85 protein-coding genes and 6 pseudogenes (1 of these 91 running past the window's edge) are annotated in these 115,343 nt (G+C 70.1%); 41 read left to right on the top strand and 50 right to left on the bottom strand.

Features of this window, described 5'->3' with window-relative positions; translation table 11 throughout:
- From OG568_RS04935 to OG568_RS04995, 13 genes are all read right to left on the bottom strand, one after another.
- Positions 1-2,443, bottom strand: partial view of a WXG100-like domain-containing protein gene (locus OG568_RS04935; RefSeq protein WP_329530454.1) — the beginning only. 3,272 nt of this gene lie to the left of the window's left edge; 2,443 of the gene's 5,715 nt are visible here — the first part of the coding sequence; the start codon lies at positions 2,441-2,443; its stop codon lies off the left edge, out of view.
- Positions 2,444-2,467: 24 nt separating this feature from the next.
- Complete coding sequence (locus OG568_RS04940) at positions 2,468-3,487, bottom strand: hypothetical protein (protein WP_329530455.1); 1,020 nt, start codon at positions 3,485-3,487, stop codon at positions 2,468-2,470.
- Between the two features lie 106 nt (positions 3,488-3,593).
- Positions 3,594-4,016, bottom strand: coding sequence for a YbaB/EbfC family nucleoid-associated protein (locus OG568_RS04945; RefSeq protein WP_329530456.1), 423 nt, complete (start codon positions 4,014-4,016; stop codon positions 3,594-3,596).
- A gap of 261 nt (positions 4,017-4,277) precedes the next feature.
- Complete coding sequence (locus tag OG568_RS04950; protein WP_329530457.1) at positions 4,278-7,349, bottom strand: hypothetical protein; 3,072 nt, start codon at positions 7,347-7,349, stop codon at positions 4,278-4,280.
- 169 nt (positions 7,350-7,518) lie between these two features.
- Positions 7,519-8,205 carry a hypothetical protein gene (locus tag OG568_RS04955; protein WP_329530458.1) on the bottom strand — a complete coding sequence of 229 codons (687 nt, stop codon included), beginning with the start codon at positions 8,203-8,205 and terminating at the stop codon, positions 7,519-7,521.
- 3 nt (positions 8,206-8,208) lie between these two features.
- The gene (locus OG568_RS04960; protein ID WP_329530459.1) at positions 8,209-8,499 is read right to left on the bottom strand and encodes a WXG100 family type VII secretion target; all 291 of its coding nucleotides are present in this window, start codon (positions 8,497-8,499) and stop codon (positions 8,209-8,211) included.
- Positions 8,500-8,552: 53 nt separating this feature from the next.
- The gene (locus tag OG568_RS04965) at positions 8,553-8,885 is read right to left on the bottom strand and encodes a WXG100 family type VII secretion target (RefSeq protein WP_329530460.1); all 333 of its coding nucleotides are present in this window, start codon (positions 8,883-8,885) and stop codon (positions 8,553-8,555) included.
- Between the two features lie 312 nt (positions 8,886-9,197).
- Positions 9,198-12,557 (bottom strand): right-handed parallel beta-helix repeat-containing protein, encoded by a 3,360-nt coding sequence (locus tag OG568_RS04970; protein ID WP_329530461.1) that lies wholly within the window; start codon positions 12,555-12,557, stop codon positions 9,198-9,200.
- A 2-nt stretch (positions 12,558-12,559) separates the two neighbouring features.
- Positions 12,560-15,526: a hypothetical protein gene (locus tag OG568_RS04975; protein WP_329530462.1), complete on the bottom strand. Its 2,967-nt coding sequence runs from the start codon at positions 15,524-15,526 to the stop codon at positions 12,560-12,562.
- 7 nt (positions 15,527-15,533) lie between these two features.
- A complete protein-coding gene (eccB, locus tag OG568_RS04980; RefSeq protein ID WP_329530463.1) occupies positions 15,534-16,874 on the bottom strand; it encodes a type VII secretion protein EccB in 1,341 nt (446 codons plus the stop codon).
- Between the two features lie 11 nt (positions 16,875-16,885).
- Entirely contained in the window at positions 16,886-18,292 is a 1,407-nt protein-coding gene (gene eccD, locus OG568_RS04985; protein ID WP_329530464.1) for a type VII secretion integral membrane protein EccD, read from the bottom strand.
- A gap of 67 nt (positions 18,293-18,359) precedes the next feature.
- Positions 18,360-22,355, bottom strand: coding sequence for a type VII secretion protein EccCa (gene eccCa, locus OG568_RS04990; protein WP_329530465.1), 3,996 nt, complete (start codon positions 22,353-22,355; stop codon positions 18,360-18,362).
- Between the two features lie 156 nt (positions 22,356-22,511).
- Positions 22,512-25,391 (bottom strand): helix-turn-helix transcriptional regulator, encoded by a 2,880-nt coding sequence (locus OG568_RS04995; RefSeq protein WP_329530466.1) that lies wholly within the window; start codon positions 25,389-25,391, stop codon positions 22,512-22,514.
- 204 nt (positions 25,392-25,595) lie between these two features.
- Here OG568_RS04995 and OG568_RS05000 point away from each other — a divergent pair, with 204 nt between their 5' ends.
- Positions 25,596-28,553 carry an AAA family ATPase gene (locus OG568_RS05000; RefSeq protein WP_329530467.1) on the top strand — a complete coding sequence of 986 codons (2,958 nt, stop codon included), beginning with the start codon at positions 25,596-25,598 and terminating at the stop codon, positions 28,551-28,553.
- A gap of 40 nt (positions 28,554-28,593) precedes the next feature.
- On the opposite strand, the gene OG568_RS05005 is transcribed toward OG568_RS05000, so the two are convergent.
- Entirely contained in the window at positions 28,594-29,220 is a 627-nt protein-coding gene (locus tag OG568_RS05005; RefSeq protein WP_329530468.1) for a helix-turn-helix transcriptional regulator, read from the bottom strand.
- Between the two features lie 753 nt (positions 29,221-29,973).
- The gene (locus tag OG568_RS05010; RefSeq protein WP_329530469.1) at positions 29,974-30,405 is read right to left on the bottom strand and encodes a carboxymuconolactone decarboxylase family protein; all 432 of its coding nucleotides are present in this window, start codon (positions 30,403-30,405) and stop codon (positions 29,974-29,976) included.
- Positions 30,406-30,772: 367 nt separating this feature from the next.
- On the opposite strand from OG568_RS05010, the gene OG568_RS05015 reads away from it, so the two are divergent.
- From OG568_RS05015 to OG568_RS05020, 3 genes and pseudogenes are all read left to right on the top strand, one after another.
- Positions 30,773-31,003 carry a hypothetical protein gene (locus OG568_RS05015; RefSeq protein WP_329530470.1) on the top strand — a complete coding sequence of 77 codons (231 nt, stop codon included), beginning with the start codon at positions 30,773-30,775 and terminating at the stop codon, positions 31,001-31,003.
- A pseudogene (locus tag OG568_RS61260) lies at positions 31,000-31,401 on the top strand (zinc-binding dehydrogenase); the annotation flags it as partial. The gene OG568_RS05015 and the pseudogene OG568_RS61260, both read left to right, overlap by 4 nt.
- 61 nt (positions 31,402-31,462) lie before the next feature.
- Positions 31,463-31,621: a hypothetical protein gene (locus OG568_RS05020; protein ID WP_329530471.1), complete on the top strand. Its 159-nt coding sequence runs from the start codon at positions 31,463-31,465 to the stop codon at positions 31,619-31,621.
- Between the two features lie 486 nt (positions 31,622-32,107).
- Here the strand turns inward: OG568_RS05020 and OG568_RS05025 are convergent, their stop codons facing one another.
- Positions 32,108-33,007: a helix-turn-helix transcriptional regulator gene (locus tag OG568_RS05025; RefSeq protein ID WP_329530472.1), complete on the bottom strand. Its 900-nt coding sequence runs from the start codon at positions 33,005-33,007 to the stop codon at positions 32,108-32,110.
- A gap of 88 nt (positions 33,008-33,095) precedes the next feature.
- On the opposite strand from OG568_RS05025, the gene OG568_RS05030 reads away from it, so the two are divergent.
- Genes OG568_RS05030 through OG568_RS05040 form a run of 3 tightly spaced genes read left to right on the top strand, consistent with a single transcriptional unit; the run spans position 33,096 to position 35,377 of the window.
- A complete protein-coding gene (locus OG568_RS05030; RefSeq protein ID WP_329530473.1) occupies positions 33,096-33,692 on the top strand; it encodes a non-oxidative hydroxyarylic acid decarboxylases subunit B in 597 nt (198 codons plus the stop codon).
- A 13-nt stretch (positions 33,693-33,705) separates the two neighbouring features.
- Positions 33,706-35,130, top strand: a complete 1,425-nt coding sequence (locus OG568_RS05035; RefSeq protein WP_329530474.1) for a non-oxidative hydroxyarylic acid decarboxylases subunit C — start codon at positions 33,706-33,708, stop codon at positions 35,128-35,130.
- A gap of 19 nt (positions 35,131-35,149) precedes the next feature.
- A complete protein-coding gene (locus OG568_RS05040) occupies positions 35,150-35,377 on the top strand; it encodes a non-oxidative hydroxyarylic acid decarboxylases subunit D (RefSeq protein WP_329530475.1) in 228 nt (75 codons plus the stop codon).
- A 119-nt stretch (positions 35,378-35,496) separates the two neighbouring features.
- Here OG568_RS05040 and OG568_RS05045 read toward each other — a convergent pair.
- Together OG568_RS05045 and OG568_RS05050 are read right to left on the bottom strand one after the other, a co-directional pair.
- Positions 35,497-35,657 (bottom strand): annotated as a pseudogene (locus OG568_RS05045) (carbohydrate ABC transporter permease); the annotation flags it as partial.
- Between the two features lie 19 nt (positions 35,658-35,676).
- A complete protein-coding gene (locus OG568_RS05050) occupies positions 35,677-36,426 on the bottom strand; it encodes an SDR family oxidoreductase (RefSeq protein WP_329530476.1) in 750 nt (249 codons plus the stop codon).
- Between the two features lie 332 nt (positions 36,427-36,758).
- Between OG568_RS05050 and OG568_RS05055 the strand changes: the two genes are divergently transcribed.
- Positions 36,759-37,409, top strand: a complete 651-nt coding sequence (locus tag OG568_RS05055) for a hypothetical protein (protein WP_329530477.1) — start codon at positions 36,759-36,761, stop codon at positions 37,407-37,409.
- Positions 37,410-37,597: 188 nt separating this feature from the next.
- Entirely contained in the window at positions 37,598-41,350 is a 3,753-nt protein-coding gene (locus tag OG568_RS05060) for a S8 family serine peptidase (protein WP_329530478.1), read from the top strand.
- A 299-nt stretch (positions 41,351-41,649) separates the two neighbouring features.
- On the opposite strand, the gene OG568_RS05065 is transcribed toward OG568_RS05060, so the two are convergent.
- The 6 genes from OG568_RS05065 to OG568_RS05090 all read right to left on the bottom strand — a co-directional run bounded on the left by OG568_RS05065 (position 41,650) and on the right by OG568_RS05090 (position 46,237).
- The gene (locus OG568_RS05065; RefSeq protein WP_329530479.1) at positions 41,650-42,396 is read right to left on the bottom strand and encodes a hypothetical protein; all 747 of its coding nucleotides are present in this window, start codon (positions 42,394-42,396) and stop codon (positions 41,650-41,652) included.
- A 9-nt stretch (positions 42,397-42,405) separates the two neighbouring features.
- The gene (locus tag OG568_RS05070) at positions 42,406-42,630 is read right to left on the bottom strand and encodes a transposase (RefSeq protein WP_329530480.1); all 225 of its coding nucleotides are present in this window, start codon (positions 42,628-42,630) and stop codon (positions 42,406-42,408) included.
- Positions 42,631-42,652: 22 nt separating this feature from the next.
- Complete coding sequence (locus OG568_RS05075; RefSeq protein ID WP_329530481.1) at positions 42,653-43,660, bottom strand: IS3 family transposase; 1,008 nt, start codon at positions 43,658-43,660, stop codon at positions 42,653-42,655.
- 136 nt (positions 43,661-43,796) lie between these two features.
- Positions 43,797-45,047, bottom strand: a complete 1,251-nt coding sequence (locus OG568_RS05080; protein WP_329530482.1) for an IS110 family transposase — start codon at positions 45,045-45,047, stop codon at positions 43,797-43,799.
- A gap of 267 nt (positions 45,048-45,314) precedes the next feature.
- The gene (locus OG568_RS05085; protein ID WP_329530483.1) at positions 45,315-45,698 is read right to left on the bottom strand and encodes a hypothetical protein; all 384 of its coding nucleotides are present in this window, start codon (positions 45,696-45,698) and stop codon (positions 45,315-45,317) included.
- A gap of 56 nt (positions 45,699-45,754) precedes the next feature.
- Positions 45,755-46,237 carry an IS701 family transposase gene (locus OG568_RS05090; RefSeq protein ID WP_329530484.1) on the bottom strand — a complete coding sequence of 161 codons (483 nt, stop codon included), beginning with the start codon at positions 46,235-46,237 and terminating at the stop codon, positions 45,755-45,757.
- Positions 46,238-46,825: 588 nt separating this feature from the next.
- Between OG568_RS05090 and OG568_RS61265 the strand changes: the two genes are divergently transcribed.
- Positions 46,826-47,017, top strand: coding sequence for a hypothetical protein (locus OG568_RS61265; RefSeq protein WP_443077548.1), 192 nt, complete (start codon positions 46,826-46,828; stop codon positions 47,015-47,017).
- Positions 47,018-47,070: 53 nt separating this feature from the next.
- Here the strand turns inward: OG568_RS61265 and OG568_RS05100 are convergent, their stop codons facing one another.
- A complete protein-coding gene (locus OG568_RS05100) occupies positions 47,071-47,682 on the bottom strand; it encodes a DivIVA domain-containing protein (RefSeq protein WP_329530485.1) in 612 nt (203 codons plus the stop codon).
- Between the two features lie 10 nt (positions 47,683-47,692).
- Positions 47,693-48,997: a globin domain-containing protein gene (locus OG568_RS05105; RefSeq protein ID WP_329530486.1), complete on the bottom strand. Its 1,305-nt coding sequence runs from the start codon at positions 48,995-48,997 to the stop codon at positions 47,693-47,695.
- 63 nt (positions 48,998-49,060) lie between these two features.
- Here OG568_RS05105 and OG568_RS05110 point away from each other — a divergent pair, with 63 nt between their 5' ends.
- Together OG568_RS05110 and OG568_RS05115 are read left to right on the top strand one after the other, a co-directional pair.
- Positions 49,061-49,951, top strand: coding sequence for an IS3 family transposase (locus OG568_RS05110; protein ID WP_329530487.1), 891 nt, complete (start codon positions 49,061-49,063; stop codon positions 49,949-49,951).
- A gap of 220 nt (positions 49,952-50,171) precedes the next feature.
- Positions 50,172-51,201 (top strand): annotated as a pseudogene (locus OG568_RS05115) (IS110 family transposase).
- Positions 51,202-51,367: 166 nt separating this feature from the next.
- Here OG568_RS05115 and OG568_RS05120 read toward each other — a convergent pair.
- The 3 genes from OG568_RS05120 to OG568_RS61270 all read right to left on the bottom strand — a co-directional run bounded on the left by OG568_RS05120 (position 51,368) and on the right by OG568_RS61270 (position 52,608).
- Positions 51,368-51,766, bottom strand: coding sequence for a DDE-type integrase/transposase/recombinase (locus OG568_RS05120; protein ID WP_329530489.1), 399 nt, complete (start codon positions 51,764-51,766; stop codon positions 51,368-51,370).
- A gap of 3 nt (positions 51,767-51,769) precedes the next feature.
- Complete coding sequence (locus tag OG568_RS05125) at positions 51,770-52,264, bottom strand: IS3 family transposase (RefSeq protein WP_329530490.1); 495 nt, start codon at positions 52,262-52,264, stop codon at positions 51,770-51,772.
- Between the two features lie 110 nt (positions 52,265-52,374).
- Complete coding sequence (locus OG568_RS61270) at positions 52,375-52,608, bottom strand: transposase (RefSeq protein ID WP_443077549.1); 234 nt, start codon at positions 52,606-52,608, stop codon at positions 52,375-52,377.
- Between the two features lie 149 nt (positions 52,609-52,757).
- Between OG568_RS61270 and OG568_RS05130 the strand changes: the two genes are divergently transcribed.
- The 6 genes from OG568_RS05130 (at position 52,758) to OG568_RS05155 (ending at position 58,072) form a co-directional block, all read left to right on the top strand.
- The gene (locus OG568_RS05130) at positions 52,758-53,627 is read left to right on the top strand and encodes an alpha/beta fold hydrolase (protein ID WP_329530491.1); all 870 of its coding nucleotides are present in this window, start codon (positions 52,758-52,760) and stop codon (positions 53,625-53,627) included.
- A gap of 102 nt (positions 53,628-53,729) precedes the next feature.
- A complete protein-coding gene (locus tag OG568_RS05135) occupies positions 53,730-54,761 on the top strand; it encodes an alpha/beta fold hydrolase (RefSeq protein ID WP_329530492.1) in 1,032 nt (343 codons plus the stop codon).
- The gene (locus tag OG568_RS05140; protein ID WP_329530493.1) at positions 54,758-55,009 is read left to right on the top strand and encodes a hexameric tyrosine-coordinated heme protein; all 252 of its coding nucleotides are present in this window, start codon (positions 54,758-54,760) and stop codon (positions 55,007-55,009) included. Before OG568_RS05135 ends, OG568_RS05140 begins: the two co-directional genes overlap by 4 nt.
- Before the next feature lie 142 nt (positions 55,010-55,151).
- Positions 55,152-55,508, top strand: a complete 357-nt coding sequence (locus tag OG568_RS05145) for a WhiB family transcriptional regulator (RefSeq protein WP_329530494.1) — start codon at positions 55,152-55,154, stop codon at positions 55,506-55,508.
- A 176-nt stretch (positions 55,509-55,684) separates the two neighbouring features.
- Positions 55,685-56,485: an alpha/beta hydrolase gene (locus tag OG568_RS05150; RefSeq protein ID WP_329530495.1), complete on the top strand. Its 801-nt coding sequence runs from the start codon at positions 55,685-55,687 to the stop codon at positions 56,483-56,485.
- A 120-nt stretch (positions 56,486-56,605) separates the two neighbouring features.
- The gene (locus OG568_RS05155) at positions 56,606-58,072 is read left to right on the top strand and encodes an aldehyde dehydrogenase family protein (RefSeq protein WP_329530496.1); all 1,467 of its coding nucleotides are present in this window, start codon (positions 56,606-56,608) and stop codon (positions 58,070-58,072) included.
- A 94-nt stretch (positions 58,073-58,166) separates the two neighbouring features.
- On the opposite strand, the gene OG568_RS05160 is transcribed toward OG568_RS05155, so the two are convergent.
- Positions 58,167-58,460 carry a WhiB family transcriptional regulator gene (locus OG568_RS05160; protein WP_329530497.1) on the bottom strand — a complete coding sequence of 98 codons (294 nt, stop codon included), beginning with the start codon at positions 58,458-58,460 and terminating at the stop codon, positions 58,167-58,169.
- Between the two features lie 663 nt (positions 58,461-59,123).
- Between OG568_RS05160 and OG568_RS05165 the strand changes: the two genes are divergently transcribed.
- Entirely contained in the window at positions 59,124-61,913 is a 2,790-nt protein-coding gene (locus OG568_RS05165) for a helix-turn-helix transcriptional regulator (RefSeq protein WP_329530498.1), read from the top strand.
- Between the two features lie 96 nt (positions 61,914-62,009).
- Here the strand turns inward: OG568_RS05165 and OG568_RS05170 are convergent, their stop codons facing one another.
- Positions 62,010-64,994: a LuxR family transcriptional regulator gene (locus tag OG568_RS05170; protein WP_329530499.1), complete on the bottom strand. Its 2,985-nt coding sequence runs from the start codon at positions 64,992-64,994 to the stop codon at positions 62,010-62,012.
- 29 nt (positions 64,995-65,023) lie between these two features.
- On the opposite strand from OG568_RS05170, the gene OG568_RS05175 reads away from it, so the two are divergent.
- Positions 65,024-67,336 (top strand): ATP-binding protein, encoded by a 2,313-nt coding sequence (locus OG568_RS05175; RefSeq protein WP_329530500.1) that lies wholly within the window; start codon positions 65,024-65,026, stop codon positions 67,334-67,336.
- Between the two features lie 76 nt (positions 67,337-67,412).
- Positions 67,413-68,981 carry a helix-turn-helix transcriptional regulator gene (locus OG568_RS05180; protein ID WP_329530501.1) on the top strand — a complete coding sequence of 523 codons (1,569 nt, stop codon included), beginning with the start codon at positions 67,413-67,415 and terminating at the stop codon, positions 68,979-68,981.
- Here OG568_RS05180 and OG568_RS05185 read toward each other — a convergent pair.
- Positions 68,972-71,782 carry a LuxR family transcriptional regulator gene (locus tag OG568_RS05185; protein WP_329530502.1) on the bottom strand — a complete coding sequence of 937 codons (2,811 nt, stop codon included), beginning with the start codon at positions 71,780-71,782 and terminating at the stop codon, positions 68,972-68,974. The genes OG568_RS05180 and OG568_RS05185 overlap by 10 nt on opposite strands.
- A gap of 220 nt (positions 71,783-72,002) precedes the next feature.
- Between OG568_RS05185 and OG568_RS05190 the strand changes: the two genes are divergently transcribed.
- On the top strand, positions 72,003-72,284 hold the full coding sequence (locus OG568_RS05190) for a nuclear transport factor 2 family protein (protein WP_329536258.1): 282 nt from the start codon (positions 72,003-72,005) through the stop codon (positions 72,282-72,284).
- A 169-nt stretch (positions 72,285-72,453) separates the two neighbouring features.
- Here the strand turns inward: OG568_RS05190 and OG568_RS05195 are convergent, their stop codons facing one another.
- From OG568_RS05195 to OG568_RS05220, 6 genes and pseudogenes are all read right to left on the bottom strand, one after another.
- Entirely contained in the window at positions 72,454-73,761 is a 1,308-nt protein-coding gene (locus tag OG568_RS05195) for an aldehyde dehydrogenase family protein (protein ID WP_329530503.1), read from the bottom strand.
- A 179-nt stretch (positions 73,762-73,940) separates the two neighbouring features.
- Entirely contained in the window at positions 73,941-75,305 is a 1,365-nt protein-coding gene (locus OG568_RS05200) for an NAD(P)/FAD-dependent oxidoreductase (RefSeq protein WP_329530504.1), read from the bottom strand.
- Between the two features lie 107 nt (positions 75,306-75,412).
- Entirely contained in the window at positions 75,413-76,282 is an 870-nt protein-coding gene (locus tag OG568_RS05205; protein WP_329530505.1) for an alpha/beta fold hydrolase, read from the bottom strand.
- Complete coding sequence (locus OG568_RS05210; protein WP_329536259.1) at positions 76,279-77,367, bottom strand: MBL fold metallo-hydrolase; 1,089 nt, start codon at positions 77,365-77,367, stop codon at positions 76,279-76,281. The genes OG568_RS05205 and OG568_RS05210 overlap by 4 nt, the downstream gene beginning before the upstream one ends.
- Positions 77,364-78,224, bottom strand: coding sequence for a YoaK family protein (locus OG568_RS05215; RefSeq protein WP_329536260.1), 861 nt, complete (start codon positions 78,222-78,224; stop codon positions 77,364-77,366). The genes OG568_RS05210 and OG568_RS05215 overlap by 4 nt, the downstream gene beginning before the upstream one ends.
- A gap of 646 nt (positions 78,225-78,870) precedes the next feature.
- A pseudogene (locus OG568_RS05220) lies at positions 78,871-79,893 on the bottom strand (amidohydrolase family protein); the annotation flags it as partial.
- Positions 79,894-80,255: 362 nt separating this feature from the next.
- Between OG568_RS05220 and OG568_RS05225 the strand changes: the two are divergent.
- Positions 80,256-80,651 (top strand): nitroreductase/quinone reductase family protein, encoded by a 396-nt coding sequence (locus tag OG568_RS05225; RefSeq protein WP_329530506.1) that lies wholly within the window; start codon positions 80,256-80,258, stop codon positions 80,649-80,651.
- A gap of 145 nt (positions 80,652-80,796) precedes the next feature.
- Here the strand turns inward: OG568_RS05225 and OG568_RS05230 are convergent.
- Positions 80,797-81,498, bottom strand: a pseudogene (locus tag OG568_RS05230) (PP2C family protein-serine/threonine phosphatase); the annotation flags it as partial.
- On the opposite strand from OG568_RS05230, the gene OG568_RS05235 reads away from it, so the two are divergent.
- From OG568_RS05235 to OG568_RS05255, 5 genes are all read left to right on the top strand, one after another.
- Positions 81,434-81,856, top strand: coding sequence for a hypothetical protein (locus tag OG568_RS05235; RefSeq protein WP_329530507.1), 423 nt, complete (start codon positions 81,434-81,436; stop codon positions 81,854-81,856). The pseudogene OG568_RS05230 and the gene OG568_RS05235 sit on opposite strands and share 65 nt — an antisense overlap.
- 9 nt (positions 81,857-81,865) lie before the next feature.
- Positions 81,866-82,252 carry a transposase gene (locus OG568_RS05240; RefSeq protein ID WP_329536261.1) on the top strand — a complete coding sequence of 129 codons (387 nt, stop codon included), beginning with the start codon at positions 81,866-81,868 and terminating at the stop codon, positions 82,250-82,252.
- A 57-nt stretch (positions 82,253-82,309) separates the two neighbouring features.
- Positions 82,310-84,004, top strand: coding sequence for an ISAzo13 family transposase (locus OG568_RS05245; protein WP_329530508.1), 1,695 nt, complete (start codon positions 82,310-82,312; stop codon positions 84,002-84,004).
- A gap of 120 nt (positions 84,005-84,124) precedes the next feature.
- A complete protein-coding gene (locus OG568_RS05250) occupies positions 84,125-85,387 on the top strand; it encodes an IS4 family transposase (protein ID WP_443077551.1) in 1,263 nt (420 codons plus the stop codon).
- Positions 85,388-85,447: 60 nt separating this feature from the next.
- Positions 85,448-87,085 (top strand): transposase domain-containing protein, encoded by a 1,638-nt coding sequence (locus OG568_RS05255; protein ID WP_329529911.1) that lies wholly within the window; start codon positions 85,448-85,450, stop codon positions 87,083-87,085.
- Between the two features lie 66 nt (positions 87,086-87,151).
- Here OG568_RS05255 and OG568_RS05260 read toward each other — a convergent pair whose 3' ends face one another.
- Entirely contained in the window at positions 87,152-87,901 is a 750-nt protein-coding gene (locus OG568_RS05260; protein WP_329530509.1) for an IS3 family transposase, read from the bottom strand.
- Between OG568_RS05260 and OG568_RS05265 the strand changes: the two are divergent.
- The 3 genes and pseudogenes from OG568_RS05265 to OG568_RS05275 all read left to right on the top strand — a co-directional run.
- A pseudogene (locus OG568_RS05265) lies at positions 87,900-88,187 on the top strand (transposase); the annotation flags it as partial. The gene OG568_RS05260 and the pseudogene OG568_RS05265 overlap by 2 nt on opposite strands.
- Positions 88,188-88,836: 649 nt before the next feature.
- Positions 88,837-90,273, top strand: coding sequence for a group II intron reverse transcriptase/maturase (gene ltrA, locus OG568_RS05270; RefSeq protein WP_329530510.1), 1,437 nt, complete (start codon positions 88,837-88,839; stop codon positions 90,271-90,273).
- A 30-nt stretch (positions 90,274-90,303) separates the two neighbouring features.
- On the top strand, positions 90,304-91,359 hold the full coding sequence (locus OG568_RS05275; protein ID WP_329530511.1) for an IS3 family transposase: 1,056 nt from the start codon (positions 90,304-90,306) through the stop codon (positions 91,357-91,359).
- 24 nt (positions 91,360-91,383) lie between these two features.
- On the opposite strand, the gene OG568_RS05280 is transcribed toward OG568_RS05275, so the two are convergent.
- On the bottom strand, positions 91,384-93,684 hold the full coding sequence (locus OG568_RS05280; protein WP_329530512.1) for a hypothetical protein: 2,301 nt from the start codon (positions 93,682-93,684) through the stop codon (positions 91,384-91,386).
- A 174-nt stretch (positions 93,685-93,858) separates the two neighbouring features.
- Between OG568_RS05280 and OG568_RS05285 the strand changes: the two genes are divergently transcribed.
- Together OG568_RS05285 and OG568_RS05290 are read left to right on the top strand one after the other, a co-directional pair.
- Positions 93,859-95,217, top strand: coding sequence for a hypothetical protein (locus tag OG568_RS05285; RefSeq protein ID WP_329530513.1), 1,359 nt, complete (start codon positions 93,859-93,861; stop codon positions 95,215-95,217).
- A gap of 1,496 nt (positions 95,218-96,713) precedes the next feature.
- The gene (locus OG568_RS05290; protein WP_443077552.1) at positions 96,714-97,919 is read left to right on the top strand and encodes a glycoside hydrolase family 64 protein; all 1,206 of its coding nucleotides are present in this window, start codon (positions 96,714-96,716) and stop codon (positions 97,917-97,919) included.
- On the opposite strand, the gene OG568_RS05295 is transcribed toward OG568_RS05290, so the two are convergent.
- Entirely contained in the window at positions 97,912-98,595 is a 684-nt protein-coding gene (locus tag OG568_RS05295) for a TetR/AcrR family transcriptional regulator (protein ID WP_266589273.1), read from the bottom strand. The two genes, OG568_RS05290 and OG568_RS05295, sit on opposite strands and share 8 nt — an antisense overlap.
- 128 nt (positions 98,596-98,723) lie before the next feature.
- On the opposite strand from OG568_RS05295, the gene OG568_RS05300 reads away from it, so the two are divergent.
- Complete coding sequence (locus OG568_RS05300) at positions 98,724-99,287, top strand: NAD(P)H-dependent oxidoreductase (RefSeq protein WP_266589271.1); 564 nt, start codon at positions 98,724-98,726, stop codon at positions 99,285-99,287.
- A 134-nt stretch (positions 99,288-99,421) separates the two neighbouring features.
- Positions 99,422-100,099, top strand: a complete 678-nt coding sequence (locus tag OG568_RS05305; protein WP_266425022.1) for an AIM24 family protein — start codon at positions 99,422-99,424, stop codon at positions 100,097-100,099.
- Between the two features lie 201 nt (positions 100,100-100,300).
- On the opposite strand, the gene OG568_RS05310 is transcribed toward OG568_RS05305, so the two are convergent.
- The 3 genes from OG568_RS05310 to OG568_RS05320 all read right to left on the bottom strand — a co-directional run bounded on the left by OG568_RS05310 (position 100,301) and on the right by OG568_RS05320 (position 104,389).
- Positions 100,301-102,076, bottom strand: coding sequence for a M4 family metallopeptidase (locus tag OG568_RS05310; protein ID WP_329530514.1), 1,776 nt, complete (start codon positions 102,074-102,076; stop codon positions 100,301-100,303).
- A gap of 202 nt (positions 102,077-102,278) precedes the next feature.
- Positions 102,279-103,334 carry a polyprenyl synthetase family protein gene (locus OG568_RS05315; RefSeq protein ID WP_329530515.1) on the bottom strand — a complete coding sequence of 352 codons (1,056 nt, stop codon included), beginning with the start codon at positions 103,332-103,334 and terminating at the stop codon, positions 102,279-102,281.
- Positions 103,331-104,389 carry a tetratricopeptide repeat protein gene (locus tag OG568_RS05320; protein ID WP_329530516.1) on the bottom strand — a complete coding sequence of 353 codons (1,059 nt, stop codon included), beginning with the start codon at positions 104,387-104,389 and terminating at the stop codon, positions 103,331-103,333. Before OG568_RS05320 ends, OG568_RS05315 begins: the two co-directional genes overlap by 4 nt.
- Positions 104,390-104,680: 291 nt before the next feature.
- Here OG568_RS05320 and OG568_RS05325 point away from each other — a divergent pair, with 291 nt between their 5' ends.
- Both OG568_RS05325 and OG568_RS05330 read left to right on the top strand, forming a co-directional pair.
- On the top strand, positions 104,681-105,574 hold the full coding sequence (locus OG568_RS05325) for an aminoglycoside phosphotransferase family protein (RefSeq protein ID WP_329530517.1): 894 nt from the start codon (positions 104,681-104,683) through the stop codon (positions 105,572-105,574).
- Positions 105,575-105,618: 44 nt separating this feature from the next.
- Positions 105,619-106,245 (top strand): alpha-ketoglutarate-dependent dioxygenase AlkB, encoded by a 627-nt coding sequence (locus OG568_RS05330; protein ID WP_329530518.1) that lies wholly within the window; start codon positions 105,619-105,621, stop codon positions 106,243-106,245.
- Positions 106,246-106,299: 54 nt separating this feature from the next.
- Here the strand turns inward: OG568_RS05330 and OG568_RS05335 are convergent, their stop codons facing one another.
- Both OG568_RS05335 and OG568_RS05340 read right to left on the bottom strand, forming a co-directional pair.
- Positions 106,300-106,899, bottom strand: coding sequence for a TetR/AcrR family transcriptional regulator (locus tag OG568_RS05335; RefSeq protein WP_329536263.1), 600 nt, complete (start codon positions 106,897-106,899; stop codon positions 106,300-106,302).
- Positions 106,896-108,341: an MFS transporter gene (locus OG568_RS05340; protein ID WP_329530519.1), complete on the bottom strand. Its 1,446-nt coding sequence runs from the start codon at positions 108,339-108,341 to the stop codon at positions 106,896-106,898. The genes OG568_RS05335 and OG568_RS05340 overlap by 4 nt, the downstream gene beginning before the upstream one ends.
- Before the next feature lie 448 nt (positions 108,342-108,789).
- Here OG568_RS05340 and melC1 point away from each other — a divergent pair, with 448 nt between their 5' ends.
- Positions 108,790-109,167, top strand: a complete 378-nt coding sequence (gene melC1 / locus OG568_RS05345; protein WP_329530520.1) for an apotyrosinase chaperone MelC1 — start codon at positions 108,790-108,792, stop codon at positions 109,165-109,167.
- A gap of 34 nt (positions 109,168-109,201) precedes the next feature.
- Entirely contained in the window at positions 109,202-110,026 is an 825-nt protein-coding gene (gene melC2 / locus OG568_RS05350; RefSeq protein WP_329530521.1) for a tyrosinase MelC2, read from the top strand.
- 60 nt (positions 110,027-110,086) lie between these two features.
- Here melC2 and OG568_RS05355 read toward each other — a convergent pair whose 3' ends face one another.
- The 3 genes from OG568_RS05355 to OG568_RS05365 form a co-directional block, all read right to left on the bottom strand.
- Positions 110,087-110,806, bottom strand: coding sequence for a ribonuclease H family protein (locus OG568_RS05355; RefSeq protein WP_329530522.1), 720 nt, complete (start codon positions 110,804-110,806; stop codon positions 110,087-110,089).
- Positions 110,787-111,842, bottom strand: a complete 1,056-nt coding sequence (locus tag OG568_RS05360) for an ArsR/SmtB family transcription factor (RefSeq protein ID WP_329530523.1) — start codon at positions 111,840-111,842, stop codon at positions 110,787-110,789. The genes OG568_RS05355 and OG568_RS05360 overlap by 20 nt, the downstream gene beginning before the upstream one ends.
- 159 nt (positions 111,843-112,001) lie before the next feature.
- A complete protein-coding gene (locus tag OG568_RS05365; RefSeq protein WP_329536264.1) occupies positions 112,002-112,799 on the bottom strand; it encodes a VOC family protein in 798 nt (265 codons plus the stop codon).
- A gap of 150 nt (positions 112,800-112,949) precedes the next feature.
- Here OG568_RS05365 and OG568_RS05370 point away from each other — a divergent pair, with 150 nt between their 5' ends.
- Both OG568_RS05370 and OG568_RS05375 read left to right on the top strand, forming a co-directional pair.
- Positions 112,950-113,966: a zinc-binding alcohol dehydrogenase family protein gene (locus OG568_RS05370; RefSeq protein WP_329536265.1), complete on the top strand. Its 1,017-nt coding sequence runs from the start codon at positions 112,950-112,952 to the stop codon at positions 113,964-113,966.
- A gap of 65 nt (positions 113,967-114,031) precedes the next feature.
- Positions 114,032-115,282, top strand: coding sequence for a PP2C family protein-serine/threonine phosphatase (locus OG568_RS05375; RefSeq protein ID WP_329530524.1), 1,251 nt, complete (start codon positions 114,032-114,034; stop codon positions 115,280-115,282).
- The last annotated feature ends 61 nt before the right edge of the window (positions 115,283-115,343 follow it).

Raw genomic sequence — 115,343 nt, forward strand, 5'->3', positions numbered from 1 at the left:
TCCGCGCGGGCGTATCGGCCCGCACCGGCACTCCGGTGGCGGCATCGGCAGGGGGGCCGAAGCGCTTGGCGGATCCTGGAGCCGCCGAAGTCGGCCAAGCCGGTTCCGCCCTGGTCGAGTCCCTGGGCCAGGTGAACGGGGTGGACGTACTGGCCGAAGTGGTGGTTTGCGCCCGCCGGTCGCCCTCGGTACGGGCTCTGGGCGAGGGCGACCCCGACGCCGTATGGGACCGCTCGGCATCTCGGTCCGAAGCGCTGCCCCGCCCTGTTCGATCCCCTGACCCACGGGCATCCTGACCGGCCCGGGCGGAGTCTGGCGCACCCGTGGTAGTGGTGCTCCGGCCATCGGGGCGGGGCGCTTTGGTGGCCGACGGCTCTTCCCGCGGCGCGGCCGGCCGGCCTGCGTCGGGTGCCGCGGCCGGACGGTCCTGCGCCGGCCGGGCAGTGCCGTCGGCGACCGGGGAGGTCCGAGTGACGGTGCCCGGAGTGGACCCGGGGGAGGCCGCGCCGCGCGGCGCGGCCGACGAGGTCGCCGTCGTCGAGGACGGCTGGGGCTCCGCCGCGGTACGCGGAGTCGACGTCGCGGAGTTCTCCGAGCGACCGCCCGTCGTAGCGGCGGCGCCCGACGTCGTACCGACGGTCTCGGGCGACGGCCGGGTGCTCGCCGGGGACACGGTCCCGGTGGCGGTCTCGGCGGCGCGGGTCGGCCCGGTCGCGGTGGAGGCGGCGGCGGACGAACCGGCCGTGCCGCGCGCCGGGTCACCTGCGGCGGACGAGCCGGTTCCGCGCGCCGGGTCACCCGATGCGGCACTCGTCCCGGACACGGACTGCCGGGTGGCGGCGTTGGCCGCATTGGACGCGGCGTTCCCGTTCGCCGACGACGCGCTGGAGGCCCCGTCGGAGTGCGACGCCTGCGCGGCGTGCGGCTGCCCCTGTGCCGAGGGACCGGTCGCCCTGGTCTCGAAGCCCGGCAGCACGGTCGCCCGGGGCGAGGTCGCCGTGGTGGTCGCGGCGTGCGTGGCGGAGGTGGCGTTCGGGCCCACCCGGGTGCCTGCCGACGAGCCCGTTCCCCCGGCGACCGTGGTGGTGCCCGGGTGAGCGCCCGAGTCCTGCGCCTTCACCGTGCTCCCACCGGATCCGGAGGACGACTGCGCACCCGTGCCTGCCCGCGTGGCGGCTCCCGTGCCGTTGGCGGAGGCCGACGACGACGCGCCGGAGCCCGTCGCGGCGCCGGTGGCCGTGTTTCCGCCGGTTGCCGCTCCGCCCGTGGCATGGTCGGCGGCGGTGTCATGGGCGGCGCCGGTCGATGTCGCCAGGCCCAGCCCGGCCGAGCCGTTCTGTCCGGCGCCCGAGCCGTGCGGCGCGGTGTCGGCGGTGGTCGCGGTCGTGTCCGGCTCAAAGGTCCCGGCGCCGCCGGCGCCCGTCTGGCCGGTGCCTGTTCCGGTCCGGACGGTCGCGCCGTCGGCCGAGCCCGTCACGGAGCCCCCGGTGGCACCCGCACCGCCCTGGCCCACCACATCAGGGGCCTTGATCTCCGTCGGCACGACCACGGGGCCCTCGCCGCCGACGCCCTGGAGCGCCCCCTCCTTGCCGATGTCCGGGAGCCCGCCGGTCGGCACCTTGATGTCGATGGGGCCGACCGACGGTCCGCCCTTGCCGCCACCGATCCGGGACTTGCCCCCGCCGCCCAGCGCACCGAGCAGGCCCGAGGAGATGGCGAGGCCACCCTCGCCGATGTCGCCGGTCACGACGGTCGTGGTCAGACCGGTGCCCGCTCCGAGGGCCGCCTTGCCGACCAGGGATCCGGCGAACTTCGGCGCGATCACCCCACCGACGCCGAAGAAGACACCGCCGATGGCGCCTCCGATGGCTCCGGACTTCGCAGCCTCCTTCGTGAGGTCGACGTCCCAGTGGTCGCGGTCGCCCTTGAGTATCTGGATTCCCTGCACCAGGGAGCTCATGCCGACGTTCATGACGACGCCGGCGGCCACCGACACGAGCAACCGGCGCAGAATGAGCTGGACGGCGAGGCGGGCCGAGGCGATGAAGGCGGGAACCACCTCCGGCGCGTAGAAGATCCACTGGGCGATCTGCACCGCGAGCCACACCAGTTGCAGCAGGATCATGTACTTGGCGTACTCGATCTGCACGGCCGTGTTCTTGCCCATGGCCGCGTACTGGCCGGCACCCTCGGCGATACCGGGCACGGCCTGGTGCAGTTGGTTGACGAACCCGTTGAAGTCGTCCGCGACCGAGCCACCGACATGTTCCAGGACCCCGCCGGCGGCCGGACCGAGCTCCTGATGGATCGCGACGATCCGGCTGGCGGCGGACTCCCATGCCTGCCCCAGGGCCTTGAGTCGGTCCTCGTCTCCCTTGGGCCATTGCTGGCCCACCGCGAGGTTGGAGACCCAGGTGAGTTCGGTGGGCAGGTTGATGCTCATGCTGAGGCTTTTCCAGTCCGCTGCTTACGATTGTGGAGAAGAACCGGGAGTACGCGACGACTTGTGACCGTGCTCGGTCGGCAGCATTTCGGGGGCGTACGGCGCACCACCGGCCGGAGCGGACGGGCCACCGGGCACCAGGGGATCGTGGGTGACCGGCTGCTGCGGTTGCGGCGACGTACCGGCACCACCACCGACATCGACCGGCACATCGGGCACCCGCGACGGCACATGCGTCACCCGCCCCGCCTCACCCACCGAACCACCGGACCCGTGCCCACCATGCCCACCACCCGAGCCACCCGAGCCACCCGAGCCACCCGGATCATCAGGCACCCGAGGATCGTGCGTAGCCCGCGTGTGCGGCTCCGACGACGTGCCGTGCCCAGAACTCCCGCCCCCCGGCCCGGACGAAGCCCCGCCGTGCGTACCGCCCTGTGCCGGCTCCGACACAACCCGCCCCTGCGCACCGCCGTCGACCTGGGGTTCCGCCACGGCGGACGATCCCCCACCATGCGTACCGCCCTGCGCCGGCTCCGACGCGACCCGTCCTTCCCTGCGGCCGTGCACCTGCGGCTGCATCTCCGCCGTCGGCTCCTGCTTCAACTGCGAGCCAGGCACGGAGTGCGAGGAACCGCCCCCCGTCGACGAGCCTCCGCCTGAGGAGGAGCCCCCGCCCGAGGAGATGTTCGATTGCCCGTGGCCCGAGCCGGAGCCGTTGCCCTTGGACCTCAGGACATGCGCCGCCTCCTGGGCGTTGTCCTCCGTCCTGGTGTAGCCCTTGGCCATCGTCTGGATACCCGTAGCCGTGCTCGTCAGCACGTCCGCGGTGTCCCGCAACGCCTGGAAAAGTATGGGCTTTTGCTGATACCCATCAAGGAACGTCTTCCCCGTGGGGTCGCCGCCCCAGGGTTCGCCCAGGGAGCTGAGGGTCGCGTCCAGATCCTTGGCCAGCGCTTTCATACGGTCGGCCAGATCGTGGACGACCGGTGTGGTGCGCCCCAGGCCGCTGGTGTCCACCCAGAAACGAGAAGAGTCGGGCATCAAAACCTCCTTCGTGGCTGCTACCGCATCACCTGCCGGCCGGCCCTCGCGTGGCACCCCGTGGTTCCGGGGCCGGACACCGCGGCAGGACGACGGGTCCCTCGCGTCAGACGCCGCTGTGTCCGTGGTCGATGTACTCGCGGACGGAGGCGGGCATGGCGGGTTCCTCGGTCAGCACAGCGGCCGGTTGGACCCTGCCCTGTAGCAGATCGGACATGGTCACACCCTCCGGCAACTCCGTGGAGACCACCTCACCGACCTGTTCCAGAGCCTTCGCCCGGGCCTCCTGGATCGTGGTGATCAGCAGGTCGGCGAGCTCCTTGGGCGCCATACGCCGGTACGCCCCGGTGGGGAACTCGATCGCGCTGATCTGGCCCTGCGCGCCGACGGTCACCTTGACGGCCTGTCTGGGCGCGGTCACCGTCGCCGAGACCTCGTTGATCCGGCGACGGGTCTCGGCGGATTCGTCCCGCTGTTCGCGGTACTGCGCGAGCAGCTCTTCGATCTTCTGATCGTATGGCGTGGACACAAGACCCTCCAGGCTGACCGGCGCTTCCTCACCGACAGTCGGTCGTCGGCAGAGGACAGCCCCGTACGAAAACCGTCCGGACTCAGGTCCGTTGCAGCGGCACCCGTGCGGACTGTTGATCGGCTCGATTGAACCCTCGGCCGTGGAGGGGCACTCGGGAATCGCGGCAGGAATGACCGCAGGTACACGAATGTCTGCCCGAAGAACTCCCGACCGACCGGGGCGCCCCCGGTCGGTCGGGAGGGAGGCGCCCCGGCGCGGTCAGCCAGGCAGTCCCGGGTCCTTGGGCCAGGCGCCCCAGGCACTCTCGTCCTGGACCAGAAGGTCGGCCACACCTCGGGACTCGGTCGTCTCCTCTGCCTCCGCCTGTTCCTCCGCGGACGCGTCCTGGTCCACCTCATCGGGATCGAACTCGGCGTCACCGCACTTCAGCGACAGGCCGTCGGTGCCGGTGCCGATGCCGGTGCCCGACGGGGCCGCCGGGGAGCGGTCGGGCCGCCAGGTCGCCAGACCGGAGTCGGCCTCCGCCAAGTCGTCCGCCTCGGCTCGACGCGGGGCCGCGGCAGAGGCCGCGTCGCTCCAGGTGCCCTCTTCCGCCATCGTGTAACCGGGGGTCTCGACGGTGGACCGTGCCTCCCGGTCTCCGCCGCCGACCGGCCACAGGAGGGTGACGAAGGCACTGCCATCGGCGTCCCACTCCGCCGCGTCCTGCGCGGTGGCCGGCACGTCCTGGAGCACGGCGACTTGATTGGCCGGCAGTTCCGGTCCGGACGGCTGCCGGTGGCCGATGACGCTTCCCGGAGCGGGCGCGGCCTCGGTGGTCGGCGCCGGGCGGCCGGTGTCGTAATGCACGGCCTGCGACGGCACACCGGTGACACCCCCGGCGGCCGGTACCGGCTGCCGGACGACCGCCGATCCGCTCTGGTGCCCGCCCGGCACGGGATACGCGGCAGCCGCCGCTCGGCCGGGCTGCCCGGGGGCGCCAGCCCCCGCGGGGACCGGACCGCCGCCGGCCGGGCCGCCCGCAGCCGCGGTGACCCCGACCGCCGCGTGGGCCACGCCGGTCACGGGGTTGCCATGGGCATCCACCATGACGCCGTGGCTCGCCGGGGCGGTGAGCCCGCTCGCCGTAGTCACGACGGAGGCGCTCACCGGATCCGCGCTGGACGCGACCCTGGCGGTCCCGACCGTCGAAGCCGTGGCGACGGTGGCGGCTGTGGCAGCCGTGGAGGCCATGGGGGCCACGGGGGCCGTCGTTCCCTGGACGGCACCGGCCACCAGGACACCGGCTGAGGCCGCGGCCGCAGCCACCGGGACCATCTCGGTGGGTAGGTCGAGCACCGCGCCGCCGGCTGCCGTGCCCTGCGCGGAACCTGCCTCGTCCGCCTCCGCGCTGCCGAATTTCTCCTCCCAGGGTTCCGCCTCCTGGCCGAGCAGTCCCGAGGCGTCCGACCGCTCGCCGCTCCCGGCAGCGCCGGCACCGGGCATGCCGCCCATACCGGGGATCATCGGCATACCGCCGAAGCCCGCACCCGCAGCACCGGCCGCACCCGCGATGGCCGCCTCCTCGGCAACCCCTGCGATCTCGCCAGGGGATACCGTCGGCTGTTCGGCCGAGGCAACACTCGACTTCGGCGTGCCGAGATCGAGCGCCGCGCCGCCGGCCGCCGTCCCCGCCGGGGAACCGGCCTCCCCCTCGCCCAGTCGGGTGTCTTCCTCCCAGGGTTTGACGTCATTGCCGAGCAGACCGGAGGCGTCCGACCGCTCGCCGCTCCCGGCAGCACCGGCACCGGACATGCCACCCATGCCGGGCATCATCGGCATACCACCGAAACCCGCACCCGCGGCACCGGACAGTGCCGTGGCATTGTTCCCGCCGGTGCCGGAAGACTCCAGAGCCGGAGGTACAAAGCTCTCGCCGTCGGCCGCGCCGCCCAACGACGGGCCGGATTCGGTGGAGGTGCTCCCAGGAAAGCCGGCCACATTGCCCTTGAGCCCACCGGTGCCGCCGATACCGCCGGTGCCGCCGACGTCCTTAAGACCTTGAAATGCGTTGCCTTTGGTGTTTCCCCAGATGGACGGGTCGGCAGAGCCAAGGTTCAGACCACTGGAAAGCTGACCGCTACCGCCGGCCCCGCCAGTGCCACTGCCACTGCCGAAGGAGAAGGGGGCACCGGCACCCAGGCCGCCCAGCCCTCCGCTGCCGCTGCCGGCTCCGCCGTCCAGGCCGGTGTTGGTGGTACCCGGGAAGGCCGTGGGGTTGCCGGTGCCGGTACCCGTGCCATTGGGGTTGAGCGCGTTGTCCAGGGCCGCGGGATCGATACCACTGCCGATGCCCGTGTTGCTCCCTCCCCCCGTGGAGAGGTTGCCGTTGAACGGGCTGACCGACCCGCTACCACCGGCGCCACCGCCCAGCCCGGCGCCACCGCCCAGCCCGGCGCCACCGCCCGTACCCCCACCGAGGTTCCCTGTCCCACCAGTGGACAGGTTGCCCGTGTAGGGGGATCCGCCCCCGCCACCCGCTCCCGAACCGGTGCCGGGCTGCTTGCCGGCGCCACCGCCGCCTCCCCCCGCACCGCCGGTGTTCGGTCCGCTGCCGATGTTCGGCTGGTTACCGCCACCACCACCGCTACCGCCACCGCCACCGCCGCCCACCGGGGAGTTGGTACCCGGGGGAGAGTGGACGGCGTCGATGGTGACCTGGTACTCACCAGCCAGGCTCTTGAGCACCTGGCGCATGTCATTGGTCATCATGTCGACCAACTCGGGCTTCTTGCTGATCGGTATCAGCCCGTTGGCCATCGGCTGGAGGCCGAGCGCGATGGCCTGGTTGGCGTACCACACGTCGATCTGCTGGATCAGAGTCTGCGCATTGCTCAGGTTGACCGAGTTGTCCGCCAGTTGCTGAGGTACCGAGTGCGACCCGGTCGATCCGCCCGACAACACCTCGGCGTTGGCATCCACCTGCTTGGAGAAGGTGCTCATCATGTCAAGGAAGGCGTCCGCTCCCACTCCCTTCCATGGACCGTCGTCACCGGCCAGTGCCTTCGCCTGCTCGCTGAGGCTCTTGGCGACGGCCGACAGCAGCATCTGGACGTTGAGGAAGGTGTTGGCGGCGGTCTGGAGCGTGGCCGGGTCGGCAACCGAGCGTGCGTGCGCCTGGTTCGAGCCGTTTTCCACATAGGCGGAGCCGCCGTTGATGGCGGCCATGATCTGCTTCCAGTCCCAGTTGTCGTAGTCGGACACGGAACCACCGCCGGCGCCTGGATCGCCGAAGACCCCGCCGCCGTCTCCCTCGTGGAAACCGCCCGAGTTGTAGTCCTTGGTCCCCATCCGCCTGCGCTCCCGTCCGTACCGCGGTTCCTCACCGCGCCAGGGCCTGCTCCGGACGCTCCGCGCCCGGACACGTACGTTGGCCGGGCCCACCTGTGTCGTCGGCCGCCACCTCACCGGGCGGCGGCCGACGACAACCCTCCAAGCGGGCTCACCCGATGTACTGCTGTCAGGATCCGCTTCCGTTGCCGGACCCGTTGTTACCACCGGACCCACTGCCGGATCCGCTGCCGGTGCCGGTGCCTGTGCCTGTGCCTGTGCCTGTGCCTGTGCCTGTGCCGGCACCGCTGCCGCCGTTGTCCGTCATCAAGGTGTTGAAGTCGGCCTGCGCCTTGTTCATGGCGTCCTGGACGGCCTTGGCGGACATTCGGCCGGCGTCTTCGGCGGACTTGTACTTCTTGCTCAATTCCCTCATGCCGTTGCGGATGTCCGTCAGTCCCGTGGCCAGGTCGTCAAGAACCTTGGTGTAGGCAGCCTTCAGACCGGCGTCGTTGTTCGCCCCTGAGACCTTCGTCCGCATCTGGTTGGCGTGGTAGAAGGCTCCTGGAGCCACCGCCACCTGGGCGAGCAGTTTGGCCGCGGCCTGCACCGGCTGGATGAGGACGTCGATGTTGTTGGCGAACAACTCCATGGACGGGGTGTGCACTGACTGCTTGTTCCCCGAGCCGCCCGAGCCCTTGGGTACCACGGGCGGGGTGAGGGGATTGGGATCGGTGGCGGTGCCATGCCCGTTGGGAATGTTGGAACCGCCACCCCAGGCATGGGAACCCGAACCGGAACCACTCCCGCTGGAACCGCCGCCGGAACCGGAACCATTCGAACTGCCGTTCGAGCCCGCGGATTGGCCGTCCGTCATCGGTCAGCCTCCCCAGTAGCCGCCGGCCTGCCTGTTGGCTGATGAGTACTGCGTATGAATGTCGTTGAGGTGTTGGGCGGCGTTCGCCGCCTGGGTGACCATGTCATTGACCGCCTGATCCCAGGACGTCTTGACGCCGTCGTAGGCGGTACGCGCGTCGGTTTCCCACTCGTTCAGCGCGTAGACGGAGTTGGTGGTCAGGTCATCGTGGATGCTCTTGATGTTCTGGGCGATGCCCTGCATCTCCTCAACGACCGTCGAGAGCGAAACATCGGCGTAGGAGTACGTCGCCATGTAGATCTCCTTCGATGAAGCAAGGGGGGAGGTGAGTCACGGCCTCGCGGCCGTCAGAATCCCGGCAGAGAGGCGCCGGTTATGCCCGACTTCGCCAGATGGGCCGCATCCACGGTGCCGGCGTGCGTTTTGCTGTAGATGTTGGTGTTGGCCTCAAGCGCCGTCAGGATCTGCTGCAGGTACGACTGCACATTCGCGAAGTCTTCGAGCCACTGCTGCACTGCGGCCTGGAAGGTCTGGGACGCTTCTCCGGTCCAGCTCTGCTGCAGGGTCGCCACCTGACTCTGCATGTCGGTGAGCTGCCGGTTGCCATTCGTGACAGCCGTCTGATAGGCGCCTTGGGCCTTCTGCATGCCTTCCAGGCCTACGGAATTGACTTGCGCCACAGCGATCCTTTCACAGGGCCGGGCGACCGCCCGGCATCTTCGGGGGGAGTAGTTAGACCACGATGCGCGATCTGATGGAGCGCCGGAAACCAGCGGTGCGACACCCTGCCCGGTAGGCCCGCGACATCTGCCCTTCGTTCCCCGACCGCACGGAAGGACGAGGAGGGAGGCGACGCGATGGGGGTTCCCCGCTCGATCGAAGCCGAGAGCGGGGAGTCGTTGACCGACGACAACGCCGCAGATGCGCGCCCACCGCGGACCAGCTGATGCCACCGCCACCCCACGTCTCCGCCGTGATCGGCCGGACAAGCGCTAAGCCAGAGAGCCGCTCTTGTCCGGGGCCAAGGGCCGGAGCAGGTTCGCGAGCGGGTCGGCGGTGTCGTCCGTCGGCGACATCAGGTCCTCGTCGTCCGCGCTGTCGTCGAGCTCGGGAAGGTGCGCGGCGGTGATGACGCCGGAGTCGGCCTGACGGACGATCCACTCCGCGAACCGGTGCGCGCCGTGCGCCCCGTCCGGCATCGGCACGTCGGCGAGCAGCGCGTCGAAGACGCGGCGTGCGCCCTCGTCCAGCTCGCAGTCGTACCACACCAGGTGACGCTGTGTCAGCTCGATCAGCTCGTCGCGCGTGTAGTCGGGGAACCGCAGGTACTCGGCGAAAACCTCGGCCAGCTCGGCGCTTGCGCGCAGCAGGTCGACCAGCGGAGTGTCCTCGCCGCACAGCACCAGGACGACGTCCGGGGCCTGCCGGACCGAGGCCACCACGGCGTCGACCACCGACGCGCGTTCCTCCCGTGTCCGTTCCTCGAACTCCCGGTCCGCGTCCAGTACCAGCAGTCCGCCCGCGGCCTCCGCGAAGGCTGCGGCCACCCTGGCCTCGACCTGCCGCGGCCACCGCACGGGAACGTCGCCCAGGGACAGGCGGTGCTGCGCTCCGGTCACCAGGAAACCGAGTTCGGCCAGGCAGTGACCGTACAGGCGCGCCACCGCGCGGCGTCCGCTTCCCTCCGGGCCGTCGAACACCACGTTCGCCAGCCCCGTCAGCGGTTGGCCCGCCTGTCGCAGGTGCGTCAGCCCGTCGAGCCGCGAACGCAGGGCGTCACGGACGGGATCCAGCCCCACCAGCCCCATCAGCCGCCGCAGCGCGACGCCGTCGGCCGGCGGACCGGAGCCGCCGGCAGGTGCGACCGCGGCGCCGGCCGCTGGTGATGTGCCCGGCTCCTGCAGGGCGAGCGCCAGCTCCAGCAGGGGTTCGATGTCCTCGTCGGTGAGCCTGCTCAGCTCCGAGTCGTCGGTCGGCGGACGGGTGGCCAGCCGGGACGCCTGGTTGTTGATCATCGACTCGAAGATCTGACGGGCGACGCGCCCGTTACCGAAGGTGGGGCCCTTCGGAACCTCCTCGAAGTAGCGGTTGAGGGCGTCCAAGGCGTCCTCGGTGAGCTGGTAGTAGTGCTTGTCGCACAGGTTCCGCACGATGGTGACCAGCTCGGACGGCTTGTAGTTGGGGAACTCGACGGTACGGGAGAAACGCGACGCCATGCCGGGGTTGGACGCGAGGAACTGGTCCATGTGCTCGGAGTAGCCCGCGACGATCACCACGATCTCGTCCCGGTGGTCCTCCATGAGCTTCATCAGCGTCTCGACGGCCTCCTGTCCGAAGTCCGGGCCGGTGCCCTTGGACTGGTTGGTCAGGGTGTACGCCTCGTCGATGAACAGCACGCCGCCCAGCGCCCGGTTGAACACCTCGGAGGTCTTGATGGCGGTACCGCCGATGATCTGCGCCACCAGGTCGGCCCGGGACACCTCGACGATGTGCCCCTGGCTCAGGATGCCGAGTTCGGCCAGGACGGCGCCGTAGAGCCGGGCCACCGTGGTCTTGCCGGTCCCGGGAGGGCCGGCGAAGACCAGATGGCGGCTCATCGGAGGCATGGGCAGGCCCATCTCCTCGCGACGCCGGGACATCCTGTTGAGATTGATGAGGCCGGTGACTTCCTTCTTCACGCTGTCCAGGCCGACCAGCGCGTCGAGTTCGGCCAGCGGACCGGTGCCGGTGTGCCGCGCCTGCTGCTCCCCCGGCGCCTGCACGGCGAAGCCCTGGTCCGCCGCGGCCGTACGTTCCTCGCCGACATCCAGCCGTTCAGCCGAGAACTGGCCGCTGGACCGGAGCTGGTGCACCGCCTTGCCGCCGTTGTCCCGTACCTCGCTGTCCTCGACCCGTACGGGCTCCTCGGTGTTGCACCGGATGCCGTCACCGGCGTTATCGAAGACCCCGCAGTGGGTGAGGTCGGCGCGCCCGGACATCTGGACGTTCAGGCCGTGGCCGCGGGCGCCGGTGATCCGGCAGGCCACCGCGGTGACCGATCCCCCGCCGGTGACCCGGATACCGTCGCCGTCGGATCCGGCGAACTCGGTGTCCCGGGCGTGCAGTTCGCTGTCCGCGCCGACGATCGCCCCACAGTCACGCAGCGCCGAGGAGAGCAGCTCCGCCTGCGCGCCCCCGCCCAGCGTCATCCCCGCCCCGCCGGTCGCCCGCACGGTGAGCCCGGTGAACCGGCCGGTGCTCTTCTCGTCCAACTCCACGCCGTTGCCCCGGCCCACGATGATGTCGCCTTCGCGTATGACGACGGTGGCATCCGTCGCGCGGACGCCGCCGGACTCACCGGTCACGGTCAGCCGCTCGCACTCGACGGTGGCGCCGCCGCCGACCACGACGGCGGTACCGCTCGCCGCCTGCACCGTCACCCCGGTCAGCACCGCCGTGCTCTCGCCTTCCACCATGACGCCGGCCGGTGTCCCGGCGATGCGGCAGTCCTCCACACGGGGCCGGGACCGCTCGGCGATGTGCACGGCGGTGCCCGCCACCGTGGAGATGGCGCAGCCGCGCAGCAGGGGCGCGGCTTCCCCGCCGATGTGCACCGACTGGCCGCGGGACCCCGAGAACGCGCAGTCGACGAGCGTGGTCTCGCCACGGCTGACCAGGTAGGCGTCCAGGGCGGCGCTGCCTCTCACCGTCACCTTGCGCAGATGGGCCCGGCCGTCCTGCTCCACCGCGACGGCTGGTTTGCCGCTGTCGGTGATCCTGGTGTCCTCCACCGTGGCGACGCCCTGGCCGTTGACACACACACCGTTGCCGCGCGCCCGGTCCAGGCCGCATTCCCGTACGGAGAGTTGTCCCCGCTCGGCGACCACGACGGCCGACGAACCGACATCGGTGATCTCGGACCGCTCCAGTATGTTGGCGCCCACGGAGGTGACTACGACACCCGCGCCGTTGGGGTTGGTCACCTGGCAGCCACGCACCGCCAGGGTGCCCTCGTGCCAGGCCAGTACCGCGGTCCATGCCTCACCGGCTATCCGACAGCCGTCGAGCGCCGCCTGCCCGCGGCGTACGTCGATCACCGGAGCCTCCCGGTCCGCCGCCGACAGCGTCAGTCCGGACAGCTGCACCGCCTCCGCGTCCACGACGACGGTGCTGCCCGATGCGGCGTGGATCCGCACACTGCCCGCGCCGCTCTCCGCGGCCAGGCTCACCGCATGGGTGATGTCGAGGTTCTCCTCGTACCGGCCCGCAGCCACGGTGATGAGCGTTCCGTCGCGGGCGTCGGCCAGCGCGGCGGTGATGGACCGGTAGGCGCCCGGGCGATCCGGGGAAACCAACAGGACATGCCGGTTCACGGCTACGCCCCCTCTCTCGGCGTGGCGGCACCGGCGGTGTAGCGCGGTGCGGGGCCACCGTCGGTGGTGATCAGGCCGGGTGGACTGGCGAGCTCCGCGGCGTAGGCCGGCACGACCGGCGGGCCGTCGCCGGCCAGGCTGTCCCATCTGCCGCGGATCTGCTCCAGGCCGGTCAGAGCGATCTCGTCGAGCGGCACCCGCTGGTCGTCCACCATGCCGTCCTCCCCGATCTCCGAGGGCGACAGTTCGCGCAGCAGCACCGTGTGCCGGGAACCGGGATGAACCCGGAGCACCTTGAAGCTGGTACCGGGCAGGAAGAGCACTCGGTCGGGTACCGACGGGTCGACCAGATGGGTGCGGCGCGCCGTCATGGACCAGAGCAGGAACCGGGTGTCACCCGGTGTGTCGGGGTACGCGGTGGTCAGGGCCCGGCAGAAGGCCCATTCGGTGACCACCTTGTCCTCCTCGTACCAGTCGCGCTCGGCCGCGTTCAGCGCCGCGTGCAGTACGGCGGTGCCGCGGTAGGAAGGCAGTCGGGCGAGGCCCGAGGCGACACACCGGGCGACCGGAACGTGGGCGCCCACTTCCGCCTTGCGCACCGCCCGGTCCAGCCGGCGGCTCTCCCCGGACAGGTAGAGGTGCAAGGCGACCAGGTCGGTGAGGGTGTCCGCGGTGGCCTCGCGGGATGCGCCGCGCAGGCCGGGAGCCTCGGAGATCACCCGCGACACGGTGCCGGCGATGGCGTTGTACTGCTCGTTGAGATTGCGGCGCACCCAGTCCCGTTCCTGCGAGATGCCCTGTTGGGGTGGGACGACGCAGGCCGCGGGCCGGGGCACCGGCTGGACCCGCGGCTGGGCTGCGGCGACGGCGTGCGGGGGCACTGCCGCGGCCTCCTCCGCGGCGGCCGGCTCAGCCGGACCGGGGACCGGGCCAGGGTCGGCGGCCGGCGGCAGGTCCGTGTCGGCGTCCGGCGTCGACGGAGGGTCGGGCTGGGGTGCGGCAGGTCCGGGGACCGGGCCGGACTCGAGTCGGACCCGCGGTGCGGGGGCCCGGGGCAGACGCTGCGCGGTCTGCTCGCCCACGGCGCCGGGCCCGGCTGCCAGGGGTTCCGGGTCCCCGGTGCGCCGAACGGCCGCACCGGGCCCGGAGGCGCCGGCGGCCGGGCCCGCCGACGGCGCCTCCGGGGCGTCGACGACGGGTACCGGGACGACGGGTACCGGATCGAGGGTCCGAGGCCCGCCGACGGGCGCAGGCCCGTTGGCAGACGCAGGCACCTCGACGGGCACAGGCACCTCGACGGGCGGAACGAGAGCGGGTGCCGGGATCGAGGGCGTCTGCGAGCCACTCCCGGCCAGCTCGGCGGCGGTCCGCACGGCGCCGTCCGATCCGGCGGCGTCGGTCGCGGCCGGCGCCGCCGGGGGGCCGCCCACGGTCGCGGTCGGCACGGCGGACGGGGACGCCGCCGTCCAGGGGACGGCAGCGGGCGTCGCCCGTGTGGCCGACTGGATCGCCAGGTCGGCGGGCGGTGCGGATTCAGTGGCCGAGGGCGGCGGGAGAACCAGCGTCGGGGAGCCGGCCCGCGCCTCGCCCCCCGCCACGGAGCCCCCTGCCACAGGGCCGGCCCCCTCGTACGTCTCCAGCCATCCCGTCCAGGCGGTCCCGGCCGCCTCCGTCTTGGCGGAGGCGGCCGACGCCCGTCGGCCGCTGATCGCCACGGTGGCCTCGGGCTCGTCGGCGGGGGCCAGCCGGAACCACACCCGGGTGGCCGGGTCGAGCCGCCCCAGGACCTCCTCAGCCAGCAGTCGCATCCGCTCGGCGGTCTCCGGCGAACTGCGGTCGAAGAGGATCGCGGCCCGGCCCGAACTCGCGGCGGTAGCTCGGACCTCGTCCCCGTTCGGCGGCTCGGTCTGCGGGCGCATCCACAGCCCACTCTGCACCACCTCCAGCACGGCGTCGTAGGCGTACTCGTAGACGCCGGCGGAGATCTCCGGCATTCCGTCCATGGGTCTGCGCAACCCGTACAGCGTGGGGGGAAGCGGTTTTCCGCCGTCTCCGGGGAAGTAGACCAGCTCGCTGGCGAACGGACGCCACCCCGGTGTCCCGTCCTCACGCAGCGCGACGACCTCGGGCGCGTCCGAGCCGACGCGCACCGTCAACGGCATCCCGGCGTACAGGGCCACCTGTTGGTTCAGCGCGTTGGCCAGCCCTTGCCCCAGTGCCGTCCCGTTCGGTACGGTCACCGGCCCGAACGGGATGAACCGGACCAGCGGACGCGCGCTGGGAAGCACCGTTTCCCACCAGCGGGCGACATCGGTGAGCGCCAGTGGCGGGTCCGCCGGGCTGCCGAGCACCACCGACAGGACGTTGGGGTCGCTGGGCAACGCGGCCAACTGCCGGCGGACATGTGCCGCGTTCTCCGCGCCGACTCCGATGCTGTGCACCCACAACCCGCCGGGCAGCGGCTCGACCACACCGACCGGGCTGGTCGCCCAGGAGCGGTCCTGGGTGGAGAACTCCCACATCGGCTTGGGGAAGCGACGCGAGTCGAGCTGGGGTGGCCGGCCGGGCCGGTAGTACAGCCAGCCCGCACCGTGGTCGTCGGGGATGAACAGCGCACCGCCCGCCCCCTGTACCGGCTCCCCGTCCGGTACCACCACGGTGCATCCGAGCCGGTACGCGAACCACTGGCCGGCGGCATGGATCTCCTCGCGGGTGCCGCGCGCGAAGACCAGCCGGAAACTGGCGCCGAGCCCCTCCAGCACCCCGGCCACCAGCTCCCAGCCCTCGTGGCCGAAGCCCCGGGGCAGGTCGACGACGACCAGGACGTGCTGGGTGTCCCTGGCCAGCCCACCTGCCAACAGCAGGCTCTGCCGGTCCGGCTCCCCCTTGGGATGGACCAGCAGAGCGTGGCCGACCACCCCGCAGTCCAGCGACAGACCGGCGGCACGCCGCGATCTCAGTGGGCGCATCACCTCATCACTCCCCGGGCATCGGCGTCGTGGCGATGGCCCTGGACAGCCGGGGCCCCGTCCGCACCAGGTCGAGCACCTGCTGCGGCAGCGTCAGCCGCTTGGCCGAGCCGTACCCGAGTGCGGACGCCGTGGCGTCGTCGGCGAGCGGATACTTGATGCCGCGATCGGTGATCAGGTACGCACGCGGTGTGGCAACGCGCGACGCCAGGTCCTCCCGGGTGACGGCCAGCACGCCGCGGCCGGCGGGCACCAGCACGCTGCCGCCGTCCGCCGCGGCGGGGCCGGATTCGACGGCCACCCGGCTGGTCGTCGAGGTGCCCGCGGAGCGCTGTTCGAGGCAGACGGCGACCCGGCCGAGGGGGAAGGGAGGCGCGCCCAGCACGTCGGGGATGCGGTGGAGCAGCGAGCGGTTGGACGAGGCGGGTGCCGCGGCGATGTCGCTCTGACTCACCTGCCGCGGCCTGGCCCCGCCCCGGTCGGCGGAGAGCAGGGCCGACTCGGTGGCGCTGATCGGCGCGAGGCCGTCGGACAGCAGGATGTAGTGATGGTCCCGGCCGCCCACGGCGCTCTTGAAGAGAGCCCCGATCCTGGCCGGGCGGCCCGCGACCCGTGCGCCGGGGCTGCCCGCGGAGGGAATCCGGGCGGGGGCGAGTCTGGTTCCGCTGGGCACGTTGGCCAGCCAGTCCGCCGGCACCGTCACCGACTGCTGGGTGTCCAGGCCGAGCGCCACCTGTCCGGACTTCCCGGCCACCGGGTACTTGGTTCCGTTCCACAGGACGTACTCGCCGCCCGAGGGCCGCACGAGCAGGACCCACTGCCCGGACGTCACCGGGGCGACCCGCGTGGTCGGGTCGAAGTCCACGGTCTCGCGACCGGTGCCGCCGGGCCGCACACAGCGGGTCCACGCCCCGGACAGCAGCTGGTCCGTCGCGGGTACGGAGTCCGGCGCGCCGGGGATGCCGACAGGGGCGCCGTGCCGCACGCCGGCCAGAGCGTCGCGGGACACCGTGCGGACCGTGGCCCGATCGCCCTCGGCCAGCAGGGCCGACGCATAGTTGGCCACCGGGTGCAACTGCCCGCCGAAGAAGAGGTAGCGGTTGCCGCTCTCCTTCTCCACCACGATCGAGCCCGGCTGCCGCCAGGTCGTCTTGGTTGTCGGGGACAGCAGACCGAAGACCCCGAAGCCGGCGGCCAGCAGGACTGCGCTGATCGCGCCGAACGTGGTTCCCAGCGAAGACCGCCGCAGCGGGTGTTCCCCTCTGCCGGGGTCGCCGCTGACCAGCGCGGAGGCCAGCCGACCGGTGGCGAACCGGTACGCGTGAAGGTGGTCACGTCGACTCTGCACCACACACTCCCTCAGCCGGCCAGAGACCGCATGTAGCCGTACACGTGCAGCACTTGGAGCAGCAGCGGCAGCAGTGCCACCGCGACGGCCATCTGCGTGAGGTCGCCGACGTGGCCCCATATGGGCAGCAGCCGGCCGTTGGGCAGCCGCTGGGCACCGACCAGCAGCCCGGCCACGACCACCGCGAACACCGCCAGGGCCGACCACCGGTCGGTCGGCGTGGCCGATGCGGTGCGCAGCGCCAGCAGAACCACCGGCCCCAGCGTGCCGACGACCGCGGTCGGGACACGCTGCCACGCCGCGGAGAGGTCCCGGGCGCGCAGCAGGACGGCCGCGCTGAACACCAGGTTCAGTACCCAGCCGATCCACTCCGGGTCGCGGGCCAGTAGCCACAGCGCCGCCGCATAGGTCAGCGCGGACGAGACGGCGAGGGCGGTCAGGCAGGCGTTGGCGAGGGTGACCCGGCGGGTGACCGCTTCCTCCGGCTCGGGGTCGATGCCGTGCTGAAGCTCTCCGGCGTTGCGCGGGAGCACAGGGACCCGCAGTCGCGCCACGCGCAGCGCCAGATGCGGCCCGAAGTGGCCGAGCACGTACATCGCGACGGCCGTCGTGGTCGCGCACTCCACAGCGTTCCAGTGGAGGGACAGCGTCAGAACCGCTTCCAGGGCGGCTATGACGCCGACGGCCAGCATGGTGCCCGGCACCGCCACCGGCATCCGCCCGAAGACCAGCAGCAGTACGGCCACCAGCCCCGCGCAGGTACCGCCGAGTTCGAGTGCGTGAACGCCGAGAAGACCGTGGCCGCAGGCGATCTGCCCGGCCGTCAGCCCGGCGAGGCCGGCGAAGGCGTAGGCGCCCAGCCCGGCCATGAGAGCGCTGCCGGCCGCCGTGGTCCTCTGGTAGGCCAGGATGCAGCCGGTGAGCAGCAGGACTGCGATCACCCCGCTGCTGACCGGCACCGCCGCGCTGCGGTGCCAGGCCAGCAGGTCGGCCGCGGTCACCGCCATCACCAGTGCGGACAGGGCGAGCGTCAGCCACCGGGTCAGCTCCGGCCGCCAGCGGTCGCCGCGTGCGCCGATCGCGTGCGCCACCCCGTCGGAGATGTCGTCGAAGTGCAGGCTCGGCAGCGGGTCGTCGGCCCTGGACAGGTACAGCACGTCTCCGTGCATGAGGCCGGCGCTCAGCGGGGTGGCGTCGAGGTCCAGCGGCTCCTCGCCCAGCTTCTGGAGCAGCCACGGCACCCCCCGCTCCTCGGGATCGTCGGTGACGTGCCGCAGCAGCACCGGCATCAGGACGCTGAGCGGCGTCGACGCCGGGACGGCCAGGTCGGCACGGCCGATGGGCCCTTGGATGGTGATCCGGCAGACCTCGGTACCGCCGTCATGGGGGACGGAGACCGCGGAAGCGGCGGTCGTCATGGGGCTCCTACGGTTCGCGGGCGGGGAGTGGAGGGCGCCCGAGGCGGGCGGGCGGGGGCTGCGGAGGTCAGGGGGTCACCAGACCGGTCTGGACCAGCCCGACGCTGCGCCGGGTGACCAACTGGGCGCGGCCGACGGGCAGGGTGCGTGCCCTGGCCTCGCCGATGAACTTGCCCTCTTCCCTGGGGTAGGAGAAGAGCAGCGCGGGATTGCCCAGTTCCCACATCCGCCGCAGCAGCGGATCCATCATGGCGCGCATGGCGCCCGAGGTGCTGCGTGCCACCACCAGGTGCATCCCGATGTAGGCGCCCTGGGCCAGCAGTTCGACCAGTGGCGCCATCGGGGAGCCCATCCCGGGGCCGCCGCCGAACAGGTCGTAGTCGTCGATGACGATGAACAGTCGGGGCCCCTGCCACCAGTCCCGACTGGCCAGCCGCTCGGGGTCGATGTCCGGACCCGGAAGCCGCTTGGCGACCGACGCCGCCGCGCTCTGGGCGAGCTGGGTGAGCACGTCGGTGTCGACGGCGTAGCCGACCCGGTACTCGTCCGGGACGGCCTTGAGCAGCGCTCGGCTCGGGTCGGCCAGCACGATGCGGGCCTCTTCCGGCTGGAAGCGCGTGGTGATGGCCCGGATGGCCATGCGCAGCGCGTTGGTCTTGCCGGTCTCGGCGTCGCCGAAGACCATCAGGTTCGGTGTGGCGGCGAAGTCGTGCCATACCGGGGCCAGGCGCTGTTCGTCCCAGCCCAGACAGAACGCCATGTCACCGGTGGGCGGCGGAAGCTGGTCGACCGGCAGTCTGGTCGGCAGCAGGCGCACGCCGGGTGCCGAGCGGCCGGTCCAGAAGGTGTCGATCTCGGAGACGGCCGCCTTGGTGGCCTCGGTCAGGTCGGTGGTGCCGGAGAAGCTGTCCAGGCGTGGCAGGGCGGCCAGGAAGTGGTGCCCGGCGTTGGTGAGGCCGCGGCCGGGCTGGTGCGGCACCCCGGCCGCGGCTCGGGCACCCACCTCGGACTCCATGGAGTCGCCCAGGCGCAGCTCCAGCTTGGTGCCCAGCAGGTCCCGCAGCCGGGGCCGGAATTCCGACCAGCGCACCGCGGAGCCCACCACGTGCAGGCCGAAGGAGAGTCCTCGGGAGGCCAACTCGATGATCCGCGGCTCAAGGTCCTCGAAGTCCTGACGCAGCGTGAACCAGCCGTCCACCACGAGGAAGACATCGCCGTACGGGTCGTCGATCTCGCCGGCGGCCCGCAACGTCCGGTAGGCCGCCATGGATTCCAGACCTCTTGAGGTGAACAGCTGCTCGCGCCGTTCGAGAAGTTGGGAGAGCTCCTCCACCGTGCGCAGCACCCGGTCGCGGTCCAGGCGGGTGGCGACCGACCCGACGTGCGGAAGTCCGCTGGTGGAGACGAGACCGCCGCCGAAGTCCAGGCAGTAGAACTGGATCTCCTCGGGGGTGTGGGTCAGCGCCAGCGACAGCATCAGGGTGCGCAGCAGGGCCGACTTGCCCGTCTGGGGTGCGCCGACCACACCGACGTGACCGTCCGCCTTGGACAGGTCGACCACGAGCAGTTCCCGGAGCTGTTCGAACGGACGGTCCACGATGCCCAAGGGGACGCGCAGCGAGCCCATCCCCGAGTCGTGGGCCGCACTCATGCCGCGCGCCGGATCCGGCACGATTCCGGGCAGCAGCTGGTCCAGGCTCGGGGAGGAGTCCAGCGGCGACAGCCAGACCTGCCGGGCCGGCGGCCCGCTGTTCTCCAGCTGTCCGATCAGTACGTCGAGCAGGCTCTCCTCGCTCTCCCGGGGCTGCTCGGGGCTCTGCTCGGGGTCGGCGGAGCCTGCCGGGCCGAGGGTGCGCTCGGACAGCGGTGCCAGGGAGACCTCTGTGTCCCCGGCGGGGGGCTGGGGCACCTGGCTGTCCAGCCCGAAGGCCACCACCTCGCGGACCGCCTTGGCCTCCTGTGTCGACACCTCCGTCGGGCCCATCGACACCGGGGCGGGGCCGGAGACATAGGCGGCCTTGAAGCGCACCAGGTTGGTGGTGTCGATCTTCAGGTAGCCGTTGCCTGGTACTGAGGGCAGTTCGTAGGCGCTGGTGACACCGATGACGCTGCGCGACTCCATGGAGGAGAAGGTGCGCAGGGCCATCCGGTACGAGAGGTGTCCTTCGACCTTGTGGATGCGGGACTCGTCCAGCCGCTGGGAGGCGAGCAGGAGGTGGACACCGAGGCTGCGCCCGAGTCGGCCGATGGTGACGAACAGCTCGACGAACTCCGGCTTGCTGGCCAGCAGTTCGGAGAACTCGTCCACCACGATGAGCAGCGACGGCAGCGGGGTGAGCTTGACTCCGGCGGCCCGGGCCTTCTCGTACTCGAACAGCGAGGCATAACCGCTCTCCCGCAACAGCTCCTGGCGGCGGATCATCTCGCCGTTGAGCGAGTCCTGCATCCGGTCCACCAGATGCAGTTCGTCGGCCAGGTTCGTGATGACCGCCGAGGTGTGCGGGAGACGGTCCATGTTGAGGAAGGTGGCACCGCCCTTGAAGTCCACGAGGACCATGTTGAGGACTTCGGAGGAATGGGTGGCGGCCAGGCCGATGACCAGGGTGCGTACCAGCTCGCTCTTGCCCGACCCCGTCGCGCCGATCAGCAGGCCGTGCGGACCCATACCGCCCTGCGCGGACTCCTTGAGGTCGAGTTCGACGACCTCGCCCTCCTCTGTGACCCCCATGGGCACCCGCAGCCGCGCGTGTTGCGCGGCTCTGGGGCGCCACTTGGCCGCCACGTCGAAGGTGCGCGGATCGCGGATGCCCAGCAGTGCGGTCAGGTCGAAGTCGGACTCCAGCGGCCGGTCCACCAGGTCGAGGCTGCCGCTGGTGCGCATCGGGGCGAGGACGCGGGCCAGGGTCTCGGCGCGGGAGACGCTAAGTGTGTCCGCCTCGGCGGTCAGCGTGCCGTCACCCGCCGGGTACTGCACCCGACCGTCCCGGGCGGTCAGTCGCAGCACCCTGGGGCCGCCGGGCATGGCGCCGGTGGCGTCCAGTAGTACCAGGCCGCGGATGCCGACGCCGAGCAGGCGGGAGCTCTCCGGGATCCGCACGCCCTGTGCGATGACCACCACGAACGGCTCGGCCACGCTGGGCGAGGAGTCGAGGTCGTGGTCGGGCCGGTCACGGATGTCCGGTCCCAGCAGCTCCATCAGCGTCTCGTGGTCACCCGCGGCCAGCCGGAGCGGGCCGGCGGAGTCCTGCTCGTGCGGATGTCCGTTGTGAGGCAGCCACTTGACCCAGTCCCATTCCGTGCGCGCGGCGTCGTCGACGAGCAGTGCGATCCGCAGCTCGTCGGGCGAGTGCAGTGCGGCCAGCTGACCGGCCATCGCCCGCATCAACCCCCGCACGGACTCCGCCTGTCCGGCGAACTCCACGCTGGTGAACCGCTGCAGAGCCACCGGAATGGGCAGCCGGGGAACGCTCTGGTGCGCTTTGGTGAAGCGGCGCAGCGAGATCGCGGTGAGCGGCTCCAGGTCCTCGACCGGCTTGGTGTGCGGGGGAAGGAACTCGAAGGCGGCACGCCGTGTCCCCAGACCGATCCGGACACTGGCGAAGTCCTCGTGACCGGGGCGGCGTTCCCACACCCGCGGGCCGAGCGCCAGGTTCAGCAGGTCCCCCGGGTCGGGGTCCTTCCACAGGGCGGCGGCCCGCTGTTCCTGCGCGGCCTGGCGTGCCAGGCGGCGTTGCTGCGCCAGGTATCGCAGATAGTCGCGGCGTTCGGCGCGCATCCGCCGTCGGCGCTCACCCGCGGAGCGGCCGATCTGGCTCACGCTCATGCCGACCATCGCCATGCCCATCATTCCGGACATCATGTAGGTCGACGGATTGCTGTTGCCTATCGAGAACATCAGCACCATGGCAGCGGTGCCGAGCCCCATGGGCAGGTACGTCAGCGCGGATCCGAAGTCGGCCGTGGCCGGTTCACCAAGGACGGGCGGCTCCGCGAGTTCGACCTGCCCCTCCGGCAGCCGAGGACCCTCACGGCGCGGCGAGCGTTTGACCACCACTGTGCTCACTCGGGCTTGTGTCCTTCCTGCAGAGGAGCCGGTCCGGTGATCGTAGAAACGCCACCGGGCGGCGAACCCTCCGGACTGCGGGTGGTGCCTGGAAGGACAGCGATGTCTGCCCGGGGATGTCGGGGCGGACGACATCCCCGCGGGGGCACGAGGGGGTTACTGCACGGGATCCGACGCGGAGCGAGGCGCGAATCGGGACAGACTGCCATCCAGCCAGGCCGCTGCCAGTTCTACCCGGGAGCGGCGGCCGGTGAGTTCGAAGATCCGCCGCAGATGGGTCTCGACGGTCTTCTCGCTGAGGGCGAGCCTGGATGCGATCTGCCGGTTGGTGGCGCCGCTGACGACCATGTCGATCACGGCGAGTTCCGGCCGGGTCAGCGCCGGCCGAGCCGCGCGCCGCCGCGGCAGGGGCAATCCGAGATCCTGGGCCGTCTCGGCCGCCAGCTGGCGAATCCGGCGCGCGGAGAGCCGATTGGCGATGTCGACCGTCTCCGCCAGCCACGGCTCGTCGGCGGACATCCCGGCGAGCGTCAGGCTGGCGTGCAACTGGATGAACTGGTCGCCGCGGTGGCGCAGCAGTCGCAGACCCCTGGTCACGCTGCTCTCGTCCTGACGGTAGGCGCCGCGCGCCAGCAGCAGGGCTTCGCGGGACGCCCTGGAGCCTGTCTCCTGGTACAGCTGCTCGATCGCCTCCAGGACCCGGGCCCGGTAGGCGTCGCTTCCGCCCTGTTGTGCCGCGACCCACTGCAGACGCAGCAGTAGTCGTTCCAGCCCCGCGTAGCGGCCCTGTCGCCACAGCGTCCGGTAGTCCTGCCAGCCCTGCTCCAACGCCTGGTCGCTCTGGCCCGTCCAGTACCGCACGCCGCACCGGACCCAGCGCACCAGCGCCGGAGTCCCGTCGGTCTGCGCGACGCCGTCGAGCCAGGCAATGGCCCGCGCCGGCTCGTTGCGCCAGCAGCAGATGTCCGCCGCCAGGGCGCGGGCGAGATCGCGTACGCGGTGTCCCCGCCCGGGCCACGACTCGATCTGCCGGGCCAGCGACAGGGCGGTGTCCCAGGAGCCGGTGAGGTACTCACGCACCAGCGCCTGGTAGAGCCCGGCCGTGGCGGCTCCCGGGCCGCCGTAGCGTTCACCGAGCAGTACCTCGAACGCGGTCGGACAGTCCCCGAGCCCGGCTGCCTCCCGGATGCGTTCCGGCTCGGTCACGGGGTGCAGGCCCCCTGCCGCCCGTCTGGCCTGCACCGCGTGGAGGGCCGCCTCGAACGTCGCCCGTGGCCCCGCGGCGGCGGTCAGGAGCCGGATTTCGGCCGGATCGGGCAGTGGCCCGCCGGGCGGCACCGCCGTCGGCGGATCGCTGTCCGCCACCGGTTCACCACCGTCGTCCCGCGCGTCCCGCGGAGCGTGCGGGACGGGTGGGTCGCCCTGCCACCTTGCGATCGAGAGTAGCTGGGCCGCCCAGGGCACCGCCGTCACGGCGGCCGGCCAAGGGTCGTCCGGGTCGCCCGCCGGCCGTTCCTCGTGCACCGCGGCGAACGCCGAGGCCGGAGCCAGCAGCCCGGTCCACAGGGCCGTCGTCTCCGCCGGGGCCGGGCCGGTGACCGGGAGCCCCCTGGGGCGGGCGAAGGACACCAGCAGATCGTCGAGCTCCAGCAGTCCGGTGTGGTCGCCGTGCCGCAGCATCGTGTCGATCGTCTCACGGACCACTCCGGTGAACCGTTCGTCCCGCGGTGACATCAGGCGCAGCGCGGCCCGCCGGGAGGACACGGAGTGCCCTCTACGCGGGCAGGGATCGCTGCGGGCGGCGGCCAGCAGCAGTCCCACCGACGACGCCGTGTCGAGGAGCAGCCCGCCGGCGGCCCTGACATGGTCGGCGAGTCGAGGCTCCAGCGTTCCGGCCGCTTCGGCCCCGACCCGGTCCACGGCGGACCGCACGATCTCCGCGTGCGAGGGTGCGGGGTCGCACTCCAGGTCCATGTCGCGCAGGGTGGCGGCGAACGCGGGGACGCTGAACCTCAGTCGGTGCTCCTCGCCGACCTCCACCACGCGCTCCTCGACCAGTCGGTCGAGGAGCCGGCCGACGTCGGCGGTGGACTGGCCCAACGCCTCCGCCAGACGGGGGACGTCGTCCAGCATCACCTGGCCTGCGCCGTCCAGCCGGGCGAGCATGGCCGCCGCCTTGAGCAAGGTGTCCCCCTGGAAGGGCGGGACCGGGCCCAGACCCGTCACCCTGGCCAGCTCGCCGCAGTCCTGCGGCAGCCGCACCTCGCTCTCCGGCACGCCCAGGCAGACATGGCCGTCCACCACGGGCAGCCCTCCCCGGTCCCGGAGCGCGTCGACCAGTTCCAGCACGGCACGCGGGTTGCCCGCCAGCGACCCCAGCGACCGGTGCAGCGCGGCGAGCAGGGCCGGCTCGACGGGCTTGCCCAGGTGCCGGTGGATCAGGGACTCGACGTGTTCACGCGGGAGCGGACCCAGTTCGATGACGCGGTCCGCCGCCCCGGTCAGCGGGCAGGATTCCGTCCCGTGGAGGTACGGGCTCCTGACGGCCATCACCACCGACACCATGTCCGGGCGGAGCGCGCGCAGCAGTTGTCCCAGCACCACGCCGGTCTCGACGGGCACCGCGTCCATGTGGTCCAGCAGCAGGGCCAGCGGTCTGATCCGCGTCGCCGCCCGCAGCGCGTCGCGCAGATCGAGGAGCAAGCGGTGTTGGTGCCGCGGGTCGCGCAGCGCCCGCGCCTGTGACCGTCTGACCGCACCGATCCGCTGTGCGCCGGCCTCGCCCAGCAGCCGCGACACCAGCTCCGAGACCGCCTGGGTGACCGCCTCGAAACCCGGCGGGCAGCCGTCCGCCGTCAGGTCGAGGCGCGCGACCTTCGTGGTGGCGCCCGCGACGGCTGACCGCGCCGCCTCCAGCACCGCGGTCTTGCCGGTCCCGGCCGGGCCCCTGACGACCACCACCTCACCCTTTGTACCGGCGCCCTCCAGGGCCGCCCGGACCTCCCGCACCTCGGCATCGCGTCCGAGAAGTGCCATGCGCGGTTGCGACGCCACCTCGTTCTGTCCTCCGGTCGAGCCCGTACGTTCCTGCCCGCCGCGGCTGCCCCACGCACGGTGTCGCTAAAATAATGGTCGTCGCGGTCGCGTCCGACAGGTGCTCCGCTCAAGGGACCGTAGACCGCGGTCGATGGTCCAGTGACGGGTGCGCCGGCCGCACGCGTCCCAGAAAGTGGTGGTTACGTGGCAGTGCAGGAACTGCAAGCCACCTCGGCCCCCACCACCGATCTGGTCGCCCGAGCCGGCCCGCTGGAGCAGCTCCTGGGCAACGGCGGAGAACCAGACTCCCCAAACGTGGTTCTGCTGTGCGGCGAGCCCGGTGCGGGCCGTACCGCGCTTTTGCGTCAGGCGGCGGACCGGCTGCGATCGGACGCCCTGCGGGTGCACTGGCTCGACTGTCTGCCCGGGGACGAAGGGGTGCCGTTGCTGCTGGCCACCAGGGTGGCGGCCGCACTGCTCGAGGCGGCCGGGGACGCCGTACCGGACGTGATGGCGCGCCGCGTGCCCGCGCAGGCGACGGGCGAGGCCGTTCCGTCCGCCACGGGCCCGGACGGGGCGATGACCGCCGCGCTGGCCGAGGCACTGCGCGAACAGGGGTCGGCCGTGGTGGTGGACGACGCCCACCATGCCGATGCCGAGAGCATCGCCCTGCTGCGCTCGCTGCTCCCCACGTTCAAGGCGCCGTCCGCCCGGTTGTTGCTGGGCGTCCGTACCCGTCCCCACGGAGCGTCGGCGGATGCCGCGGAACCGGCGGCGCCGGAGCTCGCTCTGCTGGCCCCGCACCATGCGGTGCGCTCGGTGGTGCTGGATCCGCTGACGGAGGCGGATGTGCGCGAGCTGTTGACCCGTCGGCTGCGCGCGATCCCGGATGACACTCTCGTGACCGAGGTGTACCGGCTCGGCCGGGGCAACCCTGCGGCGATCAGCGCGGTCCTTGCGGCCCTGTGGGAGGCGGACGGCGTGCGGGTGGTGGACGGTCATGCCTTCCGGGTCGACCTCGTGCCGGTCCCGGTGCTCCCGGATGACGATCCGTTCGTACGCCGCCTGCGCTCCCTCGGCGCGTCCTGCTGGACGGTGGCCGGGGCGATGAGCCTGTTGAGCCCGCTCGGCCCGGCGGCACCCGCGCTGGTGGCGGCCGGCACCGACCTGACCGTCGACACGGTGCTGCGGGCCCTGACGGTGCTGGTCCGGGTCGGGGTGCTGGACCGGTTCGCGGAGCCGGACGGGTCGGTCTCCTGGGAGTTCCGCATGCCGCTGCTGGCGGTGGCCGTGCGGGAGCGACTCGGCCCCTGGCAGCGCCGCAGGATCTCCGCCCTGGCGGTGGAGGCCCTGTGGTCCCGTGAGCCGTCTGCCGGAAACCCGCCGCCGGCCGACGAGGATGCGGCGGCCGGTGCGAACGGCGAGCGGGCCGGTACTCCTGCGCACCCGGCGTGCCCCGAGCGGGGAGCCGCACACCTTCCGGCGGTGAACGCACCGATTGCCGACGTGCACGAGACGTACCTGCCCGAGCGGGTCGCGGACGCCGGCTCGTCGGTGGACAGGCGCCGCGCCACGGCCACGCTACTGTCCGCGGTCGCCCGGATCGGGGGCGCCTACGAGCAACTGGCCCCCGGGTGGCTGCAGGCCGCGGCCCGCTTGATCGACAAGCCTGCCGAGCAGCTCGAGGTGCTGGCCCACTACGCCGGCCTCAGCAATGAGCGGGGGGACTACATGGCTGCGGCCGACACCGCCGAGCGAGTGCTGCACAGCCACGGGGCGCAAATGGGCCATGACGCCGCTTTGTTGCTGACGGCGGTCTATGTGACCGGGCTGGCACGGTGCGGGGACACCGAGCGGCTGGAACGCGTGGCCGATCCCCGGTGGGACGTCCCACTGGCGCCGGTCGTCCGCACCGTCAGCCAGGCGTTCGCGCTCACCATGCTCGGGCGGTGGGCCGAGCAGCGGGACTTTCTGGAGGGCACCGGGCCTCAGTGGCGAGCGGAGCCGATGGCACAGTACTTCGCCGCGATCTTCCTCAACACGGCCAAGGTGGTGCTGGGCGAGCCGGAGGACTTCTTCGCCTCTCTCGACTACCCCCGGGCGGATTCCCTGCCGCGCACCCATCTGTACGAGCTCACCGCCAATCAGACCGGGCTGCTGTGCGGTCACGGAGACCTGGCCCGGGCGCGGGAGGTGATCCGGCAGCGGCGCCTGGACGTCGACCGGCTGCATCCGGACAACCGGTTCCTGCTGCACTATCTGGGGGGCGACTGGGACCAGGCCGCCCGGGTGGCCCGCACCGCGCTGGCCAACGGCCAGTCGACCACCCGGCCACCAAGCGGCACGGTGATGCTGGCTCGGTTCTCCACCCTGCTGCTCGCCAGGGGGCGGCCCTCCCAGGCGGCCAGGCTGCTGGAAACAGGCCGTACGCCCCCGAACCTGCTGCCGTACCTGCTCGACCACGCGCAGTCGGCGGTCCACCGGGTGCTGGGCGAGGCCGATCTCGCCACACAGGCGCTGCGGCGCGGTCTGGACCGTGCCGCGGAAAATGGGAGCGTCTACGGCACGGAGGACCTGTGGGCCGATCTGGTCGCGGCCGAGGCCGAGGCGGGGGACCTCCGCGCGGCGTCCACCGCCCTGGCCGAACTGGCCCGGGTGGCGGATGCCATGGGCGGCGAGCGCGGCAGGCTGCTGCTCCTGCTGACCGCCGCGCGGGTGCCCGAGGAGCACCGGCGGCCGTGCGGACTGCCGGATGCCAGGGCGGCACTGCACCAGGCCGTAGAGCTGGCACGGTCTCGGGCCCAGCCGTTCGAGACAGCTACGACCGTGCTGGCCGCCGCATCCTGGGGGCTGGATCCCAAACCGCTGCTGCATCAGGCGTACGAGCTGTTCGGTGAGCTGGACGCACTGCTGTGGCGGTTCCGGGTCCGGACGGCCATGCGCGCGGCGGGAGTCTCGGTGCCCGGCCGTGGCATCGCGACCGAGGAGAACGACCGGCTGCTGACGGAGCTCGTGACCGAGGCGCTGACCAATCGTCAGCTCTCTGCCGTACTCGGGGTGAGCGAGAGTGCGGTGGCCAACCGTCTGATGCGGCTGTTCGCCCGGACCGGTACCCGCTCGCGCCTGGAACTGGCCACGGCGGTGCTGGGCGCCCGTCGCTGAGCGGCGGGCGGCGACCGCACCCGATGCCCCGTGCCACACCTCATATGAGCCCACACCTCACGGCGTACGCCACGGCGTGGGTCCGGTTACGGAGGTTGAGCCGCTTCATCAGGTTGTAGAGAACGTTCTTGACCGTCCGCTCGGAATAGCTGAGCTTTTGGGCTATCTCTTCCAGATCGCAGCCTTCGGACACCAAGCGCAGGACGTCGATCTCCCTGGGAGTCAGACCAGAGGCGGTCAGTCCGTGCGGAGCGAGCACGTCGCGGTTGGTCCGCAGTACCTGATCGAACAGCTTTCCCTGGAGCTCGGGCGAGAAGTCACCGCGCCCCTCGCCGACGCTCACCACGGAGCTGGTGAACGCCGCCGGAGTGAACTCACTGCGCCACATCACGGCACGTACACCTCGCTCCAGCGCCGCATAGAGGTCCGCCTGCCACTGATCGGCGATGATGACCAGGAATCGAGGGTCGGTCATCCCCGCCGACAGTTGTCTGAGCATGTCCAAGGTGGCCACGACCACGGTGTCCAGAGCCACGACGACAACGTCGGCCTCCTGCAGTTGGGCGGTGGCGACCAGGCTCAGCCGGGACTCCGAACGGATGTGTCCGACCAAACCCAGTCGGGTGAGGGGGTCGGCCGCATGGACCGCCACGCTGATCGGGCTCATTGTCATGTCCTGTGGTAAGAGTCGTGCTCGGCGAAGACGAACGGGTGGACAGAGCCTCTTTTCGGCGCTGCCCGTCTCCGCCTCAAGTCCCTGCATGTCAAAGGTTCACGAGATGGACCGACCGCCGGTCCCGCCCCGTTTCCGGTCGGCCCCCGAGGGGCGACGGGCTTGCCCATGCTCACACGGGTCCCACAAGCATCCCGACGTCTCGGCGAGGGGTGCGGCTAAACGTAGGGAAAGGTCACGCGAGTTGCGCCGGGACCGCGGGCGCATGAGCACCCCACGCCGGAAGCACCTCAGAACACCAACGGCCGCGGCCTGTGCTGGATGCTGATCCAGGTCCCAGGCTCACCGGACGCCGCGCGGCGTCGACCGGGGTTCCCGCAGCGGTTCCAGAGCAGCGCTCACCCGGATCAGCTCGTCGAACATGGTCTTGGCCGAGGCGGTCATCACTTCGTTCGAGGTCACCTCGCCAACCTCGCCGATGAACTGGTGGACGATCGGGACGGAGCGAGCGACACCTGAACGGTGACTCCGGGCTCAGCACATTGGCGGACTGCGCTGAACCGCCCTTCGGTCAACCGACTGCCGAATCGGCGGGATCCTCGGTTCCGGCCGTGTGCGAGCAGCCGACAGCACGGCCGCGCGCTCAGCCGCCGTGCGGGTCGTCGAGGAGGGGACGGGGCCCTGTCCCCGTCCGACCGATGGCCGCCGCTCCGTCCCTACGACGCAGCTCGCCGCGGCGGCCACGGGTCACTTCCTCAGCGGCGGGTGCATCTCGGTGCTGACACCGATGCGGTTCCACACGTTGATCGTGCCAATGGCCAGGATCAGGTCGGCCAGCTCCTTCTCGGCGAAGAACTCCTCCGCCTGGGCCCATACCTCGTCCGGCACACCGTGCTCGTCCAGCCGGGTCACCGCGTCGGTCAGGGCGAAGGCCGCCTTTTCACGCGGGGTGAAGTGCGGGAACTCGCGCCACACCGCCACTCCGAGGACACGCTGGACGCTCTCGCCCCCTTCGAGCAGTTCGTGGCTGTGCGAGTCGACACAGTACGCGCATCCATTCAGCAGCGAGGCCCGCAGCTGGATCAGGAACAACAACTTGTTGTCGACGTTCGCCCGAACATATTTCTCCAGCTCCAGCACGTTCCGATAGCCCTCACGTGCGACCTGTCCCAAGTTCATTCGACCCATGAGGACCTCTCTTCAGTCGATTGACCGTCAGAGCCATTGCACAACGCGCCGCCGATCCCAGCCACATCGTCCAGCACCGGGGTGTCATCTCAGGGCAGCGGCTTTTCCGAAGACGGGGCATCGGGCCGCTCCAATCCACAGCCCCATGCCTGTCCTGGTGGGGGACGCAGTCGGATTACTCAAGCGGACTTACCGACGTAATGGACAGACTGAGACCCGCACGAGGAAACTTCGCGACCAAAGAGCCACGTCACCCGCCATAGGCCTTTCGCCACACGACGCTATATAGACCGTGCATGGGGCCCTTCCGTCCCTGTACGGGACCGCGCCCCGCCTCATCGCAAGGAGTGACGGACGGATGACCACCATGCGCGCTGTACGAGCCCACAAGCGGGGCGGTCCGGAGCAGCTGGTGGACGAGAACGCGCCACGTCCCGAACCGGCCGCGGGCGAGGTACTCGGGTCCATGAACGCCGCCTCCATCACGAACGGCGAGCTCGCCTGGGAGGCCACCTGGACCGACAGCCTCTCCGTGGGGAGACGAGGTGTACGGGCTGATCCACCGTTCCCGCGGACGTGCTGGCGGTGAAGCCGTCCCGGCTGAACCATGCCAGTGCGGCGGCCGTCCCGCTGGCGGCCCTCACAGCCTGGCAGGCGCTAATCGGCAAGGCCTCGTTGGAGTCCGGGCAGCACGTCCTGGTCCACGGCGGGGCCGGCGGCGTCGGCTCCTTCGCCGTGCAGATCGCCGCGGCGCTCGGCGCGCGAGTGACAGCAACAGCTTCCGCCCGCGACCGGGAATTCGTCTCCGGGCTCGGTGCGGACCAGGTCATCGACTACGCCGACGAACGCTTCGAGGACCACGTGGACGGCGCCGACGTCGTGCTGGACACCGTGGGCGGCGACACGCAGGCCCGCTCGTGGGCGGCGCTGCGCACGGGCGGCACCCTGGTCAGCATCGCGCCCGGTCCGGTGAGCGCCGAACTGTGGATGGGTCCCGGGGCATGGCCGACACCATCGCGGCCGCCATGGGCATCGACCCCAGGAAGCCGTGGACCAAACCGTCAACAGCCTCGGTGGCTTCACCACCGGTCGCTTCATCCGCCCCGACGAGGTCGCCGACCTGGTCCTGATGCTCGCGGGCGACCGCGCCGCCGACATCACAGGCGCTGACTTCACCATCTACGGTGGTCTCATCAAGACGCTCTGACAACACGGCTCAAGACGCTCTGGCAGCACGGCCGAAGGCGTGTCTTCGGCACACCCCCGTTCGTGAAATCCGCAGCCCGGTTGCGGTAGCCGATCGTCGTGGCCTCGGCCTCGGCACGACACGCGCTCCCGGGCTGCGGCAGGCGCGGCCGTGCTGGATTCGATACCGAGCCCATGCCTGTCGAATACGCCCCCAACCATGCGTCCCGCCTGATCGAGACCCGGAACCGGCACATACGGCGGCTTGCCGGGAGGGCGGTACGTGTCGAAGGTGCCGTGGTCCACAAAGCTGCGTGCCGCGGCGTCGATTTCGCCCCTGCCCGCGTGGACGACTGCCACGCGCAGGCCGCCGTACGTGTCCGCGTGGATGGTCCTCCGGGCATCGGGGCAACGGGCCCGGTCGTGGACGGCCCCGCACCCGGCGCAGGTCCAGGTCCGCTCACCGCGCGGTGGTGGTGCGCCATTGTCGGAGCGGGTCCGGAGGGGTCTACTCGACGGACGCCGGGGTGGAGATCATGCCTGGAGCCCTTCCTCGGGCCACCGCACGGAATCGCAATGGCGTCCCGCCGTCACGTTTCCGGAAGAACTTCGTGAAGTCGCTGGGGTCCGGGAAGCCCAGTCGGCGGGATATCTCGGCGGAGGTGGCGTCGGTGTGGACCAGCAGCCGCCGGGCTTCCAGGAGGATACGGGCGTCGAGGTACTGCTTGGCGGTGGAACCCGTCGCGGCCCGCGCGGCGCGGGACAGGGTGCGGACGCTGTAGCCGAGCGCGGCGGCGTAGTCGTTGACGTGGTGGGAGTCGGCGAAGTCGCGTTCGACGGCGGCACGGAAGTCGCGGAAGACATCGCCGCCCGACCCGGGCGACGCGGGGCCCGGACAGGCGTGGGTCAGACGCAGCAGCAGGATGCTGAGAAGGTGGCGCAGTGTCTCGATGTGGGCGTCGAGGGGAAGGGAGGCCAGGTCGCCGTATTCGTGGGCGAGGTGGTGCAGCGCGAGGTCGGCGGAGCGGGCGTGCCGGCCGGTGAGGAGCATGGGTGAGCCGTCGTGGGAAGGCTCCGCGGGCACGAAACCGGGTTGCCAGATGATGATGGTGCCCCGCGCGGCGAGGTGATCCCGGGGGACGTACTGGTGGACCTGACCGGCCCGCACCCAGAGCCAGGAGCCCGAGTCCAGTGTGTGGTCCTGGAAGTCCACGGTGTGCCGGACCGGGCCCTTCCTGACGTGAATCAGGTGGTGGAAGGCGGGCCGGAGCGGCCTGGACAGGTCCAGTCCCCGCCGGTCTCCGCGTGTGGACAGTTCGGCGAAGTCGAGGATGTCCATCCCTATCGGCGCGCTCAGTGAGGGCCGGTACGACACCTCGGCAACGGAAGGCTGTCGGTTTTTTCCCATGACCGGTCCCCAGGTTACCGCCCTGGCCGCCCGCGCGGCCCCTAGCGTCGAAAGCGAGGGGAAGCCCGGAAGCAAGGAGTTGACCGACGTGCGACTGATCGTGGGGATGACCGGAGCCACCGGCGCTGTACTCGGGATCCGGCTGTTGCGGCGGCTGGCCGAGCTGCCCGAGGTGGAGACCCATCTGATTCTCAGCCGCTGGGCGCGTACCACCATCGAGCTGGAGACCGGTCACAGTGTCCGCGAGGTCGCGGATCTCGCCGACGTGGTGCACAACCCCGAGGATCAGGGGGCGACCATCGCGTCGGGCTCGTTCCGGACCGACGGCATGGTCATCGTGCCGTGCTCCATGAAGACGCTGGCCGGCATCCGTGCGGGTTACGGCGAGGGCCTGGTCGGCCGCGCCGCTGACGTGGTGCTCAAGGAACGACGTCCCCTGGTGCTCGTACCGCGTGAGACGCCGCTGAGCGAGATCCATCTGGAGAACATGCTCGATCTGGCCCGCAAAGGAGTGCGGATCGTGCCACCCATGCCCGCCTTCTACAACCATCCTGCCTCGGTCGACGACATCGTCGATCACATCACCGTCCGCGTCCTCGACCAGCTCGCACTGCCCGCCCCCGCCGCCAGACGCTGGGAGGGCATGCGCGCCGCCCGGACCGCCCCCATCCACCCAGCCGCCTGAGAAAGAGCCGGACATGGCATACGACGACCTGCGCAGCTTCCTGACAACGCTGGACGCGGAGGGCCAGCTGCTGAAGATCACCGAAGAGGTCCTGCCCGAGCCCGACCTGGCCGCCGCGGCCAACGCGGCCGGCCGGATCGGCGAGGGAGCCCCCGCCCTGTACTTCGACAACGTGACGGGTTTCTCCCATGCCCGGATCGCGATGAACGTCCACGGTTCCTGGCGCAACCACGCGCTCGCGCTGGGACTGCCCGCGGGTACCTCGGTCAAGGACCAGGTCGAGGAGTTCGCGCGCCGCTGGGACGCCTTCCCCGTCGCGCCCGAGCGACGCGACGACGCGCCCTGGCGCGAGAACACCGTGGAGGGGGCGGACGTCGACCTGTTCCAGATCCTCCCGTTGTTCCGGCTGAACGACGGCGACGGCGGCTTCTACCTCGACAAGGGCGCCGTGGTCTCCCGCGACCCGCAGGACCCGGACGACTTCGGCAAGCAGAACGTCGGCATCTACCGGATCGAGGTCATCGGCCGCGGCCGGCTCGCCATCCAGCCGGTTCCGATGCACGACGTGGCCCTGCATCTGCGCAAGGCCGAGAGCCTCGGCGAGGACCTGCCCATCGCGATCACTCTGGGCAACGATCCGGTGATGACCATCGCGGCCGGTATGCCAATGGGCTACGACCAGTCCGAGTACGAGATGGCCGGTGCCCTGCGCGGCGCGCCCGCGCCCATCGCCACGGCACCGCTCACCGGATTCGACGTCCCCTGGGGATCCGAGGTCGTCATCGAGGGCGTGATCGAGAGCCGCGAGCGCCAGATCGAGGGCCCCTTCGGCGAGTTCACCGGCCACTACTCCGGCGGGCGGCGGATGCCGGTGATCCGCGTCGACCGGGTCTCCTACCGCACGGACCCGATCTTCGAATCGCTCTACCTGGGCATGCCCTGGACCGAGGTGGACTACGTGGTCGGACCGAACACCTGTGTCCCACTGCTGAAGCAACTCCGCGCCGAGTTCCCCGAGGTGCAGGCGGTCAACGCGATGTACACCCACGGCCTCACCGTGATCATCTCCACGCAGAAGCGCTACGGCGGCTTCGCCAAGGCGGTCGGCATGCGCGCGATGACCACCCCCCACGGCCTCGGCTACGTCACCCAGGTGATCGTCGTCGACGAGGACATCGACCCCTTCAACCTGCCCCAGGTGATGTGGGCGATGTCGGCCAAGGTCAACCCCGGGGACGACGTCGTCATCATCCCGAACCTGTCCGTCATGGAACTGGCGCCGGCCGCCTCCCCGGTCGGCATCACCAGCAAGATGATCATCGACGCCACGACGCCCGTCTCCCCGGACAACCGCGGAAACTTCAGTACGCCGGTCCGTGATCTGCCGGAGGCCAAGGAGTGGACCAAACGCCTCCAGTCCCTGATCGCCGCCCGCTGAAACCCCTTCAGGAGCCACCTTGATCTGCCCCCGCTGTGCACACGACATCATCGGATCCGTCACCACCTCCCCGGTCCCCGGCGCCTGGGACGTGCTCCAGTGCGGCCGCTGCCTCTACATGTGGCGCACCACCGAACCCGCCCGCCGCACCCGGCGCGACGCCTATCCCCAAGAGTTCCGGATGACCCCGGCGGACATCGACAACGCCCCGGAGGTCCCCGCGATCCCGCCTCTGGAAACCCGCTGAACCGGCTGCCCACGCCGAGGGCCACACCTGCCGGGTGAGGAACGACCGGTTCGACCGCGCCGGATGTCCGTCGGCCTTCGCCTCCCTTGCGATGTGTTCAGCACGTCGAGCACCGCGGGTCATTCCTTGGTCGAGCCGACGAGCATTCCGGAGACGAGGGTGCGCTGCGAGAAGAGGAAGAGCACAAGCACCGGCAGGATGGCCACAATGATGGCGAGGGCCAGCTCCGGCACCGTGATGTCCAGGCCGACACGGCAACCGGATTGAAGGAGGGCGTGGAGGCCGCACCTTCAGCATGGCTATGCCACCGCATGTCCATGAGCGAGCCAGTCGGTGTAGTGCACGCTGCCGATGCGCGCCCCGCTGGGGGCAGTGATCGCATCGTCGGGAACAGCGGCGAACAGACCCGCTGATTCGTCGACCACGACACTGCGGCCGTCATCGTGCGCCTGCAGGGTGAGACGGCCGAGTTCGTCCAGCGGGAAGACATCGGGACCAGCGATGCTGACGGTGCTGTTGATGGGCGTACCGGTCGCGACGTCGGCAAGCGTGTCGACAACCTCCCCCACCGCGATCGGCTGCATCCGAGTCGTGGGCAGACGCACGATGTCTCCCTCACTGGTCCACGACATGATTTTCTCGACGAACTCCATGAACTGGGTGGCGCGAACGATGGAGTACGGGATCGGGCCGACCTCGACGAGGTGCTCCTGAAGGATCTTCGCCGCGTAGTAATCGACTTCCGAAATCCGGTCGATCCCGACGATCGACAACAGGACGACATGCCGAACGCCTTCCTTTTCAGCAGCTCGCAGGAGATTGCCCGAGGTGCTGCGGAAGAACGGTGACGCGGCCGCGTCGAAGGTCGGGGCGTCAATCGTGATCACCACGACATCGACCGACGACAACGCGTCCTGCAGTCCCTCCCCTGTCACGAGATCCAGACCTGTGGATCTGCCGTGCGCCGTCGCCTGGTGCCCCTCCGATCTGAGCTTTTCCACGAGCCGTGACCCGACGAACCCAGTGCCGCCCACAACAGCGATCTTCATGGCCGTATCTCCTCGCGATCGTGCAAGCCGACATGAAATGCCGGTGGCGCTCACCGCACCCGTGGGTTCGCCGTACGCGCTCCGTACCCGGCAACCCAGCCACATGCCCGGCAACACACATACCGGAAAAGTTGGCCTGGCCCTGTCCACTGGGCCGCGGGCGGGAACCGACGCTCCTGCCCGGATTTGACTGGTCACCCTGGCGGAAGGAACCGCGGAGCGACCGGACCGCCTTCCAGCGTACTTCGGGTGCTCGCAGCGGCCGACCTGAGACGCGCTGTGCCGGGAAGGGCGGCTGTCGAGAGGCGGGATGGAACGCCTCATCCATCCCCGTGGCCGTCAGGACGGACCACCGCGTCACCGCCTCCGCCGACACCTTCACCGCCGCCAAACTCGCCGATCATGTTCCCAAGAACGCCTGGGCACGCATGCGCACCGACCACGGGCTCAACGGCGACCGCCACTACGACTGGGCCCTGCTCGACGTGATAGCCGAGAACACCCCCACCGAACACGCAGTCGACCACTCCCACCTGGTCATCCGCCGCCACCGCTACACCGGCGAACTCTCCTTCTACCGCTGTCATTCCGCCACCCCCGTCGCCCTGGCCACGCTGGTCGACGCCATCTGCTGCCGCTGGAAGATCGAAGAGGACTTCCAACTCGGCAAGAGTGCCTGCGGCCTCGGCCAGGGCCAGACCACCCGCTGGAACTCCTGGATGCGCTGGACCCTCATCAGCATGCTCGCCGCCGCCGTCCTCGCCGTCACCCGCCTGCGCGCCACCGCCCAGGCCACCCGGGGCAGACTCGTCCCTGCTGGCGTCGGCGAACTGCTCCGCCTGCCGCGGTCCACCGTTCTGCCCTCGCCCCGCCGCGGCCACGATCACCTGCTGCACTGGTCCGCCTGGCGCCGCCGACCACCAGCACCGCGCGGCCGAAGCACACCCCACTGGAACAACGTCACCGCGGCCGCGACGACATGACACGGCCAGCATGATCAAGAACTGCAGCTGCCGTGTCAGTACTGCTCGCTCAACCGGCAGTCGACCTGTTTCATGTCCGGACCGAGAGCGGTCAATCGCCCCACGATACAGAGCGATCACTCTTGTCGACGGTTGAACATTGAACGATAATCAGCCAATTACTCATTCGTTCGACATAAGAGGAAACGTTGCTCTCCACCCCCTCCGGGAGACCCTGGGCCGCGGCACTGGGCGCTGTCCTGCTCGCCACCGCGGGCCTCACTCCAGCTGTCGCACACGCGGCACCCGTCGCCGACACTCCGGCCCACCCCGCCAGGGCCGTGCAGGCGGCCCCCACTCTGCCGGGCTCTCACACCGTCACCCTGATCACGGGTGACGTGGTGACGGTCGGCCGCACCGGATCGGCCGGCGGTTCCATCCAGGTCCGGCAGGCCGACGGCGCCCCGTCGACCGCCAGGATCGAGGAGCGGAACGGTCATCTCTACGTTCTGCCCCGGGCCGCCGACCACTATCTGGCCACCAACCGTCTGGACCGGCGCCTGTTCGACGTCACCCAGCTCATCGCCGACGGCTTCGACGACCAACACCGCCCGCAGCTGCCGCTGATCGTCTCCTACACCGACGCCGCCGTCCGATCGCGCACCACCGGTGTGCCCGAAGGAGCCGCGAAGTCACGGGTCCTCGACGCTGTCCAGGGCGCCGCGCTCACCGAGAGCCGAAGCCACGCGGCGGACTTCTGGGCGTCCGTCACCGCCGTACCGTCCGGCTCCCGTACGGACCGCCCCACCGGAGGTTTCCGGCAGGGCATCGGCCACATCTGGCTCGACGGTCGGGTCCACGCCCAACTGGCCGACAGCACGGCTCAGATCGGTGCCCCGGAGGTCTGGAAGGGCGGCAACACCGGAAAGGGCGTCGACGTCGCCGTCCTGGACACCGGTATCGACACCGGGCACCCCGACCTCGTCGGGAAGACCGTCGCGTCCCAGGACTTCACCGGTGGAGACGACGTCACCGACCGCAACGGCCACGGAACCCACGTCGCGTCCACCATCGCCGGCACCGGAGCCGCCTCGGACGGCCGCGAACGCGGTGTCGCACCCGACGCCGGCCTCATCGTCGGCAAGGTCCTCGACAAGTCGGGAGCGGGCGCCGAATCGGGCATCGTGGCGGCCATGGAGTGGGCCGTGCGCGACCAGCACGCCAAAATCGTCAGCATGAGCCTCGGCAGCGGCCCCACCGAGGGAAACGACCCGATGAGCCAGGCCGTCAACGCCCTGAGCGCCGAGACCGGTGCCCTCTTCGTCATCGCGGCGGGCAACTCGGGGCCGGCCGAGGGCACCGTCTCCGCACCCGGTACCGCCGACGCCGCCCTGACGGTCGGCGCCGTGGACGCGCACGACAAGGTGGCGGACTTCTCCAGCCGCGGACCGCGCCTCGGAGACCGCGCCCTCAAACCCGAGATCACCGCGCCCGGAGTCGACATCTCCGCCGCCCGCTCCCAGTACATCGACGCCGGGTCGGGCTACTACCAGACGCTCAGCGGCACTTCCATGGCGACGCCGCACGTCGCCGGAGCGGCGGCCCTGCTCGCCGCCCAGCATCCCTCCTGGACGGGCCGGCAGCTCAAGGACGCGCTGGTCAGCACCGTGAAGCCGACCCCCGGGGCGACCGCTTCCGAAGGCGGCAACGGACGCGTGGACATCGCCGCCGCCACCCGCGCCTCGGTGGTGGCCACCGGTACCGCCTACGTTCCCGTCGACGACGCCGCCCCCGCCGGAGGGGTCCGGCGCGAGGTCACCTGGTCCAACAGCGCCGCCACACCGGTGACGCTGCACCTGGGCATCGACGCGGGGTCCGCGCCGGCCGGACTGTTCTCCCTCGACCGCACCGACGTCACGGTCCCCGCCGGCGGTACCGCGAGCGCCACCCTGACGGTGGACACCTCCCGCACCACGTCGACCACGCACACCGGGCAGATCACGGCCACGGCCTCCGACGGCACCACCGCCACCCGTACCCTCATCGGGGTGGGCCGCATCGTCCACTACCACCTGCTGACCATCAGCGTGAAGGACCGCGACGGCTCGCCCATGCCCTACTCGCAGTTCCAGCTCAGCAGCGGCGACACGGACTACCCCCCGACCTACGAGGCGGACGAGAACGGCACCCGGACCCTGCGCGTGCCCGAAGGCGTCTACTCCACGCTGAGCTATCTCGAGACCACCGGCTCCCACGGCCCGAACTCCCTGGGCATGGCGCTCGTCGGATCGCCCGAGGTGAACGTCGACCACGACATGTCCGTGGTGCTCGACATCTCCCGGACCCGAGAGGTCAAGGCGCTCACCCCGAAGCCGAGCGTCCCCGTCTACGCCCGGACCGAGTACTACCGTTCGCTGGGCACCAACTCCTGGCGGATCGCCCAGGACCTGGGCGAGGTCTACGACACGCTCTGGGCCGAACCCGTCCCCAAGAACGTCCAGGAGGGCGACTTCTGGTTCACCGCCAGGGCCCGCATGACGCAGCCCTGGCTCACCCTGTCGTCCGACGGAACCACCTATGACGATCTGACGCGTCAGATCAACACCGCCCGGCTGCCCGAGGGCACCTCGGACCTCCCCGTCGTCTTCGCCGGGGACGGACTCGCCGCGGACTACCGTGACCTCAAGGCGAAGGGCCGCATCGTCCTGGTCCGCCGCAGCCTCGACCAGTGGACCCGCAGCGCACAGGTGGAGGCCGCAGCGAAGGCCGGCGCCAAGCTCCTCCTCGTCGTCAACCAGTACGGCGGGCGCGGCGTCGACCGGTACTTCGACTCCGTCGGGAACAACGCCGGCGTCGAGGTCGCCCTCATGGGCAAGGACGAGGGCGAGCAGCTGATCCAGCAGGTCCAGGCGCACCACGTCACCCTCCGCATGGAGTCCCACCCCTTCCCCGACTACCTCTACGACCTGGAGAACACCCAGCACGGCTCCCTCCCCGCCGACAGCCTCGTCCAGCGCCCCCGCACCCGCGATCTGGCCCGAGTCGACACCCGCTTCCGTTCGACCGCGGTGGACACCACCGCGGGCGAGTACCGCTTCGACGCGGTCCCCTACTCGGACTGGAACCTGGGCGCCATGCTCCCCTCCGCGCCGCAGGGCGACCGCACCGACTGGGTCACGCCCGGCGGACCGGAGCGCTGGACACAGCAGGCGTTCGTCGACGGCCAGCAGATGCAGTACGGCCCCTACCGGCAGTACCAGCGGGGGAGCACGCAGACGGACGAGTGGTTCGGTCCGCTGCAGCGCCCCCGGCTGACCGACGGTTATCCGCTGCCGCGCCGCGCCGGCTCCACGTTCCGGATCGAGGTACCGAGTTGGGGAGGGACCGACCACACCGGTCTGAACCTGCAGAGCCCCAACCTGCAGCAGGCCACGACGACCCTTTGGCAGGGTGACACCCGCCTCGCGCAGGAGGACTCGACGACTCGCATCGAGGTCGAGGCCCCCTCCGCCGCGACACTGCCCTACCGGCTGACGGTGGACGCCCACCAGGACGCCTCGGTCAGCCCGTACGCGTCGAAGACCAGCACCGAGTGGGGCTTCCGCTCGGCGGCCTCCCAGAGCGCGGACGAGGCCGAGCCGCTGCCCCTGGTCCAGTTGGACTACGCGGTCGGCCTCGACGACGGGGGCCGGGCCCGGCGCATCGCCGACCTGACGGTCACCTCCTCCTTCCCCGGCGGGGTCACCACCGGCGGCAGGATCGGCCGGCCGACGCTCCAGCTCTCCTACGACGAAGGAGCCACCTGGCACACCGCACGGCTCACCGCGGACGGCCACGGCGGCTGGCGGACCTCCCTCCAGGCACCGGCGCACGCGCGGACGGTCTCGCTGCGCGCCTCCGCCGACGACTCGGCGGGCGACTCCGTTCGGCAGACCGTGATGCGGGCCTTCGGCCTGCGCTGAGCGGACCGCCCCGAACCGAGGCGGTCCCGACGCACCACCACCAGGAGGGGCCCGCCGAGCGGCGGGCCCCTCCGTCGTCCTCCCACGGCGCACCGCGGCGGCCTTCATCGTCCTCGGGCCGCACCACAGCCGGAGCCGAACCGGCGCAGAAAACAGGTCGACACCACCCGCCCGTCCCGAACTCCCGCGCATCCTGCGAGCCTTCGTCCTGCCACCGCCTGACACCGCCGCGGGAACGAGATCACCCCAGCCGCATGGCCACGAAGTACAGCTGCCGTGTCAGTCCCTTCAGTTGTAGTTCAGGGCGAGTTCGCGAGTCCGGCGTCTGCGATGATGCCCGTTGGCGTCGGCCTGGTGATGTCGTCGCCAGCGTGACCACCACAGTCCGTGGGCGGCCCGACCGTGCTCGGGTGGGGGTGGCGGGTGGATGAGCGTAAGGAGCTTGCGGATCTCGGCCGCGGTGTAGGGGATGAGCTGTTCGGGGCTGATGATGTCCTCGTGCTCCCCCCTTTGGGCTCCTCATCAGGCTCGTCACCGCTGAGGGCTTCCCGGAGCGGTGCGGGGGCGTCGGCGTCGTCTGTGGCGGCCTGTACCGCCAGGAATGCGGCGGCCGGCATCGACAGGGTGATGTGCCGGTACCAGCCGTGCCAGTGGCGCACCTCGTAGTCGGCCAGCCCGCACTGATGCTTGCCGAGTTTGATCGCGTCTTCCACCCGCCAGCGCGCGCCGGCGACGTGGGCCAGGTGTTCCGGCGGGGTGCCGGACGGGCCCCAAGCCAGGTAGTAGTCGAGGTCGTCGGGCGTTTCGGGGCGGCGTCGGGCGATCATCCATCGGCTCGGCCAGGGCTGCCCCCGCACCGCGCTGCCCACGGGCTCCTCCGGGTCGGCGATCCGGCGGACCCACCACTGCCACCAGCGGGAGCCGGTCTGGCTCGGGCCGGCTTCGATCAGCTGCCACTCGCTGTCGTCCGCGGCGGCGGCCAGCTTGTCGATACGCCGCCAGCCCGGTCGGGGCAGCACTGTCTGGGCGCTGGAAACGTTGACCACGTACGGCAGTTAGCGGCTCTCGGCGAAGGAGCGGAAGCCGCCGTCACGACCGTAGACCTCGTCGGCGGCCAGCCAGGTGTTCTCCGGAAGCCCGGGGAGAATCCGGTCGATCATCTTCTCGGCGAGGCGGGGTTTGGTGGCGAAGCCGACGGTCTCGGGCACCTGCGCAGCCGCGCACCGCTCGCGATCGCCTGTCCAGACTTGCGGCAGGTAGATCTCCCCGGAAGATTTCAAGTCCAGTGAGACGGTCGTGACGCTATGAGGTTTGTGGTGCGGGTTCCCTGCGCTTGGCCGGGTCGTTGATCCACGCCTTCTGAGGTATTTCGGGTGGTCGGGGGCGGCGGCCGAAGCGTTCGGGGTGGCGGGCGTATGCCTCGGCGAGGGTGACGGCCCGCTGGTCGCGGACCTCCTCGGCGGTCCCGAAGTGAACGGATGCCGGCGTGTGCCAGCCGATGCCCGAATGCCGGTGCTCATGGTTGTAGTACGCGATGAAGGCGTCGAACCACTCGCGGGCATGGGCCAGGGAGTCGAAGCGTTCGGGATAGTCGGACATGTACTTCGTGGTCTTGAACTGAGCCTCCGAATAGGGATTGTCGTTGGAGACCTTCGGCCGCGAGTGTGACCTCGCCACTCCCAGGTCGATCAGCAGCTGGGAGACTTTCCTGGAAGTCATCGACGTGCCCCGGTCGGCGTGCACGGTCTCGGGCACGATGCCATTGCGTGTGATGGTCTCTCGGATCAACTCCTCAGCCCGTGACGCCGATTCGGCCGCCTCGACGGTGTGACCGACGATGTACCGGCTGAAGATGTCGATGATGACGTAGGCGTGATACCAGATGCCCTTGACCGGTCCGGCCGCCTTGGTGATGTCCCAGGTGAACACCTGCGAGGGCCCGGTGGCGACCAGCTCGGGCACCGTCTTGGCGGGATGGGTGGCCTGGCGGCGGCGCTCACCGGTCTGCCCCTTTTCACGCAGGATCCGGTACATCGTGGAGACGGAGCAGTGATAGCGTCCGGCATCCAGCTCGCGGGCCCAGATCTGCGCGGGTGGCAGCTCGGCGTATTCGCCGCTGTTCATCAACTCCAGTACCGCAGCCCGCTCTTCGGCCGCGAGGGCCGAGGGCTGGACCTGCGGCGAGCGGGGCTTGCGTGCTGGCGGGGGCTGCAGCCGACGGTAGTGGGTGGCCCTCGACCGGCCGGTCAGCCGGCACGCCGCCGTCACGCCCAGCCTGCCCTCGACGCCAGTGAACGCGTCATCGGCCACCGGGTCGGCGGCAGCCTTCAGTCCGCGCTCTCGGAGATCATTTCCAAGAGCGCGGAAGCTGAGATGTGAATCCGGGGTCCCACGGGCATCTTTAAGTGCGGCCTCGCCGCGAGGCCGCACTCCTGTCGAGCCCGGTTCAGGCGGGTCCGGTTCCTGCGGGTCCGATGGTGACGTCGAAACCGAGGGCTTCGAGCTGGGCGGTCAGCCGCCTGGCGCGTTGCTCGGGGCTGAATCGCCTCGCTGCCCAGTCGGGGCCCAACTCCCGGTAGGGCACCTGGTCGTGGACGATGTGCCAGTAGGCCACGACGATGTCGTGGCGGGTCGCACCGAGAGCCTTGAAGCCGCCCGCCCGGCCTTTGATCTGCATGTGATGCGCGTGCAGGTAGGTGCCCTTGGCCTTGACCGCGCCCCAGGCCGCTTCGGTCAGCGCGGCCTTCAGCCACTTCGGACCGGGCCGGCTGCGTCCGCCCCTGCGCTTGCCGCCCGAAGCATGATTGCCCGGACAAACCCCCGCCCAGGAGGCAAGATGAGCCGAGGACGGGAACGCCGACATGTCCAGACCGATCTCGGCGATCAGCACCTGGGCGACCTTCGCCCCGACCCCGGGGATGGTCTGGATCAGCTCCAGGACCTCCTGGTGCGGGGCTAGCCGGATCGCGATCTCCGCATCGTAGGCGTCGAGCCGCTGCTCCAGCCCGTCGATATGCGCCAGCAGACCGCGCACGATGACACCGTGGTGCTCGATACGGAAGCGGTGCTCGAGAGCCTCCTCCAGAGCCTCCCGCTTCGAGCGGAGCCGTCCCTTGGCCAGCGCGGCCAGCTCCACCGGCGAGGTCACCCCGTCCAGCAGCGCCTCCAGCACGGCCCGCGCCGTCTTCGACCACACCTGCGAGGCCACCGAGGTCAGCTTGATACCGGCGTCCTGCAGTACCTTCTCTAGCCGCTGGATCACCCGCACCCGCTCCTGGGACACCGCCGTACGCGCCCGCGTCAGATCCCGCAGCTCACGAAACTCCTGCACCGGCACGAACGACGGCCGCACCAGACCGCACTCCAGGATCCGGGCGATCCACACCGAATCAGCGACATCGGTCTTGCGGCCGGGCACGTTCCGCAGATGTGCCGCGTTCACCAGCCAGCAGGTGAACCGCCCCTCCAGCGCGGCGAAGACGGGCTTCCAGTACACCCCCGTCGCTTCCATGCCGACCAGCTCCACCCCCTCGCAGACCAGCCAGTCGCCCAGGTCGGCCAGCGCGCGCACGGTGGTCTTGAAGGTCCGGGTCTCCGTTGCCCGTGAACCTCTGCGCTGCCCCGGCCAGCGCACCGTCGCCACCGCCGTGTCCCGGTGCACGTCCAGTCCGGCACACCGCTCGAAGATCACCTGCATGCCCGGCCTCCTCCGTGACAGCACCCATCAACGTGCCGCCCGGAAGGGGCCTACTGATCCAAAGAGTCTGAGATTCGCGCTCGCAGCAGCAGTCAACAATCCCTCAAGCCCCAGCGTCATACTTTTCCCCGGACTCGTGGATACCAAGCGTCACCGACGTCTGCCCGGGCCGCACCCCACCAGCATGCGAACGGCGCCACAGAGCACTCAACCCGCGCACAGAAGCCAACCACCCACCGGCCAGAAGCCGTTACGCGCCCCGGATTCTCATCCTGCCACGGTGCCGGCGCACAGCGCCGTCATGGGTACTTTTCCCATGACCTCCAACGCGGCCTTGTTCCGCGCCAGTTCCTTCTCCAGACGCTCCACCTGGCGTCGAAGCTTCTCGTTCTCCGTCTCGGCGGCCGACCTCTTCGGCCGGGCCGGACTGGTGCGCTTGTCGACCAGCTTCTCCAGCGCCCCGGCATCCCGCGCGGCCCGCCACTCCTTCACGTGCGAGTGATACAGGCGCTCGCGGCGCAGGACCGCGCCCTTCTCGTTCTCGGGTGCGGCGTCGTACTCGGCCACGATCCGCAGCTTGTACTCCGGACTGAAGGAGCGGCGCTTCGGCCGGGGGGCCGGGTCGGATCCGGCGGGCTTGGTGCTGGTCATGAGAGGGTGGTTCTCCTGTCGTGCCCTCTCAGGCTAACCCGCCGAAGCGGAACGTCTCACCCAAGGCTGACAGAGAGGGCCCGGTCGACCAGGGTTGCCCCGCGGGTGGTGGCCCAGGCCGCGCACACCCCGATCTGGCAAGGAAAGACGCCGCCGAGTGAGCCGGTGAACTGCCGGGCCACGCCAACAGAAGTCTTGCCCTTCTTGGCGAACCCGGTCTCATCGATGACCAGCACCCCTCCCGCGCTGTCGGCCAGCCCGTCCAGCGCATACCGGCGGACGCGGTCGCGCAGCTCATCGACGTCCCACTTCGCCCGGTCCAGTAAGTGCTGCTGCCCGTCGGGGCGCCGCCAGCCGGCGTACTCGGCCAGCTGCCAGCCATTCTTGCGGGAGACCGGGCCCAACAGCCCGCGCACACACGCCTTCGCCCGCCGCCGCAGATCCGCCCGGGGGAAGACGTCGCCGACCTGTCGCAGCAACTCCCCCAACTCAGCATCCCACCCGGCTACTTGTGCCACATCGCCGGACCAGTCGTCCATAACAGGGAGTTACCCTGTGAACCTGATCGGCGAACTACAACTGAAGGGTCAGTCGCACGGAGCAGTTGGTGAACGCTGACCTGAGCAGCCGTATTCACACCAGTCATGGTTATTGGGTTTCTGCTGGTGGGGAGTGAAGTCCGCTTCGGAGACTCAGCGTTGGGGCGTCATGCTGCTTCTTGATCGAGCGGAGGCGGCCAGTGCCGTCGGTGCTGGGTCCATGGGAGGCGAAGGAGTCGGCCGCGCGGGAAGCGGTCGAGCGGGCGCGGGAGGAAGCGGCCCGGATCGCTGGTGTGCTCGATGACGCCGAGTGGGCTGTTGAACGGCTGGTCTTCGCCCGGGAAGCGGTGGTGGAGGTGTTGGCCGAGCCGGTCGCCAAAGCCGTGGACGTGGGGGGGAGGCAGCGACGGGCACCGCTGCGATGGATCGCCTGTTCCCCGGCGGAGCGAGCACCTGACCAGCGGGGTCCTCGCGCCGGAGTACCAGCGAAGACCCGGGTCCCACGCCGGGAGGTCGTGGCACGTCACCCGGCCGCGCCATGATTTTGCTCCGGGTGCAGTGGCGCCACCTGCCCGAACGGTTCGGGCCGTGGAAGACGGTCTACGAACGCGGCTGCGGCCGGCCGACGGCACCTGGGAACGCCTGCTTCAGCAGGTCCAGGCCCAGGCCGACGCCGCGGGCGACCTCGACTGGGACATCTCGGTCGGCTCAACCATGATGGCCCAGGCCCATGACGCCTCGTCTTCGTCACGGGTGACGTCGAACTCGCCAGATCGGTGAACTTCGTCCACCGCACACACGGAGGCCGATGCCTCTGCATCCGCCATGACTTTTCAAGCCAGCCGGGGATCTGGAGCCGCTCCCCTCGTGTCGACCACGACCGTCGCCATCGGGGCCCGCTGAGCACTGATGGCGTCCACGTCCGCCATCAGCGCCTCGGCGGTCCTCCGCACCGCCGCCACGAGACGCTCCACACTCTCGTGGCCTGCCTCGCCCAGTCCCTGCGTCGTCGCCTGCGCCACCATCATCGAGGCCTGCTCGTGGCTTTGCCGCAGGATGGCCTCGGCCTGCGCCCGGGCGGCCTGCACGAGTCCCTTCGCCTGACGATGCGCGTTCGAGATGGTCTGGTCCGCCAGCTCCTGGGCGCGGGCCTGCTGCAGAACGGCGTCCACCCCGGGCACACCGATCGGTGTGGAATCGCCGGTGATGTTGTTGGCCCGTATCCAGTCCCGCTGGCGCTGCAAATCCACTCGTAGCCTGGTGTTGTCCTCGATCTGGTGGCCGAGCGCCTCGGCGGCACGGCGCAGGGTTGCATGCACGTCCTCCTCCACATATCCCCGCCGGGTCAGAGGGGCCCGGGGGAAAGTCATGGAGCGGAGTTCCTCCGGGGTCACCGGGCGGTCGAAGACGCTCTCGCCGCCTCCGGACTGAGTTGTCCCGTTCACGTTCCTCCGATCACCGTGCGTCTTCGAAATGCAGCAGCTCGCGCGAGATGCCTGCCTGCGCCAGTTCGCGCACCGTCGCGGAGACCATGCTCGGCGAGCCGCACACGTAGACGGCGCGCTGATCCCATCGGCCGCTCCGCAGCACGGGTCCGGCCACGCTCCGGTTCTCCAGGGTCCCCGCATCGGCACCGACCAGCGGATGCACCCGGAACCAGTGGTACGCCTGCTCCATGCCGTGTAGTGCGGGCAGGTCGTACAGCCCAGAGGCGTCACGTGCGGCAAAGAAGAGATCGACCTGCCTGTGCGCACCGAAGAGGGTCAGCTCCTCGACGAGCGCGCGCATGGGTGCCAGACCGGTACCGCCGGCCACCAACACCAGGTCCCGGCCCAGGGACCGCTCCAGGGTCAACGTATCCCCCATGGGGGCACCGAGCCGCACCACGTCTCCGAGTTGCAGCCCGTACACCACAGCGGGACTGACAATGCCACCGTCGACCGATCGCACATGCAGCTCTATGGTGTGGTTGCCGCGCGGCGCGTTGGCGGGCGTGAACGCCCGCCAGGTACTGGGCATTGTGGGCAGTTCGACCATGACCGACTGGCCGGGGGTGTACCGCATCGGCTGGGAGAGCTGCAGCGTGACGACCGCGAGGTCGAAGCCGCGGTGCTCGTGGTGGACGACCTCTGCATTCCACCAAGCCGGGTTGAGCTGCTTGTCCGCTTCGGCCGCCGCGATCATCGTCCGCGCGACGAGCGTGTAGGCCTCCGCCCACCCTCGCTCGAGTTCGGGTGTCCAGGCCTCGCCGAGGAAGTAGCCAAGGGTGGCGAGGAGGCTCTGGCCGACGACCTTGTAGTGCTGCTCCACCACATCGAACTTCCGGTGATCCCGGGCAAGTTGCTGCAGATACAGAGTCAGCTCGTCGACGCGGTCGACCTGGGCGACGATCCGGCCGAGGGCCGCCAGCAGCCGGTCCCGCTGGATGCCCATCGAGACCGGGAACATCGGTCTCACTTCAGGGGCAACCAGGAAGAGATGCGAGTAGAAGTACCGTGGAACCTCATCGCCCTGCCTGCAAACCGCCGCGAAGGACTCCCTGAGCGCCCGTGCGTCGATCATGTCGACATCCCAACCGTCGACGCCGCCCTGGGCAGTGGCATAGGCGTCGTTCGGGCAGCTCGGCCCCGCGTCATGGACTGTTCTCTTCTCGGTGTCTCCGGCATTGCTCCGGGTTGTCGCGAAGCACAGCTCCAAGCGACGACCACGTCCGCTGAATTGTGGAGTCTCCGGTGCACCCTGTCGTGTTCCGATCGCCATTCCTACCCGTTAGGTCGGAAAACTGTGCACGTTTGAGCATTCCCAGACGGCAGTCGCAGCGGTATGCCGTCTTCGGCGCCCACATCAGCTGCGGACCTGCCGGACGGCGTAGGGCCCCGTGCAAGAGCGGACCGGGGCGAGGTCGAGTCCGGCGAGCTGACCAGCGCCGAGCGCGAGGAGCTCAAGCGGCTACACAAGGAGGTCCGCGAACAGCAGCAGAACAATCGAGATCCTGAAAAAAGCGACGGTGAGGGAGAACGACCGGTGAGCGAGCTGTACCGGTTGGTTCACGCGGAGAAGGCGACTTACCCGATCGTCCTGCTGTGCCGGGTGCTGAAGGTCGCCCGCTCCTCCTACTACGCCTGGCGCGAGGGCGAGGCCGCCCGCTGCGCCCGTCAGGCCGCCGACGACGCGCTCGCGCAGGAGATCACCGTTCTGCACATCGCTTCCCGGCACACCTACGGTGTCCCGCGCATCCACGCCGAACTGCGCCGCCTGGGCCGGCGGGTGAACCGCAAGCGCGTCGCCCGCGTGATGCGTGAGCGCGACATCCGTGGCGTCACCCGGCGCAGGAGGCGTTCGTTGACCCGGCCGGATGCGAAGGCGAAGCCGGCCCCGGACCTGATCGGCCGTGATTTCCATGCCGAGCGTCCCGGGACCAAGCTGGTGGGCGACATCACCTACCTGCCCACCGCCGAGGGCTGGCTCTACCTCGCCTGCTGGCTGGACCTGGCCACCCGCGAGGTCGTCGGCTACGCCATGGCCGACCACCACCGCGCCGAACTCGTCGTCGACGCCCTCGACATGGCCCACGGCCGGGCTCATCTGGAGCCCGGCTACGTGATCCACAGCGATCGCGGCAGTGAATACACGTCGACCCAGTTCTGCCCCCGAAATGGGGGAGTTGGGGCTGCGGCACAGTTGCGGGCGCACCGGATCATGTTTCGACTGTGAGGATGATCGAGTGCCGTTCCGGGCGGTGGCCTGACCCGTGTTTCGACTGGCGTTGTTGCCTTGGCGTTGATCCGTCGGCCACAGCCTGGAGCGGTACTCGCTGCCGCCGGGCAGGGGATGTGTCCCGATAGGGGCCTTCGCGACAGGCACCGTCACAGTCTTGACCGCCCCGGCCCGGCGACGGCCACCGGCACCCGAAGCGATCAGGAGACCAGCGACCTTGCCCAGCATCACGCAGCCCACGGCCCCATGTCACGCCCCAGCCGAGGCCGAGGAGGACATCCTGCTCGGTGTTGACACCCACAAAGACGTCCACGCTGCGGCCGTCATCACCACGCTCGGCGCCGCTCTGGACGGCCGCAGCTTCCCGGCGACCGCCGAGGGATATCGTCAACTCCTGTCCTGGACACGCTCGTTCGGGATGCGAAGTCAACCAGCCCGACAAGGCCGCCCGACGGCGCCACGGCAAGACCGACGCCATCGATGCCGAAGCCGCCACCCGCGCCGTGTTGTCCGGTCGCGCCACCGCCGCAGCGAAGACGAGCGACGGCCCGGTGGAGATGCTGCGGCTGTTCAAGCTGGCGAAGGGGTCCGCGATCAAGTCCAGGACGCAGGCCATCAACCGGCTCAAGAGCGTTCTGGTCTGCGCCGATGCCGAACTTCGCGAGTCCCTGGCAGGGCTGAGCAACCCGAGACTGTTCCAACAGTGCGCTCTGCTCGCGGAGCCGGAAGTCTCCGGGCTGGCAGGCGCTGCGCGGCACACCTTGCGACTGCTGGCCCGCCGCATCCAGCGCCTGACCGAGGAGATCAACGACCTCAACAAGCGGATAGCAGAAGCGATCCGAGCGAGAACTCCGGGCCTGCTCGACGCCCACGGCGTCGGCCCGGACACCGCAGCAGCCCTGCTCATCTCGGCCGGTGACAACCCCGAACGCCTCGACAGCGAGGCATCCTTCGCCGCCCTGTGTGGCACCAGCCGGGTCGAGGCATCCTCCGGCAAGACTCAGCGCCGCAGACTCAACCGCGGCGGCGACCGCCAGGCCAAAGCCGCTCTCTACCGGATCGTCCTCAGCCGCCTGCGCTGGCCGGGCCCTTCCCAGGACTACCTGCGGCGACGCCTCGCGGAGGGCAAAACCAAACGCGAGATCATCCGCTGCCTCAAACGGTACGTCGCACGAGAGATCTACCGGCACATCGTCCCCGCAAACACCGCGGCACACCCCACGGAACCAGCCCGAGACGCCGCTTGACATCCATAGGGGCATCAACGCTGCCGCGGAGAGCTTCTGGGCTCTACTCAAAGAGGAGATCGGTACCCGTACCTGGCCCGACCGGGCCACAGCCCGAGCCGAGGTCTTCTCCTTCATCGAGACCTTCTACAACTGAAGTTTCCTCGTGATCTTGGGCACGTTGTCGTTACGCCGCGAGGGCTTGGTCTTGCCGGTAGCGCAGGCGTGTTTCGTGGGGCGTGAGGTAGCCCCAGTGGATGTGCTTGCGCAGACGGCGTCTGTTGTAGAAGGTCTCGACGAATTCGAAGATGTCGGCGCGGGCGGTGGCCCGGTCGGGCCAGAAGCGGGTGCCGATCTCCTCTTTGAGTACGGCCCAGAAGCTCTCCGCGGCGGCGTTGTCGAAGCAGCTCCCGGTCCGGCCCATGCTCTGCCGGTGTCCCAACTTGCTTATTTTGTCGCGGAGTTGTCCGGAGATGTATTCCGATCCGCGGTCGCTGTGGATCACGCAGCCGGGTTCCAGGCGGCCCAGTGCGGCGGCCATATCGAGGGCGTCGACGACGAGTTCAGCGCGATGGTGGTCGGCCATCGACTACCCGATGACTTCGCGCGTGGCCAGGTCCAGCCACGAGGCGAGGTAGAGCCAGCCCTCGGCCGTGGGGATGTAGGTGATGTGCCCGACGATCTTCGTTCCGGGGCGGGTGGCGGTGAAGTCCCGGCCGATCAGGTCCGGCGACGGGGCGGCTTTGGTGTCGGCCTTGGTCAGGCTGCGGCGGCCGGTGCGCCGGCTGTTCCCGGCGATGCCGTGTTCCCGCATGACCCGCGCCACCCGCTTGCGGTTGACCGGTCGGCCTCGCCGGCGCAGTTCGGCGGTAACGCGCGGGACGCCGTAGTTCCGCCGGGATGCGATGTGGATCACCGTGATCGCGTGCGCCAGGGCCTCATCCGCCCCCCGCCTCGCCTCGCGGGCTTCGGCGCCGGCCACCCACGCGTAGTAAGTAGAGCGGGCCGTCTTCATCACCTTGCACAGCAGCACGACCGTGTAGTTCGCCTTCTCCGCGTGGATGAACCGGCATATCTCGCTCACCGGTCGCTCTCCTTCGCGAAGAAGGCAGTGGCGGAGTCAACCGGTTGATGCAACAGCTTCCGCAGCCGCTTCAGCTCCTCGTCCCGGTCAGCGGCGCTCTGCCCGACCCGTCAGGCGGCGGGGACCAATCCGGTGTCCTGGGCAGCACTGGCCTTCTTCACCCAGCCCCGCAACGACTCCGAACTGACCCCGAGCTCCCGGGCGACCTCGGTCACCGTCCGGCCCGACGACGCACGAGCTCGATCGCGTCCCGCTTGTACTCGTCCGAGTAGCGATTCGTGTACTTGCTTCCCACCTGGCACTGCTTCCTCTGGGCTCTCACGTCCCAGTCTCCAGGTGTCCACGATCAAGGGGAAGCTTCACTCGCGGCCTGTGCCAAGACGCAGTCACCTGACGCAAGCGTGCCCTCTCCCGGCAGCCCTAGCGTCGGCACAGCGGCCAGGCGGAGCGGCACACTCCCGTCCGCTCCGGGCCGTTCAACGGAAGGAAGATCATGTCCTCGAACCTGCGGCGCTCCACCGCCGTGAACTGGAAGCGTCGTACCGTGACCATCACCGCAGGCCTGCTCGGGCTGGTGTCCGTCGGCACTGCCGCGGCCTCCGTCCCGCCTACGGCTGCGGACAGGGCCGCCGCAAGCGGCAGACCGACGATCGTGTTCGTGCATGGCGCCTTCGCCGACTCCACTGGATGGGACGCCGAGATCTCGCGGCTGCAGCGTCTCGGCTACCCGGTGCTCGCCGCGTCCGACCCGCTGCGCGGCCTCACCGGCGACGCCGACTATGTACGTTCGATCCTGGCTACGATCAGCGGCCCGATCGTGCTGGTCGGACACTCCTACGGCGGTGCGGTCATCACCAACGCCGCTCGTGGCGTCGCCAACGTCCAGGCGCTCGTGTACGTCGGCGCCTTCGTCCCGGACAAGGGCGAGAGCATCGCCACGGTGCTCGACCCGAACACTTACCCAGGGTCCCTCCTCGGGGCGGCCACGACAGACGTGCGCCAGTTCCCGAACCCGGCAGCGCCGGGCGGCACTGATGCCGACGTCTACATCAAGTCGGCGGACTTCCGGTCGGTGTTCGCCGCTGACGTGCGCGCGGGTACGGCGGCCCGGATGGCCGCGACTCAGCGACCGCTGTCGCTCACCGCCGAAACCGAGCCCTCAGGGTCCCCCGCATGGAAGACGGTTCCCAGCTGGGACCTGATCACGCTCAACGACAAGGCCGTTCCACCGGCCGGCCAGCGGTTCATGGCACAGCGGGCGCACGCCCACATCGAGACCGTCAACTCATCGCACGCGGTGATGGTCTCGCATCCCGACGCAGTGGTCCGGATCGTGCTCGAGGCCGTCGAGAACTCCGGCTGATCCTCTCTGCCCGCAGTGCCCTTCGATCCACGGCGCAGCAGGAACCGGCGGCGCAGTCAGTCGACTCAAGAGAATTCCGATTGGCATTTCTACGGTCATCACATGCAGACCCTCAAACGCCGTTGGCGTGTCGCCCTCTCGATGCTGGTGGCCGCAGCGCTCATCGCAGCGACGGCCTCGCTCGTCGCAACCTCCACGGCAGCCGCCTCCCCGAAGACGACGGGAGCGCGGCCGCCGACCGGATTCGTCGAACGCACCACCCACGTACACGGCATCGATGTGCACTATGTTCGCGGCGGTCATGGGCCGACCCTTGTACTTCTGCACGGTTACCCGGAGACGTGGTACGAGTGGAAATCGGTCATGCCCGCCCTCGCCAAGCACTACACCGTCATCGCACCCGACCTGCGCGGGGCCGGCGAATCCAGTGCACCGCACGCCGGCTACGACAAGAAGACGATGGCCGAGGACCTGCACGCGCTGCTCGTCCGTCTCGGCCTGACCCAGCACGTCAACCTGGTGGGCCACGACATCGGCACCATGGTGGCCTACTCCTACGCCGCCCAACACCGCGACGAGGTCGCCAAGTTGGTTCTCACGGAGGCACCGATACCGGACCAGAGCATCTACAACTTCCCGGCACTGACCCCCTCCGGACCCGGTTTCTGGAACTTCGGATTCTTCGACGTCACCAACGGCCTTCCCGAAGCGGTGGTCAAGGGGCGCGAGCAGACCTGGATAGACCGGTTCGTGGCCATGCTCGCCGTGCACAAGGACCGTGCCACCGAGCCCGCCGCGGTACGGGAGTACGCCCTGCGGCTGAGCGACGGCGCTCACCTGCGCGCGAGCTTCGAGTGGTTCCGGGCGCTCAACCAGGACGTCGCCGACAACAAGACGTACGCCAAGGAGCCGCTGGACATGCCGGTATTGGCTCTGGGAGCCGAGAGCAGTCTCGGAACGAGCGTTCCCGACCAGGTCCGCCACTACGCCCGACACGTCCAGGGCGGTGTGGTCGCCGACTCCGGTCACTGGATCTTCGAGGAACAGCCCCGGGAGATGACCCGCCTGCTGCTGAACTTCCTCGCCGAGTCCCAAACCCCCGACCGAATCGATACAGGAAGCCCGACATCATGAACCGAGTTCCCGACGAAGCGCTGATCCTGGTTCCCGGCGGTACGCTCATCACCGCTACCCCCGAAGAGGGGAGGGCCCTGGCCATAGCGATGGCACGCAACACCGTGCACACCATCCAACCCGACCTTGACGTACTCAAGGCAGGACGGCCGGGGTACGCAGGTGGCCCCGACGGACTGATCGCAGCCACCCAGGTCGTGGCACTGGAGTTCGCCACGATCGCGGCTGCCAACGATTACTGGCGCTGACCGGCCGGTCGTTCGGCGCCGGCGGCCCGGCCACCGGCGCCGAACGACCCTCGAACTCACGGAAATCATGACGCCTGGTTCATGGCTGTGGGCGTCGATCGACCCATGTGGCCACGGCCGCCGACTCCGAGGGAGTCATGCCATGAACATCCCCGATGCGGCAGAGACAACAGAGTTGCCGAACTCGGACCTCACCCTGCGGGCGAGGGAGTCCAGCGGTTCGCCCGCCGGTCAAGCGGCGGGCTGGTGGAAGAGGGCGCAGTGCCGTGGTGCTGACGCCGACAGCTTCTTTCCGCTCCCCAACGACCAGGACGCCGTTGAGCGCGCGCTCGAGATATGTGGCCGGTGCCCGGTCCGGAATCCGTGTCGGCGGTACGCCATGAGTCATCGCGAACGGCACGGAATCTGGGGTGGCTTGACAGAGACGACGCGCGAAACGCTCATGCGCAAGGCTTCAGCTGCCCGGAGAAGGAGAGAGACCACTCCCGCAGAGAGGTGAGAAGTCCCTGGCCACCGGTGGGACGCGGCCCGCTTCTCCGTGTCGGAACCTGCCCCACCGCCTGTTATGGGGCGGGACGCGCACAGTCGGATGACTCAAGCGGGAGACGCCGCCCACCCGAAAACATGCAGGCGTAGCGACATCCCCTGGAATCCTCTCTGCGAAGGGACCCTGTCATGGCCGGCAACGCCGCACCTGTCATCTTCATTCACGGCCTCTGGCTGCACGCCTCCTCTTGGGCGCCTTGGGAAGAGTTGTTCGAGGAGACGGGTTACCGCCCGCTCGCGCCCGGCTGGCCCGGCGTGGGGGAGACGGTCGAAGAGGCTCGCGCGAAACCCGAGAGCATCGCCGACCAGGGCATCGACGACGTAGTGGAGCACTATGCGGCCATCATCGCCGAGCTGCCCCAGCCGCCCATCCTCATAGGCCACTCCTTCGGTGGCATGATCGCCGAGAAGCTGCTGGGCCAGAACCGCGCGGCCGCCGCGATCGCCATCGACGCGGCACAGATCAGGGGCGTGCTCCCGCTGCCGCTTTCGGCGCTGCGCTCGACCTTTCCCGTGTTCAGCAGTCCGGCCAACAAGCACCGGGCGGTGTCGCTCACAGCTGAGCAATTTCGGTTCGCCTTCGGCAACGCGGTCAGCGCCGAGGAGTCGGACGAGCTGTACGAGCGGTGGACCATCCCAGCGCCGGGCAAACCCCTGTTCGAAGCCGCCGGAGCCAACTTCTCCGCGCACTCACCCGCGAAGGTCGACACCGGCAACGATGCCCGCGGGCCGCTGCTGCTGATCATGGGCGGCCAGGACCACACCGTGCCGGAGGCCATCACCAAGTCCACACTCAAGCAGTACCGCCATTCGACGGCCGTGACCGATCTCGTCGAGTTCCCCGACCGCGGTCACTCGCTCACCGTCGACAGCGGCTGGCGCGCGGTCGCCGACGCCTGCCTCGACTGGCTTGCACAGCAGGGCCTGTAGCGGACGTCCTTTGCCGCGGAACCGTGTACCGAGCAGGGGCGAAACGCCGCCGGTACGTCAACCCACCCGTCCCGGGGTCGGCCGGTCGCGCGCCGTGTGACCTCGCGAGGAGGAAACGTCATGTCCGACAAACCTGTCCCCTACGCCGGTTTCGACCGGATGCCGCTGGCCGGTGAGTGGCGCCACGGCGGCGCCGGTTCCGTGCTCAGCGACAGTAACCCCTACAGCGGCGAGATTCTCGCCGAGATCCCGCTGGCCGCTGAAGCGGACGTCGACCTCGCCTACCGCGGGGCACGCGAGGCGCAGCGCGCGTGGGCGCGGACCAGCCCCGAGCATCGGGCGGCGGTCTTCGAACGAGCCGCCGCCATCGTCATGGAGCGGGGGGACGAGCTCGCCGACTGGCTGACGTGCGAGATCGGCGCCACCCGCGCCCGGGCACGCGTGGAGGTCGACATCGTCGCCGCGGTCACCGCCGCCGCGGTCGGGCACACCGTCGATGTCGTCGATGTCGTCGGCACGGACGTCCCCGACAAGGAGAATCGGGTCTACCGCAAGCCCGCCGGGGTGGTCACCGTCATCAGCCCGTGGAACTTCCCGATGTATCTGTCCAACCGCTCCGTCGCCCCCGCGCTGGCGCTGGGCAACGCCGTCGTACTCAAGCCCGCCGAAGATTCCCCGGTCACCGGCGGCCTGCTGCTCGCCAAGGTGTACGAGGAGGCCGGGTTGCCGCCGGGCCTGCTCAGCGTGGTCGTCGGCCGGGGACGCGATGTGGGCGACCACCTCGTGCAGCACGAGATCCCGCGGGTGATTTCGTTCACCGGCTCCACTCCCGTGGGCCAGGGCATCGCCGCCAAGGCGGGCCTGAAGAAGCTCGCACTGGAGCTGGGCGGCAACGGTCCGCTGGTGGTGCTGGACGACGCCGACCTCGAGCGGGCCGTCGAATGCGCGGTGTTCGGCAGTTACTACCACCAGGGCCAGATCTGCATGGCGACCAACCGCGTCATCATCGACACCTCGGTGTACTACGAGTTCGTGGAGCGATTCGTCGAACGCGCCCGCGCACTGCGTACCGGCGACCCCCGAGAGGCATCCACCGAGATCGGACCCGTCATCAGCCACAAGCAGTTGGACGGCATTCGGGGGAAGGTCGCCGAATCGGTGGCAGGCGGGGCCAAACTGCTGCTCTCAGGCGAACCGACCGGCCCGACCGGCCGCGTGCTGCCGCCCCACGTACTCCTCGGCGACAACTACGTCACCACGGCCGCCGAGGAGGTCTTCGGCCCAGTCGCCACCCTCATCCGTGCCCACGACGAGGGCGACGCCCTCAGGATCGCCAACGACACCCGCTACGGCCTCTCCAGCGGCGTCTTCACCCGCGACGTGGAGCGCGGCCTGCGCTTCGCCCAGCAGGTGGAGGCCGGCATGACCCACATCAACGACACGACCGTGCACGACGATGTCCACGCCGCCTTCGGGGGCGAGAAGGCGTCCGGCATCGGCCGTTTCGGCGGCACATGGGTAGCCGACGACTTCACCACGCACCACTGGATCAGCATTCAGCACAAGCCGCGTCCACTGGTGTTCTGAGGCGTCGGCGGTGGTTTGACGGGGTGAGGCTCAGGCCAGGACCGCGGTGCGGCGTGACACACCCACTGCCGTCCTGGCCCGGACCGTTCAGGCGTCAGTCTGCTCGCGGTGGGGGCAGGGCCTTGCGACGGGGCAGGAACGGCTCGCGCTCCTTCTCGGTCAGTCCGCCCCAGAGACCGTACTGCTCCCCACTGCGCAGGGCCGTGCGGGCGCAGGCGGCCTTGACGGGGCAGCGCAGGCAGATGGCCCGGGCCTTCTCCTCCCGGGCGCGGCGCTGTCGGCCGCGCTCGCCTGTCGGGGAGAAGAAGACCGAGGTGTCCACTCCCCGGCAGCGCGCGTGACGCTGCCAGTCCCAGTAGTCAACGAGCGGGCGGTGTCTGGGGATCATGCTGTCTGCTCCTTGTCCTCCGGACGGCGCGGACCTCATCCGGCGTCGGGCACGGCGGGTCATGGCGATGTCCTCCCGGTGCTGGTGGGACGGGGTACACAGCATCGTGATCCGCACACCGTGGCGTCGGCTTCAGTCGGATGACTGACGCCCGTGCGGCGCCTCCGGTCCCCCATGGGGTCGGCATGCCCTGATCTTCCCGAATCGGCGGTCCGCGGCCTGGTGTCCGACCTACGTGCACACCGCCACGGGCGACCGGACTCGGCCCGCTGCCGTACCGGGTCTGGGTGCTGTGCGCAGTCACTCGACGCACGCACGGCACCGCTGATTCGGGGAGGCTGATTCCTGACGAAAAGGCAACAGCGCGCACCCGCACGAAGGAAGAACGTGGCCGGCGGTGCCGTCACCTGGGTGCTCTCGCGAGAGCTGCTGACCGCAGGCATCTGCGGATCCTTCTGTCGGGGCGGAGCGGTACCGCGCTCCTCGATGTCGCCGCCGCCCCGTACACGCCTGGCTCGCCGACACCTTCGCGTTCGTTCCCGTCGAGGCGGAGGGGCGATCCATCGACGGGGACAGCTTCTTCGGACGCGTCCTGGCACAGTGGTACCGCTGACACAAAGCAGCACCAGATGTGCGGTATTCCGGACACGTACGATCCTGGGCATGGCTGGTTCTGAATGTGTCCGGACGGGTGTCCCCGCTCCCCTCGACCCAGAGGTGCTGGTGGGCAGGCGCGCGGAACTGCGGGTCATCGACCGTCTCCTGACGGCCGAGGGCGGCGGAGCTCTGGTTCTCGCGGGGGAGCCGGGGATCGGCAAGACGAGCCTGCTCGCCGCCGCGCGGCGGCGAGCCGAGCAGGCGGGCTTCACGGTGCTGACGGTGGCCGGCTCCGAGGCGGCCGTCCAGGTGCCATTCCAGGGCCTGCACCAACTGCTCGCGGGATCGCTCGACCGGGCTGCCGACCTGCCCGCCGCGCAACGCGGAGCCCTGCTGACCGCGCTCGGTCTGCGCCAGGGGCCCGCGCCGCAGCCCTTCCTGGTCGCTCTGGCCGCGCTGGACCTGCTGGTCGAGGCCGCCGCCCAGGCGCCGGTGCTGGTGTGCGTGGACGACCTACAGTGGGTGGACCAGCCCAGCGCCGACGCGCTGGCCTTCGTCGCACGGCGCCTGGGATACGACCCGGTGGTGCTGCTGGCCACGTCGCGTACGGACGCCGGGGAGCGGCCGGCCCCGGCCGATCTGCGCCGCGTCGACGTGGGCCGACTCACGGAGACGGACGCGACCGTGCTGCTCCAGCGGGTCCGCGCCGACCTTGATCCGGCCGTCCGGGATCGTATCCACGCCAGTGCCGAGGGCAATCCGCTCGCCCTTGTGGAGCTGTCGACGAACTGGTCGGCCGTCAGCTTCGCGGCCTCCGCCCAGAATTCGGGCGGACACGGAGACGGGCTGACGCTCACCGGACGGCTGGAGCGTGCCTTCGTCGGTCGGCTGCGCGACCTGCCGAAGGCCACCCGCGACACGGTGCTGGTGGCCGCGGTCGACTCCGGCGACGAACTCGTCGAGATACTCGGTGCCGCCTCCCTGCTGAACGGCCGTCAGCTGACCATGGACGAGCTGGAACCGGCGGCCGGGGCCGGGCTCATACGTCTCGACGGTCTGCGAGTCCGCTTCCGCCATCCGCTGGTGCGCTCCGGCGTCCTGCAGGCGGCCACGCCGCAGCGGCTCCGGGCCGCCCACGAGGCGCTGGCCCGGCTCCTCGCCGACAACCCCTACCGCGGGCCTTGGCACCACGCTCTCGCGCTCGACACCGCCGACGAGGAGGTTGCCGCCCGGCTGGAGGCCAACCATCTGCTCGCCCTCCAGCGCGGCTCGGCCCTGACGGCCATCGAGATGCTCGCGCGCGCCGCCGAGCTGTCTCCCGACTCGGCCGACGCGGGACGGCGGCTACTGCTCGCGGCGGAGCACGGTTTCGGGCTCGGCCGGGCCGACCTGGTGCGCCGCCTGCTGGACGCCGCGGCGCGAGAGGACCTGCTGGAGCTGGAGCGGGCACGGATGACCTGGATGGAGGAGATCTTCGAGGACGGCGTACCCGGCGATCCCGCCCCGGTGCTCGCCCTGTGCGCCGTGGCGGAGCGCTCCGCCACGGCCGGCGACGTCTCCCTGGCGCTCAACCTGCTGCTGGGCGCGGCACTGCGATGCTGGTGGGCCGAGCCCGGGCAGGAGGCCCGGTCCCGGGTGGTGGCGGTGACGCGAGGGCTGACCGGTGCCGAACGTCACCCGCACTATGTTGCGGCCCTCGGGGTCGCCGATCCGATCCGGGAGGCGGGCGAGGTCCGCAGACTACTGGTGCGGGCCGGGCAGGACGTCGAACTGACCACCGAGGCGGACAACCTGAGGCTGCTGGGGATGGCCGCGCACGCGGTGGGCGAGACCGCGCTCGCGGCCGACTTCCTCGACCGGGCAGAGGCCCGGCTGCGTGACCAGGGACGGCTCGGACTGCTTCCACACGTCCTCGGCATGCAGATCCAGACCCGGCTCGACCTCGGCTACTGGCGCCTGGCCGCACAGGCGGCAGAGGAAGGACACCGGCTGGCCGTCGACACCGGGCAGCCCATCTGGTCCGCCGGGACCCTCGTCGGCGACGCCAAGGTGGCCGCCCTGAACGGGGACACCAGCACGGCGCTGCGTCTTGCCGCCGAGGTGGAGGAGCAACTGCTGTCCAAGGGCATCGACGACCTGCTCACCTGCGCCCAGCTCGTGCGCGGCATCGCGCTGCTGGTGGAGGGCCGAGCCCAGGAGTCATACGCGGCCCTGGTGGCCCTGTTCGACACCACAGGCCCGTACGGGAACCAGCGCGAGAGCTTCGGCGGCGTCGGATTCCTGGCCGACGCGGCCGCCCGGGCCGGGTTGCGGGCACAGGCGCGGGAGGTCCTCGCCGAGGCGCGGCGCGGCTGGGGCGAGTGTCCGGCTGCCCTGCTTCAGGTCAACCTCCGCTACGCCGACGCCGTTCTGGCGGAAGAGAGCGAGGCCGAGGAAGCCTTCCAACGCGCGCTCGCGGCGGATCTGGTGCGCTGGCCTTGGCCTCGGGCACGGCTGGATCTCGCGTACGGCACCTGGCTGCGGCGCAGACGGCGCAGCGCGGAGGCGCGCAGTCCGCTGCGAGCGGCCCTGGCTGCCTTCGAGGGCATCGGCGCCGGACCCTGGGTCGAGCTGGCCCGTGCGGAACTACGTGCCGCGGGACAGCCCGCGCCGGCCTGGCCGGCGCGCCGCGCCGCGGAACTGACCCCGCCGGAAATGCAGATCGCCCGACTGGCCGCCGAGGGACTGTCCAACCGTCAGATCGGGGAACAGCTCTACCTCTCCCCGCGCACGGTCGGTTCGCACCTGTACCGCATCTTCCCCAAGCTCGGCATCACGACCCGGGCCCAGCTCGCCCAGGCTCTCAAGACGCTGTAGGGCCGGTCCTCAAGCGGGATCCGGCGAGTCGGCGAAGAGTCCGGCCGGTGGTGCGGCGCCGGGTACGTCAAGCGGTCCCCGGCACCGTCGGCCGGCTCAGTCGTGGAGGAGTTCCTCCGACTCCGCCAGCGCGGCGGCCAGCTGGCCACGGTTCTGCACACCGAGCTTCGGGAACAGGCGGTACAGGTGGGAGCCGACGGTGCGGTGCGAGAGATAGAGGCGCTCGCCGATCTCCCGGTTGGACAGGCCCTGTCCGGCGAGGCGGGCGATTTCCAATTCCTGGGGGGACAGGACCGCCCAGCGCCCGGGCCGCCGCCGGTCCGTGGCTCGTCCGGAGGCGGCCAGTTCGCGTGCGGCGCGCGCGGCCCAGGCCGGTGCGTCGAGCAGGTCGAAAGCCAGCTGTGCCGCACGCAGCAGTTCGCGTCCGCCGGTGATGCGATGGTGCCGGCGTAGCCAGGCGCCTTCCGCCAGATCGAGCCGCGCCCGGTACCAGGGGGAACCGCTCGCGCAGCGCAGCCGGGCCTCGGCGAAGAGCGCCGGTGCCTCGTCCTCCTCGGCGAGCAGGGCGCGGGCGAGCGCGAGAGCACGCCGCACCCCGCCCGCGGGGGTGCTCTGGGCCAGTTTCTCCACCTGCCGGACCACCGCCCGGGCCTCCGCCTGGCGGCCCGCGCCGTGGGCGGCCTCGGCGAAATAGTCCAGGGCCCAGGCACACTGCGGCGACTGGTAGGCCGGGTCGGCCGGATCGAGCATCCGGCCCAGTTCCTCGTACGCCAGCCCTTGGTCCTCCTGCCCGAGCGCGGCCAGGCCCCGGGTGAGCTGCATGCCGTTGGCCACGGACACGTTGCCGCTGATCACCACCGCCTCCTGCACCTCGCCCAGCAGGCGCATGGCCAGGTGGTGCCGGCCGCGGATCGCCGCCAGGTTGGCCAAAGCCAGCTGCGCGCAGGCCGCCCAGGTGGTCTGCCCGGTCTCCTCGGCGAAGCGCACGGCCTCGTCCGCGGCGGTGGCCGTCAGTTCCCAATGGCCCAGATAGAGGGCGGCGAAGGCGCGCAGCACCAGGACCTGGGTGAGCGCGGCGAGTCGTCCCTGCTGTCGCAGCCCAGCCTCGGCGGCCTGGGTCAGCGGCACGACGTGCTCGAAGGAACCGCTCACGAATCCGGCCATGGCGAGCAGACCGGTCAGTGCCGGGTCCGTGTCGGTCGCGGCCGTCCACCGGTCGAGTCGGTCCACGATCGTCGCACCGCGGGCGAAGGGGGTGAGGAACGCGTCCACCAGTACGGGCCTCGCGTCCCCGGCGCTCAGTTGCACCTCGTCCGCCACGGAACGGAGTCGGCCGAGCAGGACCGCGTCGCGGGTAGCTCCCCAGTAGCAGGCTCGGGCGGCGCGGATGAGCAGGCTGACGGCGAGGCCGTCATCCCCGGTGCGCACGGCCTCGGCAGCGGCCTGCTCCAGTTGGCGGACGATGCGCTCGCCGCCCGGGACGCCGTCGTCGAAGGCCGTCTCCAGGGCGACCAGCCGGCCCGTGTCCTCCGGGGGCAGGGGCCGCGCGCGCACCTGCTCGATCCGTGCCCGGACGGTGTCGGGGCGGCCCAGTTCGAAGGCCACTTCCGCCGCGCGCAGCAGGCGGTGGCCGCTTGCGGCCTCCTGCGGGGTGAGCTGTGCCGCGCGCTCCAGAAAGGTCTGGGCAAGGGCGGGTGCTCCGCGGGACAGGGCCCGGTCGGCGGAGGTCTCCAGCGCGTCGGCGGCGGCCGCGTCCGGCCGGTCAAGGGCCGCGGCCCGGTGCCAGGTGGCCCGGTCGATGTCCCTGGCGAGGACGTCGGCCAGGGCGCGGTGCGCGGCCGCCACCGCTTCGGTGCCGGAGCTGTGGACGACGGCCGAGCGCATCAGCGGATGACGGAACCGCAGTGTGTCGGCGATGATCTCCACCAACCCGGAACGGGCGGCGTCGGTCCGGTCCGTCGGCCTCGGAGGTCTGCCCAGGAGCCTCTCCACGGCCCGTTCCGTCTCGTCGAGGCGGTCGCTGTCCTGGATCGCGGCCACCAGGAGGATCGCCCTGGCCGTGGGCGCGCAGTCCTCCAGCCGGTCGGCGAAGGTGTGCCGGAGGTGGTCCGTCAGCGGCAGCGCGCCCGGACCGGGGAGCGTGGAGCGGGCCGAGGCAGGCAGTTCCACGAGCGCCAGCGGATTGCCCTGGGCCAGGTGGAGTACCCGCCTGCGCTCGTCGGCGGCCAGTGTGGGCGCGTGCCGAGCGAGCAGTTCCCCGGCGTCCGCCGCGTCGAGTGGCGCCAGCGCCAGGTGCACCCGGCCGGGCTCGTCGTCCCGGGAGGCGCTCCGCGCCGGAGCCTCGCGGGTGGCGACCATCAGAACGGCGGACTCCACGGCCAGACGCCGGGAGATGAAGTCGATGGCCTCCCGGCTAGGCGGGTCCGCCCACTGCAGATCGTCGACGACGGCGAGTACCGGCCGCCGGGAGGCGCTCTCGGAGAGCAGTTCCAGGGCGGCGAGGCCGATGCGGGCGGGTTCTGCGGGCTGCGCTGGTTCGGCCATGCCGAACGCTCCGAGCAGGGCGCCACGCTGGGCAGCCGACAGATGCTCGGCGGCCGGCAGCAGCGGACGCAGTAGCTGATGCAGGGTGGCGAAGGGCAGGGCCTGCTCCGCGCGGCTGCCCACGGCCCACACCATGCGCAGTCCGCGTTCCGGAGCCTCTTCGGCGCAGACACGTAGCAACGCCGTCTTGCCGATCCCAGGGGGCCCGCTCAAGTGCACGAAGGATCCCCTTTCCGGCAGCGTGTCCCAGACGCGCCGGACGCGCGAGAGATCCCGGTCGCGCCCCAGGAAGTGGGTGGGAGTGTCAGCGGCGTGCACTGTTGCGATGCCCCTTTCCGCAGCGATTCGGCCAGCATACGTAGCCGTACGTCGCGGAGTGTGCGAAGGCGTCGGGGTCCCGTTCCAGGGGACGTACAGGCCGAGTCCAGGTGGGGAGTGGGTGGTTGAGGCCCTCGACCGGGCCTGTCCGTCGGCTCCGCCTGAGTCGGTTGACTCAAGCTCTCGCGCAGTCCGCGTCCTAGCGTCGGGCGCGTCCACTGCACTGCCGCCCTGCCCATGGAGTACGGATGACCTCGGTAAATCTCTACGGACGGGACGATGAAGTGCGGTTGCTGGCCCGCACGTTGGCGGATGACGGACCTCCCGGGCAGGTCCTCGCCCTCCGGGGCGAGCCGGGCATAGGGAAGACGGCGCTGCTCTCCGTGGCGGACGGCCTCGCCCGGGCCTGCGGTGCGCTGGTACTGCGCACGAGTGGCGTGGAGGTCGCCGCCCAACCGCCGTTCACCTGTCTGCAGGAGCTGCTACGGCCGCTCCTCCAGGAGCTCTCGGGGCTTGCTCCGCCAGACAGGACAGCGCTGCTGTCCGCGTTCGATCTGGCGCGTTCCTCGCCCGAGCAGGCGGCGATCCACCGCGGTGTCGCCGGGTTGTTGAGCCGGGCGAGCAAACGGAGCCGGGTGGTGCTTCTGGTGGACGACGCCCAATGGTTGGACGTACAGACGCTGGAGGCCACGGCCTTCATCGCCGAGCGGGCGCGGGAACTTCCGGTGGATCTGGTGTGCGCCATACGCGTCGGGCATCCGCGCCCGCTTGAGCAGGGCCGCTGGCCGGAGATCACGGTCGGGCGGCTGTCGGCGCCCAGCGCGGAAGAGCTCCTGCGGCACCATGCGCCCGCTCTCTCCTCGGCGCGGCGTCGCACTCTGCTCCGTGAGGCAGCCGGACACCCGCTGGTCCTACTGGAACTCTCCTCCCGTGAAGCAATGCCCGCGGATCGGGGACAGCGCTCGCCCGAAGCCAGGCTGGAGCGGATGTTCGGCCTTCAGGCGGCCGGCCTGCCCAGGCCCGTGCGAGACACCCTGCTGGTCGCGGCAGTCGACGATTCCGGTGAACTGAAGGAGATCCTGGACGCCGCGGCGCGGCTGACCGGCTGTGACGTCGACGATGCGGTGCTGACGCGAGGCGTGCAGGAACGGCTGCTGCACATCGTGGGCGACACGGTCAAGTTCAGCCATCCGCTGGTCCGTTCCGGCCTCCTCCAAGGCGAGTCGCCGACGCGACGGATGTGGGCGCGGCGAGCCCTCGTGGACGTCGTGACGGATCCCTACCGGCATGCCTGGCACCGCGAACAGACCGGGAACGGTCCCGACGACGAGGCGGCCGATCTCCTGGAGAGGGTGACTGGTGACCTGCTGGCCCGGGGTGCGGTGTCGTCGGCCATCGCTGTGCTGCGGCGGGCCGCGGAGCTGACCACGCGCGGCACCCGGCGCGGAAGTCGCCTGCTGCGGGCCGCCGAGCTGGCCGGTCGGCTCGGGCGGGTGGATGTGGTCGACCTGCTGATCACCACCGCACTGCGTCAGGAGTTGACCCGGTTGGACCGGGCGAAGGCGCAGTGGCTGCTGGAGACGCTCAGCGATGGTGCGCCCGCGGACCCCGCACGGGTGTGGGAACTGTGCGAAGTGGCCTCCGACGCCGCAGGGGACGGCGACGAGAACCTTGCCCTGGACCTCCTGCTCAGTGCCGCAGTTCGCTGCTGGTGGGCCGAGTCCGGCCCGCTGACGCGCGCCGCGGTGGTGGAGACCGCCGAGTTGATGGGTGAGGCGTGTCCCCCCATACGGGACAACGCTCGCTGGCTGGCCGTCCTCGGCGTGGCCGAGCCGGTCGCTCGCGGTCGGAGTGTCTGCGCCGCGCTGGATGCGCTGCGCCCCGCGGAGCTGGCGGATCCGCACGCCCTCGGGCTGCTGGGGATGGCCGCCCACGCCGTCGGCCATGACGTCCGGGCTGCGGAGGTGCTCGACCGGGCCGAGCAGTTGTTACGGGCTCAGGGCCGGGTCGGCCCGCTGGCCCAGGTGCTCGCCACGCAGGTGATCGTCCGTACCGAACTGGGGCATCTGGACACGGCGGAGGCCGCCGCGGAGGAGGCCGAAGGGCTGGCACGAGACAGCGGCCGACCGGTCCCGACCGAGGCCACCCTCTATCAGGCCCGGCTCAAGGCTCTGCGCGGTGAGACCGAACTGGCCCTCCGGAAGGTGTCCGCGGCCGAGCCGTCGGCTCGGACCAACCAGCTGAACAGTGTCCTGGCCTGCGTGCAGCGTGTGAAGGCCGAAGCCGCCTTCGTCCAGGGCCGGCACGAAGAGGCCTACCGCATCTGCCGGTCCTTGCTGGACCCGCAGGACCCCAGCTATCACCGGAGGTTGTGTTTCGACGTCCTCAGCCTGTTCGCCGAGAGCGCGGTCCACAGCGGCAACGCGGCCGAGGCGCGGTTGAGGCTGCGTCATGCGGAACATCTGTCCCTCATCACCCCGGCACCGCTGCTTCATGGGCATCTCGCCCGCGCCCGCGCCGTCCTCTCCGTCGACTTTGGGAAATCGCAGTCAAACGACTGAAGTAACGGATCATGCTACTTCGCCACGCTGGGTCCCGTGGGTTGAGAACCGAAGTGGGATCAGAGGTGAGCACGACGTGAGCATTACCGAGTTCGGGCGGGCACTGCGGGGTCTGCGGCTGGGCCGGGCCATGACGATGGAGCAACTGGCCGAGGCGTCCGGGGTGAGTGTGCGCGGAATCAGCGACATGGAACTCGGCAACACCCGCCGCCCGCGCCAAGGCACCATCGCCGCGCTTGCCCAGGCGCTGCGCCTGGATGACGCCGAGCGGGCCGAGTTGCTGGCCGCCACGACCGCGGAACTGTGGTTCGAGCGAGCCGCCCGTCTGTCGACGGACAACCGCGTCCGCGCCGAGCGGCTCCTCACGACCGGCGAACTCGCCTACGAGCTCGACCGCTACAGGGAGGTTCAGCGGTGCATCGGCGAACTGATCACCTTCCCGCTCGAGGCCCAGGAGCGGCTGCGCCTACTGTGGCTGCAGTCTGCGTTCGATGACGGAGACCCCGGAGAGGTGGACGGCATTCAGCATCTCGTCGATGCGGCCCGCCGCGTCCATGCCGACGGAGCGACTGATCTGGCGGCCATGATGATCATGAGTGCGGCGCGCCGATCCTTTTTCCGCCCCGGCTCCATGGACCTGGCCCTCGAGGTGCTCTCCGCCGCTGAGGGACTCGGTCTGGACGCGATGGATCCGCGCCTTGTCAACGTCCAGGCGCTGACTGCGACGTTCTCCCTGTCCCCCTCTCTGCTTCAGGCCCTGAGACGATGGGCGAAGGAGGAGGTCGGCGAGCCCGACCTGGCCTCGCTGCTCGCCTTCTCCGCCTTCGTCCTTGCCGACTTCGAGCTTGCGGAGTCGTTCTGCGCGCAGGCCGCCGTAGGCCATCGGCAGCAGGGAAAGCGCACGGTCCTGGCGCAGGTGCTCAACCTGCGGGCATGGGCGGCCCTCTACCAGGGGCGGTGGGACGCGGCGGATCTCGCGGCGGCGGAGTCCTATGAACTGGCCGTCGACACCCAGCAGCCGGGGTGGACCAGGTGGGTACGGCTGTGCCAGGTGATACTGGCCGCGCTGCGCGGGGCGGTCGGCCGCGCCGACCAACTGCTCGTCGAGGTCGAGGACGCGGGCATGTCCTCGAGGAACGGTTCCCTGCGCAACGGGACCCTCATGGCAAGAAGCCTGACCGAACTGGCCCGCGGGCGGGCGGACGCGGCATTCGACTGTTTCCGCCGGCTGATGGACGACAGCCCGGACGGACACGGGGTGCAGCGCTGCTGGCAGGTGGACCTCTTCGCCGATGTCGCCGTGGCAGCGGGCCGGGTGGAGGAGGCGCGAGCGGTGCTCGCCGGCCTGGAGGCGACCGATGGGTTCTTCCCGTCTCCTGGAGTGGATCGCTCCCGTGCCTACGCGCGTGCCGTGCTCGCCGAGGACGCGGCGGTGGAACAGGCGGTCTTCGAGGCTCGCCAGTACGCGGGTACGTCCGTGTGGTATTCGGCCCGGCTGGATCTGGCACTCGGGGTCTGGCTGCGGCGCCGGCGGCGGACGCCGGAAGCAGACGCCCTGCTGCGGGACGCCGCTGTGCGGCTCCGGTCGCTGGGTGCTGCGCCGTGGGCGGAGCGCGCGACACGGGAACTGGGAGATCACTGGTGATCCATCTCCAGGCGGTCGCGTAGCTGGAACCGCGATGTGACGTCGAGCTTGGGGAAGATCCGGTACAGATGCGAGCCGATCGTGCGCGGTGAGAGGCGCAGCTTCTCGCCGATCTCGCGGTTGGTCAGCCCCTCGGCTGCCAGTTCGGCGATGCGTGTCTCCTGCGGGCTCAGCAGACCCGAGCCGGTCGTCCGCTCCGGTCGGCCACGCCCCGGGGCGAAGGGAAGACGGTCGCCCGTGGCCCGTAGTTCGGCGGTGACCTGCCGGACGCGGGTCACGGCTCCCATGGCGGTGAACGCGGCCTTTGCCCGGCGCAGCGGATCACGGGATTCGGCGGCGCGGCGGCGGCGGCGCAGCCAGGTTCCGTAGGCGAGCTGGGTCATGGCGCGGACGAGCGGATACCGGGTTACGTTCCCGTTCAGCGCTGCTTGAAAGAGGTCGTCGGCGTGGTCGTCGGGCGCCAGCACGGCTCGTGCGTAGGCGAGTTGGTGGTGCAGGACGGGGGCCGGAGTGAGCTCGGCGGACTGTTCCCACGTTGCCAGGAGGCGGCGCGACTCATCGTGGAAACCGGTGTGTGCCGCGGCTTCCGCGAGATGCATGACGACCGTGAAACTCTCGCGCTGGTGGTACAGCTGGGCATCGTCGTCGAACAACGGGCGCAGATACGCATACGCGTCGGCGTACGAGCCGGCGATGGCGCAGGCGACCCCGCGAGCGATGTCGGTGCAGGTGGACACGTGGTTCAACCGTAGGTCGCCGCGGCAGAGCGTGGCCTGCTCTGCCAGGACGAAGGCCTCTTCGACCTCCCCCCGCAGGGCGGCCAGGAGGGCCTGCTTCGCACGGGAGGCCGCAGCCCAGGCGGGCTGGTGGGTGTTCAGCGCGACTTCATGGGCTTCGGCGAGGAACGCGGTGGCGCGGTGCCAGTCGCCGAGCCAGATGGCTCCGTTGGCCTCCATGGTCAGCACCCGGGGCAGCAGCACCAGGCGCTGCTGACGGCGCAGCAGGTCGATGGCGGGGACCAGCAGATCGGTGGCACGCTCGAAGTCGCCGATGGCGTGTGCCGCCTGACCGAGCAGCCGCAGGTTGTCGGCATGGCCGGCCAGGCCGGAACGCGGGCGGCCGAGGCGTTTGGCCACCTCGTCGGCCAGCAGCACGGGTTCGGCGGTGGCCAGGGTCGCGATGTGCCGGGGATCGTACCGGGTGTCGGACAGTGTGGTGAGCGCGGTGACGACCCGCGTTCTGTCCTCCTGCCCGGTGTTCTCGCGCCAGCAGCGCTGGGCCGCATCGAAGAGCAGGGAGAGCGAGGTGTCCGGGTCCCCCGGGTCGATGGTGTCGCACAGTTCGGTGCTGTCGCCGGGGAGGCCGTGGGTGGATGCCTCCTGCAGCAGTCGGGCGCGCAGGCGCAGTACGGGCGTCAGGGGGGCCGCGGAGGCGGCGGCGAGGAGCTGTTCCACCATGCCGGGGCGTCCCAGTTCGGAGGCGAGCCCCGAAGCCTTGATCAGGATTCGTCCTTGGTCCTGGGGACTTGCAGCGAGTTCGGCGGCGCGCTGCAGCATGCGCACGGCCTGGAGAGGGTCCCCGCGGTCCACGGCCTGACGGTGGCTTGCCTCGAGTTGCGCGGCGGCGCAGGCGTGCTGTGTGACGGTCAGGGCCTGGGCCCGGTGCCAAGCGTGGTGGTCGCTGTGGCGGGGCAGCACCTCGGCCAGTGCGGCGTGTGCGCGACGGCGCCGTTGAGCGCTTTCCCGTTGGACGGCGGCGATTGCGGCGACGGCATGGGAGAACATCACGGCCGGGCCGGCTGCGATCAGTACCCCGGCCCGTTCCGCGGGTTCGAGGACGTCCTGTCGGACGGTCGGGTCCGATCTCAGGACCTGGGTCGCCGCCACGACCAGGGCGGTCTCCTGGCCGCGGTGGAGTGCCGCGACGAGCACGGCGTCCCTGGACGCGTCCGGCAGGCAGTGGGCTGCCTCCGCGAAGGCGTCCCACAGCCGCGACGACCTGGGCAGCAGCTCCACCTGCAGTCCGGTTCCCGGAGTGCGAAGGCCCTTGCGGGTGAGTTCGGTGAATCCGCTCGCCAGTTCAATGGCGGCGAGCGGGTTGCCGTCGGCCGCCGAAGCGATGTCGGGGTGGTCCTGGGCGGGCAGCTCCGGGAACCGATCGGTCAGCAGCTGCCGCACACTGCCGTCCGTCAGCGGCCCCAGTCGTCTGGCGGGCAGCCCGGAGGCGATCAGCTCGGCGCTGCCGGACGGACGGCAGGCACCGACGACGCCCACCCGCCTGTCCTCGGCGCCGAGCTCCCAGGGGCCCGCGACGCGACGGGCGACGAAAGCCAGGACGTTCCCGCTCTGACGGTCCAGGGCGTCCCAGTCGTCCACCACCAGGAGCAGGCCGCGGTCGCGACCCGCCGCCGTGAACAGTTCCAGGGCCGCTGTCGAGACGGCGAGCATGTCCCGTTCCTTGGGCACGTCGCCGGCCAGCACCCGCTCCACCACGGCGCGTCCTTCGGTCGGCAACTGCGGTATGTGGTCCGCCAGTGGCCAGAGCAGACGCTGCAGGCCTGAGAGCGCCCAGTTCCTCTCGCCGGCCCCCGGCCCGGTGGCCACCAGGCGGAGTCCGCCACTGCGAGCCCTGCGTGCCGCCTCCTGCAGGAGAGACGTCTTGCCGGTCCCCGGTTCTCCGACGATCAACAGCACCGCACCGCCTGCGGGGATGTCGGCGCACAGCCTGTCCAGCGTGTGCAGCACCTCATCGCGCCCCCGTAGGAGCGGCGAGGACGAAACGCGATACGCCGCGTCGGGCATGTGGACGTCCTTTCCGCCGGATTCGTCGGACGAAGGGCCTGCGCGGGGCCGCCCGACGTGCGCGCAGCACGACCGGGCTTGGCTCAGCGGATGCCGTGCACCTGACCATCACACCCGGCCCGATGTGCGGACTCCATGAAGTTCCCATGCAGTTTGCCGCGGCGGCGACGGGCCGTGTCCGGTCGGCGGATGGCGATCGAGGCGCACCCAGTCCGAGAGACTGCCCTGGGGCGGCACCTATCGTGGGCTGTCCGGATTCGGAGAGTTCTTCACCGCCGTCAGCACGCACATCAGCAGTAAAGTCAAGCCCGAGGTCATCTACCAGGCGGGCGATCGAGTGGTCCAGGTGGGACGCACCCGCGGCACCGTCCGTGCCAACGGCCGTCCTTTCGACTCTTGCGAGGTCCACATCTGGCGGATCAGCGACAGCCTGATCAGCGCTCTCGAGATCTATGTCGAGGACGAGGTGTTCCTCGCGGCGCTCGATGCGGACTCCGCCTGAGATCCGGGCACCGGGCCTCGGAGGGCTGCCTGCCGCAAGGGGGCGCCGCACCACCGGACATGCTCCGGCGCGGCAGCGTCCTCCTTTGCGTCCCACCGCCTTGGACAGGCCCAGGGCCTCACACATGTACCGGATCCTTCCCGAGCGGGGACTTCGCCGAGGCCTGCCGTCAGGGCTGGGCCACCACCGAGCGGGTGTGGCTGAAGGTAATGACGGTGTGGCGGCCGTGGTAGCTGCCCATGCCGCTTTCTCCGATGCCCCCGAAGGGCAGCTCGGGGACGAGGAACTGGGCCATGGGCAGGCCGAAGGTGATGCCACCGGAGGTGGTCTCGTCGAGCAGGCGCTCCCGGGTGCCGGCGTTGTCGCTGAAGGCGTACAGGCCGAGCGGAGCAGGCCGGGAATTGATGAAGGAGATCGCCTCGTCGAGGTCCTCCACGGCCAGCACGGGCAGGATGGGCCCGAATATCTCCTCCTGCATGACGGGTGCGTCCGGTGCCACGTCGGCCAGCACGGTCGGGGCGATGAAGCGGGTCTGCGGATCGTGGTCGCCGCCGGCGACGATGCGGCCCGACGCGAGCAGGCGGACCAGTCGCCGGTAGTGCCGTTCGTTCACGATCCTCGCGTACTCCGGGACGCGCGCGGCTTCAGAGCCGTACGCCGCGTCGACTGCTTTGGCGAGGGCGTCCTCCAGTTCCGGGGCGGTCTTCCAGTCGGTCAGCACGTAGTCCGGCGCCACGCAGGTCTGCCCGGCGTTGATGAACTTGACCGCCACCAGCCGCAGGGCGGCCTGCCGCAGATCGGTGCCGCGGTCCACGAAGGCCGATGACTTGCCGCCGAGTTCCAGGGTGACGGGGGTGAGGTGGCGGGCTGCGGCGGCCATGACGATGCGGCCGACGGCGCCGTTGCCGGTGTAGAGGATGTGGTCGAAGCGCTGTTCCAGCAGGGCCGTGGTCCGGGCGGGGCCGCCCTCCACGACGGCGACCGCGTCCGATGGCAGGTAGGAGGACAGCAGCCGCGCGAGCGCGGCGGACGTGGCGGGGGCGAACTCACTGGGTTTGACCACCGTGGTGTTACCGGCCGCGAGCGCCCCGACCAGCGGGACGACTACGAGGTGCAGGGGGTAGTTCCACGGCGCGACGACCAGCGCCACGCCCAGTGGACTCAGCTGTGTCCAGGCTTCGGCCGTGCCCAACTGCGGTGGAGTGGGGACGGGTTGGGGCTGCAGCCAGTCGTCGAGGTGAGCCAGGATGTAGTCGATCTCGCGCACGGCGTAGTCGATCTCGGTGCGGTGTGCCTCGACCGGGCCCTTGCCGAGGTCGGCGTGGAGCGCCTCGGTGAACTGCGGCCCGCAGTCCACGAGCATGGCGCGCAGGCGGCGCAGAAGCTCCTTGCGACGGGCTACCGGTCGGTTGAGCCCGCTGCGGTGGGCGGCGCGCAGCCGGGCCATGGTCTGCGCCGGCTCGGGAACGAGGGGCATGACGGTTCCTTCGGACGGTCGGTGGTGCCGGGGCTGGAAGGTGGCGAGTAGCGGGGGTGTACCGACATGAACCTCAAGTGCGGAGACCTGGCCGTCGGCGGCGGTTTCGGCCCGGCCCCACGAGGGAAACCGGTACGGCCCGCGCGTCGGTGTCTGCGGGTCACGCTTCGGACGAAGCGTCAGGCGGCCCCATCAGGTGCGGTGGTGTCCTCCGCCGGTCGCAGCGCGCCCGGGGCCAGGTAGCCGGTCACCGGCTCCAGCGCACGCATGGTGGTCGGCCGACCGGCCAGGAAACCGGTGCGGACGAAGTCGTCCCCGGCCAGGGCGTGCAGGGCCCAGTTGGTCGCGACGCGGGTCTTGGCGACTGCGGTGCGCAGCGCGAGCAGGTGGTAGCCGCGCGCGACCACCTGGGCGGGCAGTCCGCTGAGCGGCACGCCCAGCGGCCGGGAGACCGCCTGCGGCCCGCCCAGGTCCACCACCAGGCCCAGGTCATGGTGCCGATAGGGGCGCAGCGGCTGCCCCCGCAGCCGTGCGGCCAGATTCGTGCCGGCGACCCGGCCTTGACGCAGGGCGTGCTGCGCGGTGGGCGGACAGACAGCGTCGCCGCCGGTGACCAGGTCGGGTACGGCGGCCGCGTCGCCGACCGCGAAGACGCCGTCCAGGCCGGAAACCGTCAGGTCGGGGTTGACGGTCAGCCGACCGCGGGTGGTGGCGGCGTCCAGGGTGGCGACCAGAGGGCTGGGGGCGACGCCCGCGGTCCAGATCAGGGTGCGGGTGGGCAGCCTGCGCCCGTCGGTGAGGGTGACCGCCCCGGGCTCCGCGCGCGCCACGCTCGTGCCCAGCGAGATGTCCACGCCCCGGCGGCGGAGCAGTTGCTGCGCCTTTCGGCCGAGGTGGTCTCCGAGTTCGGGCATCAGCCGGGGCGAGAGATCAACCAGATGCCAGCGGATCATCTCCGGGCTCAGGCCGGGGTAGCCGCGCGCCGCCGAGGCGGTCAGACGTTGCAGGTACGCGGCGGTCTCGGTGCCCGCGTAGCCGCCGCCGACCACGACGAAGCGCAGCCGGGCGTCCCGCTCCTCCGGGTCGCGGGTGGCAGCGGCCAGGTCCAGTTGGGCGATGACGTGGTCCCGCAGGGCGACGGCCTCGGCGAGCGTCTTCATGCCGTGGGCCTCGGCGGGCACCCCGGGGATGTCGAAGCCGCGGGTGACGCTGCCGGCGGCGAGCACCACGTGGTCGTAACGCTCTTCGGTGACCTCATCGGTGATCAGTCGGATCGCGCACACCTTTGCCCCCGGGTCCACGCCGATGGCGGTACCCGGCACGATCCGGGTACGGCGGAGCGACCGCCGCAGTGAGACGGCGACCGACTGAGGCGTGAGGACCCCGGCCGCGACCTGGGGCAGCAGCGGCAGGTACAGCTCATAGCTGAGGGGAGTGACCAGCGCGAGTTCGACCTCATCGGGTGCCAGCAGTCTTTCCAGGCGGCGGGCGCAGGCGATCCCCGCGAAGCCGCCGCCTACGACGAGAATCCGGGCTGGGGTCATGGTGATTCCCTTTCTGGGACGGTGCGGGCACGAAGCCCGATGTCTGTGCATCCGGAACGCGGTGTCCCCCGTGGGGAGGACTCGCCCGGGCCACCTTCGTCGTCGTGTCAGGTGAGGAACTTCAGAAGCAGTCGGGTGGTCTCCTCGGGCTGCTCCTCGTAGAGCCAGTGGCCGCAGTCGTCGACGACGACGCCCTCGACATGCCGTGCGTACTGCCGCACCTGGTCCGCGATGCGCGTGCCGTGGCTCGCCGCCGCGCCGACGGCCAGGACGGGCATTTCGAGGGGCGTCCGGCCGAACTCCGCGTTGTCGGCGACGTCTTGGCCGAACGCCCGGAACCAGGCGAAGCTCGCCCGCAGGTGCGCGGGATCGCTCAGCCGCAGGGCGTACTCGTCCAGGGCGGCCGGATCGGCCGCCCGGTGTTTCTGGACGGCCTTGGCGGCGATGAACCGTTCGATCCACGTCCGCTCCCGCCCGGTGACGACGCTCTCCGGCAGGCCTTCGGCCAGGTTGAAGAACCCCCAGTGCCAGGCCCCCGGTCCGGCGGGGGTGAGCGCGGGTGCGCGGTAGATGCTCTGGTCGGGGATGGGCGCCTCGCTGAACACCAGCCGACGCACATCGTCGGGGAACTGTGCGGCGTAGGCGTACGCGACCATGCTGCCGATGTCGTGGCCGACCAGCCGCACGGCTCTGTCCAGGCCGAGGTGCAGCAGCAGCGCGTGCACATCCGCGGCCATGGTCTTCTTGTCGTAGCCGCCGGCGGGCGCGGTGGACCGGCCGGCGCCGCGCAGACTGGGCGCGATGACGGTGTAGTGCTCGGCGAGGGCGAGCAGGACACCCCGCCATCCGTACCAGGTCTGCGGGTAGCCGTGCAGCAGCACCAGGGTGGGTCCCTCGCCACCGCGCGCGTACTCGATGTCGATCCCCCCGACCTGGACGACGTGGGTGAGGAAGCCGATCGGCGCCCTGGCTCTCATGCGTGGATCCCGAAGGGACCGAGGACGTCGGAGTCGATGCGGAGCGATTCGAGCAGCGCGGCGGCGTTGTCCACGGTGAAGACGTCGGCCGCGGCCAGCACCCCCAGGTACTTGCTGGTCACCGGGGCGGCGGCCTGCTCGGCGACGGCCGCCAGGTAGGTCTTGAAGATGGCCCAGGCGTTGCCGGACGGCCCGTACTTGGCGAAGTACGGGGTCGGGTCGAGGCCGGTGAGGGCGGCCCGGGTGCTGGCCGTCAGGTCGGCCATGTACTGCTTCTGTGTCTCCGCGTCCGCCCGCCGGCCCAGGCGCCCCAGGTGACCGCCGACCAGCGTCCGCCAGGGGTAGCTCAACGCCGTGTCATGGGCCTTGATCCAGCCGGGGATGTCCTGCGAGACCGCGAGTTCCTTGAAGGGCACCCAGCCCGGATAGACGACGTCGACCAGCATCAGGGTGCGATACTTGGGCGCGTACACGTAGATGTTGTCCGGCGAGTGGTTGGGGCCGTGGTAGGCCAGTTCCAGGCGCTCGCCGCCGACCTCGACGGTGAGGCGGTCCTCGAAGACGGTGGTGGGCGCAGGCCGCTCGGGGTCCGCGTCGCGCCGCAGCAGGCGGCGGTTCTCGATGTGTCCGATGCGCTCGACGTCCTTGCCCCACAGCCCGGCCGCGCCGATGTGGTCGGCGTGGGAGTGGGAGTGGACGAGGTGCGTGACCCGGTTCGGCAGGCCGAGCGGTCCGGTGACGTCCTGGATGGCGCGCTGCAGGTTGTGACCCAGGGTGGGCGGCGCGTCGACCAGTACCACGCCCTCCCGGGTGGCCAGGAACATCGCCTGGTAGCTGCCGTCGGTGACCCAGTGGAGGGCGCCGCCGATCCGGCCCACGTAGTAGCCCTGGGCGTTCAGCGCCGGGCCGAACGCCTGGCTGGGCACGGGGGCGAAGTCGGGCAGGCCGGCAGGGTAGGCCGCGTGGGCGGTGCCGGGCAGGGCGCCGCCGAGCACGGTGGCGGCGGCAGGCAGGGACGCGGCCAGCATGGCCCGCTTGAGAAGCACGCGGCGGGCGGTCCAATCGGAGGTGTCGGTCGTCGTCATGGACGGTCCCTTTCGGTGGGGGCGCTCGCCGCCGCGGCGACGGCGAGCAGCAGGAGCAGGGCGAGCAGGAGGGCCCAGGCGATCCCGGCGCGCAGGGTGAGCGCGGATCCGCACAGGGCGCCGCAGAGCATCGCGGTGATGGAGGTGAGGCGGCGTATCGTGGGCCGTCCCGGGCGGTCGGAGGCCAGCCCGGTGACGGTCAGGGTGAGCACGGTGGTGGTGAGGTCGGGGACGGCCAGTCTGCGGACGGCCGCGTTCTGCAGGCCCATCCCGCAACCGAGCAGGATGACCAATTCCGCGACCGCTCCCGTCGAGCGGTGCCCCAGCGTGGTCGACGCCAACGCGGCGCCCGCTACCAACAGCGCCTGGACGCCGGCGATGGCCCGAAAGTGCCGCACGGTGTCGGCGGGAGTGTCCGCGAGGCGGCCCTCCCCCCACGCGCCCGCCATGAACGCGGCGATGGCCAGCGCGGAGGCCCACACGGAGAGGTTCTTGGCCCCCGTCAGGGAGAACGCGAAGAAGATCACGTTGCCCGTCATGTTGGCCACGAAGACATGGCCCAGGCCGAGGTAGCTGACGGCGTCCACCACGCCGGTCACGAAGGTGAGCACGACCAGCAGCGTCGGCAGCGGCCCATAGGCCGGGTCGCTGTCCGGCAGCAGTCGGTCGGTGACGCGGAGCAGAGCGGCCTTCATCAGCGTCTCCTCGGCGGCAGGGGTGAGCTGCGCCCATACAGGGCGAGTGGGCGGTCCCGCGGCCACTCCGACCGCGGCGGCGGCCGCGGCCACCCAGCCGGGCCGGGGCAGCCCGTAGACACCGTCGAGCGAGCAGCGTCCGGGCCCTGTGCATGCGAGCACAGCCGCGACCGCCACAAGGAAGCCGAGGTACTCGAAGCCGTCGCGCGGGGGCCCAGGGCCCGTTCGCCCACTTCACGGTGACGGCTACGGTCATCACGCCCTTGGCGGTGGCGAATGCCGACGGGGTGAGCGCGCCGGCGAGGAAGACCACTCTGGTGAGTTGACCGCCGTCCTCGACCAGGACGGTGAGCGCCCCGCCGAGGAAGCCGTCCCTGCGGAACGCGGCGGTGCCGCCCGCCTGCCCGTGCCCGCCGCGCCGGAAGCTCACTCTCCGCGGTCTGTGCACGGCCATCAGCAGCCTGGTGGCGAGCCGGAGGATGAGCGGACCCACGTTCGTCTGACGCTCCCTCAGCCGAAAAAGGGGCGTCGAGGACGGCGGCATTGGCGGCAAGTCCGCGCTCGACGCGTCAGCGGCGGTAGCGGGCGGATTCGGCGGCGACCTGGCCCACCCACTCGGCCTGCCGCACCCCTCATCACCCTCTGAGAGGTGCGGCAGCGGGGCGGCCTGGTAGGCGCCGAACTGGGCGATCGGGCTCCACTCGGGCACCGTGGCCGGCGCGGCGAGGCCTTCGAACTCACCCGTCGCGTAGACAATCCGGCCGCCCGCCACCCTGAACAGCGCCTCGATGGTGGGGATCTCGTCTTCCGGGACGGCGAAGTCGTCGTCACTCAGTACCATGAGGTCGGCGTAATGGCCGGGCCGCAGCAGGTCCTTCGCATCCTGTTTCCCGGTGAGTGCCGCTCCGGCCGAGGTGCACATCGCCAGGGCCGTCTCCCGGCGGTCCAGGCTCTGGGTCGAGATGGTCTCCGCGTGGTCGAAGAACCGGCGGTTGCCGCCGGGGAAGAGACTCTTGGCGGCGAGTTTCTCGAAGTCGGCGGCGGCCCAGGTGAGGTTCTCTCCCGCGCCGTCGAAGCGTAGCCAGGCGTCGCCGTCCTCGGGGCGGACCATACCGATCCAGCGGCACAGGTCCTCCACCTCGCCACCGCCGGTCTGGGGGAAGAGATGGTGGGTGATGCCTACCGTCGGCTCACCCGCCGCGTGCAGGCGGGTCACGGCGGCACAGCCGCCGGGCAGGGCCGGGGTCCCCCTGGATGTCCTGGCCGCCTTGAGCGCGGCACGGTTGAGGATCGCCGCCTGGTACAGGTGCGTGACGATCACCGGCGTGTCGGGAGCGACCTCGTTCGACTCGGCCCGGGTGGGCATCCGGTGCTCGGCGAACGACTCCACACTCCACCCGGCCGCCACCCGTACCCATTGGACGGTGTGGCGCAGCCCACCGCACACCACGTGGTCGGGCGGGTCGTACAGCCCCGACACCACTCTGCGACCCATGGCATCCACGACCATGGTGTCCGTCCCGATGAGTCCCGCGATGTCGGCGTCGCCGCCGACGGTCTCGATGACGCCCGCGGTGGCCGCCGGCGCGGTGGCGCGTGATAGCTGGGCATCGCCGGTGAAGATCTTCGCGTTCCGTACGACGACGTCGGCAGGCCGGGAGGGCAATCCGGCGACGATTCCCGCGAAGGGCATGCATGTCATCTCTGGCTCCGCTCCTGCCTCGTGTGCCGCGGCCTGGGCCACCACGCTAAGTACGGAGCACATGCGCCGACTTGAGTCATATGACTGCACCCCGGGCGCCGCGCGTGGCGTCGGCGCTGAGCCCGACATGCCTGTGGCGCAGCACGTTCGGCCAGGCGGTGCGAGAAGTTCGGCGGATCGCCACCGTAAGCAGCCCTACGACGGATCCGGTGAGCTGCCGTTGCCGGATCCACCGTTCCCGTCCCGTCGAGCGCGCCCTCGCGAAAGTGCCACGAATCCGCTCGGCTGGAGATCGGCCACCGCTGCCACCGCTTACCGCAGGCCCCGCTGGATCGCGGTCTCGCTCCGGACACCGCGCTGCCCGATACGATCAGCGACGCCCCCGTGGGAGCGGCAGAATCCGGACCTCGGCATCCCACTGTCACCGTCCGACTGAATCGGTGGCCGGGCCCCGCACAATGGTGCCCGGCACCGAACAGGAGGACCCTCGCATGTCCCGCAACCCCGAACGGAAGTACCGCGTCGTCACGTCGTTCCAGCGGCGGATCGGCAATCCGCTCCTGAAGCGGCTGCCGATCCAGACCCTGCTGGAGACCACGGGACGCGCGTCGGGGCTGCCGCGGCGCACCCCCGTCGGCGGACGTCTCGTAGGGCGGGTGTTCTGGTTCGTCAGCGAGTACGGCGAGCGCTCGCAGTACGTGCGCAACATCCTGGCGGACCCGCGGGTCCGGGTCCGCGTCCGGGGCCGCTGGTACACCGGGACCGCCCATGTGATGCCCGAGGACGATGTCCGCGCGCGGCTGAAGAGCCTGCCGCGGCTCAACAGCGCCGCGGTGCGCCTGATGGGCGCCGGTCTGACTACGGTGCGGGGCGACCTCACGGACTGACCCCCGGCGCACGGTGAATCGTGCGCCCGACATCGAATTCCCATTTGCGTATTCCAGGAAAGTGTGGGCACGGGCATTGTTTCCGTGCCCAAGCACAGCGGGGCAGAAGGGGGAAGACGTACGTCGGCCACGGCGGCGTCGGGCTTCAGCTCGGGTGGCGGCGGCGGATGCGGGCGGCCAGCAGCGCCACGTCGTCCTCCGCGTGCCGGGCGTCGAGCCATACGAGGACCGCGTCGAGCGCCTCGTCGACCCCCGTCCCGGGCGGCAGTCGCAGCCCGGCCAGCCGGGCGAGCGAGACATCGATGTCCTCGTCGCGCCGCTCCACCAGACCGTCGGTGAACATCACCAGGGTGTCCTCCGGAGCGAGTGCGCGGGTCGCCGCCTCGTAGCCGCCCACGCCGGTGCCCAGCGGCGGACCGACCGGCACCTGCAACAGCTCCCCGCTGCCGTCCCCGGCGAACACCACCGGCGGCAGATGCCCCGCGCTGGCCAGCGTGGCCGTGCCGCGGGTCGGGTCGACCTGGACGAGCAGACAGGTCGCCGGACGCCGGACGCCGTCCTCGGCGACGGCCGAGTCCAGGCGGCGCAGCACCCGGTGCGGCGGCAGATCCGTCGAGGCGACATAGCGCAGCATCGAGCGGTAGGCGTTCATGTCCACCGCCGCGTCCAGCCCGTGCCCCATGACGTCGCCCACCGCCAGCAGGGTGCGCCCGAAGTGCAGCCGCACGGTCTCGAACCAGTCCCCGCCCACCAGGACGCTGCCGCCGAAGGGCAGATAGCGGGTGGCCAGGTCGAGGTTGGGATGCGGGCGGCCCGGTTCGGCCAGCAGCGCCCGCTGCAGGGAGAGCAGCTACCGCTCCACCCTCGCCGCGGAACTCGGCCGCGAGGCCCAGCGGCTGGAGAAGGAACTGGAGGATGCCGGCATCAAGCTGTCCGCGGTGGCCACCGACATCCTCGGCGTGTCCGGGCGGGCCATGCTGACCGCGCTCATCGACGGAGAACGCGACGCCTCGGTCCTGGCGCAGATGGCCAAGGCCCGCATGCGCCCCAATATCCCCGCCCTGGTCGAGGCACTGACTGGCAACTTCGGCGAGCACCACGCCTTCTTGTGCCGCCTGCACCTGGAACGCATCGACCAGCTCAAGGCGGCGATCGCCGGCCTGTCGGCCCGGATCGCGGAGGAGATGCGCCCTTTCGCCCGCTAGCTTGAGCTGCTGGAAACCATTCCGGGGGTCGGCCGAGCCACCGCTGAGATCATCGTGGCCGAGACCGGCGCCGACATGGGCCGTTTCCGCATCGCCGGGCACCTGGCGTCCTGGGCAGGCGTCTGCCCTGGCCACCACGAATCCGTCGGGAAACACAAATCCGGCAGCAGACGCCGCGGCAACCGATGGCTCGGCGCCGCTTTGGGCACCGCCGCCATGGCCGCCTCCCGCACCCGCGAGACCACCTACCTCGGGGCCCGCTACCACCGCCTCGTGCCCCACCTCGGCAAGAAGAAGGCGCTGGTCGCCATCGAGCACTCCATCTTGACCGCGGTCTGGCACATGCTCACCGACGGCGTCTCGTATCAAGACGGGCCTTGTCCCAAGGCCGGGTAGTTAGGGCTTGCCGGGAAACAAGCCGTCGCTTCCGGCTCCGAGGCTCGTTGCCATGGTATGGGGAGTCCGGAGGGGATCGAGGCGGCCCTGGCCGCGAAGTTTGCGACGCTGTTCCCGCATCTCGACGAGCGGCAGCGGCGGCTGGCCATAGGAGCAGAAGCACGGTCGCTGGGCCATGGAGGCATCAGGCTCGTCGCTCGTGCGGCCGGAGTCCGGGAGGGCACCGTGTCGTGCGGGGTGTCTGAACTGGAGTCCGGCGAGGCGCCGTTGGGGCGGGTGCGCCGGTCCGGTGGGGGCCGCAAGCGTGCGGTGGACCTGGATCCGGGCCTTCGGGCAGCGTTGCTGGCCTTGGTGGAACCGGATGTACGCGGGGACCCGATGTCGCCGCTGCGTTGGACGACGAAGTCGACCCGGCAATTGGCTGCCGAGCTGACTCGGCAGGGGCACCGAGTCTCGGCGGACACCGTGGCGGCCGTGCTGCGCGAGGAGGGCTTCAGTCTCCAAGGCAACGCCAAGACCATCGAAGGTGCCCAACACCCGGACCGCGATGCGCAGTTCCGCTATATCTACGACCAGGCCAAGGACTTCCAGGCCGCCGGAGACCCGGTGATCAGCGTGGACACCAAGAAGAAGGAGCTGGTCGGCAACTACAAGAACGCCGGCCACGAGTGGCGTCGCGAAGGCGATCCGGTCCGGGTTCACACCCACGACTTTCCCGATGCCGATCTGGGCAACGCGATCCCATACCGGATCTACGACCTGACCGCGGACACGGGCTGGGTCAACGTCGGCACCGACCACGACACCGCAGCCTTCGCCGTCGCCTCCGTCCGCCGCTGGTGGCACGCGGTCGGGCGCGATACCTACCCGCGCTCGCACCGTCTGCTGATCACCGCGGACGCGGGCGGTTCCAACGGCTACCGCACCCGGGCCTGGAAGTTCGAGCTGGCCGCGCTGGCTGTCGAGACCGGCCTGGAGATCACCGTGTGTCACTTTCCTCCGGGCACATCTAAGTGGAACCGAATCGAGCACCGACTGTTCTCCCACATCACGATGAACTGGCGAGGCAGGCCGCTGACCAGCCATGAAACCATCGTGAACAGCATCGCAGCGACCACCACCCGCACGGGACTGACCGTCCGCGCCGAACTCGACACCGCCCTCTACGAGACCGGCGTCCGCATCAGTGACGGGCAGCTGAACACCCTGCCACTGAGTCGCCATGACTGGCACGGCGACTGGAACTACACCCTCCACCCCCAGGAACACCGCCGGGACGGCGTCCTTCCGATCCCGCCCCAGAACGAAGCCGGCCCCGGCCGCGACTGGCTGACCCATCCCGCCCTCACCGGCATCCCGCACGAGCAGTGGGACTCGCTGGTCACCGAGCTGGCAGCGGCCCGCGCGGCTCAGCGGGAAGCAGACCTCCAGCAGCGACGCGGCGGCGACCGGCAGAAGACCCCTGCCGTCGGCCTCTATACCGGCCGGCGCCCCGGCCTCACCCTCGTCGACCGGCTCCTGGCCACCATCCTCTACCAGAGGTTCAAACTCCCCCAGGTCGTCATCGCCCCGCTCTTCACCGTGACACCCGTGACCCTCAACCGGGCCATCAGCCAAACCCGCCGGCTCCTCCACGACATCGGACACGCCATCAAACCCGCCGAGACGCAACTGGCCACCCTCGACGATCTCACCAACCTCACCACACACCTCGGCATCCCCAAACCGGAGATCAAGACGGCGAGTTATTGATCTGCAAGCCCTTAGCGTTTTCGCAGGTCACGCCAGTGAGTTGAAGGATTCTTGACGCAGAGCAACGGAGCTCGTTGGTACAGGCAGTCGACCAAGACAGCTTGTCCCTAAGGAGCTCCGTTGCCCCATCATTGTGTCCTGCCGTCTGCGCTGACGGCCATCACCCGAACGGTCACCGTGGCCGGGGGCCGGTTCGCTCCAGGGCATCTGAGGGAACTGACGGCGGTCGTGCCGTTTGAGCTGGTGGATGCGGTCCTCGCGGAGACGAGGACGGTGCAGCAGCGGCTGCGTGATCTTCCGTCGCGGGTCGGGGTCTACTTCCTGCTGGCGATGTGCCTGTTCCCCGAGGTCGGCTATCGCCTCGTCTGGGACAAGCTGACCGCGGGCCTGTCCGGGATGCCCGTGGTCTGTCCGTCGGCGAAGGCGTTGCGTGACCTGCGCCGACGGATCGGCAGCGCGCCGGTGCGGGCGTTGTTCGAGGTGCTGGCCGGGTTGCTGGCCCGTCCGACGACGCCAGGTGTGCGTTTCGGTCCGTACCGGACGGTGTCGTTCGACGGCTGCAGCTCGCTGAGGGTTCCCGATTCCGAACGGAACCGGGCCTGGCTGGGCAGGACTTCGCATCATGGCTATCCGACGCTGGAGTTGATGACGCTGGTCGAGACCGGCACCCGGGCCCTGGTCGGCGCGGTGTTCGGCCCCACCGCCGAGGGCGAGACAAGCTACGCCCGCCAGCTGCTGCATCTGCTGAGGCCGGACATGCTGGTGCTGTGGGACAAAGGATTCGACAGCAACGCCTTCCTCGCGCAGGTCACCGACACCGGCGCCCAGGTCCTGGGCCGGCTCCGCAGCAACCGGCACACGCCGGTCCTCACCCGCCTCGCTGACGGCTCCTACCTGTCGGTGATCGGCACCGTGAAAGTCCGGATCATCGACGCACAGATCGCCGTGACCTGCGCGGACGGCACGTCCTTCACCGGGTCCTACCGACTGGTCACCACACTGACCGACGCCCGCCGTTACCCCGCCACCGCGCTGGTGGGTCTCTATCACCAGCGGTGGGAACACGAATCCGCGTACTACGCGCTCCGCCACACGATCATGAACGGGCGCAACCTCCGCTCGGGCGACCCGGCAGGCATCGAGCAGGAGATGTGGTCCCTGCTGGCGGAGCAGAGGCCGTTGTCGATTCCTTCGGTTCGCGACCGGATCGTGCAGGCCGCGTTGAAGATCGTGCTCGAGCCGGTCTTCGAGGCCGACATGCTTCCGTGCTCGTTCGGGTTCCGGCCCAGGCCCGGAGCACACGATGCCCGGGCCTTGTCCCAAGGCCGGGTAGTTAGGGTTTTCGCAGGTCACGCAAGGGGAGTTGGCGAGTTTCCGACGTAGAGCAACGGGGCTCGTTGGTACAGGCAGTCGTCCAAGACAGCTTGTCCCGAAGGAGCTCCGTTGCTCGATCATTGTGTCCTGCCGCCGCCGTTGGCGACTATCACCCGAACGGTCACGGTGGCTGCGGGCCGGTTCGCGCCCGGTCATCTGGGGGAACTGACGGCGATCGTGCCGTTCGAGCTCGTCGACGCGGTCCTGTCGGAGACGAGGACGGTGCAGCGGCGGCTGCGTGATCTGCCCTCGCGGGTGGGGGTCTACTTTCTGCTCGTGATGTGCTTGTTCCCCGAGGTCGGCTACCGGCTCGTCTGGGACAAGCTGACGGCCGGCCTGTCCGGGATTCCTGTGGTCTGCCCGACCGCGAAGGCGTTACGTGACCTGCGCCGGCGACTCGGCAGCGCGCCGGTTCGGGCGTTGTTCGACGTACTGGCCGGGCCGTTGGCAAGGCCGACGACGCCGGGAGTGCGGTTCGGGCCCTACCGGACGGTGTCATTCGACGGCTGCAGTTCGCAGAGGGTCTTCGACTCCGATCGGAACCGGGCCTGGCTGGGGAGAACGTCTCATCACGGCTATCCGACGCTGGAGTTGATGACGCTGGTCGAGACCGGCACCCGGGCCCTGATCGGTGCGGTGTTCGGCCCGACGGCCGAGGGCGAGACGAGCTACGCCGGCCGCCTGCTGCACCTTCTGAGGCCGGACATGCTGGTGCTCTGGGACAAGGGGTTCGACGGCAACGCCTTCCTCTCCGCCGTCACCACCACCGGCGCCCAGTTCCTCGGACGGCTCCGCAGCAACCGGCGCACACCGGCTCTCACCCGTCTCGTCGACGGCTCCTATCTGTCAGTCATCGGCACCGTGCGGGTGCGGGTCATCGATGCGCAGATCACCGTGACCTGCACCGACGGCACTGTCTTCACCGGCTCCTACCGGTTGGCCACCACCCTGACGGACGCCCGCCGCTTCCCGGCGGCCGTGTTGGTGGATCTCTACCATCAGCGGTGGGAGCACGAATCGGCGTATTACGCGCTCCGCCACACGATCATGAACGGCCGCCTTTTGCGCTCGGGTGACCCCATCGGCATCGAGCAGGAGATGTGGTCGCTCCTCACGCTCTACCAGGCACTGCGGACCGTTATGGTCGACGCCGCCGAGTCCGTCCCCGGCACAGACCCCGACCGCTGCGGCTTCACTATCGCCCTCCAAGCCGCCCGTGATCAGGTCATCCAGGCCGCCGACGTCGTCACCACGACCGTCGAACCGGTCGGTCTCATCGGACGCCGGATCCTGTCAGGCCTGCTCCCACCCCGGCGGCAGCGGGTGAGTACCCGCAAGGTCAAAGCACCGACCTCCCGCTACAACGGGCGATGCGACAACGACGGCCGGCCCGATGCCAGCCGCACCGTCACCGACCTCGACGTCACCATCCTCGAACCCTCCGATCCGCTGCCCGCACTGCCGACCGCCTCCCGGGATGATCGGCACACCGCCCCCGGCAAGCGACGCCGACACCGAATCCTGACCCTGCTTGAGGAAGACCCCACCCGCCTCTGGCAACCCCGCGACATCGCGGCTCACTTCGGCGACGTCACCCTGGAAACCATGTACAGACAACTGAACCGCTGGGCCACCAGCGGACTCATCCACAAGCTCGGCCCCGGCCTCTACGCCGCCACAGCATGGTCACCAACTCCCCTTGCGTGACCTGCGAAAACCCTAACTACCCGGCCTTGGGCCTTGTCCCCGAGGAGTGGACACCTGTTCGCGTCGTTATGCGGCAAGTGTCAGCGTAGCTGATTGCTGTTCGTAGGCGATCGGCGCCTGCTGTCCGTTCGCCGAGTGTCGTCGGCGGGTGTTGTAGCGCGTGGTCCAGCGGAAGACCGTCAGGCGGCAGGCACGAGCCCCGTCGAAGCTGCGGGCGCCACGGAGCGTCTCACGTTTGAGGGCCGCGTTGAACGACTCGGCGAGTGCGTTGTCCGCGCTCGTGCCGACCGCTCCCATGGACTGCCTGACCCCCAACTGGGCGCACAGTTCGGCGAATTCGCGAGAGGTGTACTGCGCTCCGTGATCGCTGTGGAACACGGATCGGGCCAGGCTGCCGCGGGTCGCGGCGGCTGCCCTGAGCGCGTCGCTGATCAGCGAGGTGCGCATGTGATCGGCGATCGACCAGCCCACCAGACGGCGCGAGAAGCAGTCGATCACCGTCGCCAGATACAGGAACTCGCCGTCGCCCACCGGCAAGTAAGTGATGTCCCCGACGTACTTGGTGTTCGGCCTGCTCGCGGTGAAGTCGCGCCGGAACAGGTCTGGCACCGGTGTGGCGGACGGTTCGGGCACGGTGGTGACCTGGCGCTTGCGCAGCCGCAGCCCGGCGATGCCGTACTTGCGCATGACCCGTCCGACGCGCTTGTGGTTCACGCGCTCGCCGCCGTCGCGCAGCTCGGCGGTGATCCGGGGGCGGCCGTAGGTGAACCGCCCCGGTTCGAATGGAGACTCAATTTCGTGAAAGGATCGAGTCATGGCACGACCTTCCCGTTACCCGCTTGAGCTCCGCCGTCGCGCGGTGCGCATGGTCGCCGAGGTAGGCGACGACTACCCGAACGAGACGGCCGCCCTGCAGGCGGTGGCCGAGAAGCTCGGCATCGGCTCCCGCGAGACGCTGCGGAACTGGGTGAAGCAGCACGCGATCGACGCGGGGACACGACCGGGGACGACGACGGAGGAGTCCGCCCAGCTCAAGGCGTTGAAGAAGGAGAACGCCGAACTCAAGCGGGCCAACGAGATCCTGAAGGCCGCGGCGAGTTTCTTCGCGGCCGAGCTGTGCGCCACGAGGCGCGATGTTGATCGAGAGGTGGTGAAAGGCCACTTCCGTCAGGTCGTCGTAGCGGCCTGATCGAAGCTTGGGGGCAGCCTGATCCGGGGAACGCCGGTGAGGGTGGCAAGCGGCCCCGACGAAGGCGGGACGTGCCGGAACTACCAGACGGTGCGGGTCTGTTCAGCGAGGTCAGAAGGTGTAGCGAGAGCGAACCAGTGGTTGAAGCTCCGTAACAGCGAAGCCGGGTCAAATCTGGTGGATATGGGCCGGTGTGCAGTGCGTGGAACTCTGCTTTGCGGCGGGGGCCCAACTCCGAAGCCGTGTAGCTCTGACGGTGGGGAGGCCACGTTGAAGGTCTGCGGCGTAAGCGTGGCGATGCTGCCGGAGTAGAGCTGGGCGCCTCCCTGACCGATCGATCACATGGTGAACGTGGGAACCATCCGCGGTCGCCCTCCCGCCGGGCAGCCGGTCCGGTGGTGGGCAGGTCCGTTGCCGATTGAGGGCCGTGGGATGGGGCGGAGGCCCCGTAGTAGTCGCGGGCGTGACGACCCGCCGTGGAGGCCGTGAAAGACGGCCGCAGGGCGAAGGGGGCCAGCAAGTCAGCAGTTGAGGTTGCTGGAAGGCCGGGAGGTTTTCGCTGGTGAATACCGACGAACTGGAGCGCGCCTTATTTATGGCGGAGCGACGGGTACTGAATATCCAGACCAAGCTGCACCGTTGGGCCCGTGATGATTCTCATCGCAGGTTCGACGACCTCTACAACCTTGTTGCCGATCCCGGTTTCCTTCTGGTGGCCTGGGATCGGGTGCGGGGTAACAAGGGTGCCCGCACGGCCGGAGTGGACGGTCGCACGGCCCGTTCCGTCGAGGCCGGGCAGGGCGTCGAGGAGTTTCTCGACGAACTGCGGTCGCATGTGAAGGACCGTAGTTTCCGCCCGCTTCCAGTGCTGGAACGCATGATCCCGAAGGCCGGCGGGAAACTGCGCCGCTTGGGGATCGCGACCATCACCGACCGGGTGGTCCAGGCATCCTTGAAGCTGGTGTTGGAGCCAATTTTCGAGGCGGATTTCCTCTCGTGCTCCTACGGGTTTCGCCCGAATCGCCAGGCTCATGACGCGGTAGCCGAGGTGCACTATCTAGCTTCGCGGCCACGCAACTATGAGTGGATCGTGGAGGGTGACATCACGGCCTGCTTCGACGAAATTTCACATTCGGCCCTGATGGACCGGGTGCGGCGTCGAGTCGGAGACAAACGCGTCCTGGATCTGGTTAAGGCTTTCCTCAAGGCGGGCATCCTCGGTGAGGATCGTCTGCTGCGGGAGACGACTGCCGGAACCCCACAAGGGTCGATTCTCTCGCCCTTGCTCAGCAATGTGGCTCTTTCAGTCCTGGACGAGTACATCGCTCAGGCGCCGGGAGGCCCTGCTGCTGGGCAGCGGGAACGGAACAGACGGCACCGTCACGGTCTTCCCACCTATCGCCTTGTGCGGTATGCGGACGACTGGTGCCTGATGGTGTTCGGCTCCCGAACGGATGCCGAAGTTCTGCGTGAGGAGATCACAGAGGTCTTGTCCTTGATGGGCTTGCGCCTGTCTCCGGAGAAGACCCTGATCACCCATATCGAGGAAGGGCTGGATTTTCTCGGGTGGCACCTCCAGCGCCACCGCAAGAGAGGCACCAGCCAGCGCTACGTCTATACCTATCCCGCGAAGAGGGCCGTTCAGGCTGTGAAGCGGAAGGTCAAGATGCTGTGCCGAGAGGTCGAAGTGAACCAGCCGCTGGACGACCTGCTGCGTCGGATGAATATGGCGTTGCGGGGCTGGTGTGCTTACTTCCGGCCCGGGGTGTCCTCCGCGACTTTCGCCTATCTGAGCTACTACACGTGGCAGACGGTATGGCGATGGATGCGGCGCAAACATCGCCGGTCCACCTGGAAGGATCTCCGCAACCGCTATTGCGGCGGCGGATGGTGGCCCGCCAGTGAGAACAGAGAGCTGTTCGACCCCGAGAAGGTAGGAACGACCCGCTACCGATATCGAGGTTCTATTATTCCAGCTCCCTGGCCCATCGCGGGATGAGGATGTCCAACACGCGGTCCATTTCGGGGCTTGTGGAGAGCCCGGTGCATTGAGAGGTGCCCGCCGGGTTCGGGAAGCGGTCCGGGGAAACGGTCCGGTCGAAAGGCCGGAACCGCGCCCCGGGCCGACTTTCACCGACCGGCCACACACACGCTCGTAGCGTTCATCGACGAGCACCGGGACCGCTTCGGCGGCGTCGAGCCGATCTGCAGGACGCTCACCGAGCACGACTGCAAGATCGCCCCTTCCACCTACTACGCCCACCACAAACGTCGGAGCACGCCGTCGGCCAGGACCGTGCGGGATGCCGAACTGAAGAAACAGATCAGCGAGGTCTTCGAGGCCAACTACCACGTCTACGGGGCGAGGAAGATCTGGCGTGAGCTGAACCGGCAGGGCCGCCGCGTGGCCCGCTGCACCGTCGAACGCCTGATGCGCGAACTCGGCATCGCTGGGGCGGTCCGTGGTAAACGCGTGATCACCACGCTGCCCGGCGGGCAGGCCGAACGGGCGCCGGACCTGCTGGACCGCGACTTCGTCGCTGCCGCCCCGAACCGCTGCCGGGTCGCGGACTTCACCCACGTGAAGACCTGGGCCGGTGTCGTCTACGTCGCCTTCGTCGTGGACACGTTCTCCCGCCGGATCGTCGGCTGGTCCGCGGCCACCGTGAAGGAAACGGTCTTCGTCCTGGACGCCCTTGAGATGGCCGTGTGGCAACGTGATTGCGACCAACACCCAGTTCAGCCAGGCGAGTTGATCCACCACTCGGATGCCGGGTCGCAATATACGAGTTTCCGGCTCGCCGAGCATCTGGACGCCGCCGGCATCGCCGCCTCGATCGGATCGGTCGGCGACGCCTACGACAATGCCCTGATGGAGAGCACGATCGGCCTGTACAAGACCGAGCTGATCAAGCCCCAACGGCCCTGGAAGTCACTCTCCCAAGTCGAGTTGGCCACCGCAGAGTGGGTCGACTGGTACAACCACCGCCGACTCCACGGTGAGATAGGGCACGTTCCGCCCGTCGAGTACGAAGCCAACCACTACATGGAATCCACGAAACCCCAGGTCACAACCATAATCTGAGATCTCTATCGAACCCGGGGCGATTCAATGCAGCCACCGAACGGCCGCCGAGTCATATGTGTAGCCCGCACCATGATGGGTGTACGACACGGACGCGCGCACACGCTCCATCATCGCTTCAAGTCGCTGGCGCAGTTCGGGTACGCCGACCGTATGGAGGGAGCCATTTCTGAGGCGAAGTCTCTGGGCGAGATACCACAGTCGTTCACTGGCCAGCGGCGAATCTGGCGGCACCAGGAGAGCGCCACGCCGGACGACACGCTCAAGGGGCTTACGGATCTTGCCGCGGGCCCAGTCCCACCTGCCCAGCGGATCACCGGGAAAGAGGAACTGGCTCCACCAGAGCCATTCCGGGTCTTCACGGTTCCTCGGGTGCACTGCCAGAAGCGTCACCGCGGGAGGCTCGAAGGCGAATCTCGACGGAGAGACGGCCACCCACCCTTCCTTCGCCCACACGCCCCAGCGAGGCAATCGTCCGTCCCGTAGGCCGAGGAGCGAGCCGCTGAGCGGGCCAAAACCCTCCACATAGGCTTCGACTGCCTCGCGCAACCATGTGCCAACTGTTTCGGCACTTCGGAGTTCATCGTGGTCCGCGGGGACCATTTGGGCGGCTGCGGCCCGGGCCTTGTCCTCGGCCTCGCGCATCCCATCGTCTTGCTCTTTGCCTCGCGCGATCTCGTCGAACACCCAGGAAGCAGCCGCAGGGTTGGCACGGGCCAGGCGGAGCATGAGGTTCTCCGCTTCGTCTGGGTGGCTCGCGTTCACGGCGAAGGCGATCGCGTAGCGCCACCGGGGGAAGGTGTCAGCGGCGACGATCTCCTCCAGCCGGACGGCGCCCTGTCGCAGAGCCTGTGCGCCGAAGTGCTGCTCGAAGACGGGCAGTGCGAACCGGAGTCGCGCGCCCTCCTGGACGACGAGGCCGGTGTCTGTCAGCTCCCACACCTCGGCTTCATGGCCGAATTGCTGAGCGGAGACCGGGCCTCCGGCATTCAGGATACGTACGGCGAGGCGGGCCAACCGGTCCCAGGTCTGTGGAGTCGGGTGCCCCGTGCGCCGGCCTTTGATGACGGATGCGGCCAGGCCGGACAACAAGTCCAGGCTGGACACCCGCGCGTCCTCACCGGCGAGGAGGCGGGAGGCAACGGACAGGGACTGAAGGGGGCTGGTCAACAGATCCTGCACTTCGCGTTCCTGGAAAGCCATTCGCGCTTCGTCGCCGAGCACAAGGTCCAGCAGCTCCTTCCCCCTCCGCGCCGGCCACGGAGCGACCTCGTGCACCACGGCCCTGCCCAGGTCGACGCCAGGTCTGCACGTGGCGAGAATCCGGGCGCTCGGGTGGGCTGCAAGCAAGATCCGGGCCTCGTGGAGAAGGCGTGAGACCTGTTCGGGTGCGATCCCGTCGAGATCGTCGATCACGATGCGTCCGAGTCCAGTCGCCGGATCGCCGCCCGCGCGTGAGATGGCGTCCAAAAGATCTGGCACGGCCTTGCGGGCATCCACCCATGCAGGAATCGCCACTCCGGGATCCGCGACTGCCTCCTGCAGCCCCTCGCGCCACCAACGCTCGGCTTCTTCGCTCTTGCCGGCCCCCATCGGGGCGACCAGAACCGCCAGAGTGCCGGCGGGGACAGTCACCACCGGCAGTGACGACTTGTCAGCCCAGTCCAGAACGGCATGGACGTGTTCCTCGGGCACAAGGCTCAGTCGAGCCTCGCGTCGGTGCCGCGAGGCAAGGACCGTATCAGCGAGCGCATCCGACCGCGGCTTGGTCCCGGCGGATACCGCGTCGAGCAGCTGAGCAAGGACATCACCGGAGGTGATGGCACCGGCGTAGGTACGGCGGATGGAGTCGTAGCGATCCAGATAGCGGCACAGCTGGTCGTAGTGCCATACCGCCCAGTCCTTGACTCCCAGGCGGGCCACGTACGCGGAGACGAACTGTTTGATCTGGTCAATGCCTCCGCTTCGGGGCACGGGAGTCAGGACCACATTGGTGGTGAAGATCAGATACTCGGGCAGCCGTTCCCTCCTGGAGGCTGGGCTCAGCCACGCTTCGAACTCTTCCTTGATCTGCCCCTTCAACCACGAGACCGCATCCGAGGGTTGTTGATCGGTGCGCTGCCGGAATTTGGCCTGCACGACTCCGTAGCCGTCCCATGCCTCAAGCTCGCTCGGATACGGCACGCGCCCCTGGAACGTCGCCTCGCGCCCGCCGTCCTTGCCGTCCCCGAAGGCAGAGACGCCCGGCCCGAGGATCTCCTGGGCCAGAGCTTGTGACACGTGCTCGAACTCCCGGGTACTCAACCCGTTGAGGTTGTGATCCACCCTGCCATGATGAGCTACGACGCCCCCTCCTGGGCACCCAGCACAACTTTCACCGGCCGTCACGCTCCAAAGGCGCGCGCCCTATGCGCACTTGTGTGCGCCCGTCGTTCGACTCATACCTTGCGGCGTTGGTCTTAGGTCTCGCTGCGATCCGCCGGGGAACAGGGGGAACAGGTGTCGAAGTCGACTGCAGAAGCACTGGAAGATCTCGCACGGTATTCGAACGTCGCTGTCCATTCCACCTCGGCAGTCGCCGGGGACGTTGGCGCCGCAGCCTCGGAGGACGACGAGGAACGCAAAGAAAAAGACCTCGAAGCCCTACGGCGCAAGCCGGGCCTGCGTCCGCTCCGTGCCGCCGATCTCGACGGCTCGGTCCGGCTGACACCGTGGGACGTTCTGCACACCCTTGCGCGAGCCATCTCCTTGGCACGCCGAGGAGCAGCCCGCGGCCTGGCCGAACACTGGGGCAGCCTGAAATACAGCCTGGCCCTCAACGGCAGCCCCACGTCGTTCATGGGGCTCTCCGCCGAAGGGCGGGACACGGCCGACTACTACAAGGCACTCCAGTCGGGAGAACTCGGCATCGGGTTCGCACTGGCCGTCGCCGAACGGATTCTCAGCCGCCGCTACCCAGACCATGCGATATCGATCGTTCCCGCGGACACGGCCCTCCGCGCGGGCTGGGCCCTGAACAGCAAGGACAAAGGCACCACGGTGGGCTACCGATACCGCCCGCAGTACTTCGGTGAAGTCTGGAAACCAGGAGAACCGTCGCGGATCTTCCCTGTCGTCTCCCGCGGCAACCACGGCACCGCGACCACTTCCTACAGCCAACTCGCCGACGCCTCTGCCTACATAGAGGGAGTCCACATAGGCACCTACGACGAGACGCCCGGCCTGATCTTCAGCACACAGCTGCCGCTGGATGAGCCGCTCACCGTGCACGCGCTCAAGGCCGAAGGCTCGGACGGCTGGCTGTCCGGTACGGACACTTCCCCACTCGGGAACCTGAACGCACAACTCCAGGACGAGGCATGGCCTCCAGGCATTCACCCACCGGCCGATAACAGCAAAGGGCCGTCCGCGGAACCCGGCATTCACGTCACCGAGGAAATCACTGGATGGTTCCAGCGAGTCCTCGCACGCACATCCGCCGCGGGGCTCACCGCCTTCGCCGGCGACGGAAACTCCACCGCCCCGTACCTCACTACCCGCCAGGGAAGTCGCCGCTTCTCCGCCGGCATCGCCCACGCGGCCACCAGCAGCGTCCGGGACGCCAAATACACTCTCCTCGGTATCCCATTCATCGGCACCGACCACGTCTTCCGACTCAACGGAACACGTGTGGAGGCATTCTCCGGAGTCCACGCGGACCTCTTCGGTCACCTCAGCCACGGCCACCTGGAGCAATACCGCAGCGACGTCTACGCTCTGCGCTCCACGTGGCCTTCGGACACATGGGACAGGAAGTGGGACGGCCCCGTCTCGATACACCAGGACGGTTCCGTCCTGGCCATTCACCTGCTGCCCTGACCAACGGTCCACCAGTAGGCGGCCAGCGCAATCCAGAGGTCATGGAGAGGCGCGCAAAATGGGTGGCAGAGACTGCCGACGACTTCTGGACCAACCGTCGGCAGTAACGGCCTGTGATCAACAGGCCCGTGGAAGGGGCTTCCGCAGCGCGCCCCACCGACCACGCACTGGGCCATTCCCTGGGGAGAATCTGGGGAGTACGAGCGGCTCTGGCGAGTGTGCGGGGAGAATCGACCGCGTAACCGGACCCGAGCTTGAAAGACCCAGAAAGACGAATCAGGCCAGACCAGAGACCTATTTCGCGATATCACCGCAGGTCAGCGCCCCCAGGTAGACAACTTCAAGAAGATCTCTTCGTCCCCCGAGCCTGCCCGTCAGCATGCGTCCGCCGAACCCCGAAATCCTTCGGTGAGCCCACTGGGCACCATGACGTGCCGAACAGCAGCCCAGCCAGTGCCGCGTACCGACACCTCTTCAGGGCGAGCGCCAGGGCAGCGAGTCAAAACCGCAGCCATCCCTCTCTCACCACCGGCTTCGGTCACGATAAATATGACTACGAATCCGCAGACAAACACACGGAATTCAGGGTCACCGTACGACCGCAGCGATATCCCCTAGATGTTGCGGTAACAGTCCGCTCCCCGATACGCAGGCGCGGGACAGGCGGCTACCCTGCCGTCACTCACCCAACGAAGATTGCCATTTCTCGACCCGAACTGCGGGGCCGAAGCTGCCGCCCCTCCGGGATGGCACCGAGAATCAGCTATCCCCACATAACTGACACAGTTCCGTGTACCTCACGAGACCGGGCCCGCCTGAGGGTCGGCGCAGGACGGCTGGACCAGGTCAGGCTCAGCGTGCGCGTGGACACTGGCGGAGCATCTGACTACTCGTCAGTAGAGTCAGCAAAAGGTCAGCAAGTGTCTGATCAGACCTGGTCACAGACGCCGGCACGTGCACGTCATGCTCCGGTCCGAGCCGATCACCACGAGGAGCACTCCTCCCCTGGGCCGTTCCTGCCCAGGGGACGCCAACCGCGCCTCACGGATAGCCGCTCCAGGAACGCAACCACAGGGCAACCCACCCGACCCCGCGACTTCAGCCTCATCGGCAGGAGTTCGAAGCGGGCAGCGGAGCGCCGCCACAGCCCCGTGCACTTCCCCGAAACAAGTCCCCTCCATCCAGCCGTTCCAGCCGTCTCCGATGTTCTGCCGGGAACCCCCGCCGCAGTTCACGACGAGGGCCGCTCAGCCATCGAACAGCAGGTCAGCGCGCTCACACCGGCATCCATGACCGCTTCCGCCGGCTGCCCGTCGGATCCGCCGCGAACGTCACCATGTGACGCCCCAGGCCCAGTTGGACCAGACCAATTCTGTCCGGATCGTTGACATGTACGGAACCCGCCGCAATTCTGAGAGCGCTCTCAACGAGAATCGGACAGCTTCACTCCGCCGGAATCCACCTCGTTGGAATCCCCCCACCCAAGGAGAGAGCGAGTGACCAGAAGGCTCAGGAGTCTCAAATGGCGCGCCCTGGCGGTGGCTGCGGGCACCGTCACCACGGCGCTTCTCACGTTCGGGGCCCCCTCCGACGCGAACGCGGCCGTCCCGGCGACGATCCCACTGAAGTTCACGAACAACTCCGGCCGCAGTGAACCCGTTTACATCTACGACCTCGGAACGCTCCTCTCGACGGGCCAGCAGGGCTGGGCCGACGCGAACGGCACGTTCCACGCCTGGCCCGCCGGCGGCAATCCGCCGACGCCCGCGCCCGACGCGTCGATCACGGGACCGGCCAACGGCCAGTCGCTGACGATCCGGATGCCCAAGTTCTCCGGCCGGCTCTACTTCTCCTACGGCCAGAAGCTCGACTTCCGACTGACCACCGGCGGCCTGGTGCAGCCGGCCGTGCAGAATCCGAGCGACCCCAACCGCAACATCCTCTTCAACTGGTCCGAGTACACGCTCAACGACTCCGGACTGTGGATCAACAGCACGCAGGTCGACATGTTCTCGGCGCCGTACGCCGTCGGGGTCCAACTCGCCGACGGGACCACGAAGAACACCGGGCATCTCAAGTCGGGCGGCTACACCGGGTTCTTCAACGCCCTGCGCGGTCAGCCGGGCGGCTGGGCCAATCTGATCCAGACCCGGTCCGACGGCACCGTCCTGCGGGCGCTGGCTCCCGGCCACGGTATCGAGGCGGGGGCGCTGCCGAGCACCGTCATGGACGACTACGTCAACCGCGTGTGGCAGAAGTACGGTTCGTCGACGCTGACGGTGACGCCGTTCACCGACCAGCCGAACACGAAGTACTACGGGCGCGTCTCCGGTGACGTCATGAACTTCACCAACAGCGCCGGAGCGGTCGTCACCAGCTTCCAGAAGCCCGACTCGGACAGCATCTTCGGCTGCTACAAGCGGCTGGACGCCCCCAACGACCTGGTACGCGGACCCATTTCACGGACCCTGTGCGCGGGCTTCAACCGCTCGACGCTGCTCACCAACCCCAACCAGCCGGACACCAGCTCGGCGAGCTTCTACCAGGACACGGTGACCAACCACTACGCCCGCAAGATCCACGCGCAGATGGCCGACGGCAAGGCCTACGCGTTCGCCTTCGACGACGTCGGCAACTACGAGTCCCTCGTCCACGACGGCAACCCCCAGCAGGCGTACGTCACGCTGGACCCGTTCAGCTGACGGATGCCGACGGGCCCTCGTCGGGCACCGGGCTGGTGGTCCGCTTCACGAGGTCGTGCCAGCCGGACTCCAGACGCTCGAGTGGCATCCCGCACTGTCGCGTCAGGTGGTGGATCAGGGCGGGTTCCAGGTAGCCCATGAGGGTCTGGGCGAGCAGAACGCTGTCCGCGCCGGGCACGGCCTCGCGCAGGAGCATGGCGACGTGGGTGAAGCGGACGCGGTACGGGGCGTAGCTGAAGCGGCGGGAGGCGTCCGGCTCGGCGGCCATGTACAGGTCGAGCCGGTCGCGGGTCTCGTGCAGGACCCGGCAGCCGAAGGCGTGCAGACGGTCCACCGGTGACGCGCCCGGACCGAGGGGCGGCGGACCGCTGAAGAAGGCGGCCTGGAACTGCCGCTCGGTGTGGTCGAGCAGGGCCATCAGCAGGCCGGTGCGGTCGCCGAAGCGTCGGAAGACGGTCCCCTTGCCCACCGAGGCCGCGGCGGCGACGGCCTCCATCGTCACGTTGGCGACGCCGTGCTCCTCCACCAGGCGGGTGGCGGCCTCCAGCAGCCGGGCGCGGTTGCGGGCGGCGTCGGCGCGGAGCTGCGGCCCGCCGGGCCCGGCGGTCAGCTCCAGCGGGACGGGTGCTCCCGAGGGTTCCTGCCCTCTCGGGAAGGGCGGAAGTGCGGTGGACATGAACACAGCGTAACGGCACACGGGGGCAACTGGACCCTGGTCCGCTTAGCTGCTACAACATTAAACAGACCAGCAAGCGGACCTCGGTCCGCTTTATTGCCGCTATGTTTCGTCCCCGGGAGTTCCCCATGTCCGTACGTATCCTCGCGCTCGTCGGCAGCCTTCGCGCCGGCTCCCACAACCGTCAGCTCGCGGAGGCGGCCGTCAAGCTCGCCCCCGAGGGCGCGGAGATCGAGCTGTTCGAGGGACTCGCCGAGGTCCCCTTCTACAACGAGGACCTGGACGTCGAGGGCAAGGTGCCGGCCGCCGCCACCGCCCTCCGCGAGGCCGCGGGCCGTGCCGACGCCTTCCTGCTCTTCTCGCCGGAGTACAACGGCACGATCACGGCTGTCCTGAAGAACGCCATCGACTGGCTGTCGCGCCCCTACGGCGCCAGCGCCTTCACCGGCAAGTCCGCCGCCGTGGTCGGTACCGCGTTCGGTCAGTTCGGTGGCGTCTGGGCGCAGGACGAGGCCCGCAAGGCCCTGGGCATCGCGGGTGCCACCGTCCTCGAGGACGTCAAGCTCTCCGTTCCCGGCTCCGTGACCCGCTTCGCCGAGACCCACCCGGTCGACGACGCCGAGGTCGCTGCCCAGCTCACCGAGGTCGTCGCCCGCGTGCACAGCCAGGTCGCCACGCCCAGCGCCTCCTGACACCTTCCCCCCAGGGCCGGTCCGGTTCGCCCGGACCGGCCCTCGCGCGTTCCCGGTGCCCCCCACCGCCCCCAACTGTCCCCGTCATGTCAGCGATCTTGGCGGAACCAAGCCCTCCGGGCCAAGATGCCCGCATGAAGGGTGATCTCTTTTCCAGTGACCACATGGTGCAGCCCGCCGTAGCGCCGGGCATGACCATCCAGAACGCCAAGTCGATCAAGTACGCCGTCAACGGCGACATGCTCGCGCGCCAGGGGGCGATGATCGCCTACCGGGGGAATCTGCAGTTCGAGCGCAAGGGCCAGGGCGTGGGCGGCATGCTCAAGCGGGCGGTCACCGGCGAGGGACTGCCCTTGATGACGGTGCGCGGGCAGGGCGAGGCCTGGTTCGCGCACGAGGCGCAGAACTGTTTCCTCATCGACATCGAGCCGGGTGACGTGTTCACCGTCAACGGGCGCAACGTCCTGTGCTTCGACTCCACGCTGGCGTACGAGATAAAAACCGTGAAGGGCGCGGGCATCACCGGCGGCGGCCTGTTCAACAGTGTCTTCACGGGCCACGGCAGACTCGGGCTGATCTGTGAGGGCAACCCGCTGGTCATCCCCGTCTCGCCGCAGCAGCCGGTGTACGTCGACACGGACGCGGTCGTCGGCTGGACCGCGCAGCTCCACACCTCGCTGCACCGCTCCCAGTCGATCGGCTCGATGATCCGCGGTGGCTCGGGCGAGGCCGTGCAGCTGAAGCTGGAGGGCGACGGCGTGGTCGTCGTACGGCCGAGTGAGGCGACTCCGCAGAAGGCACAGCAGCACTGACGCCGGGGTAACGGCGAAAGGGGCCCCGCCCGGCGGATGCTGTTGGCGAGTCCGCCGCCGGGGACACCCGCCTCGGGAACCGTGAACACTTAAGCGGTTACGTGTTCACGGTTTCTGGCACCCACAGGGTCGGACCGACATCACCGAACGGACTCGCCAACAGCGCCCCGGCGGCGGGGCCCCCTCTTCTCGTGCCGTCCGTCAGCGCCCGGCGGCCGGGGTGTTGGCGGTGGTGACATTGACGGCGGCCCACGCCGTGTCCACCGTCCGGTACTCGATGCTGGTCGCCCCGTACATGTCGGCGGCGGCCTTGAGGGTCGCCGTCCGCGCGTCGTGGAAGTCGGTCGTCGAGACCATGTAGCGGGTCAGCGCGCGGTAGAAGATCGCGGTCGCCTTGGCGCGTCCGATGCCGGTCACCTGCGATCCGTCGTACGTCGGTGAGTCGTACTTCACGGCGCCGACCGTCTTGCGGCCACTGCCCTCGGCGAGCAGGTAGTACGCGTGCGAGGAGACCCCGGAGCCGGCGTGCACCTCGGTGTCGTAGGCCGCGGGCGACCAGTAGTCGATGGTGCCCTCCAGCTTGTCCAGGGAGGGGTGGTCGAGGCGGCGCAGGAACTTCTGGGCGAGGCCCAGCTTCTCGCCCATGAGGTAGTTGGGCGGGTTCTTCGGGTTGTTGGCGGAGAACTCGACGTTGGACCCGAAGATGTCGGCGAGGGACTCGTTGAGGGCGCCCGGCTCGCCGTACTGGTTGCCGTCCGCGTCCACCCGGGTGGGTTCGAGCGCGGCAGTCGCGTCGACGACGCCGTGGGTCAGCTCGTGGCCGGTGACGTCGAGGACCACCAGCGGCTTCTTGAACATGTCGCCGTCACCGTCGCCGTAAAGCATGCAGCCGCACGTCGAGTCCCAGAAGGCGTTGCCGACCTTGCGACCGAAGTGCACCATCGCGCGGGCGCCGGTGCTGTTGTTCTTGATGCCCTTGCGGCCCAAGGTCTTCTTGTAGAAGTCCAGCGTCTGGGTGATGCCGTACTGGGCGTCGACCGCGGCGGTGGTCCGGTTGGCGGTGGTGCCGGTGCCCCACTTGTTGGTGGTGCTGGTGAACTTCGTGCCGCCCGAGAAGGCTTCCAGTTCCCTGCCCTTGGCGTCCCGGGTCTCGGTGTTCCACCGGGTGGGGTCCTTGAGGAGGAAGCTGGTGCGCGCGGTCCGGGTGGTGGTCAGCGTCACCTTGCCGGCGAAGAGAGAGGTGCCGCTGCCGGTGGCCTTGACCGGGTAGCGGGCGGCCGCCGTCGCACCGAACAGGCTGGACGGCTGGGTGGCCACGCCCGTCACCGGGCTCGCCGTCTCGCCCTTCTCGCGCAGCGTCTTCTCCAGGTGCGGCGAGATGAACTCGTCGCTGTCGGGGGTGTTGCTGCGGATCCGGCCGCTCCGCGCGTCCACGACGACCGTGCGGGAGCCGCCGGCCTCGGTGGTGTCGCTGTCCGTCACGTGCACCTGGTAGGCGAGGGCGGCGGCTCCGTCACGGGCGTCGACGACGAGTTCGGCGCTGCCCGCATCGCCCTGGGCGACCGTGGCGGCCTTCTGCTCGGCCTGTTCGGGCGTCAACTTCGCCTCGGTCGTGGCCGGTTTGACGACGTGGTCGGCGGCCCGGGTCACCCCCAGGTAGGCGGACCGCTTGTCGAGGTGGACGACCAGGTCGCCGCCGAGCACCGGGAGCCCCTGGTGGCTGCGGACGAAGCGGACGTGCTGCTTGCCGTCCGGGTCGGTCATGACGTCCGTGGCCCGCAGGGTGTCACCCGGGCCGACACCGGTGGCCGAGGCGTGGGCGAACGCGGCGGCCCGGGCGGCCTCCACCGGCGAGGAGGCCGAAGTCGCGGCGCGGGCGGGCGAGTCGGGCGAGGCGAAGGCGGGGCCCATCGGAAGCGTGGCCGCCGTCGTCACCGCGACGGCGATCGCCACGCGGCGTATGTGGGGTCTGCGCACTGAGTTCCTTGGAACGGGGGCGGCCGTCGTCGCCGACCGCCCTGAGGCACAGCGCTGTTGGACGCCGTGGGGGCCCTCGGGCCCTCTCGACAGATGCGACGAGAGGGGCTGCGGTTGCCTGACGAGGTCCACCGACCCGCACATGTGACCGAGGTCGCAGCGCCTCCGGCCCGGAGCGGGCGGAGCCGGAGGCGAGCGGCCGTCAGATCGTGCGGTGCGCGAGGGAGGAGAGGAGAGTGCGCAGGTCTGCGGCGGGACGTGGAGCCAGGGAAACTCCCGCCAGCAGGGTGTCCGCCGCGGTGAGATGCCGACGCGCCGCACGCAGGGCCGTCGAGCGGCCACCGGCCCGCTCGACGAGGGTCGCCGCCCGGCCTACGGCGCTGCCTTCGAGGACCGCGGTGGAGGTGAGGAGTTCGGCGAGTGCGGAGCGGCCCGGCGCGGCGAGGGCGGCGAGCACCGGGAGGGTCTTCTTCCCCTGCCGCAGATCACCCTGCACCGGTTTCCCGGTGGCAGCCGGATCGCCCCAGATGCCCAGCAGGTCGTCGGCGATCTGAAAGGCCACCCCGAGATGCCGTCCGGCGCGGTCCAGGGCGGCGGTGGTCTCCCTCGGCGCGTCCGCCAGTTCGGCCCCGAGGGCCAGCGCGCAGCCGAGCAGGGCACCGGTCTTGTGCTCCGCCATCGCCTCGTACTCCCCCACGCTCACCGCGTCCGGGCCGGTCCACGGGCGGTGGGCGAACAGCAGGTCGTCGGCCTGACCACGGACCAGGTCGCGCGAGGCTCTCGTCAACCGCCCTGCGGCCGCCGCGGCGTGGGGACTCGCGGGCGCCGCCGTGAGGGTCTCGACCGCCAGGGCGAAGAGCGCGTCACCGGCGAGAACGGCCGGGCCGGTGCCGTACGCCTTCCACACGGCGGGGCGGCCGCGGCGCAGTGCGTCGCCGTCCATGATGTCGTCGTGCAGGAGGGAGAAGGTGTGGAGCAGTTCCACCGCCACCGCGCCCGGCACGCCCGCCTCGGCGGAGCCTCCGGCCGCCTCGGCCCCCAGCAGGGCGAGTGCCTGTCGTACGCCCTTGCCCTGGCGGTGGGTCGCGGGGGCGCCGCCGACCTCGCAGCGGCCCAGCGCGTAACCGGCCATCTCCGCCACCCAGGGGTGCAGCCCGTCGATCGCCCCCGCGAGGGCCGGGGCGACCAGTTCGCGGCAGCGCGCCAGGATCTCCGGGGCGGCGGGCGGTGCCTGCAGGACCGTACGGGGAAAGGTCATCGGGAGGCCTCCGCGTCCGTGTCGTTCGCCGGGGTGAGGCCGAGTTCGGTCCGGGCCCGTTCGACCATCTCCCGGGCGTGCCGCAGTCCGATTCCCTCCAAAACCCGGGCCAGTTCGGCGAGTTCGGCGGCGGTCTCGGCGCGGTCGCGGCCGAGCCGGGCCAGGGACTTGACCAGCCCGAGCCGGGACAGTGCCCGGCCGCGCGGTTCGCTCATCGCCTCGAACTCGGCCAGTGCCTGCGCGTAGACGTCCCGGGCCCCCGCGTAACGCCCGGCTCGGTAGAGGACGTTGCCGCGCATCTTGTGGTTGTAGGCGAGCGCCCCGGACAGGTTCATCGCACGGCAGGACACCTCCGCCTCGCTCAGCAGTGCCAGCGCGCGGTCCGGGTCCCCGTCGCGTACGGAGACGATGTCCGCAAGGCCGCGCAGGGCCCAGGCGTGGCCGCGCCGGTCCTCGGCGCGCGCGGCGATCTCGGCCGCTTCCTCGAACATGGCGTACGCGGTGTCGTAGGCGCCGGTGTTGCGGTGTATCTGTGCGATGCCCTCCAGGGCCCACACGGTGTGGCGGGCCTCGCCGCGCTTGCGGGCCTCGGCCAGCAGTTGTTCGTGCAGGGCGGTCACGGCGGCGTAGTCGCCCTGGATGCGGCCGGTCTCCGCCAGGCCCGCCAGGGAGTAGCCGCGTACGACGACGTCCCCGGCCTGCTTGCCGAGTTCGGCGGCCAGTCGCAGCAGCCGCCAGGCCAGCGGGAACGCCCCGCGCTGGCGGGCCAGGGTGCCGCCGCTCCACAGCGCCCACGCCATGGCGCCGGTGTCCCCGGCCTCGCGGGCGGTGCGGTAGCTCGCCTTCCACGCCCGGTCGGCGTCGGCCACCTGCCCGAGCCTGCGGTGCGCCTCGGCGACCGCCAGTCCCGAGCGGGCCGCCTCGGCGCGGGCGCCCACGCGTTCGGCCGCGCGCAGCTGCTCGGTACCCGCCGCCAGGACATCGGTCAGCGAGGAGTTCACGGACAGGGTGGTCAAAGCGCCCTGGTACTCCGGGGCGAAGGCCTTGCCGTACATGGATCCCTTTCGATCGGCTGGCTGTCACGGATCGGCGGTGTCCGGCGACTCGGCTATACATCTCACGTATACACAACATGTATACATGGAGCGTATAGTGTGCTCGATTTCCACTCGGGAATCCATGCCCACTGCGGTCGTCACACCGCCCACCCGTTGCTGATCAAGACGGCGACGGCACGCACCAGGTTGCCTGCCGCGAAAAAGAAGCGCGAACCGCCTTCGTCACAGGCATAGTTGGGCCCCGTGTCAGACAGAGAACCAGTAGCGCCAACGATCCCCGACGGCCCGATGCGTCCCGGCGAGTTCCCTATCGACGACTCGCTCGTGCGACGACTGCTGGCCGCACAGTTCCCCCGATGGGCCGCACTGCCCCTGAAGCGCTTCCCGTCGGCGGGTACCGTCAACGCCCTGTACCGGCTCGGCGATGACCTGGCCGTACGCCTCCCCCGGATCGAAGGGGGCGCCGAGGACGTGGACAAGGAGGCGCACTGGGTGCCGCGGCTCGCTCCGCTGCTCCCGGCCGCCGTTCCCGAGATCCTCGCCACCGGCACACCCGGCGAGGGCTACCCATGGCCCTGGATGGTGCAGCGCTGGCTCGACGGTGAGCCCCCGTGCGCCGGCCGTCTCACCGATCCACTGTCCCTGGCCGCCGACCTCGGCGCCTTCGTCGCCGCGCTGCGCCGGGTCCGGTTGCCCGACGGGCCGACCGCCTACCGGGGCGTGCCCCTGTCGACCGTCGACGCCATGACACGAGCCGCGCTCGACGAGTTGCGCGGGACGATCGACACAGCGGCCGCCACGGCCTCCTGGGAGACGGCGCTCGCCGCGCCCGCGTGGACCGGACCGCCGATGTGGGTCCACTCCGACCTGATGCCCGGCAATCTGCTCACCCGCGGGGGCCGGCTCGACGCCGTGCTGGACTTCGGCACCGTCGGCATCGGCGACCCGGCCTGCGACCTCATCCCGGCCTGGAACCTCCTCCCCGCCGAGGCCCGGGACACCTTCCGGCAGGCCGCGGGCGCCGACGACGCCGGCTGGGCGCGGGGGCGCGGCTGGGCTCTGTCCATGGCGCTCATCCAGCTCCCGTTCTACCGCGTCACCAATCCGGTGATCGCCGCCAACGCCGAGCACGTCATCCACGCGGTCCTCACGGAAGCCGACACGGCCGCCGCCGGACCCTGAGGCCGCAATGGAACACGCATTCGAATACGGAGTACGCTGGACGCATGTCCACGCACCTCCAGGGCTCGCTGTTCGACCAGACCGACGAGCTCCACCTCAGTCAGTTGAACGCGATGCATAGGACCGTCCTGGGCGACGGCGCCTGGATCGACCTGTTGCCAGGGTGGCTCAGCGGCGCCGACGCCCTGTTCGCACGGCTCGTCGACGAGGTGCCGTGGCGGGCGGAGCGGCGGCAGATGTACGAGCACATGGTGGACGTACCGAGACTGCTCGCCTACTACCGGGCGGGCGACACACTGCCGCACCCGATCCTCGACGAGGCACGGGAGGCGCTGTCCACGTACTACGCCCGTGAACTGGGCGAGCCGTTCACCACCGCGGGCCTGTGCTACTACCGGGACGGCCGTGACAGCGTGGCCTGGCACGGGGACCGGATCGGCCGGGGCGCACGGGAGGACACCATGGTCGCGATCCTCTCCGTGGGCGCCCCGCGCGACCTGTTGCTGCGCCCTCGACGCGGTGGCCAGACCGTACGGCGCCCGCTCGGACACGGCGACCTGATCGTGATGGGCGGCTCCTGCCAGCGCACCTGGGAGCACGCCATTCCCAAGACGGCACGGGCGGCGGGGCCGCGGATCAGCGTCCAGTTCCGCCCGGACGGCGTGAACTGAGACGGGCGCGACCGAGACGGGCGCGGGCGTTCCTGTCCGGCTGCGCCCCTCACCTCACGGCGTCAGCAGTGCCTGGACGGTGGGGCCGTACCGGCCGACGATGTCCTCGATCGCGGTCGCACGCAGCCGTGTGCCGCGCGCGATGCCGTACATCGCGCCGAGACCGAGCAGGGTGGCGAGGGCGAGTTCGGCGCGCAGCTCCGCGTCGGGGCCGGCCAGACGCAGGGTGAGGCGGTCGCTGACCTGGGTGCGGAAGTTGGCGCGCATGACGTCGCCCTGATCGCCCTGGCGCGGGGCGAAGATGATCCGCAGGATGGGGTCGGCTCCGCGCTCGGTCTGGCCCACCAGCACCTGGCGGACCATGTGGGGGCCGAGGTCGTCCAGGGGTGCGTCGAGGAGGGCGGCGGCATCCGTCTCGAAGGACATCACACGGCCGAAGAGCGCGTCCTTGTTCCCGAAGTACTTGAGGATCAGCGGTGCGCTCACCCCCGCCCGGTCGGCGATCGCCTTGAGCGTGATGTCCGCGTGGGCGTGCCGGGCCATCAGATGCCGGGCCGCGCGGAGGATGGCCGCCTTCGTGGCCTCGGCGTCGCGACGCGGCGGGGCGATCGGGGTCGCGCTGAGGCCGGGGGGCGGAGTGGACACGGTGCTCAGGCTCCTTCGAATGCCTCGTCCCGGGGTTCCTCCGAACTGCTGGAGGCCCGTCGGGTGTCTCGGACAGTGGGGTCGGCGGGTATGACGAGGGCGGCGACACAGGCCACCACTGCGACCGTACCCGCCATGGCGAAGGCCAGCAGATAGCCGTGCAGCGTGGGTATCGGGACACCGCCGAGCAGGCTGGCGTGGTGGACCAGGATGGCGGCGACGGCGGCACTGCTTACGGCCTGTCCGACGGTACGCATCAGCACGTTGACACCGTTCGCGGACGCGGTCTGCCCGGCGGGCACGGCGCGCAGGATGAGGGTGGGCAGTGCCGAGTAGGCGAACGTCGTGCCTGTCGCGCAGACCGTGGAGCCGAGCATGATCACCACCAGGCTGTGGCTGTCGATGATGCGTATGCCGTAGCCGACGGCGATGACCAGGGTGCCGATGGCCAGTGTCACGCGGGCACCGCGGGCCGCCGAGAGACGCGCCGATACCGACGAGAGCAACAGCATGGTCACCCCGCCGGGCAGCAGGACCAGGCCCGTCGCCACGATGGACAGCCCCAGGCCGTACCCGGTCGCCTTGGGCGCCTGCACCAGTTGCGCCGTCACCAGGGAGTTGGCGTAGAAGGCGAAGCCCGTCAGGAGCGCGGCCACATGGGGCAAGGCGACCCGTGGGCTGGTGGCCAGCTTCAGGTCGACCAGGGGCCGTTCGGCGCGCAGTTGCTGCGCCCACCACAGGCCGAGGACGCAGACACTCCCGATGAAAAGGCCGAGGATCCGGGGGCTGGTCCAGCCCCACTGACCCCCCTGTGACACCCCCAGCAGCAGACAGGAGAGCCCCAGGGCCAGGCCCAGCGCGCCGGTCATGTCGAAACGGCCCGGCTCGCGGACGGGCGACTCGCGCACCGCCCACCAGGCCAGCATCGTGCCGAGGGCGCCGATCACGGTCGTTCCCCAGAACATGACGTGCCAGCTGGCGTACTCGACCACAATCGCGGCGATGGGGAGGCCGAGGGCGGCGCCGATGCCGACGGTGGAACTCATCAGCGCCACCGCGGAACCCGTGCGCTCGGGCGGCAGTTCGTCCCGCAGGAGACTGATCGACAACGGTACGACGGCGGCCGCGGCCCCTTGCAGGGCGCGGGCCGCGATGAGGATGCGGATGTCGGACGTGAGGGCGCACATGAGCGAGCCGACCGTCATCATCCCGAGGGCGATCAGCAGCACCTTCTTCTTGCCGTACATGTCGCCGGCGCGGCCCAGCACGGGGTTGAGCACCGCTCCGGTCAGCAGCGTCGCCGTCACCATCCAGGACACGGCGCCCGACGACGCGCCCGTCAGCCGCGGCAGTTCGGGCAGCAGCGGCACCACCACCACCTGCATGACGGCCATGAGGCTCCCGCCGAGCGCGAGAACCGGGACCGTCAGTCGGTCACGCAGTGCCACCATGAACTCTCCAGAAGCCGGCGCGGAGAAGGGGGTGAATAGCAATTCACCATAGCTGGTGAATTGCTATTCACTCAATCGGTACCCTGCCTCCGGCGGCCGCTACCGGCGCAGCACCTCCAATTGCCCGGCCGCACGGTCGCGCCCGAGACCGGTCCAGGTCTCGGGCGCGACCCCCGCGGTTCGCGTCAGTTTGCGGGCGTGAGCCGCGCCACCCCCCACCGGCCACCCCGGGAAGATCATCGGCAGAACATCCGCCCACCGGAGGAATTCCGCCTTCCGGTCGAACGCGGACAGTCCACACAACAAGATCATCTTCGTTCAATCTTGCACGACATTTACTCAATTGTCCTGATCACGGCCAACCGACATCCGGCGATTTCTCCCGCTCTCCGGCGACCCGATAGGCATACCGGGTCATCGACCGGGCTTGATCGCAGGAGGTCTTCACATGCCGGAACTCACCCGTCGCCGTGCCCTCGGGGCCGCGGCCGCCCTCGCCGCCGCGGCCGGCACCCAGACCGTCGCCGTGGCCAGGGCCGCGGACACCGGACACCACGGCGGACCGGAGGCCTTCGACGAGGTCTACCGGGGCCGTCGCATCACGGGCCGTGCCGCCGCCGGCGGCGGTCACCACCACGAACACGGCGCCGGGTACGCCGTGTTCATCGACGGAATGGAGCTGCACGTGATGCGGAACGCCGACGGCAGCTGGATCAGCGTCGTCAGCCACTACGACCCGGTACCCACCCCGCGCGCCGCCGCCCGCGCCGCGGTCGTGGAACTGCAGGGGGCGCCCCTCGTCCCCCTCGGCATGCCCCAGCAGTGACCCAACCCCCTCAGCACACCGTGGAGTCCCGCACATGACCGTACGCAAGAACCAGGCGAACCTGACCTCCGACGAGAAGCGGCGCCTCGTCGACGCGCTCCTCCAGCTCAAACGCGGTGGCCGGTACGACGCCTTCGTCACGACGCACAACGCCTTCATCCTCGGCGACACGGACAACGGCGAACGGACGGGTCACCGTTCACCCTCCTTCCTGCCCTGGCACCGCAGATTCCTGCTGGAGTTCGAGCGGGCGCTGCAGTCCGTGGACGCCTCCGTCGCCCTCCCCTACTGGGACTGGAGCACCGACCGTTCACCCCGTTCCACCCTCTGGGCACCCGACTTCCTCGGCGGCACCGGGCGCAGCCTGGACGGCCGGGTGATGGACGGCCCCTTCGCGGCCTCCGCGGGCGACTGGCCGATCACCGTACGCGTCGACGGCCGTACGTATCTGCGGCGTTCACTCGGCGGCGGCGCCCGTGAACTGCCGACCCGCGCGGAGGTGGACTCCGTGCTCGCCATGGCGACGTACGACATGGCGCCCTGGAACAGTTCCTCGGACGGCTTCCGCAATCACCTCGAGGGCTGGCGCGGTGTCAACCTCCACAACCGCGTGCACGTGTGGGTCGGTGGCCAGATGGCCACCGGTGTCTCCCCCAACGACCCCGTGTTCTGGCTGCACCACGCCTACATAGACAAGCTCTGGGCCGACTGGCAGCGCCGCCACCCCGCCTCCGGCTATGTGCCGCTCGCCGGCACCCCCGACGTCGTGGACCTCGACGAGACCATGAAGCCGTGGAACGACGTGAAGCCGGCGGACCTGCTGGACCACACGTCGTTCTACACCTTCGACACCATCTGACCGCGCGTACGTCGCCCGCGGGCGGACAGCCCCCGCAGGAGGACCGGTGCGGGGAAAGTACTAGGCGTTGCTCGGCTCTGCCGTACGGCACTCGGGGTGTCCCCAACCCTGGCCGTTCTTGGCGATGGACTCACCCGCCGCGTAGGAGCGGCCGCAGACGCAGCGGCCCGGGAACTTGGCCTTGATCGTACGGGCCGACGCACCCTGTCGGGGTGCCTTGGCGGAGGCGGTGGCCGGGGAGCGGCGGCGGCCGGCGCCCGAGGGGGCCGGGGTGTCGGGGGACGGCGGCGGCTCCGGGGAGCCGAGGTCGCTGCCCGCGGGCTGCTGAACGATGGCGGCCTGGCTCGCCGCGCGGTCGGCGAAGTCGTTCAGACGGTCGCCGTCGACCTGATGGGCGGGGACGTAACGGAACTCCACGGCGCGGCCGTCGAGGAGCTCGTCGATGCGGGCGACCAGTTCCTGGTTGGCGACGGGCTTCCCGGCGGCGGTCTTCCAGCCCTTGCGCTTCCAGCCGGGCAGCCAGGTCGTGACGGCCTTCATCGCGTACTGGGAGTCCATCCGGATCTCCAGCGGGACATCCGGCGCGATCGCCGTCAACAGGCGCTCCAGCGCGGTGAGTTCGGCGACGTTGTTCGTCGCCGTGCCCAGCGGACCCGCTTCCCAGCGGGTCGGCGTCTCCGCGCCGTCGGCCACCACCCACGCCCATCCGGCCGGTCCCGGGTTTCCCTTCGAAGCCCCGTCACAGGCGGCCACCACACGTTCAAGCATGCCCCCGATCATGCCACGGTCCGGCGGCGGCTCCCCGCACGGGCCGGGGCACGCTCTCCCGGATCCGGGGACCGTTACCCAGCAGCCGCAGGCCCAGCGGCGTCGCCGTGTGCAGGACGTACTTGCCGTCGCGATGGCTGGCGACCAGTCCCCCGTCGCGCAGCACACCGATCTGGTAGCTGGCGCTGGGCAGGGCGATCCCGACGGCCCCGGCCACCTCGGAGGTGGTGCGGGCACTCTGTCCGGCGACCTCGGTCAGTACGGCGGCCCGGGTACGGCCGAGCAGACGCTCGACCCCGTCGTCCGTACCGTCCGCGACGGTGAGCGGAGTCTTCGCCACCGGGTAGACGAGCACAGGGTCGAGGCCCGGGTCCGCCAGCGCGGTCGGCCTGCGCCAACAGAAGTAGGACGGCACCAGGAGGAGCCCGCGGCCCTCCAGATACAGGTCGCGCCGAACGGGATAGTCCACTTCGAGCACCGGGGCGTTCCAGCGTGCGACCGGGCGCAGGCTCGCCAGCAGCGCCTGGGTGCCGCCGTCGAGGAGCACCCTGGCGCGCACCCCGACATCGTTGCCCACCGCCGTGCGGATGTGCGGCCAGTGCAGTTCCAGCAGACCGCGGAAGTAGATCCCCAGGGAGTTCGCCAGCACCTTGAGCGCGTCGCTGCCCGGTCTGCCCAGCGAGGCGGCCCAGTTCGGGACGGGGCGCGACTCGGCCAGCCGCGTCAGTTCGCGGACCAGTTGCACGCGTGGTGTGCGCAGCAGCTGGTCGAGTCCGGCGGACAGACCGCCGCCGGTCACCGGCGGGGTGAGGAAGTCCGGAATGTAGCCGGTGGCCGGAATCAGGGCGCGCAGCGGGCGCAGTGCGCGGCCCAGGTTCGAGTCACCGGAGAATCGTTGCCGTGCCGAGCGACGCCAATGTCCGAATTCCAGCGGTCCCTGGCCGGTTTCCAGACGGCAGACACTGCACATCAGTTCCCACAGGGGATCAGGCTGCCGGGCCACTCGAATGTTCTGCAGGTCGTCCGAAGTGAAGTGAATGCGGAGCATGGGGTCTCTTTCGCTCGCAATCCTTGTGGGGGTTCGGCCGTTCGAACGTGCCGCAACCACAAGAAAGGACGAGCACCGCATGCGCATGGTTGCCCCGGAGAAAAGGGCCCCGGTCCGCCTCGGAGGAATTCCGCCATTCTCCGGGGTTCCACCGTCCGTTCAGGACACGTCGGTCGTCCGGGGCATCGCGCCCTCGGTCGTCTTGACGTCGATCACGGAGAACGCCGCGCCCTGCGGGTCGCTGAGCGCGGCGAACCGGCCGAAGGGGCTGCTCATCGGCCCGAAGCGAAGAATCGCGCCCCGCTCGGTGGCCTTCGCGACCGCGGCGTCGCAGTCCTCGACGGTGAAGTACACGTTGAGGTACGCCGGGACCTCGGGCGGGAAGTCGTCCGTCATCCGCATCCGGCCGAGGACCGGTTCCCCGCCGAGGTCGTACAGCCTGAAGTCGATCGCGGCGTCGTCCAGCTGCTTCATGCGGTATCCGAAGACGGCCGAGAAGAAGGCGTCCGACTTGTCGGGGTCGCGGGTGAAGACCTCGGCCCAGCAGTACGCACCGGGCACGCCCCGGGCCTCGAAGCCCTCGTGCCTGCCGGCCTGCCATACGCCGAAGACGACCCCGCTCGGGTCCCGGGCGATCGCCATCGTGCCGAAGTCGCCGACCTGCATCGGCTCCATCAGTACCTCGCCGTCATCGGCCCGGATCTTCTCGGCGGTGGCGTCGGCGTCGGGCGACGCGAGGTACAGGCACCAGGCGGACTGGCCCTCCTGTCCGGGCATCGGCGGGACGACTGCGGCGACCGCCTTGCCGTTCGCGTAGGCCTGGGTGTAGTTGCCGTACTCCGAGGACGCCTCGCCGAACGTCCAGCCGAGCACGTCACCGTAGAAACTCTTCGCTCCCTCGACATCGCTGAACATCGCGTCCGCCCAGCAGGGCGTCCCCTCGGGCTGTACGGCCATGGCGTTCCACTCTTTCTGGCTCGGCGGCTGTCGTCTCATGCCCGTTTCACGCTAGTCAGCCTCCGTCCGGGCCGCGCGCCGAGCGGGGCGCCCTGGACGACACTGGAGGGTGGGCTCGGGTGGTCGTCGACGGGACGGGGACACGGGATGATGCACGCGTGGGAAGTGGCCCGGCCCGGGCCGATCGAGGGGGAGCCGCTGCGTTTCGTCGAGCGGCCCCTGCCGGTTCCGGCGGCCGACGAGCTCCTGGTCCATGTGCGGGCCTGCGGGGTGTGCCGCACCGACCTGCACGTCAGCGAGGGCGACCTGCCGGTGCGGCGGCCGCGGGTGACACCCGGCCACGAGGTGGTCGGCGTGGTCATGGCGACGGGCGGGGACGTACTCGACCACGCGGTCGGCGACCGGGTGGGCGTCGCCTGGCTGCGGCGCACGGACGGCACGTGCGGGTACTGCGCGCGCGGGTCCGAGAACCTCTGTCCGGCCTCGGAGTACACCGGCTGGGACGCCGACGGCGGCTACGCGGAGTACACGACCGTTCCGGCCGCCTTCGCCTACCGGCTGCCCCACGAGGTGGACGACGTCGCGCTGGCGCCGCTGCTGTGCGCGGGCATCATCGGCTACCGCGCGCTGCTGCGGGCCGCGCTGCCGGCGGGCGGACGGCTGGGACTGTACGGGTTCGGCGGCAGCGCCCACCTCTGCGCGCAGCTGGCCGTCGCGCAGGGCGCCACCGTGCACGTACTGACGCGTGAGCCGGCCGCGCGCCGGCTCGCGCTGGAACTCGGGGCCGCCTCCGCCCGCGACGCGTACGACGAGCCTCCCGAGCCGCTGGACAGCGCGATCCTGTTCGCGCCGGTCGGCGACCTAGTCCCGGTCGCGCTGCGGGCCCTCGACCGGGGCGGGATCCTGTCGGTCGCCGGGATCCATCTGAGCGACACCCCGCCGCTGCGCTACGAGAGCGAACTGTTCTACGAGAAGGAGCTGCGCAGCGTCACCTCCAACACCCGCCGGGACGGGCGGGACTTCCTGGCGCTGGCGGCGCGCCACGGCGTACGCGCCACGACGCACACCTACCCGCTGTCCGAGGCACAGCGGGCGCTGCGGGATCTCAAGGCCGGCCGTTTCGACGGGGCGGCCGTGCTGGTGAACGACCTTCCGCCGCGCACCTGAGCATGCGGGCCCGCGGCGCGCGTGCGTGGATGGACCCCAGAGGTGTGTGCGGTGGTGGAGGTGCCATGACGGGCCGAGGCGGTGAGGACGCTACGGGGGTGGGGGCGTCGTTCGCCGCGATGGAGGACGCCGTCGAGGCGATCGGCACCACTCTGGACGAGCGGACCACCTGCGTGGAGCTCGCGGAGTTCGTGTGCAGGGAGGTCTGCGACGCCGCCGCGGTGGATCTGCTGCCCACCGACGTGCCGGCCGCTCAGTACCCGCACGAGCCCGACGCCCGGTACACCCACGAGCCCGACCTGACCCGCGTCGCCACCGGTGGCCGCGACGAGCTGCTCACACCCTGGGCCGCGCACGGCGCCCGTCCACTGTCCGTCCAGGCGCTCGACGAGGGGGAGCCCGTCACGGCGTCGCTCGACCTGTCCGGCACGGTCCCCCGGCAGGTCATGACCGTGCCGCTGCTGGCGCACGGCCGCCTGTACGGGGTGCTGCTGGCCATCCGGCACGGACCGGCCCTCAGCGACCGGAGCACCGCCGTCACGCACCACGCGGCCCGGCTCGCGGCCGTCCACCTCGGCCACTCGCGGCAGCACGACGCCGTACGCGGTACGGTGCTCTCCCTGCAGCGGGCGCTGCTGGCCGAACCTGGCCGCCCGCATCCCAACCTCGACCTCGCCACCCGCTATCTGCCCTCCGGCGGCAGCGTCCTGGTGGGCGGGGACTGGTTCGAGACCGTGCGGCTGCACTTCGGGCGCACCCTGCTGGCGGTGGGCGACGTCATGGGGCACGGGCTGGACGCGGCGGTGGACATGAACGCCTACCGCTCGATGCTGCGCTATGTCGCCTCGACGGATCTGCCGCCGCACCGGGTGCTGCGCCGCCTGGACTCGGCCGTCGCCGAGGACGGCGCCCGGCGTCCGGCGACCTGTCTGCTCGTCCAGGTCGACCCGACCCGCGGCACGGCCACGCTGGCCAGCGCCGGGCATCTGCCGCCGGTGGTGTTCGCCGGGGACGGCAGCGGGGAGCTGCTGCAGGTGCCGGTCGGTCCGCCGCTGGGCACCGGCGTGGGCGGCTACGAGGCGGCGACCCGCGCACTCGCTCCGGAGGACACCCTGGTGATGTTCACCGACGGTCTGGTGGAGCGGCGCGACGAGGACATCGATGTCTCGCTCGCCCGGCTGGCCGGGCTGCGACTGCCGCCCGGGACGGGTGTCGACGAGGCGCTCGACGCGGTCCTCGTATGGCTCGACGCCCGGCACGCGGAGGACGACGTGGCGCTGCTGGCCGCCCGCATCCGCCGCCGCCACCCGAGCTGAAGCCCGACGCCGCCGTGGCCGACGTACGTCTTCCCCCTTCTGCCCCGCTGTGCTTGCCTGG

This window comes from Streptomyces sp. NBC_01450 (assembly GCF_036227505.1).
In the GTDB taxonomy this organism is placed as follows: Bacteria; Actinomycetota; Actinomycetes; order Streptomycetales; family Streptomycetaceae; genus Streptomyces.

Excerpts from the sequence above, each read along its gene's own strand:
- OG568_RS04940 (WP_329530455.1), bottom strand. The coding sequence starts at position 3,487 with ATGCCCGACTCTTCTCGTTTCTGGGTGGACACCAGCGGCCTGGGGCGC.
- OG568_RS04950 (WP_329530457.1), bottom strand. The coding sequence starts at position 7,349 with ATGGGGACCAAGGACTACAACTCGGGCGGTTTCCACGAGGGAGACGGC.
- OG568_RS04955 (WP_329530458.1), bottom strand. The coding sequence starts at position 8,205 with ATGACGGACGGCCAATCCGCGGGCTCGAACGGCAGTTCGAATGGTTCC.
- OG568_RS04960 (WP_329530459.1), bottom strand. The coding sequence starts at position 8,499 with ATGGCGACGTACTCCTACGCCGATGTTTCGCTCTCGACGGTCGTTGAG.
- OG568_RS04975 (WP_329530462.1), bottom strand. The coding sequence starts at position 15,526 with ATGCGCCCACTGAGATCGCGGCGTGCCGCCGGTCTGTCGCTGGACTGC.
- eccD (WP_329530464.1), bottom strand. The coding sequence starts at position 18,292 with ATGACGACCGCCGCTTCCGCGGTCTCCGTCCCCCATGACGGCGGTACC.
- OG568_RS04995 (WP_329530466.1), bottom strand. The coding sequence starts at position 25,391 with ATGGCACTTCTCGGACGCGATGCCGAGGTGCGGGAGGTCCGGGCGGCC.
- OG568_RS05005 (WP_329530468.1), bottom strand. The coding sequence starts at position 29,220 with ATGAGCCCGATCAGCGTGGCGGTCCATGCGGCCGACCCCCTCACCCGA.
- OG568_RS05010 (WP_329530469.1), bottom strand. The coding sequence starts at position 30,405 with ATGAACTTGGGACAGGTCGCACGTGAGGGCTATCGGAACGTGCTGGAG.
- OG568_RS05015 (WP_329530470.1), top strand. The coding sequence starts at position 30,773 with ATGACCACCATGCGCGCTGTACGAGCCCACAAGCGGGGCGGTCCGGAG.
- OG568_RS05025 (WP_329530472.1), bottom strand. The coding sequence starts at position 33,007 with ATGGGAAAAAACCGACAGCCTTCCGTTGCCGAGGTGTCGTACCGGCCC.
- OG568_RS05035 (WP_329530474.1), top strand. The coding sequence starts at position 33,706 with ATGGCATACGACGACCTGCGCAGCTTCCTGACAACGCTGGACGCGGAG.
- OG568_RS05050 (WP_329530476.1), bottom strand. The coding sequence starts at position 36,426 with ATGAAGATCGCTGTTGTGGGCGGCACTGGGTTCGTCGGGTCACGGCTC.
- OG568_RS05080 (WP_329530482.1), bottom strand. The coding sequence starts at position 45,047 with ATGCAGGTGATCTTCGAGCGGTGTGCCGGACTGGACGTGCACCGGGAC.
- OG568_RS05085 (WP_329530483.1), bottom strand. The coding sequence starts at position 45,698 with ATGACCAGCACCAAGCCCGCCGGATCCGACCCGGCCCCCCGGCCGAAG.
- OG568_RS05090 (WP_329530484.1), bottom strand. The coding sequence starts at position 46,237 with ATGGACGACTGGTCCGGCGATGTGGCACAAGTAGCCGGGTGGGATGCT.
- OG568_RS05105 (WP_329530486.1), bottom strand. The coding sequence starts at position 48,997 with ATGGCGATCGGAACACGACAGGGTGCACCGGAGACTCCACAATTCAGC.
- OG568_RS05110 (WP_329530487.1), top strand. The coding sequence starts at position 49,061 with ATGCCGTCTTCGGCGCCCACATCAGCTGCGGACCTGCCGGACGGCGTA.
- OG568_RS05120 (WP_329530489.1), bottom strand. The coding sequence starts at position 51,766 with ATGGCCGACCACCATCGCGCTGAACTCGTCGTCGACGCCCTCGATATG.
- OG568_RS05130 (WP_329530491.1), top strand. The coding sequence starts at position 52,758 with ATGTCCTCGAACCTGCGGCGCTCCACCGCCGTGAACTGGAAGCGTCGT.
- OG568_RS05135 (WP_329530492.1), top strand. The coding sequence starts at position 53,730 with ATGCAGACCCTCAAACGCCGTTGGCGTGTCGCCCTCTCGATGCTGGTG.
- OG568_RS05140 (WP_329530493.1), top strand. The coding sequence starts at position 54,758 with ATGAACCGAGTTCCCGACGAAGCGCTGATCCTGGTTCCCGGCGGTACG.
- OG568_RS05145 (WP_329530494.1), top strand. The coding sequence starts at position 55,152 with ATGAACATCCCCGATGCGGCAGAGACAACAGAGTTGCCGAACTCGGAC.
- OG568_RS05150 (WP_329530495.1), top strand. The coding sequence starts at position 55,685 with ATGGCCGGCAACGCCGCACCTGTCATCTTCATTCACGGCCTCTGGCTG.
- OG568_RS05155 (WP_329530496.1), top strand. The coding sequence starts at position 56,606 with ATGTCCGACAAACCTGTCCCCTACGCCGGTTTCGACCGGATGCCGCTG.
- OG568_RS05160 (WP_329530497.1), bottom strand. The coding sequence starts at position 58,460 with ATGATCCCCAGACACCGCCCGCTCGTTGACTACTGGGACTGGCAGCGT.
- OG568_RS05165 (WP_329530498.1), top strand. The coding sequence starts at position 59,124 with ATGGCTGGTTCTGAATGTGTCCGGACGGGTGTCCCCGCTCCCCTCGAC.
- OG568_RS05175 (WP_329530500.1), top strand. The coding sequence starts at position 65,024 with ATGACCTCGGTAAATCTCTACGGACGGGACGATGAAGTGCGGTTGCTG.
- OG568_RS05185 (WP_329530502.1), bottom strand. The coding sequence starts at position 71,782 with ATGCCCGACGCGGCGTATCGCGTTTCGTCCTCGCCGCTCCTACGGGGG.
- OG568_RS05195 (WP_329530503.1), bottom strand. The coding sequence starts at position 73,761 with ATGCCCCTCGTTCCCGAGCCGGCGCAGACCATGGCCCGGCTGCGCGCC.
- OG568_RS05200 (WP_329530504.1), bottom strand. The coding sequence starts at position 75,305 with ATGACCCCAGCCCGGATTCTCGTCGTAGGCGGCGGCTTCGCGGGGATC.
- OG568_RS05205 (WP_329530505.1), bottom strand. The coding sequence starts at position 76,282 with ATGAGAGCCAGGGCGCCGATCGGCTTCCTCACCCACGTCGTCCAGGTC.
- OG568_RS05210 (WP_329536259.1), bottom strand. The coding sequence starts at position 77,367 with ATGACGACGACCGACACCTCCGATTGGACCGCCCGCCGCGTGCTTCTC.
- OG568_RS05225 (WP_329530506.1), top strand. The coding sequence starts at position 80,256 with ATGTCCCGCAACCCCGAACGGAAGTACCGCGTCGTCACGTCGTTCCAG.
- OG568_RS05245 (WP_329530508.1), top strand. The coding sequence starts at position 82,310 with ATGGGGAGTCCGGAGGGGATCGAGGCGGCCCTGGCCGCGAAGTTTGCG.
- OG568_RS05260 (WP_329530509.1), bottom strand. The coding sequence starts at position 87,901 with ATGACTCGATCCTTTCACGAAATTGAGTCTCCATTCGAACCGGGGCGG.
- OG568_RS05295 (WP_266589273.1), bottom strand. The coding sequence starts at position 98,595 with ATGTCCACCGCACTTCCGCCCTTCCCGAGAGGGCAGGAACCCTCGGGA.
- OG568_RS05300 (WP_266589271.1), top strand. The coding sequence starts at position 98,724 with ATGTCCGTACGTATCCTCGCGCTCGTCGGCAGCCTTCGCGCCGGCTCC.
- OG568_RS05305 (WP_266425022.1), top strand. The coding sequence starts at position 99,422 with ATGAAGGGTGATCTCTTTTCCAGTGACCACATGGTGCAGCCCGCCGTA.
- OG568_RS05315 (WP_329530515.1), bottom strand. The coding sequence starts at position 103,334 with ATGACCTTTCCCCGTACGGTCCTGCAGGCACCGCCCGCCGCCCCGGAG.
- OG568_RS05320 (WP_329530516.1), bottom strand. The coding sequence starts at position 104,389 with ATGTACGGCAAGGCCTTCGCCCCGGAGTACCAGGGCGCTTTGACCACC.
- OG568_RS05325 (WP_329530517.1), top strand. The coding sequence starts at position 104,681 with ATGCGTCCCGGCGAGTTCCCTATCGACGACTCGCTCGTGCGACGACTG.
- OG568_RS05330 (WP_329530518.1), top strand. The coding sequence starts at position 105,619 with ATGTCCACGCACCTCCAGGGCTCGCTGTTCGACCAGACCGACGAGCTC.
- OG568_RS05340 (WP_329530519.1), bottom strand. The coding sequence starts at position 108,341 with ATGGTGGCACTGCGTGACCGACTGACGGTCCCGGTTCTCGCGCTCGGC.
- melC1 (WP_329530520.1), top strand. The coding sequence starts at position 108,790 with ATGCCGGAACTCACCCGTCGCCGTGCCCTCGGGGCCGCGGCCGCCCTC.
- melC2 (WP_329530521.1), top strand. The coding sequence starts at position 109,202 with ATGACCGTACGCAAGAACCAGGCGAACCTGACCTCCGACGAGAAGCGG.
- OG568_RS05355 (WP_329530522.1), bottom strand. The coding sequence starts at position 110,806 with ATGATCGGGGGCATGCTTGAACGTGTGGTGGCCGCCTGTGACGGGGCT.
- OG568_RS05360 (WP_329530523.1), bottom strand. The coding sequence starts at position 111,842 with ATGCTCCGCATTCACTTCACTTCGGACGACCTGCAGAACATTCGAGTG.
- OG568_RS05365 (WP_329536264.1), bottom strand. The coding sequence starts at position 112,799 with ATGGCCGTACAGCCCGAGGGGACGCCCTGCTGGGCGGACGCGATGTTC.
- OG568_RS05370 (WP_329536265.1), top strand. The coding sequence starts at position 112,950 with ATGCACGCGTGGGAAGTGGCCCGGCCCGGGCCGATCGAGGGGGAGCCG.
- OG568_RS05375 (WP_329530524.1), top strand. The coding sequence starts at position 114,032 with ATGACGGGCCGAGGCGGTGAGGACGCTACGGGGGTGGGGGCGTCGTTC.